This is a genomic window from Providencia sp. 6390, from assembly GCF_058148425.1.
This window is the reverse complement of record NZ_JBYVYL010000004.1, coordinates 284,112-397,971: the sequence shown is the minus strand read 5'-3', so window position 1 is coordinate 397,971 and position 113,860 is coordinate 284,112. Positions and strand designations below refer to the sequence as shown.

107 protein-coding genes, 3 tRNA genes and 2 pseudogenes (1 of these 112 running past the window's edge) are annotated in these 113,860 nt (G+C 39.9%); 51 read left to right on the top strand and 61 right to left on the bottom strand.

Features of this window, described 5'->3' with window-relative positions; genetic code table 11:
• Positions 1 to 537: 537 nt before the first annotated feature.
• Positions 538 to 1,425 (bottom strand): LysR family transcriptional regulator, encoded by an 888-nt coding sequence (locus AC3Z9T_RS11545; RefSeq protein WP_490126263.1) that lies wholly within the window; start codon positions 1,423 to 1,425, stop codon positions 538 to 540.
• Between the two features lie 126 nt (positions 1,426 to 1,551).
• Here AC3Z9T_RS11545 and AC3Z9T_RS11540 point away from each other — a divergent pair, with 126 nt between their 5' ends.
• Positions 1,552 to 3,201, top strand: coding sequence for an alpha-keto acid decarboxylase family protein (locus AC3Z9T_RS11540; RefSeq protein ID WP_490126262.1), 1,650 nt, complete (start codon positions 1,552 to 1,554; stop codon positions 3,199 to 3,201).
• Between the two features lie 63 nt (positions 3,202 to 3,264).
• On the opposite strand, the gene AC3Z9T_RS11535 is transcribed toward AC3Z9T_RS11540, so the two are convergent.
• The 4 genes from AC3Z9T_RS11535 to AC3Z9T_RS11520 form a co-directional block, all read right to left on the bottom strand.
• Positions 3,265 to 4,242, bottom strand: coding sequence for a Gfo/Idh/MocA family protein (locus AC3Z9T_RS11535; RefSeq protein WP_490126261.1), 978 nt, complete (start codon positions 4,240 to 4,242; stop codon positions 3,265 to 3,267).
• A gap of 88 nt (positions 4,243 to 4,330) precedes the next feature.
• Positions 4,331 to 4,903, bottom strand: a complete 573-nt coding sequence (locus tag AC3Z9T_RS11530) for a hypothetical protein (RefSeq protein WP_490126260.1) — start codon at positions 4,901 to 4,903, stop codon at positions 4,331 to 4,333.
• 180 nt (positions 4,904 to 5,083) lie between these two features.
• Positions 5,084 to 6,457, bottom strand: a complete 1,374-nt coding sequence (gene dbpA, locus AC3Z9T_RS11525) for an ATP-dependent RNA helicase DbpA (protein WP_490126259.1) — start codon at positions 6,455 to 6,457, stop codon at positions 5,084 to 5,086.
• 227 nt (positions 6,458 to 6,684) lie between these two features.
• Positions 6,685 to 7,854: an RNA-guided endonuclease InsQ/TnpB family protein gene (locus tag AC3Z9T_RS11520; RefSeq protein WP_490126258.1), complete on the bottom strand. Its 1,170-nt coding sequence runs from the start codon at positions 7,852 to 7,854 to the stop codon at positions 6,685 to 6,687.
• Between the two features lie 698 nt (positions 7,855 to 8,552).
• Here AC3Z9T_RS11520 and AC3Z9T_RS11515 point away from each other — a divergent pair.
• Complete coding sequence (locus AC3Z9T_RS11515; protein ID WP_490126257.1) at positions 8,553 to 9,095, top strand: RNA 2'-phosphotransferase; 543 nt, start codon at positions 8,553 to 8,555, stop codon at positions 9,093 to 9,095.
• A gap of 49 nt (positions 9,096 to 9,144) precedes the next feature.
• On the opposite strand, the gene AC3Z9T_RS11510 is transcribed toward AC3Z9T_RS11515, so the two are convergent.
• Positions 9,145 to 9,315, bottom strand: coding sequence for an Lrp/AsnC ligand binding domain-containing protein (locus AC3Z9T_RS11510; RefSeq protein WP_490126256.1), 171 nt, complete (start codon positions 9,313 to 9,315; stop codon positions 9,145 to 9,147).
• A 267-nt stretch (positions 9,316 to 9,582) separates the two neighbouring features.
• Here AC3Z9T_RS11510 and AC3Z9T_RS11505 point away from each other — a divergent pair, with 267 nt between their 5' ends.
• Entirely contained in the window at positions 9,583 to 10,194 is a 612-nt protein-coding gene (locus AC3Z9T_RS11505) for a LysE family translocator (protein WP_490126255.1), read from the top strand.
• On the opposite strand, the gene AC3Z9T_RS11500 is transcribed toward AC3Z9T_RS11505, so the two are convergent.
• Both AC3Z9T_RS11500 and AC3Z9T_RS11495 read right to left on the bottom strand, forming a co-directional pair.
• Positions 10,184 to 10,756, bottom strand: a complete 573-nt coding sequence (locus AC3Z9T_RS11500; protein ID WP_490126254.1) for a HutD family protein — start codon at positions 10,754 to 10,756, stop codon at positions 10,184 to 10,186. The genes AC3Z9T_RS11505 and AC3Z9T_RS11500 overlap by 11 nt on opposite strands.
• An 89-nt stretch (positions 10,757 to 10,845) precedes the next feature.
• Positions 10,846 to 12,270 carry an aminotransferase-like domain-containing protein gene (locus tag AC3Z9T_RS11495; RefSeq protein WP_490126253.1) on the bottom strand — a complete coding sequence of 475 codons (1,425 nt, stop codon included), beginning with the start codon at positions 12,268 to 12,270 and terminating at the stop codon, positions 10,846 to 10,848.
• A gap of 245 nt (positions 12,271 to 12,515) precedes the next feature.
• Between AC3Z9T_RS11495 and AC3Z9T_RS11490 the strand changes: the two genes are divergently transcribed.
• The 5 genes and pseudogenes from AC3Z9T_RS11490 to AC3Z9T_RS11470 form a co-directional block, all read left to right on the top strand.
• A complete protein-coding gene (locus AC3Z9T_RS11490; protein WP_490126252.1) occupies positions 12,516 to 13,853 on the top strand; it encodes a cytochrome ubiquinol oxidase subunit I in 1,338 nt (445 codons plus the stop codon).
• Positions 13,843 to 14,853, top strand: a complete 1,011-nt coding sequence (cydB, locus tag AC3Z9T_RS11485; RefSeq protein ID WP_490126251.1) for a cytochrome d ubiquinol oxidase subunit II — start codon at positions 13,843 to 13,845, stop codon at positions 14,851 to 14,853. Before AC3Z9T_RS11490 ends, cydB begins: the two co-directional genes overlap by 11 nt.
• Complete coding sequence (locus tag AC3Z9T_RS11480) at positions 14,810 to 14,989, top strand: DUF2474 domain-containing protein (RefSeq protein WP_490126250.1); 180 nt, start codon at positions 14,810 to 14,812, stop codon at positions 14,987 to 14,989. Before cydB ends, AC3Z9T_RS11480 begins: the two co-directional genes overlap by 44 nt.
• Positions 14,990 to 15,163: 174 nt before the next feature.
• Positions 15,164 to 16,003, top strand: a complete 840-nt coding sequence (locus tag AC3Z9T_RS11475) for a siderophore-interacting protein (RefSeq protein WP_490126249.1) — start codon at positions 15,164 to 15,166, stop codon at positions 16,001 to 16,003.
• Positions 16,004 to 16,387: 384 nt separating this feature from the next.
• Positions 16,388 to 16,501: pseudogene (locus AC3Z9T_RS11470) on the top strand (SymE family type I addiction module toxin); the annotation flags it as partial.
• A 39-nt stretch (positions 16,502 to 16,540) separates the two neighbouring features.
• On the opposite strand, the gene AC3Z9T_RS11465 reads toward AC3Z9T_RS11470, so the two are convergent.
• Genes AC3Z9T_RS11465 through AC3Z9T_RS11450 form a run of 4 tightly spaced genes read right to left on the bottom strand, consistent with a single transcriptional unit; the run spans position 16,541 to position 19,265 of the window.
• Positions 16,541 to 16,846, bottom strand: a complete 306-nt coding sequence (locus tag AC3Z9T_RS11465) for a hypothetical protein (RefSeq protein WP_490126248.1) — start codon at positions 16,844 to 16,846, stop codon at positions 16,541 to 16,543.
• A gap of 6 nt (positions 16,847 to 16,852) precedes the next feature.
• Positions 16,853 to 17,494, bottom strand: coding sequence for a CdiA C-terminal domain-containing protein (locus tag AC3Z9T_RS11460; RefSeq protein ID WP_490126247.1), 642 nt, complete (start codon positions 17,492 to 17,494; stop codon positions 16,853 to 16,855).
• A 48-nt stretch (positions 17,495 to 17,542) separates the two neighbouring features.
• A complete protein-coding gene (locus AC3Z9T_RS11455) occupies positions 17,543 to 18,214 on the bottom strand; it encodes a VENN motif pre-toxin domain-containing protein (protein ID WP_490126246.1) in 672 nt (223 codons plus the stop codon).
• Positions 18,183 to 19,265: a hemagglutinin repeat-containing protein gene (locus tag AC3Z9T_RS11450; RefSeq protein WP_490126284.1), complete on the bottom strand. Its 1,083-nt coding sequence runs from the start codon at positions 19,263 to 19,265 to the stop codon at positions 18,183 to 18,185. The genes AC3Z9T_RS11455 and AC3Z9T_RS11450 overlap by 32 nt, the downstream gene beginning before the upstream one ends.
• Before the next feature lie 218 nt (positions 19,266 to 19,483).
• Between AC3Z9T_RS11450 and AC3Z9T_RS11445 the strand changes: the two genes are divergently transcribed.
• Both AC3Z9T_RS11445 and zinT read left to right on the top strand, forming a co-directional pair.
• Complete coding sequence (locus AC3Z9T_RS11445; protein ID WP_490126245.1) at positions 19,484 to 19,663, top strand: hypothetical protein; 180 nt, start codon at positions 19,484 to 19,486, stop codon at positions 19,661 to 19,663.
• A gap of 181 nt (positions 19,664 to 19,844) precedes the next feature.
• Positions 19,845 to 20,489: a metal-binding protein ZinT gene (gene zinT, locus AC3Z9T_RS11440; RefSeq protein ID WP_490126244.1), complete on the top strand. Its 645-nt coding sequence runs from the start codon at positions 19,845 to 19,847 to the stop codon at positions 20,487 to 20,489.
• A 47-nt stretch (positions 20,490 to 20,536) separates the two neighbouring features.
• Here zinT and phoH read toward each other — a convergent pair whose 3' ends face one another.
• From phoH to AC3Z9T_RS11420, 4 genes are all read right to left on the bottom strand, one after another.
• Entirely contained in the window at positions 20,537 to 21,319 is a 783-nt protein-coding gene (gene phoH, locus AC3Z9T_RS11435) for a phosphate starvation-inducible protein PhoH (protein ID WP_490126243.1), read from the bottom strand.
• Between the two features lie 491 nt (positions 21,320 to 21,810).
• Positions 21,811 to 22,836: an endonuclease gene (locus tag AC3Z9T_RS11430; RefSeq protein ID WP_490126242.1), complete on the bottom strand. Its 1,026-nt coding sequence runs from the start codon at positions 22,834 to 22,836 to the stop codon at positions 21,811 to 21,813.
• A 280-nt stretch (positions 22,837 to 23,116) separates the two neighbouring features.
• Complete coding sequence (locus AC3Z9T_RS11425; protein ID WP_490126241.1) at positions 23,117 to 23,581, bottom strand: threonine/serine exporter; 465 nt, start codon at positions 23,579 to 23,581, stop codon at positions 23,117 to 23,119.
• Positions 23,578 to 24,387, bottom strand: coding sequence for a threonine/serine exporter family protein (locus tag AC3Z9T_RS11420; protein WP_490126240.1), 810 nt, complete (start codon positions 24,385 to 24,387; stop codon positions 23,578 to 23,580). Before AC3Z9T_RS11420 ends, AC3Z9T_RS11425 begins: the two co-directional genes overlap by 4 nt.
• A gap of 207 nt (positions 24,388 to 24,594) precedes the next feature.
• Here AC3Z9T_RS11420 and AC3Z9T_RS11415 point away from each other — a divergent pair, with 207 nt between their 5' ends.
• Positions 24,595 to 25,224 (top strand): TetR/AcrR family transcriptional regulator, encoded by a 630-nt coding sequence (locus AC3Z9T_RS11415; protein ID WP_490126239.1) that lies wholly within the window; start codon positions 24,595 to 24,597, stop codon positions 25,222 to 25,224.
• Between the two features lie 2 nt (positions 25,225 to 25,226).
• Here the strand turns inward: AC3Z9T_RS11415 and AC3Z9T_RS11410 are convergent, their stop codons facing one another.
• Entirely contained in the window at positions 25,227 to 25,637 is a 411-nt protein-coding gene (locus AC3Z9T_RS11410) for a hypothetical protein (protein WP_490126238.1), read from the bottom strand.
• 253 nt (positions 25,638 to 25,890) lie between these two features.
• Between AC3Z9T_RS11410 and AC3Z9T_RS11405 the strand changes: the two genes are divergently transcribed.
• Positions 25,891 to 26,184 carry a DUF5339 family protein gene (locus AC3Z9T_RS11405; protein WP_490126237.1) on the top strand — a complete coding sequence of 98 codons (294 nt, stop codon included), beginning with the start codon at positions 25,891 to 25,893 and terminating at the stop codon, positions 26,182 to 26,184.
• Between the two features lie 228 nt (positions 26,185 to 26,412).
• Here the strand turns inward: AC3Z9T_RS11405 and AC3Z9T_RS11400 are convergent, their stop codons facing one another.
• The 10 genes from AC3Z9T_RS11400 to AC3Z9T_RS11355 all read right to left on the bottom strand — a co-directional run bounded on the left by AC3Z9T_RS11400 (position 26,413) and on the right by AC3Z9T_RS11355 (position 34,999).
• Positions 26,413 to 26,850, bottom strand: a complete 438-nt coding sequence (locus tag AC3Z9T_RS11400) for a universal stress protein (RefSeq protein WP_490126236.1) — start codon at positions 26,848 to 26,850, stop codon at positions 26,413 to 26,415.
• A 118-nt stretch (positions 26,851 to 26,968) separates the two neighbouring features.
• A complete protein-coding gene (locus tag AC3Z9T_RS11395) occupies positions 26,969 to 27,307 on the bottom strand; it encodes a hypothetical protein (protein WP_490126235.1) in 339 nt (112 codons plus the stop codon).
• Positions 27,308 to 27,482: 175 nt separating this feature from the next.
• Positions 27,483 to 27,911 carry a universal stress protein gene (locus tag AC3Z9T_RS11390; protein WP_490126234.1) on the bottom strand — a complete coding sequence of 143 codons (429 nt, stop codon included), beginning with the start codon at positions 27,909 to 27,911 and terminating at the stop codon, positions 27,483 to 27,485.
• 123 nt (positions 27,912 to 28,034) lie between these two features.
• Positions 28,035 to 28,472 (bottom strand): VOC family protein, encoded by a 438-nt coding sequence (locus tag AC3Z9T_RS11385; protein ID WP_490126233.1) that lies wholly within the window; start codon positions 28,470 to 28,472, stop codon positions 28,035 to 28,037.
• Positions 28,473 to 28,487: 15 nt separating this feature from the next.
• Entirely contained in the window at positions 28,488 to 29,396 is a 909-nt protein-coding gene (locus AC3Z9T_RS11380; RefSeq protein ID WP_490126232.1) for a Gfo/Idh/MocA family protein, read from the bottom strand.
• Between the two features lie 366 nt (positions 29,397 to 29,762).
• Positions 29,763 to 30,542: a YaeF family permuted papain-like enzyme gene (locus tag AC3Z9T_RS11375; protein ID WP_490126231.1), complete on the bottom strand. Its 780-nt coding sequence runs from the start codon at positions 30,540 to 30,542 to the stop codon at positions 29,763 to 29,765.
• A gap of 403 nt (positions 30,543 to 30,945) precedes the next feature.
• Positions 30,946 to 31,170 (bottom strand): stationary-phase-induced ribosome-associated protein, encoded by a 225-nt coding sequence (sra, locus tag AC3Z9T_RS11370; protein WP_490126230.1) that lies wholly within the window; start codon positions 31,168 to 31,170, stop codon positions 30,946 to 30,948.
• 238 nt (positions 31,171 to 31,408) lie between these two features.
• A complete protein-coding gene (locus tag AC3Z9T_RS11365) occupies positions 31,409 to 32,428 on the bottom strand; it encodes an ABC transporter permease (RefSeq protein ID WP_490126229.1) in 1,020 nt (339 codons plus the stop codon).
• 11 nt (positions 32,429 to 32,439) lie between these two features.
• Entirely contained in the window at positions 32,440 to 33,996 is a 1,557-nt protein-coding gene (locus AC3Z9T_RS11360; protein WP_490126228.1) for a sugar ABC transporter ATP-binding protein, read from the bottom strand.
• Between the two features lie 79 nt (positions 33,997 to 34,075).
• Entirely contained in the window at positions 34,076 to 34,999 is a 924-nt protein-coding gene (locus AC3Z9T_RS11355; RefSeq protein ID WP_490126283.1) for a substrate-binding domain-containing protein, read from the bottom strand.
• Between the two features lie 452 nt (positions 35,000 to 35,451).
• Here AC3Z9T_RS11355 and AC3Z9T_RS11350 point away from each other — a divergent pair, with 452 nt between their 5' ends.
• The 4 genes from AC3Z9T_RS11350 to ttcA all read left to right on the top strand — a co-directional run bounded on the left by AC3Z9T_RS11350 (position 35,452) and on the right by ttcA (position 41,452).
• Positions 35,452 to 38,721 (top strand): M66 family metalloprotease, encoded by a 3,270-nt coding sequence (locus tag AC3Z9T_RS11350; RefSeq protein ID WP_490126227.1) that lies wholly within the window; start codon positions 35,452 to 35,454, stop codon positions 38,719 to 38,721.
• A 193-nt stretch (positions 38,722 to 38,914) separates the two neighbouring features.
• A complete protein-coding gene (locus tag AC3Z9T_RS11345; protein WP_490126226.1) occupies positions 38,915 to 39,619 on the top strand; it encodes an aspartate/glutamate racemase family protein in 705 nt (234 codons plus the stop codon).
• Positions 39,620 to 40,000: 381 nt separating this feature from the next.
• Positions 40,001 to 40,249, top strand: a complete 249-nt coding sequence (locus AC3Z9T_RS11340) for a helix-turn-helix domain-containing protein (protein ID WP_490126225.1) — start codon at positions 40,001 to 40,003, stop codon at positions 40,247 to 40,249.
• 288 nt (positions 40,250 to 40,537) lie between these two features.
• A complete protein-coding gene (ttcA, locus tag AC3Z9T_RS11335) occupies positions 40,538 to 41,452 on the top strand; it encodes a tRNA 2-thiocytidine(32) synthetase TtcA (protein WP_490126224.1) in 915 nt (304 codons plus the stop codon).
• A gap of 242 nt (positions 41,453 to 41,694) precedes the next feature.
• Here ttcA and zntB read toward each other — a convergent pair whose 3' ends face one another.
• Together zntB and AC3Z9T_RS11325 are read right to left on the bottom strand one after the other, a co-directional pair.
• The gene (zntB, locus tag AC3Z9T_RS11330; RefSeq protein ID WP_490126223.1) at positions 41,695 to 42,678 is read right to left on the bottom strand and encodes a zinc transporter ZntB; all 984 of its coding nucleotides are present in this window, start codon (positions 42,676 to 42,678) and stop codon (positions 41,695 to 41,697) included.
• Between the two features lie 300 nt (positions 42,679 to 42,978).
• The gene (locus tag AC3Z9T_RS11325; RefSeq protein ID WP_490126222.1) at positions 42,979 to 44,601 is read right to left on the bottom strand and encodes a peptide ABC transporter substrate-binding protein; all 1,623 of its coding nucleotides are present in this window, start codon (positions 44,599 to 44,601) and stop codon (positions 42,979 to 42,981) included.
• Positions 44,602 to 45,141: 540 nt separating this feature from the next.
• On the opposite strand from AC3Z9T_RS11325, the gene tpx reads away from it, so the two are divergent.
• Positions 45,142 to 45,645, top strand: a complete 504-nt coding sequence (gene tpx / locus AC3Z9T_RS11320; protein ID WP_490126221.1) for a thiol peroxidase — start codon at positions 45,142 to 45,144, stop codon at positions 45,643 to 45,645.
• Between the two features lie 213 nt (positions 45,646 to 45,858).
• On the opposite strand, the gene AC3Z9T_RS11315 is transcribed toward tpx, so the two are convergent.
• From AC3Z9T_RS11315 to pspA, 9 genes are all read right to left on the bottom strand, one after another.
• A complete protein-coding gene (locus AC3Z9T_RS11315) occupies positions 45,859 to 46,233 on the bottom strand; it encodes an ATP-binding protein (protein ID WP_490126220.1) in 375 nt (124 codons plus the stop codon).
• Positions 46,234 to 46,401: 168 nt separating this feature from the next.
• On the bottom strand, positions 46,402 to 46,824 hold the full coding sequence (locus AC3Z9T_RS11310; RefSeq protein ID WP_490126219.1) for a hypothetical protein: 423 nt from the start codon (positions 46,822 to 46,824) through the stop codon (positions 46,402 to 46,404).
• Positions 46,817 to 48,382 carry a transcriptional regulator TyrR gene (gene tyrR / locus AC3Z9T_RS11305; protein ID WP_490126218.1) on the bottom strand — a complete coding sequence of 522 codons (1,566 nt, stop codon included), beginning with the start codon at positions 48,380 to 48,382 and terminating at the stop codon, positions 46,817 to 46,819. Before tyrR ends, AC3Z9T_RS11310 begins: the two co-directional genes overlap by 8 nt.
• Before the next feature lie 239 nt (positions 48,383 to 48,621).
• The gene (locus tag AC3Z9T_RS11300; protein ID WP_490126217.1) at positions 48,622 to 49,677 is read right to left on the bottom strand and encodes a YcjF family protein; all 1,056 of its coding nucleotides are present in this window, start codon (positions 49,675 to 49,677) and stop codon (positions 48,622 to 48,624) included.
• Positions 49,674 to 51,071, bottom strand: a complete 1,398-nt coding sequence (locus AC3Z9T_RS11295) for a YcjX family GTP-binding protein (RefSeq protein ID WP_490126216.1) — start codon at positions 51,069 to 51,071, stop codon at positions 49,674 to 49,676. Before AC3Z9T_RS11295 ends, AC3Z9T_RS11300 begins: the two co-directional genes overlap by 4 nt.
• A 154-nt stretch (positions 51,072 to 51,225) precedes the next feature.
• Positions 51,226 to 51,408, bottom strand: a complete 183-nt coding sequence (locus tag AC3Z9T_RS11290) for a hypothetical protein (protein WP_490126215.1) — start codon at positions 51,406 to 51,408, stop codon at positions 51,226 to 51,228.
• An 88-nt stretch (positions 51,409 to 51,496) separates the two neighbouring features.
• Positions 51,497 to 51,853 (bottom strand): envelope stress response membrane protein PspC, encoded by a 357-nt coding sequence (gene pspC / locus AC3Z9T_RS11285; RefSeq protein WP_490126214.1) that lies wholly within the window; start codon positions 51,851 to 51,853, stop codon positions 51,497 to 51,499.
• Entirely contained in the window at positions 51,853 to 52,083 is a 231-nt protein-coding gene (gene pspB / locus AC3Z9T_RS11280) for an envelope stress response membrane protein PspB (RefSeq protein WP_490126213.1), read from the bottom strand. The genes pspC and pspB overlap by 1 nt, the downstream gene beginning before the upstream one ends.
• A gap of 78 nt (positions 52,084 to 52,161) precedes the next feature.
• The gene (gene pspA, locus AC3Z9T_RS11275; RefSeq protein ID WP_070929727.1) at positions 52,162 to 52,830 is read right to left on the bottom strand and encodes a phage shock protein PspA; all 669 of its coding nucleotides are present in this window, start codon (positions 52,828 to 52,830) and stop codon (positions 52,162 to 52,164) included.
• A 242-nt stretch (positions 52,831 to 53,072) separates the two neighbouring features.
• On the opposite strand from pspA, the gene pspF reads away from it, so the two are divergent.
• From pspF to fabI, 7 genes are all read left to right on the top strand, one after another.
• On the top strand, positions 53,073 to 54,086 hold the full coding sequence (gene pspF / locus AC3Z9T_RS11270; RefSeq protein ID WP_490126212.1) for a phage shock protein operon transcriptional activator: 1,014 nt from the start codon (positions 53,073 to 53,075) through the stop codon (positions 54,084 to 54,086).
• A 468-nt stretch (positions 54,087 to 54,554) separates the two neighbouring features.
• Entirely contained in the window at positions 54,555 to 56,240 is a 1,686-nt protein-coding gene (sapA, locus tag AC3Z9T_RS11265; protein WP_490126282.1) for an ABC transporter substrate-binding protein SapA, read from the top strand.
• Complete coding sequence (gene sapB, locus AC3Z9T_RS11260; RefSeq protein ID WP_490126211.1) at positions 56,237 to 57,202, top strand: putrescine export ABC transporter permease SapB; 966 nt, start codon at positions 56,237 to 56,239, stop codon at positions 57,200 to 57,202. Before sapA ends, sapB begins: the two co-directional genes overlap by 4 nt.
• Positions 57,189 to 58,079, top strand: coding sequence for a putrescine export ABC transporter permease SapC (gene sapC, locus AC3Z9T_RS11255; RefSeq protein ID WP_490126210.1), 891 nt, complete (start codon positions 57,189 to 57,191; stop codon positions 58,077 to 58,079). The genes sapB and sapC overlap by 14 nt, the downstream gene beginning before the upstream one ends.
• Positions 58,079 to 59,074: a putrescine export ABC transporter ATP-binding protein SapD gene (gene sapD / locus AC3Z9T_RS11250; protein ID WP_490126209.1), complete on the top strand. Its 996-nt coding sequence runs from the start codon at positions 58,079 to 58,081 to the stop codon at positions 59,072 to 59,074. The genes sapC and sapD overlap by 1 nt, the downstream gene beginning before the upstream one ends.
• The gene (sapF, locus tag AC3Z9T_RS11245; RefSeq protein WP_490126208.1) at positions 59,074 to 59,877 is read left to right on the top strand and encodes a putrescine export ABC transporter ATP-binding protein SapF; all 804 of its coding nucleotides are present in this window, start codon (positions 59,074 to 59,076) and stop codon (positions 59,875 to 59,877) included. The genes sapD and sapF overlap by 1 nt, the downstream gene beginning before the upstream one ends.
• Positions 59,878 to 60,027: 150 nt before the next feature.
• Positions 60,028 to 60,816: an enoyl-ACP reductase FabI gene (gene fabI, locus AC3Z9T_RS11240; protein ID WP_490126207.1), complete on the top strand. Its 789-nt coding sequence runs from the start codon at positions 60,028 to 60,030 to the stop codon at positions 60,814 to 60,816.
• A gap of 55 nt (positions 60,817 to 60,871) precedes the next feature.
• Here the strand turns inward: fabI and AC3Z9T_RS11235 are convergent.
• Positions 60,872 to 61,738 (bottom strand): annotated as a pseudogene (locus AC3Z9T_RS11235) (DUF817 domain-containing protein).
• A 250-nt stretch (positions 61,739 to 61,988) separates the two neighbouring features.
• Here AC3Z9T_RS11235 and gstA point away from each other — a divergent pair.
• Positions 61,989 to 62,594, top strand: a complete 606-nt coding sequence (gene gstA, locus AC3Z9T_RS11230) for a glutathione transferase GstA (RefSeq protein ID WP_490126281.1) — start codon at positions 61,989 to 61,991, stop codon at positions 62,592 to 62,594.
• A 193-nt stretch (positions 62,595 to 62,787) separates the two neighbouring features.
• Here gstA and pdxY read toward each other — a convergent pair whose 3' ends face one another.
• The 4 genes from pdxY to anmK all read right to left on the bottom strand — a co-directional run bounded on the left by pdxY (position 62,788) and on the right by anmK (position 67,114).
• Positions 62,788 to 63,651: a pyridoxal kinase PdxY gene (gene pdxY / locus AC3Z9T_RS11225; protein WP_490126206.1), complete on the bottom strand. Its 864-nt coding sequence runs from the start codon at positions 63,649 to 63,651 to the stop codon at positions 62,788 to 62,790.
• A 230-nt stretch (positions 63,652 to 63,881) separates the two neighbouring features.
• Positions 63,882 to 65,156, bottom strand: coding sequence for a tyrosine--tRNA ligase (gene tyrS / locus AC3Z9T_RS11220; protein WP_490126205.1), 1,275 nt, complete (start codon positions 65,154 to 65,156; stop codon positions 63,882 to 63,884).
• 158 nt (positions 65,157 to 65,314) lie between these two features.
• Entirely contained in the window at positions 65,315 to 65,968 is a 654-nt protein-coding gene (gene pdxH / locus AC3Z9T_RS11215) for a pyridoxamine 5'-phosphate oxidase (RefSeq protein ID WP_490126204.1), read from the bottom strand.
• Positions 65,969 to 65,992: 24 nt separating this feature from the next.
• On the bottom strand, positions 65,993 to 67,114 hold the full coding sequence (gene anmK / locus AC3Z9T_RS11210; protein ID WP_490126280.1) for an anhydro-N-acetylmuramic acid kinase: 1,122 nt from the start codon (positions 67,112 to 67,114) through the stop codon (positions 65,993 to 65,995).
• 578 nt (positions 67,115 to 67,692) lie between these two features.
• On the opposite strand from anmK, the gene AC3Z9T_RS11205 reads away from it, so the two are divergent.
• Positions 67,693 to 68,160 (top strand): outer membrane lipoprotein, encoded by a 468-nt coding sequence (locus AC3Z9T_RS11205; protein WP_490126203.1) that lies wholly within the window; start codon positions 67,693 to 67,695, stop codon positions 68,158 to 68,160.
• Between the two features lie 540 nt (positions 68,161 to 68,700).
• Here AC3Z9T_RS11205 and slyA read toward each other — a convergent pair.
• Together slyA and AC3Z9T_RS11195 are read right to left on the bottom strand one after the other, a co-directional pair.
• On the bottom strand, positions 68,701 to 69,135 hold the full coding sequence (gene slyA, locus AC3Z9T_RS11200; RefSeq protein WP_070929742.1) for a transcriptional regulator SlyA: 435 nt from the start codon (positions 69,133 to 69,135) through the stop codon (positions 68,701 to 68,703).
• A gap of 585 nt (positions 69,136 to 69,720) precedes the next feature.
• Positions 69,721 to 69,960, bottom strand: coding sequence for a DUF1289 domain-containing protein (locus AC3Z9T_RS11195; protein WP_490126202.1), 240 nt, complete (start codon positions 69,958 to 69,960; stop codon positions 69,721 to 69,723).
• A gap of 272 nt (positions 69,961 to 70,232) precedes the next feature.
• Between AC3Z9T_RS11195 and gloA the strand changes: the two genes are divergently transcribed.
• Together gloA and rnt are read left to right on the top strand one after the other, a co-directional pair.
• Positions 70,233 to 70,640: a lactoylglutathione lyase gene (gene gloA, locus AC3Z9T_RS11190; RefSeq protein WP_490126201.1), complete on the top strand. Its 408-nt coding sequence runs from the start codon at positions 70,233 to 70,235 to the stop codon at positions 70,638 to 70,640.
• A 216-nt stretch (positions 70,641 to 70,856) separates the two neighbouring features.
• Positions 70,857 to 71,498 (top strand): ribonuclease T, encoded by a 642-nt coding sequence (gene rnt / locus AC3Z9T_RS11185; RefSeq protein WP_490126200.1) that lies wholly within the window; start codon positions 70,857 to 70,859, stop codon positions 71,496 to 71,498.
• Between the two features lie 87 nt (positions 71,499 to 71,585).
• Here the strand turns inward: rnt and AC3Z9T_RS11180 are convergent, their stop codons facing one another.
• Entirely contained in the window at positions 71,586 to 71,933 is a 348-nt protein-coding gene (locus AC3Z9T_RS11180; RefSeq protein ID WP_490126199.1) for a Grx4 family monothiol glutaredoxin, read from the bottom strand.
• Positions 71,934 to 72,403: 470 nt separating this feature from the next.
• On the opposite strand from AC3Z9T_RS11180, the gene sodB reads away from it, so the two are divergent.
• Positions 72,404 to 72,982: a superoxide dismutase [Fe] gene (gene sodB, locus AC3Z9T_RS11175; protein WP_490126198.1), complete on the top strand. Its 579-nt coding sequence runs from the start codon at positions 72,404 to 72,406 to the stop codon at positions 72,980 to 72,982.
• 73 nt (positions 72,983 to 73,055) lie between these two features.
• On the opposite strand, the gene cydH is transcribed toward sodB, so the two are convergent.
• Positions 73,056 to 73,139 (bottom strand): cytochrome bd-I oxidase subunit CydH, encoded by an 84-nt coding sequence (cydH, locus tag AC3Z9T_RS11170; protein ID WP_490126279.1) that lies wholly within the window; start codon positions 73,137 to 73,139, stop codon positions 73,056 to 73,058.
• Positions 73,140 to 73,409: 270 nt separating this feature from the next.
• Here cydH and purR point away from each other — a divergent pair, with 270 nt between their 5' ends.
• Positions 73,410 to 74,435 (top strand): HTH-type transcriptional repressor PurR, encoded by a 1,026-nt coding sequence (gene purR, locus AC3Z9T_RS11165; protein ID WP_490126197.1) that lies wholly within the window; start codon positions 73,410 to 73,412, stop codon positions 74,433 to 74,435.
• 3 nt (positions 74,436 to 74,438) lie between these two features.
• Here purR and punR read toward each other — a convergent pair whose 3' ends face one another.
• Positions 74,439 to 75,344: a DNA-binding transcriptional activator PunR gene (gene punR / locus AC3Z9T_RS11160; protein WP_490126196.1), complete on the bottom strand. Its 906-nt coding sequence runs from the start codon at positions 75,342 to 75,344 to the stop codon at positions 74,439 to 74,441.
• A 122-nt stretch (positions 75,345 to 75,466) separates the two neighbouring features.
• Between punR and punC the strand changes: the two genes are divergently transcribed.
• The 4 genes from punC to AC3Z9T_RS11140 all read left to right on the top strand — a co-directional run bounded on the left by punC (position 75,467) and on the right by AC3Z9T_RS11140 (position 79,489).
• On the top strand, positions 75,467 to 76,690 hold the full coding sequence (gene punC, locus AC3Z9T_RS11155) for a purine nucleoside transporter PunC (RefSeq protein ID WP_490126195.1): 1,224 nt from the start codon (positions 75,467 to 75,469) through the stop codon (positions 76,688 to 76,690).
• 347 nt (positions 76,691 to 77,037) lie between these two features.
• Positions 77,038 to 78,186 (top strand): cyclopropane fatty acyl phospholipid synthase, encoded by a 1,149-nt coding sequence (cfa, locus tag AC3Z9T_RS11150; protein ID WP_490126194.1) that lies wholly within the window; start codon positions 77,038 to 77,040, stop codon positions 78,184 to 78,186.
• 233 nt (positions 78,187 to 78,419) lie between these two features.
• Entirely contained in the window at positions 78,420 to 79,175 is a 756-nt protein-coding gene (locus tag AC3Z9T_RS11145; RefSeq protein ID WP_490126193.1) for a helix-turn-helix transcriptional regulator, read from the top strand.
• Positions 79,176 to 79,201: 26 nt separating this feature from the next.
• Entirely contained in the window at positions 79,202 to 79,489 is a 288-nt protein-coding gene (locus tag AC3Z9T_RS11140) for a putative quinol monooxygenase (protein WP_490126192.1), read from the top strand.
• 139 nt (positions 79,490 to 79,628) lie between these two features.
• Here the strand turns inward: AC3Z9T_RS11140 and AC3Z9T_RS11135 are convergent, their stop codons facing one another.
• On the bottom strand, positions 79,629 to 80,285 hold the full coding sequence (locus AC3Z9T_RS11135; protein ID WP_490126191.1) for a riboflavin synthase subunit alpha: 657 nt from the start codon (positions 80,283 to 80,285) through the stop codon (positions 79,629 to 79,631).
• 282 nt (positions 80,286 to 80,567) lie between these two features.
• Here AC3Z9T_RS11135 and AC3Z9T_RS11130 point away from each other — a divergent pair, with 282 nt between their 5' ends.
• The 6 genes from AC3Z9T_RS11130 (at position 80,568) to AC3Z9T_RS11105 (ending at position 84,990) form a co-directional block, all read left to right on the top strand.
• Positions 80,568 to 81,941 carry an MATE family efflux transporter gene (locus tag AC3Z9T_RS11130; RefSeq protein WP_490126190.1) on the top strand — a complete coding sequence of 458 codons (1,374 nt, stop codon included), beginning with the start codon at positions 80,568 to 80,570 and terminating at the stop codon, positions 81,939 to 81,941.
• Between the two features lie 159 nt (positions 81,942 to 82,100).
• Positions 82,101 to 82,177: transfer RNA gene (locus AC3Z9T_RS11125), tRNA-Val, on the top strand.
• Between the two features lie 26 nt (positions 82,178 to 82,203).
• Positions 82,204 to 82,280: transfer RNA gene (locus AC3Z9T_RS11120), tRNA-Val, on the top strand.
• A 26-nt stretch (positions 82,281 to 82,306) separates the two neighbouring features.
• Positions 82,307 to 82,383: transfer RNA gene (locus AC3Z9T_RS11115), tRNA-Val, on the top strand.
• Positions 82,384 to 82,793: 410 nt separating this feature from the next.
• Entirely contained in the window at positions 82,794 to 84,206 is a 1,413-nt protein-coding gene (gene pykF / locus AC3Z9T_RS11110; RefSeq protein WP_490126189.1) for a pyruvate kinase PykF, read from the top strand.
• A 544-nt stretch (positions 84,207 to 84,750) separates the two neighbouring features.
• Positions 84,751 to 84,990 (top strand): major outer membrane lipoprotein, encoded by a 240-nt coding sequence (locus tag AC3Z9T_RS11105; RefSeq protein WP_070929757.1) that lies wholly within the window; start codon positions 84,751 to 84,753, stop codon positions 84,988 to 84,990.
• A gap of 82 nt (positions 84,991 to 85,072) precedes the next feature.
• Here AC3Z9T_RS11105 and AC3Z9T_RS11100 read toward each other — a convergent pair whose 3' ends face one another.
• From AC3Z9T_RS11100 to ydiJ, 9 genes are all read right to left on the bottom strand, one after another.
• Positions 85,073 to 86,152: a L,D-transpeptidase family protein gene (locus AC3Z9T_RS11100; protein WP_490126188.1), complete on the bottom strand. Its 1,080-nt coding sequence runs from the start codon at positions 86,150 to 86,152 to the stop codon at positions 85,073 to 85,075.
• A 228-nt stretch (positions 86,153 to 86,380) separates the two neighbouring features.
• Positions 86,381 to 86,797, bottom strand: a complete 417-nt coding sequence (gene sufE, locus AC3Z9T_RS11095) for a cysteine desulfuration protein SufE (protein ID WP_490126187.1) — start codon at positions 86,795 to 86,797, stop codon at positions 86,381 to 86,383.
• A 140-nt stretch (positions 86,798 to 86,937) separates the two neighbouring features.
• The gene (sufS, locus tag AC3Z9T_RS11090; protein ID WP_490126186.1) at positions 86,938 to 88,176 is read right to left on the bottom strand and encodes a cysteine desulfurase SufS; all 1,239 of its coding nucleotides are present in this window, start codon (positions 88,174 to 88,176) and stop codon (positions 86,938 to 86,940) included.
• A 7-nt stretch (positions 88,177 to 88,183) separates the two neighbouring features.
• Entirely contained in the window at positions 88,184 to 89,488 is a 1,305-nt protein-coding gene (sufD, locus tag AC3Z9T_RS11085) for a Fe-S cluster assembly protein SufD (RefSeq protein ID WP_490126185.1), read from the bottom strand.
• On the bottom strand, positions 89,463 to 90,209 hold the full coding sequence (gene sufC, locus AC3Z9T_RS11080; RefSeq protein ID WP_490126184.1) for a Fe-S cluster assembly ATPase SufC: 747 nt from the start codon (positions 90,207 to 90,209) through the stop codon (positions 89,463 to 89,465). The genes sufD and sufC overlap by 26 nt, the downstream gene beginning before the upstream one ends.
• Positions 90,210 to 90,254: 45 nt before the next feature.
• A complete protein-coding gene (gene sufB / locus AC3Z9T_RS11075; protein WP_490126183.1) occupies positions 90,255 to 91,754 on the bottom strand; it encodes a Fe-S cluster assembly protein SufB in 1,500 nt (499 codons plus the stop codon).
• 16 nt (positions 91,755 to 91,770) lie between these two features.
• A complete protein-coding gene (gene sufA / locus AC3Z9T_RS11070; RefSeq protein WP_490126182.1) occupies positions 91,771 to 92,151 on the bottom strand; it encodes a Fe-S cluster assembly scaffold SufA in 381 nt (126 codons plus the stop codon).
• Positions 92,152 to 92,684: 533 nt separating this feature from the next.
• Positions 92,685 to 93,101 carry a 1,4-dihydroxy-2-naphthoyl-CoA hydrolase gene (gene menI, locus AC3Z9T_RS11065; protein WP_490126181.1) on the bottom strand — a complete coding sequence of 139 codons (417 nt, stop codon included), beginning with the start codon at positions 93,099 to 93,101 and terminating at the stop codon, positions 92,685 to 92,687.
• Positions 93,098 to 96,154, bottom strand: coding sequence for a D-2-hydroxyglutarate dehydrogenase YdiJ (gene ydiJ / locus AC3Z9T_RS11060; protein ID WP_490126180.1), 3,057 nt, complete (start codon positions 96,152 to 96,154; stop codon positions 93,098 to 93,100). Before ydiJ ends, menI begins: the two co-directional genes overlap by 4 nt.
• 271 nt (positions 96,155 to 96,425) lie before the next feature.
• Here ydiJ and ydiK point away from each other — a divergent pair, with 271 nt between their 5' ends.
• A complete protein-coding gene (gene ydiK / locus AC3Z9T_RS11055) occupies positions 96,426 to 97,541 on the top strand; it encodes an AI-2E family transporter YdiK (RefSeq protein ID WP_490126179.1) in 1,116 nt (371 codons plus the stop codon).
• 737 nt (positions 97,542 to 98,278) lie between these two features.
• Here ydiK and ppsA read toward each other — a convergent pair.
• Entirely contained in the window at positions 98,279 to 100,654 is a 2,376-nt protein-coding gene (gene ppsA / locus AC3Z9T_RS11050) for a phosphoenolpyruvate synthase (protein WP_490126178.1), read from the bottom strand.
• 272 nt (positions 100,655 to 100,926) lie between these two features.
• Between ppsA and ppsR the strand changes: the two genes are divergently transcribed.
• From ppsR to AC3Z9T_RS11000, 10 genes are all read left to right on the top strand, one after another.
• On the top strand, positions 100,927 to 101,787 hold the full coding sequence (gene ppsR / locus AC3Z9T_RS11045; protein ID WP_490126177.1) for a posphoenolpyruvate synthetase regulatory kinase/phosphorylase PpsR: 861 nt from the start codon (positions 100,927 to 100,929) through the stop codon (positions 101,785 to 101,787).
• Positions 101,788 to 101,911: 124 nt separating this feature from the next.
• Positions 101,912 to 102,961, top strand: coding sequence for a 3-deoxy-7-phosphoheptulonate synthase (locus tag AC3Z9T_RS11040; protein WP_490126176.1), 1,050 nt, complete (start codon positions 101,912 to 101,914; stop codon positions 102,959 to 102,961).
• A gap of 220 nt (positions 102,962 to 103,181) precedes the next feature.
• A complete protein-coding gene (gene hemP / locus AC3Z9T_RS11035) occupies positions 103,182 to 103,367 on the top strand; it encodes a hemin uptake protein HemP (protein ID WP_490126175.1) in 186 nt (61 codons plus the stop codon).
• 88 nt (positions 103,368 to 103,455) lie between these two features.
• Positions 103,456 to 105,582: a TonB-dependent receptor domain-containing protein gene (locus AC3Z9T_RS11030; protein WP_490126174.1), complete on the top strand. Its 2,127-nt coding sequence runs from the start codon at positions 103,456 to 103,458 to the stop codon at positions 105,580 to 105,582.
• Between the two features lie 114 nt (positions 105,583 to 105,696).
• Complete coding sequence (locus AC3Z9T_RS11025; protein ID WP_490126173.1) at positions 105,697 to 107,682, top strand: TonB-dependent hemoglobin/transferrin/lactoferrin family receptor; 1,986 nt, start codon at positions 105,697 to 105,699, stop codon at positions 107,680 to 107,682.
• A 25-nt stretch (positions 107,683 to 107,707) separates the two neighbouring features.
• Positions 107,708 to 108,757, top strand: a complete 1,050-nt coding sequence (locus tag AC3Z9T_RS11020) for a hemin-degrading factor (RefSeq protein WP_490126172.1) — start codon at positions 107,708 to 107,710, stop codon at positions 108,755 to 108,757.
• Positions 108,758 to 108,943: 186 nt separating this feature from the next.
• Positions 108,944 to 109,765 carry a heme/hemin ABC transporter substrate-binding protein gene (locus AC3Z9T_RS11015; protein WP_490126171.1) on the top strand — a complete coding sequence of 274 codons (822 nt, stop codon included), beginning with the start codon at positions 108,944 to 108,946 and terminating at the stop codon, positions 109,763 to 109,765.
• The gene (locus tag AC3Z9T_RS11010) at positions 109,762 to 110,763 is read left to right on the top strand and encodes a FecCD family ABC transporter permease (RefSeq protein ID WP_490126170.1); all 1,002 of its coding nucleotides are present in this window, start codon (positions 109,762 to 109,764) and stop codon (positions 110,761 to 110,763) included. Before AC3Z9T_RS11015 ends, AC3Z9T_RS11010 begins: the two co-directional genes overlap by 4 nt.
• A gap of 2 nt (positions 110,764 to 110,765) precedes the next feature.
• Positions 110,766 to 111,551: a heme ABC transporter ATP-binding protein gene (locus AC3Z9T_RS11005; protein ID WP_490126169.1), complete on the top strand. Its 786-nt coding sequence runs from the start codon at positions 110,766 to 110,768 to the stop codon at positions 111,549 to 111,551.
• 598 nt (positions 111,552 to 112,149) lie between these two features.
• Complete coding sequence (locus tag AC3Z9T_RS11000) at positions 112,150 to 112,521, top strand: helix-turn-helix domain-containing protein (protein WP_070929058.1); 372 nt, start codon at positions 112,150 to 112,152, stop codon at positions 112,519 to 112,521.
• Positions 112,522 to 112,698: 177 nt separating this feature from the next.
• On the opposite strand, the gene lplA is transcribed toward AC3Z9T_RS11000, so the two are convergent.
• Together lplA and AC3Z9T_RS10990 are read right to left on the bottom strand one after the other, a co-directional pair.
• Positions 112,699 to 113,715 (bottom strand): lipoate--protein ligase, encoded by a 1,017-nt coding sequence (gene lplA, locus AC3Z9T_RS10995; protein WP_490126168.1) that lies wholly within the window; start codon positions 113,713 to 113,715, stop codon positions 112,699 to 112,701.
• A gap of 75 nt (positions 113,716 to 113,790) precedes the next feature.
• Positions 113,791 to 113,860, bottom strand: partial view of a C40 family peptidase gene (locus AC3Z9T_RS10990; protein WP_490126167.1) — the 3' portion only. The gene runs 416 nt beyond the window's last position; the window shows 70 of its 486 coding nt (coding positions 417-486); the start codon falls outside the window, past its right edge; its stop codon occupies positions 113,791 to 113,793.

Here is a 113,860-nt window from a genome sequence, read left to right as displayed (position 1 = left end):
ATTACAACAAGCCTGCGTTGCACTTCAAAAAACCGCCCCTTGATGGGGCTTGGTATCAACGGTATGCGAGCAAATTGCCTTATTTAGATATTGAAGCAGTAACGGCGACTCATCACCTTATTCTGATAACGAATAGGTACGGTACTGTATTTTTTATCACTATCTGCCAATAAAACGCCTGCTTTTGTTAATGTCGATAATGCGTACTTGCGTTGTTTCTTCTGCTTCAAATGGCGATGAATCACACTGCTATCACTTCAATGCCTTTCAAGAAATCACTGCTGGCGCTTCTTCGATTTTTTCCTAAGAAGCTTTGAGCTCAATCAAATAAATGATCTCTACTATTAACACCCTCGGTTCTCAGTGATCCTTATATTTTTCATTAACTGATTGAGACCTTAGAGAGCAATAACCGTGGTTTTATTACTAACATTTCCAATATTCGCTATAACAATACAATCTTTATCTTCTGGTGCAGTTACCAACAGAGCTCCCTCCTTATCCCATATTGCGCTACGGCCAACTGAGGTTTATTTTCTATTGGATACTCAACATTTTCATTGACAAATCATTCCACGCTTTTGCTCTACGGGTTTGCGAACCACTTTTTAAGGTAGCTAATGCTAATTCATAACAAAGTACGGGTTCAATCACTGGAATAATTGATAAACCATCTGCTCTTGTTTTATTCCACATACTATCAGGAAGTAATGTAATACCTACACCTGCCCTCACCATGGCTGTGACTAAATCAAGATGGCTACTGCGGCTTGCAATCATTGGCTTCTTACCATAAATGCCGCAAGCACTGGTAACTAATTCATTAATTCGAAAATCATCAGAGAAAAAAATAAATGGCTCATTAATCAGTTCTTTAAACTTAACTGAATGACGCTGTGATAAAGGATGTTGGTCGCTGACTAATAGCATTAGACGATCTGTCGAGAAAGCACGTAGATCAAAGCGCTCATCATCAAGTGGTAACATCACCGCCGCCGTTTCCACGTCACCATTCAACATTGCGTCAATCATTTTACGCGTTCCTAACTCAATAATTTTTAATTCTACTAAAGGATAACGTTGGCTGAAGGCTAATATGACGTCAGCAAAATAAGTTGAAGCGATAACAGGGGGTAATCCTACATGTAAAACGCCCTCTAATGGACCTGACTTCTCTTTTAATGCCTTATTCATTTGGCTGAATTGCGTAAGGATTTGCTTAGCATGAGTCAATAATATTTCACCTTCATCAGTAAGGCTAACACCATCAACCTCCCTAACTAATAATTTATAACCAAGTTCTTGTTCAAGTTTTTGAATGCTCCGACTAATAGCCGGTTGTGTAACAAACAAACTTTCAGCTGCTCGGCTAAACCCATTAAACCTCACAACCTCAACAAAGTAGCGTAATGAGCGTATATCCATTCTTATCTCGCTATGATTTTTAGTTATAGATAGGATGATTATAAATGATTTCCATAAAAGTCACATTCGCGCTAAAACGAATAGATAATAGAATTATCAACCGTCAAAATCATTAGAGGTAATATAATGAACAAGACAGTCATCGAATACGTTTTAGCCTGCTTACATGAAATCGGGATCAATGAAGTTTTTGGTGTTGCTGGAGACTATGCATTTCCCATTGAAGACGCAGTCTGTGCAAGTGAAAACATGCGTTGGATCGGCAATTGTAATGAACTGAACGCCTCATATGCTGCTGATGGCTATGCACGAATCAAAGGTAGTGCGGCACTATCAACAACCTTTGGTGTTGGCGAATTAAGCGCTTTAAATGGTATTGCAGGATCATATGCAGAGCACTTGCCTATATTCCATTTAGTGGGGATGCCTGTAAGTGGCGTACAGAAAAATCATCGGCTTGTGCATCACACGCTCGGTAATGGTGATTTTGATGTCTTTTATCAAATGAGCCAACATATCAGTTGTGCGCACGCGATCCTCACCCCCGAAAACTGTATTGCCGAAACCAAGCGCTTAATCACCACCGCTCTTCATGAGCGCCGCCCTGTTTATATTGGGATACCCTCTGATTATGCCGTCATGCCTGTTATAGCAGATAAAAACAATGCCGCCGTAGTTATGCATAAAAGTAATAGCGAGTCGTTATTAGCCTCCGTTGCTGCTATTCTAGAAAAACTAAACTCAAGTAACAAAGCCTGTATAATCCCAGGGATCTTGAGTGCACGATTAGGTTATGCCAATGACGTTCAAGATATTATTAATAAAACAGGATTACCTTATGCCACTATGTTTATGGATAAAAGTATCGTCAGCGAATCTAATTCGACCTATATGGGGATCTATAATGGGAAACTGATGAACCCCGAAATTGGAGAGTTTATTGAAAACTGTGATTGCATTATTGGCATTGGTGCTGCACTAACGGATTTTAATTCAGGGAGCTTTACTGCAACCATCAAACCTGAAAATAGTATTAATATTCTTGCGGATCATGTCAAAGTGGGTTCTGCCGTTTACCCGCAAGTCTATATGAAAGATGTATTAGAACAATTAAAGCAATGCGTTCCTTCTTTACAACATCAAGGTATTAAGGCAAAGGGACTTGGCGAGCCAGTTCAAGGTGATGATGGGAAAATTACGGCAAAATACCTCTATCCTAGATTTGAAAAAATGTTCCGAGAAGACGATATCATTATCGCCGAAACTGGCACTGCTTCTATGGGGCTTGGTTTTGCACTCCTCCCTCATAATGCACAATTTCACAACCAGACACTGTGGGGTTCTATTGGCTGGGCAACACCAGCGGCGTTCGGAGCTGCGATCGCAGAGCCTAATCGTCGCATCATTCTCATAACAGGTGAAGGTTCACATCAACTCACCGCCCAAGAAATTAGCCAATTTGCTCGTTTTGGACTAAAACCAATTATTTTCGTGTTGAATAATGATGGATATTTAATTGAGCGGTTACTTTGTAAAGATCCAGAAGCTTATTATAACGACCTGCCAAAATGGAATTATGTGCAATTACCAGAAGCACTTGGTTGCCAAAATTGGCACTGCGCGCAAGTCACTACATGCGATGAGTTAGATGCTGTAATAACTATTGCAGAATCAATAGATACCGCATCCTACATTGAAATTGTTATGGACAGATACGCCGCATCAGAGTTGGCACAAAAACTCGGTAAATCTGTTCAATCACTGTATTCATTTTAAATATTAACAATAAGCCATTGATAGTAATAATAAGACGCTCTCAATGGCTTTTAATTAAATATTTTATTCAAATGTTATCCCAACATCATTTCTTGATGTTGTTAATATTTTTGAAACGATTATTGCCAATCCAAGTAACTCATGACATTTTTCAAACCGTTTCGAGGCCAATTGATCACGGAAAAATGCAAACTCAAAGATCATAAAGTTTGTGAGTTCATTTTCAGCAACCTTTGTTATCTTACCATCGATACAGGCTTCAACTGACTGGCACAGGCTTGGCGCACCTTCTACTCGAATATAGCCTTTTGTACCTTGAATAATAAAATATCCTTGACTGGCTGAATCTTTGGCACCGGTGCATGTTGCTATCGCTGAACCAAACTGGAATGTGACAATTCCTGAGGTATCAATCCCATTATGCCCTTTATTACAAATATAGTGGCTACTATCTGGTGCTCCCATGAGCGCAGTTAATACATAAATGTTATAGAGATTAATATCATACAAAGCACCGCCAGCTTGCTTTGGATCGAAGGCCGCATGAACATTACCGAGTAAGTAATCATCATATCGACTAGAATATTGCGAATAATTACCTTGAATAACTTTTATATCACCAATTTTCTCAAGATTTTGCTGAATAAAGTGAAAGCCTGGCGTATGGATAGCTGTAATGGCTTCAAACAAATAAAGCCCTCGTTGATGAGATAGCTCAACCAGTTCTTGCAGCTGCTGCCATTGTGGAGTGAATGGTTTTTCACAAATAACATGCTTATCAGCCATTAGTGCCTTATACGTATAGTCATAATGCAAATGATTTGGCAGGCCGATATATACCACTTCAACTAATGGATCATGCAGTAGCTCTTCGTAGTCGGTATACAATTTTTGAATCGCAAACTGCTGGCAAATTGACTTACCTTTCTCAACACTTGATGCTCGAACACATAGCGCAGCCACCTCTATCCCTTGCACATGTGTTAATGCATCAAGTGCAGACATAATGATTTTCCCTGAACCGATCAGTGCTATTTTCATTGGTTTTACCTATTATTAAATAGTAACTATCATTAAAAGGCTTTAGTGATCGACATCATGCTATATCCTGAAAAAAAAGTCATAACTTTCACTCAGATTTATTTTCTCGCACTGATTGATAATAATCTTCTATAAAACCTTTGGCTTCTTTGATTTTCCTATCAGAAGGCGGCGACAAACGGAGGCACCCAATAAAAGCGATAACGCCGATAGAACCTAATAGTGCGATCAAAAAAATACTGTGAACAGCTGCACCTTCTTCCCAAAATAATATTGCACACAATATAAACATTGCACTTGCAATAAAATAAGCAGCCATACTTTCCTTTCTATTAAACTTAACTTTATTTTCATCAAATATAAGTTGATTGGTTAATTTACACCTTTTAAGGTAGCTATCAAAAATAGCAAAATAGTCATGCCTTGGAACATCAGTATTGCTATCACAGAGCTTTATGACCTCCTTTTGTGCCCATGCATTATTAACACCAGTGATTTTTTTATAATCAACACGTTCATTATGCGCAATTTTTCTACTTTTATGTTCATCAGGCTCATCACCTGTAATCTTAATAGTAGAATTATTCGTATTTGGTATTAACCTTGGTAAAATAATAGCTTTTAGAATATCCAAAAAGAAATCCAATAATTTTGTTAGCATTATTTTTAGTCCTTATTATTTAATAATAAAAATATTTCTTTTAATCATAAGATAAATTTCAGTTTATGACGTAATAGAATATTGAGTCAATGCTATTTTGATATGAATTTAATTAGATACTTTCGAGTTTTTTCTTAGGCGGGAGATAATTAATTGGGGAGAATAATCTCCCCCAATAAATTATTTTAACAACCGTACTTTAACGGATTTACCTTTAATTTTACCCTGTTGCAACTGCTTCCACGCGTGGCGAACCACAGATTGTTTTAATGCCACATAAGCATGAGTCGGTTGAATTGTTATTTTACCAATATCGGCACCATCAAGCCCCATATCACCAGTTAAAGCACCTAAAATATCACCGGGACGCATTTTGGCTTTTTTACCACCATCAATACACAGTGTTGCCATCGTTGCTTCAAGAGGAGTGATTGTAAGACCCGCAGGCACAGTTTGCCAATTTAATTTCATATTCAACATTTCTTCTAAAGCATTTGCTCGCTGAGCTTCTTCTGGAGCACAAAGGCTAACAGCTAAGCCACTTTCGCCTGCACGGGCGGTACGGCCAATACGATGAACATGAACTTCAGGATCCCATGACAGCTCGTAGTTGATCACCATCTCTAGTGATTTAATATCTAACCCACGGGCCGCAACATCAGTTGCCACCAAAACACGGCTACTACCATTAGCAAACTGTATTAATGTTTGGTCACGATCGCGTTGTTCCATATCGCCATGCAACACGAGCACACTTTGATGGCTGTCAGACAAGGCATCAAAGACCGCTTGGCAATCCTTTTTAGTATTACAGAAAACAACACAAGAAGCAGGTTGCTCTCGGCTCAATAGTTTTTGTAATAAACTAATCTTCCCATGACGTGAAACTTCATAGAATTGCTGTTCAACTGCTGGCAATTCATCCACAGAATTAATTTCAATGGTTATTGGATTACGCTGAATACGATGGCTGATTGCAGTAATAGCTTCAGGCCACGTTGCTGAGAATAGCAGTGTTTGACGTTGAGCTGGTGCATAATCAATTACTTGGTCAATATCATCAGCGAAGCCCATATCTAACATACGATCTGCCTCATCTAATACTAACGTCTGTAAATCATCGAGTTTAACGGTTTCTTTATTTAAGTGATCAAGCAAACGACCCGGCGTCGCAACAATAATGTGTGCCGCATGGATTAATGAATCACGCTGAATACTAAATGGCACACCGCCGCACAATGTGAGTATTTTAATATTTGGCAAATAACGCGCCAAACGTCGTAACTCGTTAGCAACTTGATCTGCCAATTCCCGAGTTGGGCATAGCACCAAAGATTGAGCGTTAAACTGTTTAGCATCAATATGTTGTAATAACCCAAGCCCAAATGCCGCTGTTTTACCACTGCCCGTTTTTGCCTGTGCACGGACATCTTTCCCTGCAAGAATTGCAGGTAACGCAGCCTCTTGAATGGGTGTCATCGCTAGATAACCCAGCTCTGTTAAATTAGAGAGTTGCTCCGCAGGAAGCGCGTTAAGTTCAGCAAATGAAGTCACAGTGAAAGTTCCGAATAAATAAGATAAGAAAGCTAATAACCCATTATGATACTATCCCTTCCTTAGTGTGTCGTGAAAAATTTGCATATCTACACTTGTCATACTTCAAGTTGTAACGCTCTTCGTTAAGAAATGGTGGCTATGCTCACTCACGCCAGTCACAGTGTTATCTATGCTCCTAGCGACTGTGACTGCTCTCCGCCGTAAACGGCGAAGCTTCCCACTTCTCAGGCCGCTACCGTTTGTATCACGGATTTACGCTGGCCTCCATGGGCTGAAACGACGAGTCCCGCCGCCTGTAATTCCAATATGCCTTTATGTCGAATGTTGAGGGCCGCATTGATATCGCGATCATGTTCAACTCCGCATTCACTACATTGCCAAATACGCTGATGCAACGGCATATCGGCCATCTTGTGACCGCAGCAGTGACAAGTTTTCGAACTGGCGAACCATTGATCCAGTTTGACCAGATGCCCCCCTTTTTCTGCGGCTTTGTATTCCAGCTTTGAGATGAATCCACACCAGCCCGCATCGCCTATTGCACGGGCAAGAGCGTGGTTTTTCATCATATTTGCTGACTTCAGTGTCTCGACAATCACCGCTTGGTTTTCGTCAACGATTGCACGAGAGAGTTTGTGTTGAAAATCAGCGCGAGCATTGGCAACCCGTTCGTGTATATAGGCAAGTTGCCTTCGAGCTTTACCACGATTTGCACTGCCTTTTTGCTTACGTGATAACGCTTTTTGTTTACGCCGTAAATTTCGGCTAGCATTGATAAGATGACGCGGGTTAGCAACCTTATCACCATTCGATTTGATGACGTAATGGGATAACCCCATATCCAGACCGGTGATAGTGGTGACCCACGACGGTTTCGCGGGCTCTTTAGTTTCATCATCACAAAGTATGGAGGCGTAGTATTTGCCCGTGACCGTTCTGGACAGGGTGATGCTTTTGACTTTTCCGACAATGTCACGATGGAGGCAGGCCTCTATCGGTGCCAATTTCGGGATTTTAACCGCATTTTCCAGCACCTTTACTCCAACACAATGATAACTCGATTGTTTACCATGTTTGCGTTTAAAGACAGGGAAACGCGTTTTCAATTTTGGGTTGAAAAAATTGGAGAACGCAATATCAAGATTGATGATGGCTTGTTGCAATGCAATGGAATCATACGCTTTCAACCACGAATATTGACGCGATTTTTTAGCTATCGCCAGTAGAGGTTTCAGGTCTTTCCGTGGGCTTAAACTGATCCCCTTGTGTTGATAAATGTGCTTTTTGATATGTAGCGCTTTGTTGTACGCGAAACGCACGGCACCAAACTGGGCGTTAAGGTATTCCGCCTGTTCTGGTGTCGGATAGATGCGTACTTTTGTGGCTCTTAACATTGTCAGCGCTCATTGATAAAGTGTCCATATATTATCATGATGAAAGGCCATTTCATTGAGCCCATTGCATGGTTCTTTGGCGAAGTTTCTCCGAAAAAGATACCCTGTCAGTCAGCGGAGCGTCTATTTGATTGTGCCACAAAGTCCCTCAGGAAGCGCGCTGATGATTGCTTTTAAAAGCCCTCAGGGCTTTTCGCCTTATATCTCCGCCCGCATTGGGCGAAGGTTTACGGCGGATTTTGCTAATTATTTAGATTATATTGGTTATTTATGTACGAAACTCACTACTTTTAATCAAGAAAATCATTATTCAACAAACAGATACTTATATTTTTATTATCATTTAAATTAAACTTTAAATAATAATAGCTTTTTCTGGGGGATCGTTTTTTCACCCAAAAAGTGTATTGTTTTATATTTTTAAATTAGATAATTAATTTAATTTGCATAATTACTTTTTGCAGCAATAAATATTTAACATTTCGCTGAAAAACATTGCATTTGAGTGATGTTTAATATGTTTAACCTTCTTAATCATTAGTAAAATAAATCAATTTAATTCAATCAACTACAGCTTAAATTAAATATCGACATTACGTGCATCTTGGTTATCATCTTCTATGCTTTTAATTGAGCAGTAATAAAATATCGCTATTATGGCAAATAAGGATAGTTCGGCTTAACAAGGGGGGGTTAATATGCAAAAAGATACGATAAAGCTCAGTAAGTTTTTAAGCTATGTTTTGCGACACAAACCTGAATCCATTAAGGTCAAATTAGATCCTAATGGTTGGGTTTCTGTCGATACGTTACTCTACCAAGCAAATCAGTATGGGCATCCGCTAGATCAATCTACATTAGAGTCTATAGTTGTAACAAATGACAAAAAACGTTTCACTCTCTCTACAGATAAAAGCATGATACGTGCAGCTCAAGGACACTCTAGCCAACAAGTCATAATGGAATTAAATGAACAGTATCCACCACAATACCTTTATCACGGTACGGCAGTCCGTTTTCTTGAGTCGATTAACCAAAAAGGTTTAATTTCAAAATCACGCCATCATGTACATTTATCTGATGATGAAATAACTGCCAAGTCAGTTGGCACACGCCATGGTAAACCCATTGTATTAACTATTGAAGCCCGAAAAATGTATGAGTTAGGCTATAAATTCTATCTTTCAGATAACCAAGTTTGGTTAACTGATAAAGTTCCATCACAATTTATCTTAGTTTAACCACAAAACCTAATGAGCTACCGTCAATTTTGTACAGTAGCTTACATGCTCACCATACTATAATAGTAACGCATATGTGACTTTCTACTGTTTCCATCGGAACTTCAGTCTTAATACTTTGAATACGACCAATTTGCGTTAAATGATCTGCATGAAATCGCGGGTAAGATGCGAGATCTTCTGTCACGATACGGATCAAAGCTTCACACTCGCCAGCCATCAAATAACACTCAAAAACTTCCGGCATTCCTTTGATTTCAGAAACAAACTGGTTATATCTCCGCCCGCATTAGGCGAAGGTTTACGGCGGGATGTTGCTAACTTTATTGGCGTAATTTACCCTTATCTTAATTATTATTGATACTTACTGCCAAATTAGAATTGATTATTAGCAATAAAACAACCCAATATTCATTCATAATCGCTATAATTTTTGTCGAAGCTAACCTACTGAATCCCCAATCTAACAATAATACAAGGAGCCTCGATGGAGCTACAAACACTTATCCTATTCAGTGCTACAGTGCTCCCCCTCATCTGCACACCAGGGCCTGATATTTTATTTATCGCTTCTCAGGGTATATCTAGTGGATCCTCAGCTGTTTGGAAAGCAAACTGCGGCATTATTTCAGGTTATATGATGCATGCTATTTTAGCAGCGTTAGGCTTAGCAGCAATAGTGGCTACTTATCCACTATTGTTTAATACTATAAAATGGGTGGGGGTGATCTACGTTGGCTACTTAGCCATCAAAATGGTGCTTTCAGCAATGAAACCAGGAAAATTGGCATTAAAACCAGCTTCATCTAATGCCATTATCGGGAAAGGTTTTTTGACTAGTTTTCTTAACCCTAAAGGATTATTAGTCTATTTTGCCATTCTACCTAATTTCATTCGTTCATCTGAGCATGTTGCAATACAATCCATTATTTTATCTGCCATCTTAATCGCTTTATGCATCGCTATTTATGGTGTGATTGGTATGGTATTCGCATCAATGCATAAAAAAGATACTTATAGTGACAAGCGCCGTCGCATCACTGATGGCGTTGCTGGTGGTATGTTAACATTAGCAGCAATTGGCCTTGCTACGAGTTAATAGGGGTAACCGCTACCCATATTAGCATGCTACCTGTCGTGTTTGGTGAAACAACACCTTCACCTATGTCAGGTAGCCACCAGCCACCTTGATTAGCCTTCAACGTTTTACAGCTCGCCCCTGAAATACTCCATTCACCTGCTAAAATATACATTATGCCAGCCTGCCCAATGGGTAAGCGCTGCTCTTGGGTGATAACATGGCTTTCTACAACCCAACGTTCCGTATTAAATTCTACGTTTAATAGGTGAGATGATGACGCTAACAGTTCAAGTCTTGCATCATCGCAAGCTGATGATTGATAACTCTCACCAATGTGGTTGAGTGTGTGCTGACACTGATGTTTATCTATGATAGATAATGCGCTTTTATCGAGGGAAATACACAATCGAGCACCTTCGGTATAATGGTTTAAAAAACACGAATGAGTAATGTGCTCAATACTAGCGCGAAGTGAAAAGTCTGATGCTACTGGCCAACAAAATATTTCTGTGCTGTCACCATCCCCCTCTAACCACTCATGGATAGGTAACTCAGCGGCATCAAAACATTTAATTTTCATACATCCCCCGAGCAAATGTCATCACCAGTCGTGGTGTTAGAGTGGCAAACATGTTTACTCAGGGCAATGGCTTTACACTTAAAATGTGATTAACCGCGTTTCTCTGTAATTAAAATATGGCATAAGCGCCCTAATGTTTTCATCGCTTGATCAAGTTGCTCATTCCATGCAAAAGATGTATTCAGCCTAAAAGCATGATTGAATTGATCACTGGTTGAAAACATACTGCCCGGTGCAATACTAATCCCTTCCTTCAAGGCTAATTGATACAAACGGATAGCATTAAATGGTGGCTCAAACTCCAACCAAAGAAAATAGCCTCCTTTCGGGGTATTCACTTTTACTGAAGATGGCATGTATTGTGCAATAGCCCCTAACATCTGATGTTGGCGCTGTTCCATTGTTTGGCGCAATTTTCGCAAGTGACTGTCATACCCCCCTTGAGTGAGATATTCAGCAATCGCTAATTGTGTTGGCACACTTGCCGAGACAGTACTCATCATTTGTAGATGTTGGATCTTCGTCGCATGGCGCCCAGCGGCCACCCACCCCACCCGATAGCCTGGTGCTAAACATTTTGAAAATGAAGAGCAATGGAAAAAATTACCTTTTACATCTAACGCTTTTGCAGGGATCGGTTGCTGGCTACCAAAATAGAGTTCGCCATAAACATCATCTTCAATCAGAGCAATTTGGTTTTTATTAAGGATATCTACCAAACGCTTTTTATTTGCAGGTGGCATCGTACCACCTAATGGGTTTTGATAATGCGTCATTAACCAACACGCTTTAATTGGATATTTTGCAGCAATGCCTTCTAGCGCATCTAAATCAATACCAAACAATGGATCAGTTTTAATGGCAATGGCTTTTAGTTTTAAACGTTCAATAGCCTGTAATGACCCATAAAAAGCAGGTGATTCAATCACCACCCAATCACCTGGTTGGGTAACAGATTGTAAACTAAGTACCAAAGACTCCATTGCACCAGCAGTGATAACAATTTCATCAGGAGCGACATGGATGCCTTGGCTTGCATAACGTTGAGCGATATTACGACGCAGTTGCTCATTTCCTGGTGGCAGGTTTGCGGTGGTATTAAATCGAGCTAAGCGTCGAGCCACTGATGCAAGGCTTTTACCTAATTTCGGTTCATCAAGTAGTGCAGGTTCAGGAAATGCTGAACCAAATGGGATAATATCAGGATCTTTACAGGCCTGTAGTACACCAAAAATTGATGCATTAATTTCTACATTTTCATTCAAATGTAGGCCCTTTCCCCCTTTCGCAGCGGCAAAGTTGGTATTTCTACGCGCAACATAGTAGCCTGATTGTGGTCTTGCACCGATCCAGCCTTGGCTTTCAAGTAATTGGTAAGCCTGCACTACTGTCATAAGGCTTAAACCTGATTGCTTCACACTTTCCCTAAGTGACGGTAACCTATCGCCAACCTGCCAGATATTATCCTCTATCTGTTGACGTATTTGTGCAGCCAGTTGTTCATATCGCGTCATATCCGCCTCAACTGTTATAGTTAATAACTGAAAAATTGTTACTATTATAGTTTATCTTCTCATGTTTTACTTATCCATACATTCACCTGAATTTTTTAACTATAAGCACAAAACATTTTTACTCAGTTTGCCGTTTCGTCGAACAGTCGCTGCTATCGGTTTTTTGCCAAGGAACGCACTACACCTACCGGCTGCAAAAAGTGAAATTGTCATGTGCATACGATCAACTCCAATCAGGGGTCAATATGTTTGGACTAACTGCGCTGGAACTAGCCCGTATACAATTTGCATTTACGGTTTCGTTCCATATTATTTTCCCAGCTATCACCATCGGTTTAGCCAGTTTTTTGGCTGTACTCGAAGGACTATGGTTGAAAACACGAGATGACGACTACATAAAATTGTTTCATTTCTGGTCAAAAGTCTTCGCTGTCAATTTTGGTATGGGCGTTGTTTCTGGCTTAGTAATGGCATACCAATTTGGTACCAACTGGAGCTTCTTTTCCGATTTTGCGGGCAGCGTGACTGGCCCACTGCTCACCTATGAAGTGTTGACAGCATTCTTCCTCGAAGCTGGTTTCCTTGGTGTCATGCTATTTGGTATGCAGCGAGTGGGTGAAAAACTCCACTTTTTTGCGACATGCATGGTTGCTCTAGGAACAATCATCTCTACCTTTTGGATCCTTGCATCCAACAGTTTTATGCAAACTCCACAAGGGTTTGAAATAGTGGATAACCGCATAGTACCTGTTGATTGGTTAGCGGTTATTTTCAATCCATCGTTCCCATATCGTTTGCTTCATATGACAACCGCAGCATTCCTTGCCGCTGCATTTTTTATTGGAGCTTCTGGCGCATGGCATCTGCTAAAAGGCAATAAGTCTTCAGCGATGAAGAAAATGTTTTCTATGTCTTTATGGCTAATTTTAATTTTAGCACCCATTCAAGCTCTCATTGGCGATGCTCATGGGCTAAATACCTTAAAACACCAGCCTGTCAAAGTCGCCGCAATGGAAGGACACTGGGAAAATAAACCGGGTGAAGCAACGCCATTGATCTTATTTGGTATTCCAAATATGGAAAAGGAAAAAACTGAATATGCAATTGAGATCCCTTATTTAGCTAGCATCATTTTAACCCATAGCCTTGATAAGCAAGTCCCTGCCTTAAAAGATTACCCACCGGAAGACAGGCCAAATGTATTTATGGTGTTTTGGTCATTCCGCATCATGGTTGGTCTTGGCATGTTGATGATCGCAACGGGTGTTTGGGGACTTTGGTTACGCTACCGCAAAAGACTCTATGACTCTAAAACATTCTTACGTTTCGTGTTCGTCATGGCACCATCAGGGTTAATTGCCATTCTAGCTGGTTGGTTTACCACTGAAATTGGTCGTCAGCCATGGGTTGTGTATGGCTTGCAACGAACATCAGATGCTGTGAGTGCCCATGGTAAAATGCATATGAGTATCAGCCTACTTGCCTTTTTTGCAGTATACGGCGGAGTATTTGGAATTGGTTATATGTACATGATGAAATTAATTCGTAAAGGCATTCAACAGGAGACAACTCATGGGCATTGATTTACCGCTAATTTGGTTTGTCATCATTGTATTCAGTATTTTGATGTATATTGTGATGGACGGTTTTGATTTAGGGATCGGTATCCTCTATCCAGCCCTTAAAGATAGCCAAGATCGTGATTTAATGATGAACAGTGTTGCCCCTGTCTGGGACGGTAATGAAACTTGGCTAGTGCTCGGTGGAGCCGCTTTGTTTGGGGCATTTCCATTAGCTTATGCGATCGTCCTTGATACACTGTCAATTCCTTTAACCTTCATGCTGCTTGCACTGATTTTTAGAGGCGTCGCATTCGAGTTTCGATTCAGAGCCGATGAGTCACACCGTAAACATTGGGATCATGCCTTTATTTGGGGCTCAATTTTTGCCACTTTTGTGCAAGGTGTCGTTGTTGGTGCTTTTATTCAAGGATTCCATGTCGAAAATCGCGTTTATATGGGCGGATATTTTGATTGGTTCTCTCCTTTCCCATTATTTTGTGGTTTTGGCTTAGTCGTCGCCTATGCATTACTTGCTTGTGGCTGGCTGATCATGAAAACTGAGGGGCATTTACGCACTACCATGTATCGGTTACTGCGTCCATTAACATTGATTATGTTAGCAATTATTGCTGTGATCAGTGCATGGACTCCCGTCCTCAATAGCGCCATTTATAGTCGCTGGTTTAGCTTACCCAATCTTTTCTTCTTTTTACCTGTTCCACTATTAGTGTTGGGATGTGTTTGGGTTATGTTAAAAAGTGCAAAGCAGCAAAAGTCGGACAGTGTTCCTTTTCTATCTGCATTACTGCTTATTTTCCTTGGTTTTACTGGGTTAGGGATCAGTGTTTGGCCAAATCTCATTCCACCTGCAATTAGCTTTCGTGATGCCGCCGGGCCAATGGAAAGCTTAGGTTTCATGCTAGTTGGTGCGCTATTTATTATCCCTGTTATATTGGTTTATACCTATTGGAGTTACTATGTCTTCAGAGGAAAAATTACCCCAGAGCAAGGCTACCACTGATCAAACGATACCATCACCGTGGTGGAAAAAAATAGGTTGGATGGCAGTGCTTTGGCTAGGAAGTGTATTGGTATTATTTGCCTTCTCTTCCGTGTTTAGGCTGCTGATGACCGCCGCTGGAATGAAAGTCAAATAAGCTTTCACAATATATGCCGTACTTGCTGGGCTAGTGCGGCATTTTTTTGCCTATCATTAAAGAGCAAAATGTTTTACTCACACTTATTTCTATTCTGCCAAAGCATGATATGATAATGATAACAGTTAGCAAATAATAATTTTATCATTATCATTTATATAAAGGAGCTCGCCAGTGGCTAGTGAAAAACCAGTCGAGAAAAACATATACCGCCCGGCGCCACCACAGCTTATTCAGGTTAAATCCATTACCGATATCAGCCCTTCAATCCGTAGCATCACATTCACTGGGGAACGACTTAGTGATTACCCAACTCAGTGTGAAGGTGGTCATATCAAAATTTTCCTCGCGCCTGATCTCAAAAGTGAACCAGCCTTACCCGTATTAACTGAAAATGGCCGTAGCTGGCCAGAAGATAAGCCGCGCCCATTTGTACGGACTTATACCGTACGCTCTATTCGCCCTGAAATAAAAGAAATCGATATCGAATTTGCGATGCATGATGGCGCAACAGGCCCTGCTTATTTGTTTGCCCGTGATGCAGAGCAAGGCCATTGGATGGGTATCACCAATCCGGGAGGACCTGACCCACTACTGCCACACACCCAACACTATTTTATGGCTGGTGACTCCAGTTCACTCCCCGCCATTGCAGCTCTCCTTGAAAAAATGCCTGCAACCGCAACAGGGAAAGTGGTATTACGACTCGATAATTCAAATGATGTTCGTGAACTCAGCAAACCAGCGGGTATTGATGTAACGTGGATTTGTGGTGATATCAATAAAACTGCTGAACTAATCAGCACATTCAAATCTTGGGATATACCAACAGAAGATGCTTCGTTTTGGATTGCAGGCGAAGATCAAATTATTCGTGATTTACGCCGTTATATCCGCCGAGAAAAAGGATTCAATCGCGAAAGTATTTATGCCATTCCATACTGGCGCTACGGTTATGATGAGGAAGGCTATCATCATGAACGACATAATGTGATGGATAACCCTGATGATTAGTAAGTGACATGATCCACACGTAGTGGTGGTTCAACCATCACTACTTTGTTTAGTCTCTTTTTCCACCTCAAAGTCAGATATACCCATAACATTAATTATTAAACGGTATCGATAAAACCTGTTAACAAAAAACTTATACAATACTGAATCAACGTTAGTAGTAAAGCTGCAATCCAACATATTCACCAAGCTCATTTAGCCAGTATAGAGCTGGCATTTCATAAAAGTAAAAGTTCAGTTCATCATCTTCTGTAGCCTCAACATTTTTTTGTCAGAGCCACTCGCTAAGAGCGTTGTAAAGGAAAAGCTAGGCAGGAGGCTGTAAAATCAAGACAGTATACAGTGGAGTACTTGCCTAACCGATAGCGCCCGAACCCCAGCCCACAGCTGATTATCAGTAGTAAGTGGCTGAATGAGCTTGGGTTTACGGTAGGCAGTCACTTTACCCTCACCCGCCAAGCGGGACAACTGATCATCCAGTTGGCTGAGAGTGAGTAAAATAATTAAAGAGATCCCAGTATAGTACTGGGATCTTGTTTATATTAAATCTTCACCATTGTGTAGAACGATCACATTGTCTTTTCCTAGTTCATCTTTCACTAAACTAGCGATTTTATTTGTACATATTTCAAGTAACTTATTAGACACGCTAATGTAAAAATAGGACTTAGGATCTAGGCCAAATTCGTTTGAAATTTCTTTATCAAACTGCTCTAAATCTCTAGCTTTATATAAAATATAGTGTTTTGGAAAGATTTCAGGGTAATTAGCCAGAAAAATATCCAGTTTTTTCTGTAATTCACCGACAGATAATGTCGTATAGCATCTCAAATCTATGGACATGTTTCCTCACTTAACTCTGATTGCATTGCCAGTTTTATCAATGATAATGAGCTTATCTAACCCCATTATTGGCCATTTTGTAAACTGCTGCTGAAGTTCAGGGGCTGATACTTTAGTGTCAGACATATTAATAACTACATTATTAGTCTGCCCTTCATTTATCTTACCTTTTACTTCTGTCCAGATATTTCGAACGCTTCCTGACTTAGGTGCATAGTTATCAAAGATTTCGCCATTGATTCTGTAATCAGGGTCTTTTTTACCGGCAATAATAGGGTTTTGTTCTACATGGAAGCCTGACTTCGATAATATCTGTGCACTTTCATTTTCTCGATTGAGTGAGCGGATATTTTCTTTTGTCATTTGAGGCGTTGTTTTAGTGACATGCCCAGTTAATGAGCCTTCTGATTTCGGGATGGCGTTTCCTATCGTCCCTGTTTGCCAAACATTTGTTTCTGGAGAAATTATCCCACCTGTCGGTTTTTCAACCACTTTATTGCCTGCAATACCACCAAAGACAGCTAAAGAGCCAAGGCCAATATTAATTCCACCTTCTGTATAATTACCCTCAATAACTTGACCGATCCCTGTTCCTGTTTGGTAAGAGCCTCCCGCAACGAGTGTACCCCGAATAATTGAGCCAGGCACACCAGGTAATGCAACCAGCGCATCAGCACCAACAGCAGCTTGTCCCGATTAAACGCCATACATTTTTAAGTAACTAAGTGCCTCGTTATACGCTTTCGCATCTGCATAAGCGGCAACGAATGCACCACCATTAACAAGATTCTGAATAGCTGCCTTTGCCTCTGTTTCACTAAATCCATACACCGTTTGCAGCTCATAGCCGTACTGATTGAGTTGATTTGCTAAGTCTTGTTGTTGGCTTTCATTTAATTGGCCATTGCGATATTGCTCAAGTAACGCATTACTCGCACGATCTTCATTGATGAGGTAGACGATATTTTGAGAGGCTTGTAGGAGATTTTTACCTTCCTTTTGATCATCAAGGGCTTTCATCAACTTTTCATTTTTTGTCGCTGATAAAAAGTTATTCTCGATCGTCGTCTTACCTGCCTCTGCGGCATTGACTGCGCTTGAAGTATCTCCCCCCACTAAATTACCCGCAAGGCCTGCCGCCAAACTTGCAAATGCACTGACTGTCGCTTTTTCATCTTCACTCAGTTCACTTGGTTGTTTATTATAGAGCTCTTTTGACAACATTCCTACTGCTTCGGCTGTCATTGCACCGAAAGATTGAGCACCTGCATTTTCACCTTTGGCTAATGCTAGTGCAGCATTAGCAATACTATGTGCCGCCAAACGCCCTGCTTTATTATCTTCTCCAATGTTTTTTGGCGATTTCATTCGCAATATACGGTGCGCTCGCATTCGCTACCGCTTTATTTACATCACCATTTACCAAACCTTGAATTAGGGCTGTACCCGACTCGACTATGCGACGTTTGTCCCCACCAATTTGCCAGCCAGAGCCTTTGATTTCAGCTTGAATCGCCTCTTCACGCTCTTTACCGCTTAAGGTTGGATTGTTTTCGTTTACCTTCTTCGTAGCAGTGATTGTCGCGTCCGTCACTGCAATATCAGTGATTTGCCTACCCAATTCACCAATTAACTGCGTTTTTTCTATCCGTTTTTGTTCTTTCTCTTTATCGAAAATCGTATCAAGTTTTTCATGGGCATGCGTCGTATCTCGACTTAATTCCTTGATGTCTTGCTTCTGATTTGCTTTATCTCGAATGATTAGCTGGCCTTCCGACACTGCTGACTGTGTCGTATTACTCGCTTCGCCTTTGTTATTAACATTGGTGAGTAGCGAGCCAGCGGCATTACCCGCAAGTTGGTCTGTAAACGGTGTTCCACCTGAACTGAAGCCACCACTTTGGCTATCCACTTTATACTCAGCTTTATTTTTAATATTGCCAAAACCTAATGTACCAGTATCCAGCTTGTTTTTATCTGCTTCTGCTGCGCTGCTGATCACAGCACCATCAAGTTGTGTATGATTACCAACTGTGATATCAAAACCACCTTTACCTGCGTTGATACCTGTTTGCTTATCCACCGATTGATAGTCACTGTGCATATCTGTTTTGTTAGCATTCACCGATACGGTGGTCTTTAGCCCACTACCAATACTGCCAGACAAGCCACCACCTTTCTGCTGTGAATCATACTTGTCCGTCGCTTGTTGGCTCGATAACGTTAAATCACCACCCACATTGGCTTTCACCGTTTCACCATTAACTTGAGCGCCAGTTAATGTGGTGTCTTTGCCGCTATTTAGGGTCAGTTGCTTGCCTGCATTAACTTCGGTATCTGTGTAGAATTGGCTATCACCCTTTTCGAAGCCACTGCCTTTATTGACACTTGTATTAACGTTCCAGCCTCCGGTACTAATACCCGCGCCTATCGAACTACCAATTCAGTTAGAAAAATACTTAGTTAGAGTGCTTTCAGATTGGCTGCTTAAGTTATATATATTCTAAATAATCATTTGAATAATAATGATTGTTTGTATATATCCTTAGCATTCAATTCATTAACGTTATCCTATATTTATTGTTTTCAAATCTTAAACATTTGCTTTATGGTAGATTTTATTTCAAGGAATAAGTTATGCGCTTAATTTTATTGATGATATTTACCATCACCATTGTAGGTTGCTCTGGCTCACCCCAAAATCAACAAAAACGTATTCCTCCTAAAATCGATCCATATGGAGATAGCGTCTTAGATAGCATTAAGCAAAACCAAAGCATCTATAGAGAACAGCAAATCAGCAAACCAAGGTATTAATCGTTTCACTTTGTCCTAAAGGTATGATCTACAAATGGGTCATATCTTTATTGAATTTTCAAACCATTATTGTGTTCTTCCTGAACAATCATCTTCCCATTCCAAATAATCTTTTGCATTCCTCTTTGTGTTATATTATAACATAACACTCAAGCTCGTTAACCTCTGAAGGAAGCCATCGATGAATAACAAGTCACTCGCTACGATCGCATTGAGCGCTAGTGCATTACTTGCCAGTTTTACTGTTTTTGCCCACAGTCATGTTCATCCTCAATCTGAAAAAGCCATCCAGGCCAGTAAAGGTATTTTTGATGATGCAGATGTGAAAGATAGAAAACTGAGTGATTGGGATGGAATATGGGAGTCCGTTAACCCACTTTTATTAAATGGTAAACTGGATCCTGTATTAGAAAAAAAAGCCAAAACAAATAAAGACAAAACGGTTGAAGAGTATCGTACGTATTATAAAAAAGGTTATGCAACAGATGTTGATAGTATAAGTATTGAAAATAACCTGATTGAATTTAGCCAGAACGGAAAAAACCACAGCTGTACTTACCATTATTCAGGCTATAAAATCCTTCATTATACTTCGGGTAAAAAAGGTGTCCGCTACTTATTTGATTGCCAAGATCCGGCATCAAAAGCCCCTAAATATATTCAATTTAGCGATCATATTATCGAGCCACAGGTTTCTGGGCATTTTCATCTCTATATGGGCAATGAATCTCAAGAAAAACTATTACAACAAATGGATAATTGGCCAACTTATTACCCTTATTCACTCAATGATGAACAAGTGGTACATGAAATGCTGCATCATTAGTGATTGGAATGGCCCCAGCAAGCTGGGGCTTAGAAGGGATTTGATGATTAACTATAGGCGAGCAATGCACGATGGCAAAGTGTTGAACGAACGCAATCATCAACAGTAAAGTTGATCATGGCCACCATCTCATCACTACTAAAACGTTGCAATGCATCGGCTAAGCCAGATGTGACACCTTCAGGTAAATCACATTGCGTGACATCACCATTAACGATAACGGTGACATTCTCCCCTAAACGCGTTAAGAACATTTTCATTTGTGTGACAGTCACATTTTGTGCTTCATCTAATATCACAATTGCATTTTCAAATGTGCGGCCACGCATATAGGCAAACGGTGCAATTTCAACCTTAGCTATCTCAGGTCGCAGACAGTATTGTAAAAAGGAGTTCCCCAACCTTTTCACTAAGACGTCATAAACAGGTCGAAAATAGGGTGCAAACTTTTCGGCCATATCGCCAGGAAGAAAACCGAGATCCTCTTCTGCCTGCAAGACAGGACGTGTGACAATGATTTTATTGATGTCTTTATTAATTAACGCATCTGCAGCAAGAGCGGTGCTGATAAAGGTTTTGCCACAGCCAGCTTCACCATTTGCGAAAATTAATTGTTTATGTTTAATCGAGTTGATGTAGAGTTTTTGCGCGTCATTACGAGGAGCGATTGGCGAGTTATCTCGCCGTTCTTTCGCCATTCCGATTGGCTCAATACCAGTAAAATCAGCAAAGGAAGTCACACTTGCCATTTCGTAACGACCTGCGCGTTCTTTACGTAATGAACGTTTCATTTCACGGCGTGTCTTTGTTGCAGCTTTCTGTCTACTCATAGTATTAACCCTTCCAGGTATCGTTGAAGTCAATTCAAATGACGGACTATTCAGAACAGAGAGGAGCTCCCTTCAAGCTCGTGTTAGTTGAACATGCAATAAAAAAACCGGTTACTCATCTCACCATGACAATTTCATGATGGAATAGTAACCGGTCTTGTGAGCATATAAACAAAGACTTAGTTCCCATTAGTTCCTCCCTGCTAGGCTATACCCGTAAACTAATGAATTTCTATGACACTATTATGACAAAACACCAAAAAGTTAAATCTGTTAACTCTTATGGTGTTACGCTTGTCCCTTAAAAAGACTATAGCGCTGAATTTCTTTTGATTGCAACAATAATTTAACACTTATAATGATATATTTTTGCATTTATACCTGAATTAAATTAGTAAGGCTCTCCTCACTGCATAATATTTGAGCTTAATTCATTAATAATTAAGATAATATAAAAACCCAGCATTGATAAAACAATACTGGGGATCAATTTATGGTTTGCAGTTACCTGCTAATTGATAACCTGCTGCTTGAGCCGCTAATTCATCTGTAAACATCACAGAATTTTTTTCTGATGTTGTTTTGAAACCAGAACAATGTGATAGGTGATATTTGTGGGAGTTACGATTTCCTTTAACCTGTACAATCTCTTCCATAGGCTGCACTTCTGGCGCTACTTCCACTTCTACAGATGAAACATCGCTATCAAGTTTAAGCCCCTGAGCACTATTTTTGTGACCAAGTTGCCATGATGCCTCTCCTGTTACAAAAGGATTGTGATGCCCCATTTGTGCCGCAACTCGCTGATCACGCAATTTTTCCCATTGACTCGGTGGATATTTTTTATCCCAGACCATCAATAACTGTTCCTGCTGACGCGACATAGAAAGGTTATAACGGTCATACATATAGAAATACACACGTGCAACCTGCCCCTTTACTTCATCACGAGGCTCAAACACACGCTGCTTAAAATCAACGCGGCTACGGCACTGGCCATAAGGATATTCCACATTATCAGCGAGTTGCCCGTAGCTAAAGTTACTTCGATCGCCATTTACCTCACCAATTGAGGGAGCTAAATTATGCATATTAGCTTCCATTTTGCGGAAAATAGCATCAGTTGCGATACAATTTTTACGCCCGCCTTGTTGCCAACATTGTCTTTGATGACCAAATACCCATGCAGGAACAATATGCTCCCATTCAATCCTTTCTGCGCGGGCCTGTTGTTTGCGAACTTGATAGCCGCAGGATGCTAGGTCAACTCGACCACCACTTTTACCAACCCAACTCCAATCACAACCGCAATACAGTGTTCCTTCGCCTTGATGAGTTTGATCCATATAAACTTTGGTTTTACTCCGCACCTTCGCTTCATTAAAATCACTTGGCGCTGCAATAAGTGGGGAAGTAAACAACAATATAAAAAACGAAAGTGCCCATTTAGAGCACAAAAAAGTGAATAATTTATTCAAAGTAGCACCACTAATAATAAACAAGTAACCGGAATGCATTAATGCATCCTGTAATATACTGCAATTTTTCTTATGGCAGAATCGCGGTTAAATATAAGCTTTTTTGCTATTGATGAATATTAAAAACAGCCTATTTATCACCAATACGTACTCTTCAATCCACCATGATGGCATGTTAAAGCAATCCTATAATGATGAAAATTTTAATTAATCACAGTTCTTGTTTACTAATTAATCGAATAACTTATGGCATTGCCTAATTAAATAGCTATATATCGTTTAAGGTCAGTTATTAATAATTATCCACAGATTAACCTCATTATACACTTGGCCGTTTACGATATAGCCATAACCCAGGCAGAGATAAACCAATGGATAATGCACCCACAATAAACGATGCTCTTAAGAAATTAGTGACTAAGGTTTCAAATAGCTCAGGGGTGTATCCTAGATGAGAAATTTTCACTACTGATATCATCGCTACATAAGCACTGATCCCTGGAAACATAGGGATTACAGCGGCTACTGTAAAGACTTTTGGATGAGCCAACCATGATCTTGACCACTGAATACCTATCGCTCCAACAAGGATCGCAGCAATAAAGCTCGCCCATTCAATATTTAAACCTAATGTCATCATCGTCATACGCGAGCCATGGCCTATTGCACCGAGTAAAGCACAATATTTTAATGCCTTAACTGGTACATTAAATACCATCGCAAAGCCAACAGCTGGAATTGCTGCTAGAAACATATCCTCTAAGAGAGCCAATAAAAAATTCATGCCCACTCCCTTAAATTCCAAACAGCCATCGCAATTACAACGCCAATACAGGTTGCTAATGTTAATAAACTTGCCATTGTCCAACGCGCAAGACCGGTATTGACATGCCCTTTAAACATATCCGCAACCGCATTAATTAAAGGGAAACCTGGAACCAACAGCAATACACTCGCAGCCATTGAAATACTGGCTGTGGGTGCAAAATAAGGGAGTTTCAATAGCAAACCGGAAACTGACGTTGCAACAAATGCCGTAATACAAAAGTTGATCAATGGGTTCATTTGCCGAGATGTAAGCACTTGCCGGATATACATCGCGCAACCGCTCGCGATAAAAGTCACTAAGGAACCATCCCAACCACCACCATTGAGTTTACTAAAGCAGGCGCAAGATAAAGCCACCATCAAAACCATCATCCAACGTGGATAGCGCAACGGTTTTATTGAAGACAGTTTTTTCTGTAATTGCTTACGATCTAATAAATGATGTTCAACTAAAATAACAGCATGTTGTACTTCAGTCACAACATGCATATTAATACCGCGATCAATAATTCTTCGGGTTGATGTCAGACAATGTCCATTAATAATCGTTGTTAAGACTAATGAGTTCGAAGAGATTGCACTATCAACTTGATCTGCTCCCAGAGCAATGCCTAAGCGAGTTGTGAGTTGCTCCACCAACATACTTTCTGCACCATGCTGCAACAATAGCAGACCACATTCAATGCATAGACGCGTAATTTCTCTTTGGCTGTTTGAAATAGCATTATTATCATGCTCCTCATCAATCGCGCACTCTTTCATCAATCGCCCCCTTTTCACTAAAACAGCAATCATTCAGATAATAGTTCAAACGTGATAATATTTATCGACATCATAGAGAAAAATAATAGTCTGGATCATGATCTCTTGCAGGTTAAGCATGATTAATCATCATCTACATTGTCTTTCATGATAATCATTAGTTAGAATTAATCATTAAATAAATCATAATGCTAGGAACAATATTGCATGAATACCCCAATTCAGGCCAAAACGCCTAAAGGACAACGCCGCAATAAAGCATTAATCACTGCGGCCTCTGAGATTTTCATTCAATATGGTTTTGAAGGAACAACGCTGGATATGATTATTGAACGTGCAGGCGGATCACGCTCCACCTTGTATAAAAATTTTGGTGATAAAGAAGGGTTATTTGCTGCCGTTATTGAAACCATGATTGACGATATATTCAGTGACCATGAAACCACCCCACCGACACCTCAAACCATCGAGTCTGTTTTATCTTTTTATGGCGCTAGATTTTTACTGAATGTAATTAAGCCGCAATCCATCGGCTTATATCGTCTGATCCTCGGTGAATATAATCGTTTTCCAGAGATCAGTCAGGCCTTTTTTGAACAAGGCCCTGTACGTAGTTATCGTTTATTAACAGAAAAACTTCTTGAGTTACCTGAAGTGAACATTAATGAAAAAACATTACTCAGTATCTCATCACGTTTCTTAGAAATGCTAAAAGCAGATGTCTTTATTACCACCTTCTGTGTTGCCGATTTCCAACCTAGTGATGAATTTATTACTCAACAAATTTCGCTTTCTGTAGATATTATTGCCAGCTATATTCGCCAAATTAGTCGGTAAATTTATTTAGTCACTAAAGCCGTTGCTCGTTGTTTTGCGGCGGCAATATCGCTCTCGACAAACACCTCAGGCCCGTACAGATTAGAAAGTAAAGGCGCCATTTCTTCCATTTCTGTTTTATCACTGCCGTTAGGCTGCAATGTAATCAACATAGCGCGGCAATGCTCTATCATTGGTTCTCTCGCATGTTTCAACCAGCGACGAACATATTTCATTGATTCCATATGTTCTGCTGTTGGTTTACCTTTTGGCTTTTTTACTGGAGGATAAATTAGGGCAAATTTCAATCTTCTTGCCAATAGTAAATCCATTTCCTCTAACCATTGACGTGTTTCATCCATTGTTTCAGGGAACGAATTGATCACACAAACAGGCCATTCAACCGTATTAATAATGGTTTTATGCGGCATCATGATATTTCCTCTCGATTAAAAGTGTACTTAAATGTACACTTTTAATCACCATAAGGTCAATAATGATTCTCATTTATATTTAGGTGTTTTGTGCTATTCATTTATGTTGTAAAAAGACGATAAAGTGAGCAGATAAATCCTAATGTGTAGAAAAAAATCCGCACTGTAGAAAATATGCTTACTGTGGGTGGTGTCTTTTTTAATATGGAATGCTATTCTCGCACTATTGTTACGTCAAAAAAGCGAATAAATTATGAAAAAATTACTGCCGATTGTTTTAGGGATGGTTGTTACATTAACTGCATTTGGCGCAAATGCAGGAAAAAATTGTGATACATATTTTCAAGAAATGAATGGACTTGTTAAACAAGCAGAAGAACAATATAAAAGCGAGCCTGATGTTAAAGAGCGCATCGCTGAAATGAAACAACAATTAGCCGACGCTAAAAAAGCATTAGCTGATTACCCAGAAGATGCGCAAGAGCAAGCTTGTGAACAAGGTATTCAAGCAATCCAAAAAGCGAAAGAAGCTGTTGAAGGTAAATAACCGCCTCTCCTGTCTATCTCACCTTATTTTGCTTAATTCAAAATTCAAGCCATAAGGTCAGTGATACACTGACCTTACTTATACTCGTCTTACTTCAAGTTGCAGCGCTTTTCGTTAAGGTATAAGTGACTGTGCTCACTCGCGCCAGTCACATACTTATGTACGCTCCTAGCGGCTCATTCACTTGTCGCCTAGCTGCACCTCAAATTATTTAGAGCATATATTTTATTATCTCACCACCAGCACAGAAATTTTCGCGTACGAAACAATACCTGACGCATTTGAACCTAATAAATGGGTCGTAATACTTGGGTTACGAGAACCAATCACAATGAGGTCTGCACCAATTTCCTCTGCTTCAGACAATACTTTATCTCGAGGTGAACCAAACGCGACTTTGTAGGTAATATCTTCATGCGGGTAATCAATCTTGGCAATAATTTCTTTTAGCTGCTCTTCTGAACGTTCAACCGCTTTTTTGGCAAAGGAAGATAAAAGATCATAATGGTAGCTGTAGCTCATCGAAAATCTTGACACATCGGGTACTGAGTGAAAAAGATGTATTTTTGCTCCTGATGCTTTAGCCAAATAAATAGCATGTTTCAACGCTTTATCGGTCAAAACATCTTCAGAAATATCGACAGGAACCAAAATTTTATTATACATATAATACCCCCATTAACATGTAAGCGTGCTTATTTCCTAAAGTATAGTCTCAATAAAATCAAACTGCTGTGAACTATATGACGATTTGTTAAAGCTAGTTCACAATTTCATCAAAATACTAATCTTCTTCTAAATGCCATTTATGCAAAATGCGATGGATAAACGGTGTCACAATTAAGCCAATGCTAATGATAAATACACTCTGCAAAAATAAGCCATAAATAGCGATAAAAAAACGCCCACCTTGGGTTATGGGTGCAGGTTCTATTTCTTGGCCACTTAACATGGATAATGCATTGAGCATCGACTCCGTCAAAGAGTGCCCTTCAATAAAATAGAAACCAATCATGCCCGGTAATAATCCAAGAAAAAAAACCAATAGCGCCAAGCAATAAAAACGCAGTACCCTTAGTATAAAGTGCTCAATGCGGATCACTTCTTTTGAAAATTTCTCCATAAATAAGCTCACTTTCCCTTATGAAATAAAGTTCAATACGCTGAACTATAACATTCAATAGCTTAAATAGGTTGAAATAAAAGAAAACAAAAAAACAATCGTAAAAAGACTATTTTGATTTGATAATTCAGTATTTAAAAACCTATCTGAAAGACAGATAGGTTGATTTAGACTGTTAACGCACCACTAATACAGAGGTTTCAGCGTAGCGAACAATACCTGCTGCTGTTGAGCCTAAAAGGTGGGTAGTGATATTTGGGCGGCGTGAACCAATCACAATAATATCAGCGTTAATCTCTTTTGCGGTATTAATCACTTCATCACGAGGTGAGCCAAATGTAATTGTGTAGTTCACATCAGAAAGCGGCAAATCAATAGAATCCACTAACATTTTCATATCTTCCTCAGCTTTTACTGTTGCGCGGTCTTTGATTTCCATATATCCCAACGCATAAGCATTAATAATTGCAGAAGAAATAGGCAGTACATGGATTAAATGCAGTTTTGCCCCTGATTGTTTAGCTAAATTAACTGCATGACGAACAGCTTTGCTGGTCAGTTCATCTTCAGTTAAATCTATAGGAACCAAAATTGTTTTATACATAACCCCTCCTGATAGAAAATAGAATTATTTTGAGCATAAGTTAATAGAAGAATTATATACGGTTATGTAAAAATATCTCGCCAACAAACAAATAAATGAGATCTCTCACAATAAAATTTCTAACTATTCCCTTAACCAAGGTGTAATTGTTAAACCAACCAACATACCTTCGGGGCTCAATAAACGAGTGACAGTTTGCCCCCAAGGCTCCATACGCTGATTAATCAACAAAGAGTAACCTTTGTCGACAAAGTTTTGGGTAGCCTTAGATAAATTTGCGACCTCAAATTCAATCCAACTTTGAGGAATGCAGTACTGTTCCGGCCAATGATCTTGCTGAAAACAAGATAGAGCCGCTTGAGAAAGCGGCCATAATGCAAAATGATTAACACCACCTAATTGTTCCTCTTCACAGGTCAAATAGCCGCTATTCCCTTCCATCTCTTTCAAAGGCAAACCAAGTGTCGTTTGGTAAAAATCGCGACTCTCCAGCAAGTCTCGTGTTATTGGACCAAAGCCAGCCACAAATAAAACTTCTGTATCTTCAGCAGCATTAATCATATTGCCTACCTTTATTTAAGCCAAAAACTTCTCAATTAATTGTTGTGCATAAATAGCTTGTTCGCCACAAATATCAGGCTCGGTTTGATGACTCACCGATTCAATAAAATGACGGATCGCACCATCAAAGCCTCTTTGGACTAAAATAGAATCCCAACTTGATGGCTGCTTTTGTTTTATTCCTAATTGGTCTTCACTTAGCCACTGATTCATATTTGTTACTTGGTAAATTCCACCATCACAGGTTGCAATAACCTGTTCTTGTTGGCTCCCTGCTCGCCGATGCATCGATGTCGTCACCCAACAGTCATTGACTAACAAGTGGTGCTCCGCATAAAACAATTCCTGTTTTTCGGTAGCAATAATACTGCCACTTTGTATTTTTGCCTGACCACCCGCCAACCACACCGCCGTATCAACCACATGCAAATAATCATCTAGTAATGTAAAACGTACATCGTTTGGCCCTACACTGTTGCTACGATGTTTTTCCATACGCAATGATGCAACCTGATTGAGCTCGTGTTTGAGTGCTTGATAAAAAGGTGAAAAACGGCGATTAAAGCCTACCATTAATGACAGTTTTTGTTTTTTGGCGAAATCAATCAGTTGCTCTGATTGAGAAAGTGTTTCAGCGAGTGGCTTATCAACATATACATGCACCCCTGCTGATAATAACGTATGAATAACCTCAAAATGACTCGACGTACTGCTATGCACAAAGATCGCATCACATTGTGATGCTAATTGTTTAAGATCAGAATATAAAGGGATCCGGTAACTATCACATACCACTTTTGCTTTGATTTGGTTAGGGGAAAAAGCACCAACCAATTGCCAACTTTCAGTTTTACTTAATACTGGCAAATACGCTTTTTGCGCAATCGAACCTAGCCCCACAATACCAATTCGTAGTTTTCCCATTAAAGACTGGCTCCTATATGATGAATTTAGAAGAAAATGTTGGTAATTATAGCCAAGCCCCCACTTTAAAAACCGGTTATTTGGCGCCAAATGTTATCTTAGCAAGATGATAAAATAGCATTCAACCAATTGAATTTGTAGATGTTACTTATATAGAGTGTACTTATTCGATTAAAATTACCATTAACTGATAAAAAAGGGTTGATTTATTAAATGAGAATGGTTATCTTTTACCTAACGAATACCTGAGTAATTTACTCAAGTTTTCGTTAACGACATTGCTCACATTGCTTCCAGTTTTAGCAGGCCAACCACTTTGAGTTGGCCTTTTTTTTATCTCTAATCCCAACCTATTGATAAAAAATATTATTTTTTTCGAATTGCGCTCGAGAAACTCCACGATTTCAAATGCCCCACATAGCTCAACCGATGAGTAGGCATAAATGTTGGTACATCATCGGTTCGCATATGCAGGATATCCGCAGGAGTGATCCAAGCTGAGTTTCCTTCAAACAATGGCATACCTGCATATTTATAGGCATCTAAGACAAACTGTGAACAAAAAAAGCCATTTGCTTGGTCAACATCACTACCGAGTTGCACGCTAGCCAATGTTTTCAAGCAAAAGTTACGTATGGCTTGTCCAATTAAAGGTAACTCACAGACACGCTTAGTCAGCATCCAAGGGGCAATCATTACGATGCCTTTATAGTTATACTTACCACCATCATTCTGTACAGAAAATTCACGTAATTTATTCGCATGCATCGATGTTAAACCGGATTGGCGTAACACTACCATATTGTTTGAATCTGAAATCGCTTGATCGAGTGGAATAATTCTTACCCCACTACCAACAGATTCAGCCACCTCTCCTGCACCTAAATATATTGAGGCATGGCTAACGCCACTAATACTAAATAATCGGATACCCCATGAATTAAGCCCTGTAGCAGAAGATAATAAGATATCTCCGGGTAGCATATCGGATACTGCCAATACCTCAACTGACTCTTTAATCGGTATCGTGTTTGCTTGCTGGATACTAAATTTTAATCTATTACTTTCTTCATCCTTTTTGAAGCCCGTTGAACAACCCGTAACAACCATCAGACATAAACATAAAATCAAACATTTGAAATTCATTAGCAGGGATCCCTACCCAATTTTTATTTTTATAAAAAAACACTGTAACCAAGTTACTAGCGTTTCTTTCATCGGAAATATCTCAATATTGTGCTTGATTTGTAGAAAAGCCACTAGCTATCTCTGTCACAAATTAGCAACACTCTTAGTTACAGCCGATGGATGAATATCTTCAAAAAATAGTTTTGAATTGAGATAAAAAACAGAAATGACTTTTAGGTAGGTTAAATAATTTAAGATGAAAATAAATTAGCATTTTACTGTGTTTTCTAAAGAATTAAAAATACAGCTAGGTACAAAATAAATAAAGCCACCATAGACCTTAACGAAAAATACTGCAACTTGAAGTATGACTCGTATATGCCCTCCAGTCATACTGACTAAAGGGCAAACTCACATTCAATTAACTAATAACGTATTCAGGATAGAAAACTGTAGTTGAATGATATGTTTTCTTTTCTGTCGCTTTATTTTTTAGTGCAGCAACAACTGATTTATTTTTTAAATCATCGGGTAATTCTGACGAGGCATTTTCTTTTGCCACAATCGATACACGTAGATTTTTCTTAGAACGGCTCAACTTATAAGGCATACCTAACAAGCGACGTGCTGCATTATTACTTACCATTTTATCGACTCCTAAACTAAGTATTTTAATTCAACAATAGGCTGAACATCAAAAATATAGCCAGTGTGACCACATGGATTATTTTCTTTTCATCTAAAGAAAATAACGATAATAGTATAGCAGCAATAAAAAATAATTAAACCATCAAACTAATTACCACATAAAACAATTATAATATATATTATATGAAAAAACACCTTCCTATAAAAAGAAGGTGTTGATACAAAAATTCACTATTTTAATGTGCACCACGACGGTTTTTAGCATAAGTATCAAATGCAACGGCTAAGATAATAATCAACCCAGTGATTATTTGCTGATAATAAGCTGAAACATTCATTAAGACTAATCCATTAATTAATATACCCATAATAATTGAGCCAATGATCGTTCCACCAATACGCCCATATCCTCCCATCAGTGATGTTCCACCAATAACAACAGAGGCAATCACGCGTAGCTCAAATGTCATACCAGCAACTGCTTCAGCACTTCCTAAACGTGCACTTAGCACAAATCCAGCCAAGCCAGCTAAGCAGCCAATCACAACATAAACGCTTACCAACACTCGTTTTACGTTGACCCCAGCTAATCGAGCTGCTTCCTGATTACTTCCGACCGCGTACACAAAGCGTCCCCAACGACTTTTATGTAATGCAAAATAGCCAATCAGGGCAACAATAGCAAAAATCCAAATCGGGACAGAAATCCCCAGTAACTCGCCACGACCCCACCAACGATAGCCTGCATCAAAACCAGAAATAGGTGCGCCATCATTAATCACTAACGTCAATCCACGCCAAATGGTCATACCACCTAAAGTCACAATGAAAGGGGGTATATTCAAACGAGTGATGCCAAGTCCTTGTAGGAAACCAATACCTGTACCGACTGCTAGACAAATTGCGAGACCAACGAGCCAGCTCATTCCACCCCATGCATTTGCATCTAAACCAACTAGATTGTCGCCTTTAATAATAAAGGCCGCCGTCATAGCGCTAACTGCAAGTATTGAACCAACAGATAAATCGATCCCTGCGGTCAAGATAACCAATGTCATCCCAACCGCCATAATTCCATAAATTGAAACTTCGGTTAAAATATTGGTCACATTACGTTCTGTCAGAAAATTACTATTTTGTGTTTGGAAAAATAACACCAATAACACCATAAAAATTAACACGCCAAAACGCTCAAAAAATGCAATAAAATCAATTTTATTACGGCCAGCTGCCGTAGAAGATTGTTGTTGTAGCATATAAACCTCTCTTACACGGCAGTTTCGATGGTTGAGTTTTGATGGCAAATTGCCATCATCATCATTAGTTTTTCCTCGGTGGCATCATCGCCTAAAATTTCGCCGGTCAGGCGCCCTTCACTTAAGGTAATGATCCGATCTGAAATCGCCATAACTTCAGGTAAATCAGAGGAGATAACAATAACGGCAACGCCTTTTTTAGCCATTTCAAAAATAACTTGATGTACTTCAGATTTAGTTCCTACATCAATACCTCGTGTAGGTTCATCAACAATCAACACTTTAGGGTTCATCGCCATGCAGCGTGCAAGGATCACCTTTTGTTGATTGCCTCCTGATAACTTACGCACTTCCTGTTCACTACTTGCCATTTTGATTTGCAAGGCTTGCTTATAACTTTCGATTAATGTGTTTTCTTTATTGGTATCCACCATCCATCCCATTTTTAACAGCTGAGATAAAGCCGATAGAGACAAGTTATAACGAATTGATAACCCTAAAGCCGCCCCTTCTTTTTTGCGATCTTCAGGAACGAGTGCAATCCCTTTATCTAGGGCATTCATCGGTGTTGTTGGTTGGTAAGGTTGGCCATCAAGGGTAAATTCCCCCGATGTATATTTGTCAGCACCAAATAAACAACGAGCAACTTCCGTCCTCCCTGCTCCCATTAGCCCCGCAATACCTAAAATTTCCCCTTCGTGAACATCAAAATTGATATCATGCAATGCAATACCATGTGGGTCGAGCGGTGGTTTTTCTTTATATAAATGTTTAATCGATAAACGAATAGGCTTATCGCGATGATACGTTTCACTTGCAGGGCGTCGTTCAAAAATAACGTTGCGACCAACCATCATACGAATGATTTCCTGTACCGATGTATCAGCAACATTCCCTGAGCCTGTATATCGTCCGTCTTGAAATACCGTAAATTTGTCACAAATTTGGAAAACTTCATGCAAACGGTGAGTGACATAAATAACGCTAACTCCACGTTTTTTTAATTCTCGAACAACACGATGTAAGCTTTCTACCTCAACATCGCTTAATGCCGCTGAAGGTTCATCCATTACAATTAATTTAGCATTCAGTGTTAATGCTCTAGCAATTTCAATCATTTGCTGTTGTGCAACACTCAAACGTGCGACTTGTGTTGTAGGCGAAATAGCAAGCTGTAAATAGTCAAGAATGGCTTTTGCTTCTTGATTAAGCACCTTTTCATTAACCATCCAATGCATTTTCAGCGCTTCACGCCCTAAAAACATATTTTCAGCCACAGTCATATTGGGCAGTAGATTAAACTCTTGATAAATCGTAATGATCCCTTTTTGTTGACGAATAACAGGGGAATCAGTCACTGAAAGCATCTCACCATTAAACCAAATATCACCACTAGTTTGCGGTTGAGCACCCGCTAAAGCCTTTAAAAACGTTGATTTACCGGCACCATTTTCCCCCAATAAAGCATGTACCTCCCCCGGCATTACCGTCATTTGGGCTTGACTCAATGCCCAGATCCCTGAAAAGCTTTTCGCTAAATTTGTAATTTTAAGTAGTGGCTCTGACATAAAAACTCCTTTTCAGGAAAACAGAGGTGTTGCTAATAAAGAGGAATAACAGCGCATTTATCCCTCTTTAGCCCTGAAATTATTTCAATTCACCAATACGCTCTGCTTGATCGAGGTTGTCTTTACTAATAATGGTGGGAGCATAATCTGCACCTGTGATTTCTTTCTTATCACGAATATTATCCACCAGTTGCCCCATTGCTGTTTTTACTGCATAACCCGCACGTTGATCAGCAGTGACTGCCATCCACCCTTCTTTAATACGACCTAAAGCTTCGGGGCCTGCATCAAAACCAGTCACTAACACTTCACCCGGTTTGAAGCCTTGCGCACTCAGCGCTTCAATAGCACCAAGAGCCATGTCATCGTTAGCAGATAAAATTACATCAGGTTTCTTAGGTAATGAAGGCAGTAAACTTTCTGTGATGCGCATTCCTTCTGCTCGCATCCAGTTACCATTTTGATCAGCAACTAAACGGTACTTGCTGCCACCTTCTTTTAAGCTATCTCTAATACCTTTGGTGCGTTCAATATTTGAAGATGAGCCTGGTTGCCCTGTAATTAAAATAAGATCAGCGCCATCAGGAAATTGCTGTTTAACATACTCAGCAATGGCATAACCCCCTTTGTAATTATTTGCCCCAAAGTGTGGTACAGGCTTCTGCGCGTTAATGGTTCTATCGAGTGTCACTACCGGTAATCCTGCATTCTGAATTTCAACAACCGCGTCAGCAATTGCATTGACGTCATTTGGTGAGACAATAAAACCTTGAGCTCCACGAGTAATTGCATTTTCAATATCGGCAACCTGCTTAGGCGAACTGCCTTGACCATCTAAAACTTGAATATTGACATCAAGCTCTTTAGCTGTTTTTACAGCAGATTTTTGCATATGAACTTCAAATGGGCTTGCCAATGTAGGTGGACTAAAAACGATTTGTTCGTTTTTAGCCATCGCATGAGTTGTTAGCCCAAGAACTGCAACCAGCGCGGTTAATTTCATGATTTTCTTCATTTTGCCCTTCCCACTGATCATAAATGTGTGTTGTGTCGACCTTTCGCCAATCTCTTAACAAGGCGATAACATAGATATACATCAATGAAACATATATTCCAAATTTTGTTATATGAAAATTTTATTTTTGTTGTACTGATAACGAAATCAGGGGAAAAGCACTCAAAAAGTGTTAGGTTGGTCACGAATTTCTTATAGTAAATAAATGTTAAAGGCTAAAGGATCACTAAAGCTAACGTGGGTTTTTCATATGCAGGATCATTTGAAATTTCAATTTCATTCTTCATATTAATTAAAAAGATAGTAATTCACTTTTAAATTGAAAAATTAAGATTAACTGTTAAATAAATTACTTATTATTAATTTTATTTTCTATATCATGTTTTCGAGTCAATTGGATTGGCCAATTAACCATAATTTAAACAATAAAAAGGATTTATATGCTAATTTGTTCAATCGGTATTTTTCAAAATCAACCAACCGATATTCAACATAACCTTGTAGATAATAATCTAAAAACCCTAAGTGCGCCAGAAAATGACACAATGGAAAACCACTCAACTTTGAATATTGATAACGATAAAAAATACTATAATTCATTATTATTAGAATATAAAAAACGAGTGGGGAAAACATATTATTTTAATGAAAACAACCATCCAAGTGATACTGATGGTGATCTTAAAGGAAATGTATTTTTTGCTCAGAGTACTATCATTCCTGCGCACAATCACATTGAGGGCGATGTTCATCCTCATCTTGTTTCCGAACGAAAAACGCTGGTTATTTTCAAACCGCACGAGCAAATTAAACAGAATGAAAATATAGGACTAAAAATTTATAATAATAGCAATGAAATATATTCAACTGAACTTCTACCGCCGTCAAAACTCCCTCAGATTGCAGGTGAGGAATATGACTTTATTACTCTAACACCTGATGAATTTTCAATACCAGAGACTTTTGATCTGCACATAGACTCGCCTGAAAAACTTGTTCCATTAGTTAATAATTTATCTGCACTAAACAGCGCACTTAGTGAAAATAGAATAATAAAATTAGATGTGTATCCAGAAAGCTCTCCTATTGAGTTATCATTAGATGCATTAGAAAATCACCCGAATAGAAAAATCATCTTGACTCTTATGGATGATGTTAATGTAAAAATAAAGCGTAACCATAAATTCATTCAATTACCTATCCACCAATCTTTTGTGGTGGTTAGTGATGCTCAAGGTCATTGGCACACACGTGAAGAGGCACGCCTATCTCATCACTATAAGCAAGTACTAGATAACAATGATAAGCAATCACTAGATAACAATTATAAAAAGGAAATACCAGAAACCTTCGATCTAACGATTGATACTAACCAAGGTATCAGAGAAATATCTAATGATAAAAATAGATTTCATGACTTAATTAAGCAGAACAATTCAATTAAAATTTCTATGTGGGATGGCTGCTGGGCAAGAGATTTCTATCTTCCTAAAGGAACACAATATGCCAATAAGAGAATACTTTTTACATCTGAAGCCACCTTTCACAGCAATATTAGAGATGATGAGCATGGAGCCAATATTTTCAGCGGAGATAAAAAATTATTTACCAGCAATAAAAATGGAAATTGGGTAATAGGAGAGTATATCATTGAAGAAAGTATCAACGAATCTCCTATTGAAAGAACTATTGATTTTTCAATACCTGAAAAATTTGATATCAAATTAAACACTAATACAGAAATATTAAAAGTATCAAGAGACATTGATTACCTAAACCAAATGCTCATTGAAAATGATAACATTCATATAGCAACTCATAATGCTAATTGGGGACATATATTCACATTAGAGACAAACCCTAAATTGGCAAATAAAAAGATCTACTTTTCCTCTGAGGCGGATTTTACCAGTCATATACGCTATGGTGATAATAGTATCAGTCTGAAAACTAATGAAAGTAAATTGTTTGTCGCTGATGCGTTTGGTTTTTGGAGAACATATGAAGATGAACCTTTAATTTCTAAGTTTCAAGAAACGATACAATATATTGAAAATGGTTGGTCTATTACCGTTCCTAAAGAATATATAAAACCAAAAATAAAATTTAAATTTTCAAATAACAACAAGCAAGGTTTATTGTCTGATATTAAAGTTGGCGCACCAAATAAATTATTAATTAATACCATTGATGTGGGAGTACTCACTCCTCCAAGAGGGATTTTTACATTTAATAGCAGCCCAGAAATTCATCGTCAATATTTTCAGAATATTCCAGTCAATGAATTAACTGTAGCACAATATAAACCTATTCATTTTAAGCAAGTGATGTTACCAACAGGAGAATGGCTAACAGATAAAGCGCCTGGTAAGGGTGATGGGCATACTGGTATACTTAGATATTATATTGGAGATATATTAGTTTCTAATGGGATCAACCATGCTAACTTTGGACATAATTCAAGTTCACCTCAATATAATGCATTCAATCCTTATGGACAAGTGACTATTCATACCTCTATTGGTAATTATCAGGAGAATGGCGTTCAAGTTCATGGATGGTCAGCATGGCCGAAAATGGCCGTTGCAACGTTATCCAATAATATTGGTAATGAAGTAAGCCATGAATTAGGCCATGTATTTGGATTGAATGATTATCATGGGGGCTTTATCGGAGGAATACATTCTTCTGCGAATAACCCTAATTCAACTTGGGGTATAGATATAGATAATAATTTTTTCATTCCAAATTTCAGAAAAGAAAAAGAAAGTCAAATAGTTAAGTTAGGGAAAAAAGCAAATGAAACTGAAGTAGCTCCCCCTTACCTAGAACACGCCATGAACAAAGATGCGATGTCTGGTGGTTCACCTTACAATCCTGAATACAATAACTTTACTTTACATACACCTTCGTCACTCGCTATCATCCAAAAAAACTTTGAAAGTGGTGTAGCATTTTACGCTGACTCGACTACAGGGTATAAAAAATGGAACGATAAGACCCAAAAAATGGAAGACTATGCGCTCCCTTTGGATGAAAACACTATTTCACTGAATGTAGATTTACATGATCACACCGATATTACTACAGATGAGATGAATACTTTCTTTGATAGATCTAATCTCATTAAAATAAATAGTTACAATGGACATTACACACCTAATATTTATGTCCCCGATGCAAATGGAAATAATAAAGAAAAAATCATTAAAATCACTCGAAATTCACACTTACAAATGAATTTACATATAAATGGCAATACAAGTCAGCTTAGGTTTGGGGAAAATATATATTTCAAATCTAATGGGGAAAATTGGGAGGAACTATCAGACTTCGTATATAGTAAAAAACCTGAGATGCAGAATGTTCCAGTGGTAACCCTTGTTGGCTATTATGATCCTCAGAATAAACTCAATGGATTTATCGCTCCTGCTTTAGAATGTTCTAATGGTATGGCTTATCAATCAGATGCTATCAACAAAAAAGGAACGTTTTTGCGAGTCACACTTGTTGATGGTGAAACAAAAAATTATCAGCTCCATAATAAGCGTATAGTTGGTGATAAAATGAATAAGTTCCATATAAATATTGCACGTAGTTTATCACCTGTAAAATCAGAACTATTTATCGATGGAAAGCTGATCTTATCTAAAAGAATTGAGCTCAGTGATGAAACCTACTTCACTTCAGTAAATGGAGTAAAACAGTAATACATAATAGCTCCTAGTGTTAATTAGGAGCTACTCTACTCAACATAATTCGAGGTGCAGCTAGGCGACAAGTGAAGATAGATGGGGCTCATAGATAAGCACGGTGACTCAGCTAGCTAAGCGTCGTCAACAACGCTGCAACTTGAAGTATGACGAGTATATCCTTTAAATAACCACAATTAAGGAACATAACATGAAGACAATCGGCTTAATCGGAGGTATGAGTTGGGAATCAACTCTACTTTATTACAAGCAACTCAATGAAGGTATTAAGCAACAGCTAGGTGGCCTACACTCAGCTAAAATTGCATTGTATAGTGTCGATTTCGCCGAAATCGAACATTTACAAGCAACAGGTCAATGGCAACTTGCAGGACAGCTACTTGCTCAAGCAGGTAAAAATGTGGAACAAGCCGGCGCTGATTTTATCGTTCTTTGTACTAACACAATGCACAAAGTTGCCGAACAAATAGAAAATAATACCAACATACCGTTATTACACATTGCGGATGCCACGGGTGAACATATTGTTGCCGCAGGGATAAAAACAATTGGCTTACTCGGTACTGCTTTTACGATGGAACAACCTTTTTATAAACAGCGCCTTCAAGAAAAGTATAATCTGTCAGTGGTCACGCCTACAGATGAAGACAGGAAAGTTATTCATGATATTATTTATCAAGAGCTTTGCTTAGGAAAAATTAATCATCAATCAAAAAAACAATATCAAAGAGTTATGACATCATTGATAGAACAAGGTGCTGAAGGGATTATTCTAGGATGTACTGAAATTACGTTGCTTGTTGATCAGCACGATACCTCCGTACCTATATTTGATACAACGGCATTACATGCAAACAAAGCCGTTGAGTTAGCTTTAAATAAAAAATCGGGGTGAGGCGCTGAGTCCTTTTTTATATAACGACTTGAGCGTTTTTATCGTGTATTTAGATGGGCTAATATAATAAACATAGCCCTTTCAATTGATATTTCACCAACTCCCAATTAAGATTTTCATTATTTGAGTACATTTGCTTACTTTTGTTTAAAGATATAAAATCGAAAGATTATGTAAATATTTCTAGTTTTAATATCTGTAAATATCTAAATTAGATATTTTTTAAGTTAACTTGTCACTATTTTTATTATTTAATGAAATTAAATTTCTTTTATATTCATTATCAATTTAAATCGGCCCTATTTACCAGAAAATGACTATTGAATTACCTATTTTATATCTGATAATAGTTATTAAATACTATGATTGGAATAAACACTCATGAAATCATCAAAATCTAGAGGTATCTCTTTAGGTAAATACATTAAGCAGTTACGTACTTCCCGACATATTTCGACAATGACCATGGCCGCTACATTAAAAATATCTGAGAGTAACTATATTCAATACGAATCAGGCACCCTCTCTATTTATGTTGAACACCTAGTGATTATTGCTAGCGTCCTTGATGTTGATATCCGTTATTTACTAGAAGCATTTGAAAACCCTAAAAAAGATACTTGGATTTAAGTAAATTAACACGTATCAGTATGTTTCAGAATAGAAAGCTCATTATTTTTATGCCTAGTTTTGTCAACTATGATGCATGTTTCTCAGCAAAAAAATGCACCGACTACCGTTAACCGTATCAAAAGGCACCATCCTTCTGTTATCATGGGCTCCTTTTTGATATTTTGCTGTAAGTTTGCGCACGTTAATTTAGTAGCTCCGAGAGCTATCATGAGTGAGTGCAAGCGCTATAAAATCAATTTATCATCAAGTTAACTTATCATCAGCAACGGTACAGAACAGTAGAAAATGAACGCACAGAAAGAGCAATATAACTTTAATAAGTTACAAAAAAGATTACGCCGCGATGTAGGGCAAGCTATTGCCGATTTCAACATGATTGAAGACGGTGATCGTATTATGGTGTGCTTGTCTGGTGGTAAAGACAGTTATACCCTGCTTTCTATTTTGCAAAGCTTGCAAAAAAGTGCGCCTATCTCTTTCTCTCTGATTGCCGTCAATTTAGATCAAAAACAACCCGGTTTCCCTGAACATATTCTTCCTGAGTACCTTGATGAACTTGGGGTTGAATATAAAATTGTTGAAGAAAACACTTATGGGATTGTTAAAGAAAAAATTCCTGAAGGGAAAACGACTTGCTCACTGTGCTCCCGCCTGCGCCGTGGCATTTTATATCGCACTGCGACAGAGCTAGGAGCAACTAAAATTGCGTTAGGCCATCACCGCGACGATATATTGCAAACGTTATTCCTAAACATGTTTTATGGCGGAAAATTAAAAGGAATGCCTCCAAAACTGATGAGTGATGATGGCAAACACATTGTTATCCGCCCTCTCGCTTATTGTCGTGAAAAAGATATCGAACGCTATTCACAAGCAAAAGAGTTCCCAATTATTCCTTGTAACCTTTGTGGCTCACAGCCGAACTTACAACGTCAAGTGATCAAAGATTTATTGCGCGATTGGGATAAACGCTACCCTGGGCGTATTGAAACTATGTTTAGAGCAACTCAAAATGTTGTACCGTCACACTTATGTGATACTGAACTGTTTGATTTTAAAAATGTCTCTCATGGCAGTGAAGTGATTAATGGTGGTGACCTTGCGTTTGATCGTGAAGATTTACCTACTCAAGTTGAAATTGATGAAGACGACAGACCTGAATTTACTGCCGAACGTTTAAAGATTGTCGAAGTGAAATAAGTATGTTGCCATCTACGGATGGCCTATTTGAATAGCAAAAAAAAGCCGATGTCATATATACATCGGCATTACAGTGGTCAATTATTCTGTATAAGAACTCAATATGAGAAAAACTACAATTATGGAGCACAACGTTCATCGCTCAACGTTGCATTCACCTGCGGTAATAATAGTGCCCTAAAACGGCATAGCTTTTATTGATTTACCTCAAAATAGGTAAGGTTAGCCGCAATAACTTATCTTTAAAGCCAACGACTGCGCCTCAACCACCAAAAAACCGTACCAATCAATGCGGCAAGTAAAAAACAAAATACACTGAAAGCAAATCGGAATTCATTACCGGGGATCCCCCCTAAATTGACGCCAAATAGCCCAGTTAAAAATGTGGTTGGTAAAAAAATCATAGCAAGTAATGACATGGTATAAATACGACGATTCATCATTTCAGTCATCATATTAGTAATTTCATCAGACATAATCGCAGTTCGTGAAACAAAACCGTCTAGATCTTCAATACAGCGCCCTAAACGGTCAGAAATTTCCTGTAAGCGCCTTCTGTCAGTTTCATCAAGCCACAACAGTTTTTCTGTTGTCATACGTGCAAGCATATCCCGTTGCGGCGCCATATAGCGACGAATAACAATGATCTGTTTGCGCAGTAAAGCCAATTCTCCACGTTCAGGAATTTCGCCGTTTAAAATAAAATCTTCCATTTCAATCAAACGTTCATGCAGCGTGTCCGTGAAATCACTAATTTCATCTGTGATCGCATCAGCGACTTCCACTAGCCAATCACCTGTACTTTCGGCCCCAACACCTTCTTGCAAATCAGTTATCACCGTATCAAGCGAATTTACTTTTCTGTGGCGACTTGAAATAATGATACGCCCATTAATAAACACTCTGAATGCAACTAATTGTTCTGGGCGTTGGCCTGCATTGGTGTTTAACGTTTGTAAAGTGAGTAAAACGCCATCCCCAACTCGTAAGATTCGCCAACGCCCTGCATGGCCACAAAGTGCCGATTTGACCTGTTCACTAAATAACTCTGAACCTTCAATCCATTTTTCACTATCTCGATTTTTATAATCATAATGTAGCCAAAATGGGTTTTGTTGTGTCGCACTCGCATTAACATCGATAGGGGCGAAACCACCATCTCCATTTAATTGAAATGCATGTACAGGGTTTGAGCTCTGAAATAATGAACCATAAATCAGTGCCATGCAGCGGTCTCCTTCCATTAAAATATGTATTAGCTATAGCATAGAGGGAATGTAAAAGAAATATCAAGAAAATGATGGCATATTAAGAATTGTGTACTACCCGCTTTTAAAAAATACTATCGCCATTTTAGTTAAACAACGGCACGCTGTTTGCCACAAACGAACAATAAATTAACATTCATTTGCACTAACATCGCTCAGGTAGTGTTTATTCCTTTTTTGGTCCTCCTTCTGACTCTCCAGCAGAAGGAGTTTTTTCGTTGTTACAGCAATTAAATATAGCCTATTGAATCTATAGAATTAATGTGCAGTAATATAAAAGCTGTGGCTATAAGCAACATCTTCTGGGTTTTCAATTGGATAACCCTTTAACCATGGTTTAATTAATCGTGCATTGGTATATTGATAAATAGGTGCAATCGGCGCTTCTTGTGCAATAATAGCTTCAGCTTGGTTATAATAACGATTTCGTAAGTCTGCATTCGTTTCAATGCTCGCAGATGCCATCACTTCATCGTAACGCTTACTATTAAACTTTGGAATATTGCCATTATGCTGTGAAGTCAACAGCGATAAAAACGTCGATGGCTCATTAAAATCACCAATCCATGATGCCCTGATCACATCAAAATTACCGGTATTACGGCTATCAATATAGGTTTTCCATTCCTGATTAACTAATTTGACTTCGACACCCAGTTTTTTCTTCCACATTGAAGCAACAGCAATAGCAATTTTTTGATGATTTTCCGAGCTATTATACAGTAACACCAACTCTAATGGCTTATTAGGACCATATCCTGCCGCTTGTAGTAATACTTTGGCCTGTTCATCCAGCTCTTTTTGTGTGTAATGTTCATAAATCCCTTTTTGCGGTTTAAATCCATCCGTGACATCAGGGGTAAAGTGGTTAGCTGGTTTTTCACCTGTACCCAACACTTTTTTGGCGATTAATTGACGATCAATGGTCATAGATAGCGCTTTACGCACACGTGCATCATTAGTTGGTGCCCTTTGCGTGTTAAACGCATAATAATAGGTGCCCAACTGATCTGGTGTGAAAACTTCATTTGGAATATCAGACAGTAATTTTTGATAACGCTGTTTCGGGAAAGATTCAGTAATATCCAAATCACCCGCTAGATAACGATTTGTCGCGTGCGATTCTTGGTTAATCGGCACAAACGTCACTTTCGTGATCACTGTATTGGCATGATCCCAATAATATGGGTTTGGCGTGAGCACAATTTTTTCGTTAACGACCCTATCAGAAAGGCTAAACGCCCCATTTCCGACCAAATTACCGACTTTTATCCAATCTGCACCATGCTTTTCAATCGTTTTAGCATGTACAGGAAATAAACTAAAATTTGCCGTTAGCGAAGGAAAATAAGGAACAGGTTTATCTAACACCACCTTAAGAGTCTGTTGATCAACCGCTTCAACACCGAGTTGGTCTGCAGGTAGTTTGCCATCAATAATTTGTTGTGCGTTATTGATCCCTGCTAACGCGCCAAACCATGCAAATGGTGATGTATTCCCTGGATTAACCAATCGGCGCCAACTATACACAAAATCTTCTGCGGTAACAGGCTCACCATTTGACCAACGTGCATCTGGACGTAACTTGAAAACCCATGTTTTATTATCTGTACTACTCCAACTTTGAGCAACTCCTGCGATTGGATGTCCGTGATTGTCTTGATTAACCAAGCCTTCAAACAAATCACGCATTACCTGAGCTTCGGTTAAACCAACCGATTTTATTGGGTCTAATGACGCAGGTTCATCTTTTAGATGACGGGTGACCTCTTGATTTGCTGCAAGCACCGTACCGGCTGGAACTACCGCAGAGATAGCTGGGGCTGCGGTAAACATCGCTGTGAAAATAATCGCTAAAGATGAAAGTGAGTATTTATGCATTTTTGGATTCTGTCTTATTAGCAAAAAAGTTAGCTAAGCATCTTGTCACTGAGACAAAAATAAACTCAACAATTATAAAGATATTTTAAACAATCAAATATCTCAGCCGGAGGCTTTAAGTGCCATATTACGCCTAGAAGCCTTTTAAGCATCATATTCGTTCATTAAGAAAAAATCTATACAGCAGCATATTGATATCACTTGCAGGTTTATATTATCTAATTTGTGTTGATTAGCACCATATCAGATACAGAGAATCCAATTTGTGCAATGAATAATTTCTTTAATACATTATTGGCAAATATTAATCAAACAGTAAAAACAATATTGATTTGTCATGCGTCAATAAGTATGAACTAAGGTATACTACGAACCGATAAAGCCAAATGGCACATATCAATAGGATTTAATATTCAAACTGGTCAAAAATAACTATGTGGGGTTTGAGCTAATATTAAGAATGAGTTTTATCGCAACTCATTGCTAATTGATGTTAGTCTGGTAACTGACCACATAGACTCGCTAATGGGAGAAATCTAAATGTCACAATCAGTAAAATTAAAAGGTAATGACGTCGCTGTTGACGGTGTATTTTTACAAGCGGGACAGCAAGCAAAAGCGTTTACCTTAGTTGCTAAAGATCTTTCCGAAGCAACTCTTGATAGCTACAAAGGTAAGCGTAAAGTTCTGAATATCTTCCCTAGTGTTGACACCGGTGTTTGCGCAGCATCAGTTCGTAAATTTAACCAGTTAGCTAATGGCCTGAACAATACTGTTGTTCTGTGCATTTCAGCTGACTTACCTTTTGCACAAGCACGCTTCTGTGGTGCTGAAGGTTTAGATAATGTTGTGACTCTATCAACTTTCCGTAACCCTGAATTTGCTAATCACTATGGTGTCGCGTTAGCAAGCGGCCCATTGAAAGGCCTGACCGCACGTTCAGTCGTGGTATTGGATGAGAATGATAAGGTGATTTATAGCCAATTGGTTCCAGAAATCACTGAAGAACCTGATTACGATAAAGCACTTGCTGCACTGAAATAATCTATTTAAGCAGCCAGTGTTTATACTGGCTACTTCAGACTGCTGACAAACGTATTTTGTTTGTCTGCGGTCGTTAAGGTTTTTGAAATCAACGAGGAAAATCAATTTATTGATTTTCGGCTGATAACACGGAGCGGGAAAAACCACGCTTTTATCCCGCTTCGTCAACAACCTCAAGCAGCCAGTTTTTATACTGGCTGCCTATTCACCGCTCTAGTCAACATAGAGCCAATTCAGTGTGTTATGATGTTTCGCATTAACCACATTGGCAAATAACTTATTATCACCCATCATTTTTACCAACGAGTGGGAACAACAACTGAGGATCTTCATCGCCTGTTCTTTATCAACAGGGCAAGATGACGTAAGAATATCGATAATAAGATCTCTCGGTTTATTGCCATTTTTAACTAACGCTTCCCAAGTAAAGCGATTACGTTTTTCAAGATAACGGGCTGCAGCTCGATTCATTAAATAGAGCTCTGCTGCCGAGGCTGCAACCTCAAACATGTCATTTTTATAATGGCGCTGGTTGAGATAATCGCGCAGTTTAGTCGTAACAATAAAGTTAAGAGCGAATTGATCCATAGCAACTCCTTGCAGGCTCTTAAACAGCCTTGCGACATTAGTTATCATCAATCAAAACAAAGCGAAAATATGGATTGTTTAACTTCAGTATAGTGTGCTTTTTGTGCGAAAAGATATCGCCAACGATGAAAAACCCATCAGCGATCACATTAATCATAAAATGATGAATTAATCGGGGAACATCCGAATTTCTAGTTTAGTACCTTCAGGCTGTTGAATAAATTTATACAACGTTTCCCCACCTTCAAAGGTTAAATTAATTTCTAGCTGTTTGGGATTTAGCCAATGATAGTCAGCTTCAATGCAACCACCTTGGTTACACTTCTCTTTAATATTTTTATTAGGCGCTAACTTTTTGACTAAATTATGGCGATCTTCACTATTAAGCTGCTTATAACGCTCAAAGGCAGTCGCGATATCCGCATTCACAAAATTACACTCAATCAAATAGCCGTTCTCATAAATATCATCGGGTTGTTGTTGTGCACTGTGGCAATATTTATCCATTGCTGGAGATTGAGTAAGTTCTTGCCCGAAACTTTGGCTATTAAAACAAAATAACAAAACACTCAGTGATAGGTATTTATTCATTATCTTGCTCTTTTTTCTGATTTAAACCGTATTCACGCAACTTATTTGCAATTGCAGTATGAGAGACCTCTAAACGTTTCGCCAATTTACGTGTACTGGGATAATCGCGATATAAACGTGATAACACTGAAGCCTCATAACGCTTAGTGATTTCATCTAGAGATCCATTTAAAGAGTCTATGGCAAGAGCGGGTAAGCTCTCTGTATCCGGTAAATCAATATCATGGGCATTTAATACATCACCATCTAATTGAGTTAACCCTTGATAAATCGCATTACGTAATTGCCTAACATTACCCGGCCAATAATAACGACTTAAGTAATCAATTAATGACGGTGCAAGCCGAGGTTTTGCAATATTTAATTCTTTAGCGAAATTGGTAACAAATACATCAGTGAGGGGTAAAATATCTTCTTGTCGGTCACGAAGCGGTGGGATCGTCAATGTTAGAACATTTAAGCGATAATAGAGATCCTCCCTAAACTTCTTCTGTGCCACCAATTCAGGAAGATTTTTCTGTGTTGCACAAATCACCCGCACATTGACTTTCACCTCACGTTCTTCACCGACACGTCTAAATGTACCATCGTTAAGAAAACGCAATAATTTGATTTGCATCTGTGGTGACATTTCTGCAATTTCATCTAATAAAACCGTACCACCGTTCGCTTGTTCAAAGAAACCTTTTTTACCATCCACCGCATTTGGATACGCCCCAGCGGCATAACCAAATAATTCGCTTTCTACCACATCATCAGGCATCGAAGCACAATTTAGCCCTAAAAACGGCGCATTCCCTCGAGCACTGTGTAAATGACAAGCTTTTGCCAGCAAGTCTTTACCCGTTCCCGTTTCACCGACCAGCAATAATGGCTCATCTAACATGGCAATTCGTTTTGCACGTTCAACAACATGTGACATTGCAGGGCTGCTGGCAACAATCAGATCAAAACCATCGACATCAACACCAACAATTTGCTGACGTTGTTTTTCTAGGATAGCTGCTGACTTAAGTAATAAAACCGCACCAGTACAATGTGATTTACCATTTTCATCGGCCAAAATAATTGGTGTGACTTGCATTAAATAGTCATTACCTTTTATGGTCACTCTTTCCGTATAGGCTTCTGGCTCTTCGCGCTCAAACCAACGCTGTAATCCATGGTTATTAACTAAATTGGAAAACGTTTTTTGCTTAATTTTATTTTCATCAACACCAAATAAATTCAGTGACATTGGGTTGACTAATTCAATATTTAATTTGTTATCAATCGATAACACAGGCTCTGGAAATGAGTTTAATAATGCCCAAACCGCTTTATGTTCCCTCTCTGAAGGCATAAAGAAAATACGGCGAACATCAATCACCCCGTTAATGCGGCGGATCTCTGCCATCAACGTACTAAATACTTGGAAATCAACGGGGGTAAAATTAAGGTAGATCCGTCTTTGCGCTGATATTTCAATGCCTTTAAGGTCAATATTTTGTAAGACGAGTAAATCAAGCAATTCACGAGTGAGACCGATACGGTCTTGGCAAGTTACTTCAAGGCGCATGGATTAATTAACCTTTAACGGAAACAGAAATAGTTATTGAATATTTTAGCGTGATTTACAGTAGGAATACAGCAGATGTGTCACATATTATTGACAGTAATGATTTACAAGCTGAAGAACAAGAAAAAATCACTATAATAACAACGGAAAATAAAGCCTTCTGATGGAATAGTAAACAATTACAATTTTTTTTACTGGCAAGTGTTGTTTACTGTCAACTCAACCTGCCAGTAAAAGGTTTACTTGGTATCTTTTTTACTAGGAACTGCATTTTTAAGCTGGCTCAATAACTGCCCACGAAAATCGGCTAAACGTGGTTTATCATCAATCCAAGGCAATGGGCGACACAACTCCATCGCTTTAATACCTAATCTTGCTGTTAATAAACCTGCACCAATACCTTGCGCGGCACGAGTCGATAAACGTGCAGTAATATCCTGCGATAACCAATCCATACCCACTTCACGGATCAATTCAGATGCGCCCGCAAAGGCAATGTTAATTAATACCATTCTAAATAAACGAATGCGGCTGTAATAGCCGAGCTCAATACCATAAATCGCAGCAATACGGTTGATTAAGCGAATATTTCGCCAAGCAATAAAAGCCATATCAACAATCGCTAATGGGCTGACCGCAATCATTAAAGCTGATTCAGCAGACGAGCGGCTGATTTCTTTGCGTGCCTGCTCATCTAATATCGGCTGGACTAATTTGCTATATAGCTCCACGACTTCTCGGTCGTTATGTGTTTCATGTACCATTGCTTGCCAGCGCTGTATGGCTGGATGCTGGTCTGAAAGCGCTGATTGTTTGGTTAATTTTTCACAGAATGCTTTACCTTGCCCCATTCCATGGCTATGCAGTAATTCCCTCGCAATATCGCGCTCTTGAGCTCTTTCTCTTAAACGGTATAAACGACGCCATTCGGTAACAATTGAGCCAACACCCGCAACGACAATTAAACCACCCGCAGCGGCGGTGCCTAACGCGGTCCAATCTTGCGTCACCCAAGAGGTGTGGATCCAAATACCTAATTGAGCAATGACGCTAACACTAAACACACCTACTGCCGCGCCAACCAACCGACGCCAGAAGCTACGTTTAGGCTTCAATGCTTCATTCATCAAGCTTTCAACTTCACCTTCTTGAATATCTTGCTCTACTTCAATCTCAACAGGTACAAACTGATGTTGCTCTTGCGGATCAAAATAATGTGCCTTGCGCAATTTCTCATCGTATTTAGCTGTTTCCTGTTCAGAAAAATCGACTCTTGGCTTAATTGGCTCACTCATTTTAATTTATCTCCCAACAAAAACTCTAATGCACTATCCATACGAATATGCGGTAATGGCTGATCAAGCGGTATTTGCCGAGGACGGAAGTTTTCAAACTCAAACTGCTGTTTTTCCCAAAATTGTTCATTTGGCAATCGCTTAGGAACTTCCCCTGGATAGAAGGTCATTGATTGACCATCACTCAAGCGCTCTCCTTTCAATGCAGGTAGTTTTTCCCCTCGATAATCAATAATACCGCTTTCAGTCGCTTGAATAGAGGCCAACCCCATACAATCCATGCTAATTCCTTCAAATGCCGCATTCTGCCAGGCTTCTTGAACTAATTGTTGCAACAATGAAACTAAATTTGCATGTTGATCAGGGGTAACATGATCCGATTTACTGGCCGCAAACAGTAATTTGTCGATACATGGGGAAAACATACGCCTTAATAAAGTACGCTTACCATAATGAAAGCTACGCATTAGTTGAGTCAGTGCCATACGCATATCATTGAAGGCATCTGGGCCGCTATTTAATGGTTGTAAGCAATCAACCAAGACAATTTGACGATCAAAACGCTGAAAATGATCTTTATAAAAACCTTTGACCACATTTTCGCAGTAATATTGATAACGACGCTGGAGCATACCGATATTAGTCTGCTTATCTGCTTGAGCCAGTTTTTTTTCACCGTATTTTTCGATGTTTGGCCACGGGAAAAATTGCAATGCAGGCGCTCCAGCTAGCTCTCCCGGAAGCACAAAGCGCCCCGGTTGAATAAAGTGCTGCCCTTCCGCTTTGCATTGCTCTAAATAGGTAGTATAAGCAGCCGAAATTGCCGCTAATAAATTCTCATCCGCAGGAGCAAATGGATCACATGACTCGCACAGTTGCAGCCATGATTGCCCTAGTTGAGCACGCTTCCCTTTTTGCAGGGTTCTCATTTGTGCCGACCACTCCACATAGCTTTGATCAAGCATAGGAAGGTCAAGCAGCCATTCGCCCGGATAATCAACAATTTCCAAATATAACGAAGAATTATCAACAAAATGACGAAAAAATGAGCCTTCTGAACGGTAGTGTAACTTTAAGCGTATTTCGCTTACTCCACGGGTTGGTGTTGGCCATTGAGGCGGGTTGCCATATAACTGCGTGATCCCTTCATCATAAGTAAAACGTTGGATCGAAAAATCACGCTGTGGGATGCGTTTTACACCAAGTAAACGTTTATCACGCGCAGCTGAAAATAGAGGCAAGCGAGCGCCACTATTTACATTCAGTAATTGGTTAACAAGGGAAGTAATAAATGCCGTTTTTCCACTGCGGCTAAGTCCTGTTACGGCAAGCCTGACATGGCGGTCAACACTACGATTCACCAAATCAGTCAATTCATTTTGTAGCCGTTTCATAGTTTTCCCACTCGCTCAATAATATTGATGTGTGACTGCTCTTCGCCGTAAACGGCGAAACTTCCCACTTCTCCGCCCGCATTGGGCGAAAGTTTATGACAGATTTTGTTAATTTAATCACGAATTGCTAGAGTACACCAATAATCGCTATTTTTTAACGAGCTAGGCGTTTTGTCAGGTAGCTGATGACCCATTTGCTGCCAACGATTTTAATCACCTTGCCAATGACCCCACCCGGCCCATAGGTAATTGCCAATGTTGCAACAACCTTCAATATCTTACCAACAGCCTGCTTTTTCACGCGCTGCTGTAATTTGCGTTTGATATGAGTTTGCATTGTTTTACCGTATGAATTTCAATAGTAGATAAGTATGTTAGGGAATAATGTTGTGTATTATTCCCCGAAAATGTGAAGGGTATTTGAATTATAAATCGCGAAACTTACTGTTTACCGTATAGGTATCAGAAGTCACATAACGCTCTATTTGGCGTAGACGTAATTCCCCTGATTTTAATTGTGCATCGACTTCGTTAAATAAACTGGTGACTTCTGCGCTAATATCTTGTTGAGCACGATAGCCGCTTGGTGCATTAGGGACAACAAAGCACATGACAATGTAAATAACCAATGTGATACCAAAGCTCATGAATAGAGCCAATACTGTCAGTGCTCTGACCAAGGCAACCGGTAAGTCAAGATATTGCGCAATACCGGAACACACACCACCAAATACTCGGCGGTCAGTTAAACGATATAATTTACGGTTGCGAAAATCAGTCATTATTTTTGCCTCCAATTTGGATGTTCCGCATCCAGAATATCTTCCAACGTTTTAATACGCTGCTGCATCCGTTGTGATTGCTCTGCAAGCTGCATTAAGCGCTGAATTTCATTTTCTGTAAGCTGGCTCTCCTGACCGCTTTTTTGTTTGCTGTAATGCAGCCATAACCAAAACGGTAGAATAAAGATAATAAAAATTATTAATACGAGAGACAGAAAAACATAGCCCATCACATTTCCTTATATCAAATGGTAATATTGATCTTTCCCCTAATGCAGCTCGCAGCTGCACGAGGGGCTTCATCATGACTATTCTTTATTAGTATTAATTTTAGCTTTAAGAGCCGCTAATTGTGCGCTAATTTCATCATCTGCTTTTAGCTCAGCAAATTGTTGATCTAACGATTTCTGTTTGCCAATACCATAACTTTGCGCCTCACCTTCCATATGATCAATGCGACGCTCAAATTGCTCAAAACGCGCCATAGCCTCATCCAGCTTACCACTATCTAACTGGCGGCGGACATTGCGGCTTGACTGCGCCGCTTCTAAACGAACTGTCATTGATTGTTGTTTAGCACGTGTTTCTTGCAATTTGTTTTCTAGTTCAGTGATCTCGCCTTTCAAACGAGCTAATGTTTCTTCAACAATAATATGCTCATGTTTTAACGTATCAACCATTGCGCTCACTTTTTGCTTCTCAATCAGCGCTGCACGAGCCAAATCTTCTTTATCTTTAACCAGCGCAAGTTCAGCTTTTTCTTGCCAATCTGCAACTTGCTTTTCGCCCATTTCAATGCGACGTTCTAAGCCTTTTTTCTCCGCTAAAGTACGTGCAGAGGTTGAACGGATCTCAACTAGCATGTCTTCCATTTCCTGAATCATCAGGCGGATCATTTTTTGTGGATCTTCGGCTTTATCCAGCAAAGATGCGATGTTAGCATTAATGATGTCGGCAAAACGTGAAAAAATACCCATTATTTATTTCCTCTTGATGGATTTTATCATTCAGTAGAGCCTCAACCCGATTTTGGTTTCCCACCAATACGTGATGCTCCGTTTAACTATTACGTAAGATATATTGCAACCACCGTGCCAACTTTCAAGAAAAAGCATTAACATAATGAATAAAAAGCAATAAATTATTTTCCTGTTATTTTTTAACGCAGTGAACTATAGTTTCAATAGGTCAATAAAACCAACTATTGGTGAAAATAACCATGAAAACCCCTAATGATACCATTATTGGCAACTCATCCAATTTCTTAGATGTTCTTGAGCGTACCTCTGAGTTAGCAAAACTCAGCAAACCTATTTTAGTGATCGGTGAACGAGGGACAGGTAAAGAATTGATTGCTGACCGTTTACACTTTCTATCTCCTCGTTGGCAAGAACCTTTTATCTCTCTCAATTGCAGTGGGTTAAATGAGAATTTGCTAGATTCTGAATTATTTGGCCATGAGGCAGGCTCTTTTACGGGGGCTCAAAAACGTCATCAGGGTCGGTTTGAACGAGCCGATAAAGGCACATTGTTTCTGGATGAGCTGGCAACAGCGCCGATGTCGGTACAAGAAAAGCTACTCCGAGTTATTGAATATGGTGAATTAGAGCGCGTTGGTGGTAGCCAATCACTTAAGGTTGATGTACGGCTTGTGTGTGCAACCAATGCAAACCTCCCTGAATTAGCTAAAGAAGGTCGTTTTAGAGCAGATCTGCTCGACAGATTGGCCTTTGAAGTGATCCGTATCCCACCACTACGTGAACGCGTATCTGATATTATGTTATTAGCTGAATACTTCGCTATCGCTATGAGCGGTGAGCTTAAGCGGCCCTATTTTAGTGGTTTTAGTACAACAGCTCGCCATGCTCTTGAACAATATTCGTGGCCGGGCAATATCCGTGAACTAAAGAATGTTGTCGAACGTTCAGTCTATCGTCATGGTGAAAGTGAAGAACCTGTTGAAACAATCATCTTTGACCCATTTGGTGAAAAATTAGCTGAACTTGCTAACCCTAAGCAATCAGTGCTTGATAATACAATGCAACTCCCTACACTCCCTTGTGATTTACGTCTATGGCAACAACAAAGCGAAAAACAATTAGTCGAACACGCATTACAGCAATGTCAATTTAATCAACGTAAAGCTGCTCAGCGATTATCATTGAGTTATGACCAAATAAGGGGATTAATTAAAAAACACCAAATTGAATTAAATAACATATTATTTGATTAGTGATTTTAAAAAAATACGCTAAGTAATTCATGGTGCAGGTAGGCGACAAATTAAGATAGACGGGAGAGCATCGATAAACGGTGCGACCTGACAAGCTAGCCATCCTTTAGGCTGGTTCATTAACCTGTTCAGCTTACGAATTGCAATGAAAAAAAAAGCCAGCACCCATGCTGGCTATAAAAAAACACTGGAAGCAATGTGAGCAATGTCATGCCTAGACCATAAGCTATTGCTTAGGCGGCAAAGAGAATGATAATAGTTATCACTAGTATTTGTAAAGCGCTTTAATGAGATTTTTTCTCATTAAAATGTAATAAACTGATATTTAAACAATTAAATTTTACTTTACGTTTCTTTTGCTTACTGAACAGGCTCTTATTGTTCTAAAAACAACCAATATTTTGCTTATACCCTGTCTACCCATTTTTAAGCTACAATATGTCATTTCAGGTTAACGATATCAGTGATATGCGCCTAATAACTGTTTGGCTTCTATTTACCCTTTCACTAACAGCTCAAGCTCTTAGTGGCAACGTTTCGTACAGAGATACCGTGGCGAATGATGTTCCGAAAAATATCCGCCAAAATGGTTTTATCTACTGTGTTAATGGCATTGTCACTACATTTAACCCACAGTTAGTGAGTAGTGGACTGATTGTCGACCCTCTTGCGGCACAAATTTATGATCGCTTACTGGATGTCGACCCATTCACTTATCGGCTGATCCCCGAAGTCGCTTCTCGCTGGGAGGTACTCGATAATGGTGCTACCTACCGCCTAACACTGCGTAAAGATGTCAAATTTCAAGACACACCTTGGTTTACCCCCACTCGCAATATGAATGCAGATGATGTTGTCTTTAGCTTTTCACGAATGTTTGAAGTCCATCACCCTTATCATTACATTAATGGTGGACGCTATCCGTACTTTGATAGCTTACAATTCGCTAACAGCGTACAAAGCATTCGTAAACTTAATGAATATACCGTTGAGTTTCGCTTAAATGCACCTGATGCTTCTTTTTTATGGCATTTAGCGACTCATTACGCGCCTATTTTATCGGCAGAGTATGCTGATTACCTTTCGAGCATTAATCGCCAAGAAATGATTGACTGGCGCCCTGTCGGTACTGGGCCATTTCGACTTGACGATTACCAAGCAGGCCAATTTGTTCGTTTAATGCGTAATAATCACTACTGGAAAGGTGAACCACGCATGCAAGAAGTGGTTATTGATATGGGTGCTGGGGGAACGGGTCGCATTTCCAAACTGCTCACAGGGGAGTGTGATGTGTTAGCTTACCCAGCTGCGAGTCAATTGCCTGTACTACGTGATGATCCTCGACTGCGTATCTCAATGCGTTCAGGTATGAACATTGCTTATTTGGCCTTCAATACCAGCAAGCCACCTTTGGATCAACTTAAGGTGCGTCAAGCTATTGCTTATGCCATTAATAATGAGCGATTAATGCAATCCATCTATTATGGCACAGCCGAAACCGCAGCATCTATCCTGCCTCGCGCCTCTTGGGCTTATGATAATCAAGCCAAAGTAACTGATTATAATCCCGAATTATCGAAAAAGATGTTGCAAGAGCTTGGCCTTGAAAATTTAAAACTCGATCTTTGGGTACCTGTTTCCTCACAGTCTTACAACCCTAGTCCGTTAAAAATGGCTGAGCTGATCCAAGCTGATTTGGCCCAAGTTGGCATTAATATGAATATCCGTTCCGTTGAAGGGCGTTTTCAAGAAAATCAATTAATGGATCGCTCTCATGATATGACATTGGCAGGTTGGGCAACTGATAGTAATGACCCTGACAGTTTTTTCCGTCCATTATTGAGCTGCGCTGCGATTACTTCGCAAACTAACCTAAGTCACTGGTGTAGCCCAACTTTTGATGAAATATTGCATAAAGCGTTACTGACTGAACAATTATCTGAGCGAATTGATTATTATCATCAAGCTCAACAAATATTAAGTGATGATCTCCCTGTGTTACCGTTGGCTTATTCATTACGTTTACAAGCTTATCGTTTTGATATGAAAGGGTTAATTATCAGCGCCTTTGGCAATACTTCATTTGCAGGTGTTTATCGCGATATGAATGAAAACAGTCAAAAAAATAGCCATAATCAGGAGCAGCAACCATGATTATTTATTCGCTGCGCCGCATATTATTACTGATCATCACGCTATTTTTTCTTTCTTTGGTGAGTTTTAGTCTTAGCTATTTTACTCCCAATGCACCATTAAGTGGCGCATCACTGTTTGACGCCTACTTCTTCTACTTTGATGGTTTGCTGCACTTTGATTTTGGCGTTTCCAGTATTAATGGAGAACCGATTTCAGATCAGCTGAGAGATACTTTCCCTGCTACCATGGAGCTTTGTATCTTAGCCTTTATGTTCGCTTTGGTTGTGGGTATTCCATTAGGGATGATCGCTGCTTTTTGGCGTAATAAACCAGCGGATATCGCTATCAGCGCCTTCGCTTTATTGGGCTTTTCGGTACCTGTTTTCGTATTAGCGCTCGTTCTCACACTCTTCTTCTCACTACGCTTGGGTTGGCTCCCCGTTTCAGGAAGAATCGATCTACTCTATAATTTAGAACCCGTCACAGGGTTTGCGCTTATTGACGCTTGGCTGTCTAATTCACCTTATCGCCAACAAATGATCATTAATGTGCTCGAACATATGATCTTACCTGTATTGACCCTAGCTTTGGCCCCGACAACCGAAGTCATTCGCTTGGTGCGCAATAGTACCGAAGAGATAGCCAATGAAAACTATATTAAAGCCGCAGCAACGCGTGGTTTATCACGATTGACAATTATTCGACGACATATATTTCACAATGCAATTCCTCCAATTATCCCGAAACTCGGGCTGCAATTCTCAACCATGCTAACGCTGACCATGGTGACAGAACTCGTCTTTAACTGGCCAGGGCTTGGGCGCTGGCTAGTCACCGCTATCCGCCAGCAAGACTATTCAGCTATCTCTGCGGGGGTAATGTTGATCGGGGCCTTAGTGATTACAGTTAACGTATTGTCTGACATTTTAGGGGCGATGATGGATCCGTTGAAACATAAGGATTGGTATGTCCTCAGATAATTTTTATCGTGAACAGAAGATGCCATCTCCAACACGGGTGGTTTGGAATATATTCTCTTCTGACATTATTTCTATGATCGGTTTCTACGGCGTACTGTTTTTATTAGTACTGTGCTTAGTCGGCCCTTATCTCGCGCCTTATACCATTGATCAGCAATTCTTAGGCTATCAATTGTTACCACCGTCATGGTCTCATTACGGTAATGTTGCCTTTTTCCTTGGCACAGACGATCTTGGACGCGATATTCTTAGCCGTTTAGTGATTGGTACAAAATCCACTTTTGGTGCAGCACTTCTGGTCACATTTATTGCCACCTTAATCGGCTTGGTACTTGGTTGCCTTGCAGGTATGACTCGCGGTTTAAAATCCGCGGTTTTTAATCATGTGCTTGATACCTTACTGTCTATTCCCTCTCTGCTACTTGCCATTATTGTTGTCGCCTTTATGGGGGCGAGTTTACAAAATGCCATGCTTGCTATCTGTTTGGCTTTGATCCCTCGTATGGTTAGAACCATCTATGTTGCTGTACATGATGAGCTGGATAAAGAATATATTGTTGCTGCACGGCTTGATGGTGCATCAAATATTTTTATTTTATGGTATACCGTATTACCTAACATTACACCGATCCTTGTTACCGAACTGACACGTGCGCTATCCATTGCTATCTTAGATATTGCGGCGCTGGGTTTTCTTGATCTTGGCGCTCAACTACCTTCTTCTGAATGGGGTGCGATGCTAGGGGATACTTTAGAACTGATTTATGTTGCACCTTGGTCGGTCATTTTGCCCGGTGCCGCCATTATGATCAGCGTCCTATTCGTCAATTTACTTGGTGATGGGTTACATCGAGCTATTAATGCGGGAGTTGAATAATGCCTCTGCTAGACATCCGCAATTTAACCATTGAATTTTTGACTGCTAATGGCCCTGTCAAAGCCGTTGACCGTATTTCTATGACCCTGTCTGAAGGGGAAGTACGTGGCTTAGTGGGTGAGTCAGGTTCAGGTAAAAGTCTTATCGCAAAAGCCATTTGTGGGGTCACTAAAGATAATATTCGAGTGACCGCAGATCGCTTTCGCTTTCAAGATATCGATTTGCTCAAACTTAGCCCGCGCAAACGGCGTAAATTGATTGGTCATAATATCTCTATGATATTCCAAGAGCCGCAATCTTGTCTTGACCCCTCAGAAGATATTGGCAAACAACTGATACAAGCAATACCAGGCTGGACTTATAAAGGACGTTGGTGGCAACGCTTTAATTGGCGAAAACGCCGTGCTATTGAATTATTGCATCGCGTAGGTATTAAAGATCATAAAGACGTGATGCATAGTTACCCATATGAGCTCACTGATGGTGAATGCCAAAAAGTGATGATCGCCATCGCTATTGCCAATCAGCCTCGCTTGTTGATCGCTGACGAACCAACTAACGCAATGGAATCAACCACTCAGGCGCAGATTTTCCGTTTGCTCGATAAATTGAATCAAAATAATAATATGTCTATATTATTAATTAGCCATGATATGGAAATGATGTCTAAGTTAGTGGATAGAATTAATGTGCTTTATTGCGGACAAACCGTTGAAAGTGCCACACCTGAAGATATTTTACAACGTCCTCATCACCCCTATACGCAAGCATTGATTCGTTCGATCCCAGACTTTGAAAGCCCTATTCCTCATAAGGGGCGCTTAAATACGTTACCGGGTGCCATCCCATCACTAGAGCATTTACCAATTGGTTGCAGGCTCGGCCCACGTTGCCCTTATGCACAGCGTACCTGTATTGTTGCTCCGCCTCTGCGTAATATAAAAAACCACCTATTCGCTTGCCATTATCCGCTGAATACGGAGGAGCAGTCTTAATGGAAACATTACTTGAGGTACGCAACCTCACAAAAACGTTTCGTTTTCGTGAAGGGCTATTTCGTCGTTATGAATTAGAGGCAGTGAAGCCGCTGAGTTTCAATTTACAAGCAGGGCAAACCTTAGCCATTATTGGTGCAAATGGTTCAGGTAAATCAACGCTTGCCCGGATGTTATCAGGGGTAACAGAGCCTACCGCTGGGGAAATTATGATCCGCGGTCATCGGCTCAATTATGGTGATTATGGTTATCGTAGTCAGCGAATACGCATGATATTCCAAGATCCCAGTACTTCATTAAATCCAAGGCAGCGTATTGGTCAAACACTCGAGCTACCTTTAAAGTTAAATACCGAATTGACAGGTATTGAACGAGAACGGCGTATAATTCAGACATTACGCCAAGTTGGCCTATTGCCTGATCATGCTGAATATTATCCACATATGCTCGCCTCTGGTCAGAAACAACGAGTCGCATTAGCTAGAGCCCTAATTTTACAACCTGAAATTATTATTGCTGACGAAGCTTTGGCTTCGTTAGATATGTCAATGCGCTCGCAAATAATTAATCTAATGCTCGAATTACAAGCAAAACAAGATATTGCTTATATTTATGTCACACAGCATTTAGGCATGATGAAGCATATTAGTGATAAAATGCTAGTTATGGATAAAGGTGTAGTTGTTGAGCGCGGTAATACTGCTGAAGTATTAGCGGCTCCGTTACATGATGTCACTCGTCGATTAATTGAGAGCCATTTTGGTGAACCACTTTCAATCGATGCATGGCGTCAGGATCTTTGACTGCTCCGACAAGCGCAGCAAAATATCCTTCTTGTTATAATACATGGTAATATACAACCGATTCATTAATAAGAGATGCGAAAACTACCCAAGACACAATGTCTTCTGTTATATTCGCGTTTTCAATAGAAAATAAACAAGGATAATGCTATGGGTTTTTTAACCGGCAAACGCATTCTAATCACTGGCGTTGCCAGTAAATTATCAATTGCATACGGTATTGCTAAAGCAATGCGTGACCAAGGCGCTGAATTAGCGTTCACTTATCAGAACGAAAAACTGAAACCACGCGTAGAAGAGTTTGCTGCATCTTTAGACTCTAACATCGTTATTGAATGTGATGTAGCGGTTGATGCAAGTATTGATGCTATGTTTGCTGAATTAGGAAAATCATGGCCTAAATTTGATGGCTTCGTGCACTCAATTGGCTTTGCCCCAGCAGATCAATTAGATGGCGATTATGTTGATGCCGTTACCCGTGATGGTTTCCGCATTGCTCATGACATCAGCGCATATAGCTTTGTGGCAATGGCAAAAGCATGCCGTGAAATGCTCAACCCAGATGCTGCCTTGCTGACTCTGACTTACTTAGGTGCTGAGCGTGCGATCCCTAACTACAACGTAATGGGTCTAGCTAAAGCATCACTAGAAGCTAACGTACGCTATATGGCGAACGCAATGGGTCCTCAAGGTATCCGTGTTAACGCAGTTTCTGCGGGTCCTATCCGTACATTAGCGGCATCAGGCATCAAAGATTTCCGTAAAATGCTGGCTCACTGTGAAGCTGTGACACCAATTCGTCGTACCGTCACCATTGAAGACGTTGGTAACACGTCTGCATTCCTTTGCTCAAACCTTGCAGCAGGTATCACTGGTGAAGTGGTTCACGTTGACGGCGGTTTCAGCATCGCAGCAATGAATGAATTAGAATTGAAATAATCGATAGTTTATTTCGAATAACGCCATCTTCGGATGGCGTTTTGCTATATTGACGTTAACGCGCGATAGTCACATTCGCTTTGATATGTTTCAGATGAACCACAATCGTAAAAGTCACAATCACTAATAACGACCATGCTCCCCACTTCCCTGCATGCACAACTGACCATGCCCCAATTTGATTAGGGTACCGCCAGATCCCAAAAAATGTTCCAAAATTCTCAGCTAACCAAATAAAGAAACCAATTAACATAAATGCCAGCAATAATGGCATTTTTCGTTCTTTATCTAATGGAGTATAAAAAACCATACTACGTGCATATAAACCGAAAATAAACGCAGTAAGATACCAACGATAATCATCAATATAATGATGGCTAAAGAAGTTGATATAAATAGCTAAAGCAACAAATGTTGCCATCCAGTAAGGCGGGTAATGTTCAATACGTACCTTAAAGAAGCGCCATGACTGGATAATATAACTCCCCACCGCGGCATACATAAATCCAGTGAATAAAGGAACACCCTATAATTTAGTGTAAGCGCCGTCTGGATACTGCCATGACGCTATTGTTGCTGAAGTTTTGAATAATTCCATGATAAAACCGACCACATGGAATACACAAATTGCTTTCAGTTCATCCCAAGTTTCTAATTTTGACCACACTAGCAGTGCTTGAAAGCTAACCGCAAAAACTAACAAAACATCGTAACGCGGTAAGCCTAAAATTCCTTTGGCAGGCACTAAAAAGAGTGCTAAGAAAAAGAAACCCGCAAATAAGCATGAACGTGCATTGATCAGCCCAAAGAACCAAAACTCTAAAATAAAACGCTTTAACCCTGTACTATTATGTGGCTTATGTGCCATTAACAAATCATCAAACCTACGCAGAAAATTCAGTTTCTGGCACTCACTTTCCATTTAGTCTACCTACAATTATTGAGTATTTATTTTTGATAGGAAATTTTTGCCACGAATTTTAACAGGTATCAAACCCCAAAAGATAAAGGATGACTCTTAATGATCGACACAATCAGAGAACAATTTTTCAAGGTAATCTCATACTGACATCTTAAAGCAAATTTTTTTATTTAAGCATGATATACTTTGATGTGATAAATTTAAGCCTGCTCGTTATCATTGCTAACATAACTATTTTAGGGGTTTTATGATGAAATTGTATTATGCTCCCGGTGCTTGCTCCCTTTCCCCCCACATTATCTTGCGTGAAACAGGACTGGATTTCAGTATTGTTCGAGTCAATTTAAAAGAAAAAAAAACTGAAGATGGTGAAGATTTCTTAGCAATTAATCCCAAAGGCCAAGTTCCTGTTTTACTTTTGGATAATGGCGAGCTGCTAACAGAAGGTGCAGTTATTGTGCAGTATCTTGCAGATCAAAAACAAGATAGAAATCTAATTGCACCAGCAGGTACATTAAAACGTTACCATCAACTAGAAGCACTGAATTTTATCTCAACAGAACTCCATAAGAGCTTTGGGCCTTTATTTACTCACGGTACACCTGAAGATTATAAAGAAACGGTCAGAGCAAACTTGGTTAAGAAATTCCAATATGTTGACGAAGTATTGGCAAAAAAAGCGTTCTTTGCTGATGACCATTTTACTGTTGCTGATGCTTATCTATTTACAGTGACTAACTGGGCTAAATTAGTTGGCGTTGATATTTCTCATCTTAAACATTTAGCTGAATACTGTGGCAAGATAGCTAAACGCCCTAAAGTACAAGAAGCATTATCTGCGGAAGGCTTAATTTAATAGCCTTGTATACTCTAAATAATTCGAGGTGAAGGTAAGCGACAAGTGAAGATAATCGGGAAGCATAGATAAACACTGCGACTCGGTAAGCGTAGCGTAGTCACAATACCTTAATGAAAAGCCCTGCAACTTGAAGGATGGCGAGTGTAGCGCTCAGCTGTTGCGAGCGCTACATATTCACTGAAATCTTTCTTTAATCAATCTCAGTTGCACAAAATTTGTGTTCTGGATTAACCATTTTGTCCTGAGCTGCCACCAACTGAAGTTCATACTCACCCATTTCTTTGGTTTGTATCATCACTTCATACACAGCTGCTGCAACATGTTCTAACGCTTTAGGTAAACTTTCACCTTTTAATAGATTAACCAACATCAGTCCACTGGTTAAGTCACCAACGCCTACAGGCTGTTTTTCACCAAAATCCACCAGAGGGCGGCTAACATGCCAGCTATGTTCTTCGGTAACTAAAATCATTTCAAAGCGGTCGGCTCTATAACCAGCACGACTTAAGTGCTTCACTAAAACAATCTTAGGGCCTTTACGACATAACTGACGCGCTGCCTGTACCGCTTGTTCAACAGAAGTAATCGTTTCTCCTGATAAGGTTTCTAACTCAAGCAAATTAGGCGCAATAACATCACTCGCTTGTAAAGCCTTCTGGCAAAGAAACTCAGCAACTCCAGGTGCAACAATGCACCCTTTCTCTGGGTGCCCCATAACCGGATCACAAAAATAAAGTGCTTGCGGGTTTGCAGATTTAACTTGTTTCACTATAGATAGAATATCGTTACCTTGTTCAGCTGAACCGATATAACCACTTAAAACTGCATCACAAATTTCTAGCTTATGGATTTTCGCTAACCCTTGCACAATATCCGTTAAATGCTGTGCAGGGAACACAGTACCTGCCCATTGTGGATACTGTGTATGATTCGAAAACTGAACGGTATTTAGCGGCCAAACATCAACCCCCATGCGGCACATAGGGAATGCGGCGGCACTGTTTCCTGCATGGCCGAAAACAACATGGGATTGAATTGAGAGAACACTTTTCATGGAGAACCCAAAGAATTGTTAAGTCGAATGAAGAGAAATCAGTGATTAGCCATGGTGGATATAGGATCGCCATACTTTTCATTGCAGCCAGTAAGCAAAAATACACCACTAAAAGCAAACAAAAATGCTTGTTCTCACCGTGAGCCTTTTAGCAATACTGGAACAATCAGTACAATGACTAGACATGGCCCGAAAAAATTTCGGGCCAATATCACCATGGTTATTCAGAGCTATTTCCAGTTGATCAAGCAGTCGTTTTTCTTACCACGACGGATCAGGGTGAAACGCCCAAATAAACGATCTGCATCTGTAAACACATACATAGGATCAGTTTGTTTTTGACCATTCACCGCAACCGCATTTGAGCTAATTGCCGTTCTAGCCTGACCACGAGAAGGCGCTAACTCTGAATCAACGAGCGCTTGCTGTAAATCAGCGCCTGACTCAAGAGTAATACATGGCATACCATCTTGTGCTAGCTGTTCGAAATCGGCTTCAGTCAAATCAGATACTGCGCCAGAGAAGAGACTTTCAGTAATACGGCGCGCCGCAGCTAACCCTTCATCGCCATGAACTAATCGAGTTACATTTTCAGCTAAAACGTACTGTGCACGAGGTGCCTTGCCGCTGTTTTTATCTTCTTCTTCAAGGGCATTAATTTCACTTAATTCCATAAAGGTGAAGAACTTCAAGAAACGATAAACATCAGCGTCCGCGGTATTAATCCAGAACTGGTAAAATTTGTAGGGGCTAGTTTTCTTAGGATCAAGCCATACTGCCCCACCTTCGGTTTTACCAAACTTGGTTCCATCTGCTTTAGTGATCAATGGTACAGTCATACCAAAGACTTGGTTTTGATGTAAACGACGAGTCAGGTCAATGCCTGATGTGATGTTACCCCATTGGTCTGAACCACCAATTTGCAACTCAACACCATGTTCTTTATTCAGATTCGCAAAGTCGTAACCTTGCAGTAGGTTATAAGCAAATTCAGTAAACGAAATACCAACATCATCACGATTTAAACGCTGTTTAACCGCTTCTTTATTGATCATCTGATTAACAGAGAAATGTTTACCGATATCACGTAAGAAAGTCAGTACATCCATTTTACCAAACCAATCATAGTTGTTGGCCAGTGTTGCACTGTTATCACCACAATCAAAACTCAGGAAAGGTGAAACTTGATTACGGATTTTTGCTACCCATTCTTGAACGGTCTCTGCGGTATTTAATTTACGCTCAGAGGCTTTAAAACTTGGATCACCAATCAGACCCGTTGCGCCACCGACCAACGCCACAGGCCTGTGCCCGGCTAGTTGGAATCGTTTTAAACACAGCAAGGGAACCAGATGCCCCAAGTGCAAGCTGTCAGCGGTAGGATCAAAGCCACAATAGAGAGAGATAGGGCCTTGCGCCAGTCTCTCTGCTAACGCATCCTCATCCGTTACCTGGGCAACGAGGCCCCGCTCTTGCAATTGTTTAATCAGGTTATTGCTAGACATCAATGACTCCATCAGTTGTATTTTGTCTATCTATTTTTATTAAAAGCGCCACGAGCCCTATTTATTGATGGCTGCGTGAACATAGCTTGTCAGTTTTCGTAAGCGAAGCTATAGCATAAAGCGCATAGCTTTTAAGTGCCAGTTAAAAAAACGTTTTATTATGGCGCTAACCTATCAATTTTCCAACCATCCCCTTCACGTTGATAGATAAAGCGATCATGCAATCGATTTGCACCGCCTTGCCAAAACTCAACACTATTAAAGACCACGCGAAAGCCGCCCCAAAAACTCGGTAATGGCACTTCACCATTTTGGAATTTTTGCTTGAGCTCCAAAAATTTACCTTCGAGAATACTACGAGCTGAAATGCGTGATGATTGCTGTGATGCCCAAGCGGCGATCTGGCTATCTTTAGGACGACTATGAAAATATTTTACCACTTCGATCGGGTTTAAACGCTCCGCAACCCCCAAAAAGTTAACCTGCCGCTCCAGAGGGTACCAAGGAAAGTGTAAGCTTACCTTGTTGTTTTTCTCCAAATGCTGCGCTTTACGGCTACCCATGTTGGTATAAAATACTAAACCTTTTTCATCAAAGTGTTTTAATAAGACAATGCGTTGATAAGGCTGACCAGTTTCATCAACGGTAGCAACACACATTGCTGTTGGATCACTCAAGTTGGCCTCACATGCTTGTTTTAGCCACTTTTCAAATAAGTCGAGAGGATCTGCTGTTAAATCAGCTCTACGCAGCCCGCCCTGAGTATATTCACGGCGCAATGCAGCCAATTCTTGATTTTGTGCCTCGTTCATCGTATTTCTATTTCCTTAACACCATCATTTTTCATCAGTATTGGCAGGGTAAATAGCACCAAGAACCGTTTCACGTTCAGCACCAGTTACAGATGCAAGATTACCTGATAAGTTCGCGATAGTTCTTGCAGCAAGCCAAGCAAAAGCCAAGGCTTCCATATCATCACCACTTAACCCATATTTGTCACTCACACCCACTTCGGTTCCCGGTAGCAATGCTGCAAGACGTTGCATAAGAAATGTATTTTTTCCACCACCACCACACACGATCAGGCGCTCACAACCACCACAGAGCAAAATTTGTTCTGTAATTGAAATCGCTGTTAATTCACATAACGTTGCTTGCACATCTACAGGAGAAACCTCTTCAAAACCAGATAGCTGGTGATCTAGCCATTGCATGTTAAAATATTCGCGCCCAGTACTCTTCGGGGCAGCACGTCTAAAATAAGGATCACGTAGCATATTTTTAAGCAAAAGCTGATTAACCACACCAAAACTGGCCCAATCACCATTTTCATCATACGGTAATTGTTTATGTCGCCATACCCACGTATCCATCAACATATTACCGGGACCTGTGTCATAGCCTTTAACATATGTTCCTGGAAATAATGCTGTGATATTGGATATTCCACCGATATTTAAGATCACTCGTTTTTCTGTTGGATGGCCTAATACTGCTAAATGAAATGCAGGCACGAGCGGAGCCCCTTGCCCACCATAAGCCATGTCCCGCCGTCTAAAATCCCCAACCGTCGTGATCCCTGTTAATGCAGCTACACGATTGTTGTCACCAAGCTGCATGGTAAAAGGCTGTTCCCCATCCGGCTCATGCCAAACCGTTTGTCCATGACAACCAATTGCAATGATGTCTTTTGCTGCCACTCCTGTTTCAGCTAATAACTGCTCCACGGCCTGCGCATAGAGTGAGCCAAGTTCACGGTCTATCTTACCGACTTCAGATAGTGTGGTTTCTTGGCCTTGGCAAATATTAAGTACCCTTTTCTTAAGTTCAACAGGAAAACCAATACTCACACTCGCTTGCTCAGCAACAAATTTATCACTAATCGCAGCCAAAACAACATCAACCCCATCTAAACTGGTTCCAGACATAATCCCTATATAACGACCGGACTTTATCATCATCACTGTTCCTTAAGGTTTCATATACTCTGCTGCTTGCTTAGCTATATGCCATTTTATTCAGAGCATAAAGATTATTCGGCTTCAAAAGATTGTGCTTTGATAGGTAGCTTTGTCAACAAAACATTAAAATTTCTCGTGCTGGCTCGCAGAAAAAAAGCGGATAAGCAAATAATAAAGACTAGAGCGAAAATACTTGGTGATGTCATTTATTTTTGCGCACCAATACCCATCTCGTTAATTATAATTTATAGTATAATTATCAGGCTAAGATATTTATCAATACGCTTGTGCAGGGTCGTTTGATATTAAGAGAATACTTTTTGTGCGATGTGCATCGAATGATGATTATCTCGTGAATTTATTTAAGAGAAGTATTTAACATAGTGTGCCTTACATTAGGAAATATTTCCTACTTTGAGATATTTTACCTAGTGTTTATGCTCCGTTTAAATCAGAATCAGTAGTCTGATAACCGTTTAAACTTGGCATAACTTAAAGACATACTTACTATGGTAGTTATAAAAACTATTCATACTACGTTATTGCCACAGACAGCCAGTCTCATAGGAGTAATTATGCTTAAGAAAGTTTTTGTTGGTGTTGTTGCAGTCACGGTGTTATCTGGCTGTGTCAATACTAGTACACTTTCTGGTGATACTATTTCAGCTAAAGATGCAAAACAAGTACAAACTGTTACTTACGGTACAATACTTAATGCTCGCCCTGTCACTATCCAAGCAGGTGATGATGAAAACGTCATTGGTGCAATTGGCGGTGCAGTTTTAGGTGGCTTATTAGGTAACACTGTTGGTGGCGGCACTGGTAAAACACTTGCAACGGCCGCAGGGGCAATTGCTGGTGGCTTAGCTGGCCAACAAGCTCAAGGTGCGCTGAATAAGAGCCAAGGTGTGCAGTTAGAAATCCGCCTTGATAGCGGTAAAAATATTGTTGTTGTTCAGAAACAAGACCCAAGTGTTTTCCGTTCTGGCCAACGCGTCATGATTGCTAATAGTGGTGGCACAGTTACCGTTTCACCTCGCTAATATTAGAATATGTTCACCGGGCACTCCCGGTGAACATACGTTGTTAGTTTGGATTATGTGAGACTCTTTTTAACACCTTCATAGATCAGCTACCACTTTACTGACTGATTTACCCGCATTTTTTCATATATTCTTATATGACCTTAGCGAATGACTCATTTGCCCCTAGCTAATAGCAATGTAATTAGAGTGTAGAGCTTCATAATCAATTGAAATATAATAAACTGCATATATCAATTGTTAATTAAATTTTTGGTATTCATATTTGCTGTGTTTACTTATCCCTCAGAAAATGGCTAATCTGAAATATCATATTTTCGTGAACTTCACGATTTTTAACCTTCAATAACCATTTATATCCAACAAACCAGTTAAATCATTAACGATTCATCATTAAATAATAAACCAAATTAATAATTGAAAATAAAATCAATCTATTTGACAAAAATCAAAAGAAAAATGTCATCAACAAAATAAATAATTAACCTGTCAAAATAATTTAAATTTGAATAGTACACATAGTTCATCGATATTTTATTATTATAAGTCTCCTTGTAAACGAGAGATATTTTTCTCTAATTTTAAAAGTAGTAATGATAACTGCCCAAGCTCATCTGCAGTGATATTACCTAGAATTTCTTTACGTGTATTATCGATAACTTCATCCACAGTTTTAATAAATGGCTCAGACTCATCAGTAAGTTTGATTCTCTTTGCACGTCGATCATTAACACAAGTATGCCGAGAAATGAGTTTCTTTTCCTCTAACTGATCAAGTGTTCGGACTAATGACGGCTGCTCAATACCAATCGCTTTTGCAAGCTGAATTTGCGACTGCTCCGGTGGTAACTGGCTAATATTATGTAAAGTAATCCAATGTGTCTGTGTTAATTTAAGCGGTTTCAAACGATGGTCAATCAATGATCTCCACATACGAACAACACGCGATAAATCAGTTCCTATTTGTGACTCCAATGTTCCCTCCTTATACAATACTATTTGGCTTAACAAATATACAAGTTATAAATTATATTTTAAATTATATATTAACTCCTTCTTGCTATGACAACTAATTATTAAAAAAAACCATGATAAATACCTATTTATAGTAACAGTCAATCATTTGATTTGTGATATCAGTCACTAACTAAATTCACTCGTTTTATATATTAAAAACCATTTTATTTACTCGCGTAAACTATCAATTATCTTGTTAATAAGAATAGCCTTACTCCTGTTTCAAATCTATCTATTTTAACCCTCATAGTAATTACAATTAACAATAAAAATGGCAACCCTCAATTAATCCTTTAAAAACAATAAAATATAGTTAATCTTAAAATTATGTCATTTTAGGCTATATCATATCCATTTAATCATTATTTTGAATAAATGAAATTTAATTGAAGAATGTAAACAAACATTAACTATTCTAAATTAATTAATTACTTAATTACTTAATTACTTAATTACTTAATTACTTAATTAAGATCACGCTAAATCGATTTGACAGATATTCAATAGATGAAAAAGCAGATATCCTGAATACATGAATATTGACTAAAACAGCTCTTGTTGTGCTGATGGCGGATCCTCTTGCTGTTTTTTCATCGCAAGTGAACGAATATAACGCTGACGACATAAACGCAAAATATTACGCTTTTGGGGGTCTGTAAATCTTAACCAGTTAAAACGTTCCTCACGAGAGCGATAGCAACCTCGGCAGTAGCCTTGCTCGTTAGTTTGACATATTCCGCGACAAGGGCTTTGAATTTCAAAAAACTCGAGTTGCTCCGCCATGTTGATACCACCTAACGATAAACATTAAACAATGATATACTCCATAAATGTGATTATATCTATCATTTACTCAGTAAAAACAAGCCAAATAATTCGAGTGCAACCAAATGATGGAAAAATGTACAGGTAACGAGATGTCAGTTTAATTAACAATACTGCAACCTAAAGACATTAAGAGTATAAACCCATTTCGTTGTGCTCAAGTGTAAAGATACGTTATATTAATCGTTAAAATGATTCAGTTTCACTCAGTTACTTTTAAGGGGTCTTCTATGCGCTTACTACATACCATGTTACGTGTGACGGATATGCAACGTTCAATTGATTTTTATACTAAGGTGTTAGGCATGCGAGTACTGCGTACTAGTGAAAATCCTGAGTATAAATATTCATTAGCGTTCGTTGGTTACAGTGATGAAAGTGAAGGTGCTGTTATTGAGCTCACCTATAATTGGGGAGTTGATAACTACGAACTAGGCACAGCCTATGGCCATATTGCTCTCGGTGTCGATAACGTCGCTCAAACCTGTGAAGATATTCGTCATGCAGGGGGAAATGTGACCCGCGAAGCAGGCCCAGTCAAAGGTGGTAGTACTATTATTGCTTTTGTTGAAGATCCTGATGGCTATAAAATTGAATTGATTGAAAATAAAAGCGCAAGTAAAGGTCTTGGTAACTAATCAATTCAAGCTTTTAATTACTAGGCAATAAATATTACTGCCTAGTTTTATACTCTCAATAATTCAAGATGCAGCGAGAAGCATTAAAGAACGCATAACCGCACCAGCTATAATAGCTTAAAAAAGCGCTGTAACTTGAAATATGACGAGCATATGCAAAATTTCACTGGATTTGGCATAATAACCAACAACCAGAAACTCTAATATGAATGTCTAATGTCTGATAAAAATAATCCTAACGCACTGGTTAGTCGCTTCAGGGGTTACTACCCTGTTGTCATTGATGTTGAAACCGGTGGGTTCAATGCCAAAACTGATGGCCTACTTGAGATCGCTGCCATTACCTTAAAAATGGATAAAGAAGGTTGGTTATCGCCTGATGAAACACTCCATTTTCACGTCGAGCCATTCGAAGGTGCAAATTTAGAGCCTACAGCCTTAGCGTTTACAGGAATTGATCCAGCAAACCCGCTACGTGGAGCTGTCAGTGAATATGATGCGCTCCATGCTATTTTTAAAATGATACGCAAAGGCATGAAAAATACCGACTGTAATCGTGCCATTATAGTGGCTCACAATGCAACGTTTGATCATAGCTTTGTAATGAATGCTGCTGAGCGTGCAGGCCTAAAACGCAACCCTTTCCACCCATTTGCAACCTTTGATACTGCAGCACTCAGTGGTTTAGTTTTCGGTCAAACCATCTTAGCGAAAGCCTGTGTTACTGCTGGGATCCCTTTCGATGGTAAACAAGCCCACGGGGCGCTCTATGATACTAACCGTACCGCTTTACTTTTCTGTGAATTAGTCAATAAATGGAAGAAGTTAGGTGGGTGGCCATTAGCCGAACAAGAATAATCGTTTAACCTTTTGGTACAAAAAAACCGTATTAGCCGATCAACGGCTAATACGGTTTTTTTTATTATTTAGGGCCTAATGAAGAAATTACTCTGCATTCGCTTCATCAGCTGAGCGGTATTTATCAGCCGTTTCTTTGATCAGTGCTTGTAACTCACCACGCTGATACATTTCCATGATGATGTCACAACCACCCACTAATTCACCGTCAACCCACAGTTGCGGGAAAGTTGGCCAATTAGCATATTTTGGTAACTCTGCACGGATATCTGGATTTTGCAGAATATCGACATAAGCGAAACGTTCACCGCAAGCAGATAATGCTTGAACTGCCTGAGCAGAAAAACCACAGCTAGGAAGCTTAGGAGAGCCTTTCATATACAGCAGAATTGGGTTTTCTTTAATTTGGCGTTCGATTCTTTCAATTGTCGTCATTTTTACTTCCTTAAAACTTGGGTGCTGGTTTTGCAGTCAGTAAACAATTGCAAATGGCAATTGTTACTAAGCGAGAATATTTGACCGAAAAGATGACTGCATATTGTTTCATACAATATGCCAGTTTTACAGGGGCATTACTATAGCACCCTCAAATAGAAAAAGGCATTTTTTCTATTGCAGTCTTTTAAAGACAATTAACTTAAATTAACTTTATTCTAACAAACTCATTTATAGATTTTTGAAATTTATTATCCCTATGATTTTTCTATGTATTTATATGTTTAGTTTGTTAATATAATACGATGACACACATGCCCACATTTTTGATGTGGTATAATGCTATAATGGCTAGAAAATAATACATACTGCACACCACTTATTACGTGCATGATTGAAAAATAATTATTCGCTCAATTTCGAGCATCATACCCATACGTATTGTTTAAAACGCAAACAAGGAGTACGCAATGTCATTTGAACTACCCGCTCTACCTTATGCTAAAAATGCTTTAGAACCTTATATTTCTGAAGAAACTTTAGAGTACCACTATGGTAAACACCACAATACTTATGTTGTTAACCTAAACAACCTAGTAAAAGGTACGGCTTTCGAAGGTAAATCCTTAGAAGAAATCATTAAGACTTCGGATGCAGGTATTTTTAACAATGCCGCACAAGTGTGGAACCACACTTTTTATTGGCACTGTTTAGCGCCAAATGCAGGCGGCGAACCAACAGGCAAAGTTGCTGATGCTATCAACAAAGCCTTTGGCTCATTCGCTGAATTCAAGCAACAATTCACTGATGCAGCAATCAAAAACTTTGGTGCGGGTTGGACTTGGTTAGTGAAAAAAGCGGATGGTAACTTAGCTATTGTTAACACCTCTAACGCAGCAACACCAATCTCTGGTGATGATAAGCCTGTGCTGACTGTTGATATTTGGGAACATGCTTACTATATTGATTACCGTAACGCGCGTCCAAAATATTTAGAAAACTTTTGGTCACTCGTGAACTGGAAATTTGTTGAAGAAAATCTCGCTTAATTGATTTTATCAACATCAAGGGCGAGCGATGCTCGCCCTTTGTGATCTTACCTTTGATGACTAAAAGGCAAAACTAAAAAATATGTACCGCAAATGCGATGATCACTGCCAAAGAACCTATTGCTGCCAATAATCCGAATTTAAAATCTGTATCCATGAGTTCCTCTCATCATAACGAACAGTTAACCCGCCATTTGACCCTATATTGTATAAGGTTAAATAAGTATGACATGACGATTTATAAAAACCAGTGTCTATATCACAGGTTATAACATCAATTATTTCTTTTGTTTTTGCGCTAGATCAGACAAAATCCATAACAAATCGCTAAATTATTGCCAGTTAAACGACTATGCCTCAATATGCTGGTAATTTTTAATAAGTATTCATAACAAGACCGATTATTGGTCAGGAGTTTTTTTCCCCCATGGCAACGATTAAAGATGTGGCGAAGCGCGCTAGTGTCTCCACCACAACCGTATCCCATGTAATTAATAAAACGCGCTTCGTAGCCGATGATACTAAGGCTGCTGTTTGGGCCGCGATAAAAGAACTCAACTATTCGCCAAGTGCTGTTGCTCGTAGTTTGAAAGTTAACCATACCAAATCGATTGGGTTACTTGCCACATCGAGCGAAGCCCCTTATTTCGCAGAAGTTATTGAGTCCGTGGAAAACAGTTGTTATGAAAAAGGTTACACCCTTATTCTTTGTAACTCACATAATAACTTAGGCAAACAACAAGCCTACCTGCAAATGCTTGCTCAAAAACGTGTTGATGGCCTTCTAGTAATGTGCTCTGAGTACCCAGAAAAACTCATTAATATGTTAGAGGATTACCGCAATATTCCAATGGTGGTCATGGATTGGGGAACATCACGCGGTGACTTTACTGATAGTATTATTGATAATTCATTTCATGGTGGCTACCTTGCAGGTCGGTATTTGATTGACCGAGGCCACCGAGATATCGGTGTGATCCCCGGTTCACTTGAACGAAACACCGGTATTGGTCGTCTCACTGGCTTCCAAAAAGCCATGGAAGAAGCCAAAGTCACTTTACGTGATGAGTGGATTGTTCAAGGGGATTTCGAGCCAGAATCAGGCTATAAAGCCATGATGCAGATCTTGAGTAATAAGCAAAAACCAACTGCTGTTTTTTGTGGCGGTGATATTATGGCTATGGGTGCTATTTGTGCTGCTGATGAGATGGGGCTGCGCGTTCCACAAGATATTTCGATCATTGGCTATGATAACGTACGTAATGCACGCTATTTTACCCCTGCTCTCACGACTATCCACCAACCAAAAGAACGCCTAGGCCAAATGGCTTTTACTATGCTACTCGACCGTATCGTCAATAAACGTGAAGATGCACAAACCATTGAAGTACACCCACGTTTAGTCGAGCGCCGTTCTGTAGCTGATGGGCCATATATCGATTATCGCCGCTAATTATTATGGCGCTAACCACTCAGCGTTGAGAGTTTCACTGTCGCCAAGGTATTCAAGCAACCAACTCAACGCTGGTGATGTATTCTTTTCAACCCACGTTAAGCAACAAGGGCTTGGCGGAAAAGGTTGCGACAGTTGTAGTGGAATCAATTTACCTTCTGCACAATAAGGAGCTGCTCGATGTTCAGGAACCATTCCAACACACAGTTCATTAACAAGGCAGGCCATGCCATCTTCCCAATAAGGCACGACAAGGCGACGCTGGTTATCTAACGCCCATGTATCTCTTTTGGGGAGGCTCCTTGAGGTGTCTTCAAGACATAAGCTTGGATAATCACGCATCTGGTCATCCGCTAGCTTCCCTTCAAATTGTGCTAATGGGTGATTCGGCGCGGCGACACACCACCATGACATAAACCCCATATCTCGAAAACTGTAACGTTCGCCAATAGGGGAAGCCCGCGTTGCACCAATTGCCACGTCAACACGACCATCCGCCAAAGCATCCCACACGCCATTAAAGACTTCAGGGTGAATATATAATTCAATATCAGGGAAATGACGATAAAAATCTAAGATCAATTGCTGCGTCCGCTGAGGTTTAACAATACAATCCACAGCTATGCTAAATTGCCCTCTCCAGCCATTTGCCGCCTGTTGGCACTGATGACGTGTCTGTGCCATTTTTTTGATAACTGAGCGACCTTGCTTGATAAATATCTCGCCTGCTTCCGTCAATATCACATCTCGGTGACGACGTTCAAATATCGGTACAGCAAGCCATTCCTCTACTTGTTTAACTGTATAGCTAATTGCAGATGGAACGCGATGTAGCTCCTCGGCGGCACCACTAAAACTCCCCGTTCTTGCAACCGCATCAATCACTTCTAGTGCATGCGCTGACCACATAACTATACCTTTCAAAAAATTTGATAGCAGGATCCAAATATTACCGTTTCACAATGTAAAAATACAGCCTATACAATAGTGCATCTGTTAACAATTTTGTAAATTCTAGAAAGTAAGCTGCCATGACAAATACTGTGACGAAAAACTCCCCAAGCTTTATGCTCTACCTTGCTGGATTGAGTATGTTAGGGTTTTTAGCCATCGATATGTATCTACCTGCATTTGGCTCAATGCAAACCACGTTAAACACCACCGAAGGCGCAATTAGCGCTTCCTTAAGCATCTTCTTAGCGGGTTTTGCCTTCGCACAGCTACTATGGGGACCACTCTCTGACAAACTTGGCCGCAAGCCAATCTTAATTGCTGGTTTATCGCTGTTTATATTCAGTTGCCTCGGCATTCTTTGGGTAACAGACGCAACGCAGTTACTGATCTTGCGTTTCTTACAAGCGGTAGGGGTTTGTAGTGCAGCTGTTCTTTGGCAAGCACTAGTCATTGACCGTTATGACGCAGCAAGCACTCAAAAAGTATTTGCTTCAATTATGCCTTTAGTTGCCCTATCACCTGCTTTAGCACCATTATTAGGTGCATGGGTACTAGAGCACTACGATTGGGAAATTATTTTTGTCGTTTTAATGGCTGTAGGTATTTTATTATTAATCCCAACACTGTTGTTGAAAAAAGTGACACCAAAAACCATCACTACTGACGAAACAGAAAATAAACCAATTTCCTTTTTCACTTTACTAGGCTCACGTATTTTTAGTGGTAATGTTTTAATTTATGCCTCTTGTAGTGCAGGTTTCTTTGCTTGGCTGACAGGGTCACCTTTTATTTTGCGCAATATGGGTTTTAACCCAGCAGATATTGGTTTGAGTTATATCCCGCAAACATTAGCATTTATTGTCGGTGGATATGGCTGTCGCTTTGTCTTAATCAAAATACGTGCTGATGTGTTATTTCCATTATTGTTGGTGGGCTATGCAATCAGTATGGCTATTTTATTTTTAATGGCTATTTATACTACGCCTACACTCACCATGATATTAATTCCATTTTGTTTTATGGCGGCCATGAATGGTGCATCTTATCCAATAGCGGTATCTAAAGCATTGAATGCTTACCCACAAGCCAGTGGTAAAGCAGCCGCTTTACAGAATTCATTGCAACTTGGATTATGTTTTTTAGCTAGTTTATTAGTCTCAGCACTACCTTTTGACCCACTATTAGCCACCACAGGTGTCATGGCTGTAACAATCATTCCGATGGTTATCGGTTATTTTATGCAGTATACAAAAGATCATTCTAAATCCACCGAAAAAACCTCTGAATACCAGCCTCAATAACTGTTTTTTTATCAGCCACTGCATTTTAGTGGCTGATTTTAGTGAAAAATCCTAACTTGATACTCTTTATCAGATCTTCTAGACATTATTAGAAACTCTAATTATGCGTATTTACTCTAAATTCTACTTTTTTGCCTAAAGTGACATTTTTCGCCATTGTTAAATAAAAATATCACTTCTATACTCGGAGAGTAGTTAGTCCGAAGTGATTTTTGAGTTAATACTGTAATCAGGGCTTTCCGGTATTAGTCAAGCCCTGTCTTTGCGAAGCTATTTCTTCGCAGCTCCTACACTTTCAGCAAGTTGGAATTCTATCTCAAAAACCTTCATCTCAAGTTGGAGAGCATATGAGCACTTGTGTAGATGAAACCAAAAGTAAAGTTTCAAATTGGCAAAGAATTGCAGAATCGTTATTAAGCCAAGCAGGCATCGAAGTAAACGGTTCACGCCCATTTGATATTCAAGTACATAATACCGATTTCTTTAAAAGAGTTTTGCAAAAAGGCTCTCTTGGTCTCGGTGAGAGTTATATGGATGGCTGGTGGGATTGCGAGCGTCTTGATCTATTTTTCTATAAAGTATTACACGCCAAGCTTGACACTAAATTACCCAATAACCTTACCGATATAATGAAAGTCGCGATGGCGCGCCTAAGAAATTTGCAAACTCAAAAGCGTTCTTGGATTGTAGGGGAAGAACACTATGACTTAGGTAATGATCTTTTTACCCTAATGTTAGACCCTTATATGCAATATTCTTGCGGCTATTGGAATGAAGCAACCACACTTGAGCAAGCGCAAATTAATAAATTAGATTTAATCTGCCGGAAGCTACAAATAGAACCGGGCATGCGTCTACTTGATATTGGTTGTGGCTGGGGTGGACTTAGCGCTTATGCTGCACGCTATTATGGCGCTTCAGTGACTGGTGTTACTATTTCTAAAGAGCAACAAAAATTAGCTCAAGAACGTTGTAGTGGGCTGGACGTTAATATTATTTTACAAGACTACCGTGAATTAAATGATAAGTTTGATCGTATCGTTTCTGTCGGTATGTTTGAGCATGTAGGCCCTAAAAACTATTCGACTTATTTTGATGTAGCACGTAAAAACATTAAAGATGATGGTTTGTTTTTATTACACACTATTGGCTCAAATAAAAATAAAGTGAATGTCGACTCATGGATTGGCAAATATATTTTCCCAAATGGGGTACTCCCTTCTATTGAGAATATTGGCCAATCCAGTGAAGGCAAATTTGTTATGGAAGATTGGCATAATTTTGGCTCTGATTATGATAAAACATTAATGGCATGGTATCAGCGGTTTTTAGATAGTTGGCCTGAACTTAGTGGTAATTATACCCCTCGCTTCAAGCGCATGTTTACTTACTATTTAAATTCATGTGCTGGCGCATTTAGAGCTAGGGATATTCAATTATGGCAAATTCTTTGGAGCCCTAAAGGTGCTAAAGGTGGAATACGCGTTCCACGGTAATTCGTATTTAATTTAAGGTGCTATACACTGAATAATTCGAGATGCAGGTAGGTAGTGCATAGATAAACTATGTGATTCGCATAACTGAGCACAGTCAACAAACCTGCAACTTGAAATATAACGCGTATATATTTTTATATGGCGCCTTAAATCTCCATAAATATTATTTTAATTAGTTTTTCCCTTAAAAATCGTTATCATGGGTTAATCACATAACTCATTATGAGTGAACTATGCTCAAACAGTACTATCCGCCTGCTGAATTGAATGGTTTTATCAGTTCAGTTTTAATCCTGAAGAAATTTACGGTACCGATAAAAGTATTTCCGGGTACTGGCGCGGAGATTTGGATTTCATCCAAAGAGTTAAGTTTGTCGACAGAAAACCATACCAAAACCAGTAAATACCAACTGGTTATCCCTCGAATTGATACTTTTACCGCTCAACCGAACAATGCTAAGTTAATGGTACTACGTGTTCGTCATGATGCAGTGCGTTTTTTGCTCCCAGAACGAACCTTATCATACACTGATAAGCCAACTGCCCTAGCTGATATTTGGCAAGACCCTTGGTATCAAGATTTGGCTAGCTCATCTTTTAAAGGATTATTAGAGTGCTTTCTTCATACTAAGTCATTGAAGCAGCCTCAATTAATTGATGAAATTCTCAATATTCTTTATCGCAACCCCACTAAAAAGATCACTGATGTCGCCGATGAAATGGGATATAGCGCACGTTTTATACAAAAAGAATTTCTGAAAGAATATGGCATCACACCTAAAAGATATCAGATTAATTGCCGTTTAGAACAATTACTTAAAGCCATGTTGAAAGAACAGGATACCTACCGTTGGCTAGAAACGGGTTATTATGACCAATCTCACTTCTACCGTGATTTTAAACGATATTTTACGATGACCCCATCCGCATTCTTAAAGTCCGATTATTCGTTTTTTTACAATACAATCGCTAAGCAAACTTTAAGATAGTTCTCAATACACATAAGGAGAACGGAATGAGTATTGTTGTATATGCACAGATCACAACGGAAAATAAAAACGGATTTTTAACTAAAGACATCATCAAAGATTTAGCAAAATTAAGTCGACGTGAGCAAGGATGCATCAAATATGACCTTATTACTAAAGAAGATGGTTATATCGTTTTTGAAGAATGGGAGAGTACTGCTGCCCTTGAAATGCATAAGAAATCAGAACATTTTAAACGTTTAGTCGAAGCGATTGAACGTGATAATGCCAGCATTTCAATTAACTTCAGCGAAAATTACCAGCAAAGTGTTTAACTAAACAAATTAGTGATAGGTATAGGATCAATATCTATCAGTAAATATATAGCACACAGGGCTTGCCCTACCCCCCCAACTTTTAAATGCTATAACACCGCGATAATACGGGTGCTATAGCATTTTTTAGTGAGTAACGTTAAACGTCACTCTCTTGTGACACGGCTTGCTGCGCTTTTTTCTCTTGCTCTTTTTGCAATAACATACGCTCTACAGTATCAACTATCGCTTGAGTTTGCGGGTCAATCTCAATATTGACTTTATCACCTAAACGTTTTGCCCCTAATGTAGTCCTTGCTAACGTTTCAGGGATCAAGTGCACACAAAAACGATTATTAATTACATCACCGACCGTTAAACTGATACCATCAATTGCAACAAACCCTTTATGCAAAATATATTTCATCAATGATTTGTCATAAATAGACAACCAAATTTGATGATTATCTTCTGAAGTGAAGATCTTACTGATCTCAGCAGTGGTAACAATGTGCCCTGAAACGACATGACCGCCAATTTCATCACCATACTTAGCCGCTCTTTCGATATTAACCACATCACCAACTTGTAGTTCACCAAGGTTGGTCAGCCTAAGTGTTTCCTTAATTAAATCAAAACTGACCTGTTCACCTTCGATTTTAGTGACTGTTAAACAGCAACCATTATGTGCAACAGAAGCACCGGTCTCTAAACCAACTAACAGTTCTGGCGTAAATTTCATTACATGGGTACGAAAGTTGGCTCTTTCTGTAACTTCAATAATTGGGGCCGTGCCCTGAACAATACCTGTAAACATAATGATTCTCAGTAGTTTGAATTGATAGACTCAGTTTACCTGACATTTTTGAGAGATCTATCTGATTTGAGTGGTTTGTTGATAGCGATAATTAGTCGATTTTTCGCGCTTTACATGTCCATAAATGCCTTTGTTTGAAATTCATCCTTCAGAGTCATTGGCTAATACTATTAAAAGAGTTAGAATATAATGTTAACAATAAGTATTTGATTTATCGTAATTCATTGGCATTTCTTTCTTTATATTCTTTTTATTAGCATTTATTACTCTAAAGGTGTATGCGTGCAGAAATATTTTACAGAAGCGCGTAGCTTGCTTGCTCTCGGCATTCCGATCATTCTTGCCCAATTTTCACAAACTGCGATGGGTTTTGTGGATACAGTTATGGCAGGTAGTGTCAGTGAAATTGAGATGTCAGCGGTTGCAGTCGGGTTTTCTATCTGGTTACCAGCTATTCTTTTTGGCCAAGGCCTTTTAATGGCACTGACGCCTATTGTCGCACAAATGAATGGCTCAGGCCGCCGTAATTTAATTGGTAATCAAGTGCAGCAGGGGCTGTGGTTAGCATTCTTCTTATCGCTTGGCGTAATATTTTTACTTTATAATAGCAAGCTTATTATCGGCAATATGCCACACATTAATGCTGAATTGGCAGATAAATCCGTGCGTTTCTTGCATGCCATTATGTGGGGTGCCCCAGGTTATTTATTTTATCAAGTTTATCGTAGTCAGTGTGAAGGGTTATCAAAAACTAAACCGGGCATGGTTATCGGCTTCCTCGGTTTAATGGTGAATATCCCTATCAACTATATCTTTATCTATGGGCATTTTGGCGCTCCTGCATTAGGTGGCGTGGGTTGTGGTGTCGCAACTGCATCCGTTTACTGGGTGATGTGCATACTGATGCGCTGGTATGTTAGAAAAGCACCTTCACAGCGTGATATTATGACAAAACAGCGTTTCGCTGCCCCTAATCCACTCATTCTGAAGCGTATTTTTGTTTTAGGTGCACCTATCGGGTTGGCATTATTTTTTGAAGTCACCTTATTTGCCATCGTTGCATTATTGGTTGCACCACTAGGAGTAGTTGCTGTCGCAGGGCATCAAGTCGCATTGAACTTTAGTTCGGTGATGTTTATGTTCCCACTATCATTAGGTATCGCGGCAACCATTCGCGTAGGTTATAACCTGGGGCAACAATCAACTGAAGCGGCAAAAGTATCATCCTATACTAGCTTGGCAGTTGGTTTGCTACTCGCTTCGTTAACAGCCATTATCACTGCAACTTTGCGTGAACCTATTGCGCTGATGTACAACAAAAATCCTGAAGTTGTAGTATTAGCATCAAGTTTGATGCTATTTGCAGCAATTTATCAACTTTCAGACTCAGTGCAGGTCATTGGTGCAGGTATTCTACGAGGTTATAAAGATACGCGTTCTATTTTCTTTATTACTTTTACCGCTTACTGGCTTTTAGGATTACCCATTGGCTATGTCCTAGCTTTAACTGATCTAGTTGTCCAACCAATGGGCCCTCAAGGCTTTTGGATTGGCTTTATTGTTGGTCTTAGTGCTTCTGCTATCGGTATGGCTGGGCGTATTTGGTGGATCCATAGGCAATCTGACAGTCTCGTTTTATTACGTTCAACACGTTAATCGAACGAATAATCAGCAGGTTAATGGGTCAGGGAGATGTATTTTTCGCTTAGTCGCTGTAAATACGAGCAAACTATCACGAAAATACATTTTCCCCTTGCCAGAACGGCGACAGGACGTTAATATTCGTTCCCGTTGTCACCCTGACAGTTTTGAAGCGCGTCCGTAGCTCAGTTGGTTAGAGCACCACCTTGACATGGTGGGGGTCGGTAGTTCGAGTCTACTCGGACGCACCATTTCATAACGTCAACGAAATCATAATGCGTCCGTAGCTCAGTTGGTTAGAGCACCACCTTGACATGGTGGGGGTCGGTAGTTCGAGTCTACTCGGACGCACCATTTCACAACGTCAACAAAATCACAATGCGTCCGTAGCTCAGTTGGTTAGAGCACCACCTTGACATGGTGGGGGTCGGTAGTTCGAGTCTACTCGGACGCACCATTCTAGAATTTTCTCTTATTTCAATGCGTTTTACCCCCTAATACTGGTTTTTCAATACTTCTTTATTGTTGCGCAACTCACTCATCATAAATCGTCATTTATTTTGATCTGCATTGCCTATTACTCAATTTTTCAAAATTTGATTTGTCTCACAGTTTTTTGTTGTCTATAATAAGCGCACAAGCTGAAAGGTTTCACTAGAAACAAATCAGTAAGTTAGCATTAGTGCATTAGGTCATAACAACAATGATTACAATAAAATATGCGATCTGATTCACAACATAATTGTATTAAATACCAGACTGTCGCCTATTCTTACTACAATACGTTGCGCAACACTACAGTGTTAATGTGCCTCATTGGATCCGGCGACAATACCGATTTCTTTTATAACCTTTAGATAGACTGCCATGAAAAAAACTAAAATTGTTTGTACCATCGGCCCAAAAACCGAATCAGAAGAAAAATTAAGTCAACTTCTTGATGCAGGCATGAATGTCATGCGTCTTAACTTCTCTCACGGTGACTATGAAGAGCATGGTCAACGCATTAAGAACCTACGCGCAGTCTGTGCGAGAACAGGCAAACAAGCGGCTATCTTACTTGATACTAAAGGCCCAGAAATCCGCACCATGAAACTTGAAGGCGGTAATGACGTTTCTCTCGTTGCAGGCCAAACTTTCACTTTTACCACTGATACTTCAGTGATTGGTAATAAAGATAAAGTTGCAGTCACCTATGCAGGTTTAACTTCAGATCTCAACGCAGGCGATACCGTTTTAGTCGATGATGGCCTTATTGGCATGAAAGTCAAAGACGTCACTGCCACAGAAGTGATTTGTGAAGTCTTAAATAACGGTGACTTAGGTGAGAAAAAAGGTGTTAACTTACCGGGTGTTTCGATTGGTTTACCTGCCCTAGCAGACAAAGACAAAGAAGACTTAGTCTTTGGTTGTGAGCAAGGTGTTGATTTTGTCGCTGCCTCTTTTATTCGTAAACGCTCTGATGTTGAAGAAATTCGCGCACACCTGAAAAAACACGGTGGCGAAAACATTCAAATTATTTCTAAAATCGAAAACCAAGAAGGCTTAAATAACTTTGATGAAATATTAGAAGCTTCAGATGGCATCATGGTTGCTCGTGGTGACTTAGGGGTTGAAATCCCAGTTGAAGAAGTTATTTTTGCCCAAAAAATGATGATTGAAAAATGTGTTGCTGCACGTAAAGTGGTTATTACTGCAACACAAATGTTAGATTCTATGATCAAAAACCCACGCCCTACCCGCGCAGAAGCAGGCGATGTTGCTAATGCTATCATCGATGGAACAGATGCTGTTATGCTATCTGGCGAAAGTGCTAAAGGTAAATATCCAATCGAAGCTGTTACCATTATGGCAACAATCTGTGAGCGTACCGACCGTGTGATGCCATCACGTATTGATAGTCAAAAACCTGGTCAACGCCTACGCGTGACTGAAGCGGTTTGCCGTGGCGCAGTTGAAATGTCTGAAAAATTAGATGTTCCTCTGATTGTGGTTGCGACTTTCGGTGGTAAATCAGCAAAATCAGTACGCAAATACTTCCCAACAGCACCAATTTTAGCTTTAACCACTAATGAAGAAACAGCACGCCAGCTGTTATTAGTCAAAGGTGTTGTACCAATGATGGTGGGTGGTTTTACTTCTACTGATGATTTTTACCGTGAAGGTAAACGCGCAGCACTGAACAGTGGTTTAGCAAAAGAAGGTGATGCGATTGTCATGGTTTCTGGTGCATTAGTGCCAAGCGGTACGACAAACACCTCTTCAGTACACGTATTATAATAACCACATCTTCTGTTTAACCGAAGTATCGCGAGTAGATATCTAATGAAAGCGGGAACCTATCTGAAGGTTCTCGCTTTTTTTGATCAGAAATTCAATACATTGCTCTTACCGATTTTTATCCAATCAATAAATCGCCATCACTTTTACTTAAGTTAAACTCACTATATGAAGTGAAACAAAAGCACTATTTTAGACTTAACATAAAATGCTTTCATTAGAGAATTTTTCAATTGATGACTTTATTGCAATCTAATATTCATTTGCTATATTAGACTTATATCTCAGAATGCAACTGATTTGATTAAATAATAGCCTTGAGAGTTAAAAATTAAATTTTTTCTTATTTTTCCTACTGTCTGGCGTAAAGTATTTCTAGCAAAAACGGAAATTAAGTACTAGCATAAGACTAAGTGAGTGCCATTCCATAAATGCATAAAATTGTTCATATGGGATAAGTAGATGTAGAATGACTGTCTGATATCTATTTGTTGGTAGCTTACTTTTATATTTTCAAGATAAATCTATCTAGAGGGTAAAAATAATGATTCGTACTAAAATTGTACTGGGCTCTATCGTATTAGCTTCAGCATTACTGGCGGGTTGTTCTTCTAACAGCACTGAAGTACAAAAACTGTCTTCAGACGTGCAAACTCTGAATGGCAAAGTTGATCAACTGAGCAACGATGTTCAGACTATCCGTGCTGAAGTACAAACTGCGCAACAAGAAGCAGCTCGTGCTAACCAACGTCTTGACAACCAAGTTCGTTCTTACAAAAAGTAAGTTTGAGCTGATAATGAGTTAAAGCTATTTTCTTTAACTCATCTGTTTATGAAGGGCCTAATCTTAGGCCCTTATTTTTTGCTTATTGATTTTTGGGTTCGTTATAGACAGGCTGTGGCTGAGAAATGGTGAAAGAGTCGATTGGTTTAAGCTCTGGATATTTACCTTGCTCATTAGAACGCTCATCCTGTTGATGCTCACTAGTAGCATATTCAGGCTCATACTGAGATTGTGCTTCAGTACCTTGCCCTTTATTGACCTTAACAGGTAGCCCTGAACGTCTTGCTAGCTCTTTTTCCACCAAATCCTTATCGACTTCTTCGTTTTCTAAAAAACGTTTAAAATCATCACTCAGAGCGATTGGCATTGTCTGTGGATCATCACTTGGCTTTTTAGATAATGGTTGATGCACTTCAATATAGTAGCTACCATCAGGCTCTTTAGAATATTTAACTGGTTGGTTCACAACCTGAACACGCGTTCCTTTAGGAACCGTTTTAAATAAAGCTTCGATATCATCAGGGCGCAAACGAATACAACCAGAGCTAACACGCATCCCAATACCAAAATCCGCGTTAGTACCGTGGATCAGATATTCACCACGACCATAAGATAAACGCAACGCATATAAGCCCATTGGGTTTTCTGGCCCCGCAGGAACCACAGCGGGTAATGTAATACCTTCTTTCGCATAGTTTTTACGGATGTTTGCCGTTGGTGTCCATGTTGGGTCTTTAATTAATTGGCTAATTGATGTCACCATTTCTGGTGTATCACGCCCTAATTGACCAATACCGATAGGATAAACAACGACTTCATCACTCCCCGCAGGGTAGTAATAAAGTCTTAATTCAGCAAGGTTAAGGACAATACCATTTCTCGGTGTTGAAGGTAGTAACATCTGTGAAGGGATAATCAGCTCTTTACCCGCTTCAGGCAAATAAGGGTCAGTACCAGGGTTTGCTTCTAACATTGCAAGCAATCCAATTTGATGCTCACTGGCAATCATTTCTAACGAACGACCATCATTAGGGACAACATACGTTGAGTTTTCCCCGATAAGACGTGTATTGCTATCTGGTAATGGATAATCCATTGCTTGTACAGGTGACAGCAACGCACTCGCTACAAACAAACTTGCTGCAGTTAACACTTTTTTCATACCGACTCCAAGGAAAAACAACATTTGCATCTAAGTAAGGATGTACATAATAGCAACTATACTACATATCTTTAATACTTATTGAATATATTATGAGTAACAATCATTGCCTTGCTTATAAAACAGAAAGATATAGTTAGTAAATAAATTAACAATTTTAGGCAAAAATGTTGATAGGAATACGGTGAAAATGAGTGGAGAAATAATGACTCCACTCACCATGATTTTTTATTGTAATTGTGCTGCACGCGCAAGAATAGTACGGATCATCGCGTTTAAACCTTGGGTTCGTGAAGGTGTTAAATGCTGCTCTAATGCAAGTTGAGAGAAAAAGGCTTTCACGTCCACAGATAAAATTTGCTCTGCCGTTTTACCTTGAAAAAGAATAATGACAATCGCAACGAGCCCTTTTACGATCGCTGCATCACTATCACCAGCAAAAATAATCTGCCCATCTGCCTGTTTTTGCATATCAATCCAAACTTGGCTTTGGCAACCGGCAATCAAATTACTGTCGCTACGTTGCTGTTCTGTCAAAGCGGTTAAACGGCCACCTAACTCTATCATATACAGATAGCGCTCTTCCCAGTCCTGACAACGTGAAAAATTGCGGAGTAATTTATGTTCATCGGGCAAAGCTGGCATTTTTCTTTCCTTACTTACTTAATCAAAATCTCAGATTTATGTTGAATGTCGGTGACAATACTCATTGAGCCCATAAACAAAAAGCCAATATATTATTGGCTTTTCAGTCAATGATGACAAATACAATCAAGCTATAATACTTAGCCTAACAATTTTTTAATGCGTTGTAATGCATTGAATAACGAATCTATCTCTTCTTTTGTTGTATAGATCCCCACGGAAGCACGGCACATGGCAGGAACTTGATGACGTTCCATCAATGGTAACGCACAGTGGTGGCCTGTACGTATCGCAATACCATATTGATCTAAGAAAGACCCGACATCATAGGCATGGTGAATCCCCAAATTGAAAGCAAGCACCCCTTCACGTTGGTCATTACCATATAAGATCAATGAAGGAATTTCTTTCAGTTTTTGCGATGCATAGGACATGACCGATTTTTCATAAGCAAACGCAGCCGGTTTGCCCAAGGCATTGAGATAATCAAAAGCAGCCCCTAAACCAATAATACCACAAACGTTAGGTGTTCCCGCCTCAAAGCGCCATGGCGCATCCGCATAGGTGATCCCTTTCTTTAGGCTCACATTGCGGATCATCGCCCCACCACCTTCCCATGGTGGCATGTTATCCAATAGCGATTTTTTACCATACAAAACACCGATACCCGTTGGCCCATACAACTTATGACCAGAGAAAGTGTAAAAATCACAATCTAAATCCTGCACATCAACCACACTGTGCATCGCCCCTTGCGCACCATCGACTAAAACATGCAGTTGTGCGCCACAAGCAGCTGCTAGTGAACGTGCCTGAGAAATGATTTGTTTAACTGGGTTGACTGTACCTAGCACATTAGAAATATGAGTGAAGCTCAACAAACGGGTTTTGGCATCAATCAATTTTTCAAGCTGAGCAAGTTCTAACTCGCCATTGTCAGAAACAGGAAGCACTCGAATTTCACAACCGATAGTTTCAGCCAACAGATACCATGGAACAATATTCGCATGATGCTCCATTTCAGTGATGATAATGTTGTCATTTTGACTAATGAACTTGCGACCAAAAGTATTCGCAACCAAATTAATGGCTTCTGTGGTTCCTTTGACAAAAACAATTTCTTCAGCTGATGAAGCATTGATAAAATCAGCCGCTTTTTGGCGAACTTCTTCCATCATAGCTGTCGCTTGGGCACTTAAGGTATGAATACCACGATGTACCGCCGCATAATGGTGCAACGTAAACTCGCTCTCTTTTTCAACCACTTGAAGAGGCTTTTGTGCGCTAGCTGCACTATCAAGATAAACCAAAGGGTGATTATTAATATTTTGAGATAAGGCAGGAAAATCCTGCCTAACTGCTGCTACGTTGTATGTCATGAGCGTATTAAACCTCTGCTAAGCGTCGGCGTATATTCGCCATCACAGCTTGTTTGAGTTCATCAGAACCGATAGATTCGGTTAACTCAGCAGCAAACGCGATAATAATCATGTGTTTTGCGGCTTTGCCGTCGATCCCTCTTGAACGCAGGTAAAATAATTGTTCATCATCGATACGCCCGACTGTAGCACCATGCCCACATTTCACATCATCAGCATAGATTTCTAATTGAGGCTTAGTATCAACTTCAGCTTGCTCACCAAGTAACAGCGTGTGATTGCCCATCTGCCCATCAGTTTTCAAAGCATTAGGCGCGACTTTGATCATGCCATTAAAGACCGCTTTGCTGCTGTCCATCGCGATGACTTTATGCAATTGCCGACTCTCACAATGGCTTGCGTTATGTTCTAGATAGGTGCGCGTATCAACTATTTCATTATCTTTCGGCAGTAACAAACTATTTAGGGACAAATTGGCACTTTCCCCGGTCAGTTGTGCACTAGTATGATGACGAGTTAACGCACCACCCAGTAAAAAACTGCTACTAAGAACTTGGCTATCACGGCCAATAACAATGTCATTGTGTGCAAAATGCTGTGAGCGGTTGTTCTCATTGTTCAGCTTAAAATGTTGATATTGCGCATTGTCACCCACTTCAACCGTTAAACGGCTTCCCGTCAGATGAGCACTATCATTTGTGCTAACAAAGTGCTCAATCACTTGCGACTGGCTATTTGCACCTAGCGTAACGTGATAACGATACTGGCTAGTATTCACCTCTGCGCCTTCACTACCACTCGAAATATTCAGTAAATAAAGTGGCTTTTGTGCAATCTGATTAGCACCGAGATGGATCACAAGTGGTTGCTGTGCAAGGCTTTCGGTTAAATGTAAAAAGATCTCACCACTCACCGCATCTGGCAATATATCTTGATTATCTAGCAAAGCGACTTGGAACGGCCCCATATCAATTGAACTCAGCGCTGAACTATAGCGCCCGTCAATCATAACAATACGATAGGCATCAATCGGCAGTGCTAATGACTCGCACATTTGTTCATCAATAGATTGCTCAGCAAAATGGTACTGTGTTTTTAATACCGTTTGCAAAGGAGTATAGTGCCAATCTTCATGGCGAAAAGGGGGTAAACCAACTTGTTTAACCTTCTCCCAATGCGCTGTAGCATGATGCGATTTCGCACCCGCACGTTGTTCAAAAAGTGCTTCAAAACGCGCCATTGCTTGCTCATTTAAAGCAGCTACCTGACCACGTTTACCTGCTCTTTCACTGTTGGTCAATAAGCCAGCCATAACCTTGCTCCTCCAGTTTTTTCGCCAAGCTGAAATCACCTGATTTGATGATTTTCCCCTGATATAGCACATGCACAAAATCAGGTTTGACGTAATCTAGAATGCGCTGGTAGTGTGTCACGATAATAAATGAACGTTCTGGAGAGCGCAGTGAGTTGACGCCATTTGCAACAATCTTCAGTGCATCAATATCTAAACCTGAGTCGGTTTCATCTAAAATACACAGTTGTGGCTCTAACGCAGCCATTTGCAAAATATCATTACGTTTCTTTTCACCACCTGAGAAACCAACGTTGACTGAGCGCGTTAGCAGATCTTCAGGCATTTCCAGTAATTCAATTTTATCTTCAATAAAATCTTGGAAATCAAAACGGTCTAATGCTTCTTGTTGACGGTATTCACGTACTGCATTCACCGCTGTTTGTAGGAAAAACTGGTTGCTGACACCAGGGATTTCCACAGGATATTGGAACGCAAGGAAAATACCTTCACCTGCACGTTCTTCAGGATCAAGCTCCAGCAGATCTTTACCTTTAAAAGTCACTTCACCGCTGTCGATTTCATATTCTTCACGGCCCGCTAAGGTTGCCGACAAAGTACTTTTACCTGAACCGTTTGGCCCCATAATGGCGTGAACCTCACCCGGTTTCACTTCCAATGATAAGCCTTTTAATATTTCATTACCTTCAACACTTACATGCAAATTTTTAACACTTAACATATCAACATGCCTTTAGCGCTTCCGCGCATAAACTCTTATTGTGAATCAACCCACGCTATGCTCTAGGCTGATTGCCAGCAATTTCTGTGCTTCCACTGCAAACTCTAATGGGAGTTCTGAGAAAACATCTTTACAGAAACCATTTACGATCATGGAAATCGCATCATCCTCACTAATTCCACGTTGTAAGCAATAAAACAATTGGTCTTCACCAATACGTGAGGTGGTCGCCTCATGCTCTAGTTGAGCAGTATTGTTTTTGACTTCAACATAAGGGAATGTGTGAGCTCCGCATTGAGTGCCAATCAGCATCGAATCGCATTGCGTGAAGTTACGTGCGTTATGTGCACTTGGTAAGATCTTCACTAGGCCACGATAGCTATTTTGGCTCTTACCAGCAGAAATGCCTTTAGAAATAATCGTTGAACGGGTGTTTTTCCCGATATGGATCATTTTAGTTCCCGTATCGGCTTGCTGGTTACCATTAGTCAACGCAACAGAGAAAAATTCGCCCACTGAGTTATCACCTTTTAAGATGACACTTGGGTATTTCCACGTAATGGCTGAACCCGTTTCTGATTGCGTCCACGACATTTTGGAGTTTTCACCCTCACATAATGCACGTTTGGTTACGAAATTCAGGATCCCGCCAGTATCACTGTCCCCACCAGAGAACCAGTTTTGTACCGTGGAATATTTAACTTCAGCATCTTTATGGATAATCACTTCAACAACCGCAGCATGCAACTGATAGCTATCACGAACAGGCGCAGAGCAGCCTTCTATATAGCTGACATAACTGCCTTCATCAGCAATCAAAATTGTTCGCTCAAATTGCCCTGTTTTCGCTGCATTAATACGGAAGTAAGTTGATAACTCCATTGGGCAACGGACCCCTTTTGGGATATACACAAAGGTGCCATCTGAAGCTACCGCAGCGTTTAAAGCCGCAAAGAAGTTATCGTGGCTGGAAACCACGGTGCCAAGATACTGTTGTACTAACTCAGGGTACTCTTGAATAGCTTCGCTAAATGAGCAAAAGATAATGCCGTGTTCAGCAAGATCTTCACGGTAAGTCGTTGATACTGACACTGAGTCAAAGATAGCATCAACTGCAACTTTTGCCCCTTCACGAACAGGAACGCCCAGTTGATTGAAAGCATCTTCCACTTCAGCGGTAAGATAATTATTGGTTTCAGTGACACCTGTTGCTTGTGTCGCACCTGATTGCGAACCGCAAGTATCATCACATGAACCACAAGAGGGTGCTGAGTAGTAGCTATAGTCTTGATAATCTAAATTTGGATAATGGGCTTTTAACCAGTGTGGTTCTTCCATTCCTTTCCAATGATGATAAGCATCAAGACGGAATTTTAGCATCCACTCAGGTTCATTACGCTTCGCAGAAATCGCTCGGACCACATCTTCGTTGATCCCTTTAGCCATTTCATCTGTGGCGACATTCGTAAAGAAGCCTTCTTTATATCGCTGGTCATCTAGCCAGCTTTGAACTTCATCGCCAATTTCTACATTGCTCTGAGACATAATCTGACTTCACATGTTAAACGCCGAAGCTTTCGCCACACCCACAGGCATGTTGGGCTTTCGGGTTATTAAATTTAAAGATGCGATTTAGCCCTTCTTGGACATAATCAACAACGGTGCCATCAATAAAAGGCATTGCTTGTTTCGGCACATAAAGTCGTGCGCCATCGTGTTCAAAGAGTAAATGATCATCAGTTGGGTCTTTGATCATTTCAAAAACATAACCAAAGCCTGCGCAACCCGATTGCTTAACACCTAGCGAAAGCCCTTTGGTATCAGGATTCTGTTCCATCAATTTTTTAATTTGCTTCGCTGCGCTATCAGTCAGGTTAACACCCTGCCAATTTGTTTCATCAATAGAAAAAGTTTCTACATTGTCATTCACTTTTGCAGTCATTTTGACCCCACAATTTTCATGGCTTTTCAGCCAGTTATCAGGAGATTAACTCCGTTTGTCCTATGGTAACGATAACCCTTGTCACTTCAACCATTTGTTTTGAGAGGTTATACCTATTTTAGCTCATTTTTCACTCATTTGTAGTGTATTAAATCGGCAAAAACAGCAAAAACGAGTGCTAACTAATTAAATATAAAAGGTTAAATTATTTTACATTTTTTTTAATTTTGTGTACTGATAAATACATTTAAATCGCACAAATTAATAAAGCTATATTTATTATACAACTTAATTAATAAGCCTAATATTGAAATCATGCTGAAAAAGTTGAAAGAGCCTCAAGTTTACTTAACTTGAGGCTCAGACTGCAGACAAACGTATTTTGTTTGCAGGTCATTAAGGTTTTTGAAATAAACGAGGAAAATCAATTTATTGATTTTCGATTGATAACACGGAGTGGGAAAAACCACACTTTTATCCCGCTTCGTCAACAACATCAGCCTCAAGTTTACTTAACTTGAGGCTGAAGATAATTAATCAGAAAGGACCGCTGTAGTTAAACGAGACGTGCAACATAGTTGCCCTTTCTCATTAAAAATATCAATATTCCACACTTGCTGACGACGGCCTAGGTGAATAGGTTTACACACTCCTTTTACCAGCCCCTCTCTTGCCGAACGAATATGATTCGCATTAATTTCTAACCCTACCACGCGCTGATCACCTTCGCTACATAAGTAACCTGCAATCGAACCTAACGATTCCGCCAGCACTACAGAAGCACCACCATGCAATAAGCCAAATGGCTGCTTAGTACGATTATCAACTGGCATGGTGCCTTCAATGTAATCGTCACCAAAACCGGTGATTTCAATACCTAAATGACCTAACATGCAATCTTTTGCCATTGCTGACATATGCTCAAGCGTAAATTTACGTTTCCAAATCATCCGACTATCTCCAGCAGAGCCTGTATTGGGTGTTTTATTTGTATATTTTCCATGCGTTTAACTTGGCTACGACATGAGTACCCTGTACTTAAACAACGCGCTTTCGGTAAATTATCCATCGCAGGTTTCCACGACAAATTATAAATACCTTTTGAATTTTTGAGGTTAGCCACCTCATGACCATAAGTTCCCGCCATACCACAGCAACCTACGCTGATATTTTTCAGTTCTTGTCCATAACGTTTAAACAAGCTTGCCCACTGCGCACCACTATTCGGTAATGCCGTTGTTTCCGTGCAATGACCAAAGAAATACCATGGCTCGGCCACCGAAGCCGCCACTTGTTGAGGCTCAGGTAATGCGATCAACCATTCATGAGCCAGTTGTACAGTAAAAAGGCAATGCTGTTGGCCTAATATTTCATGGTACTCATCACGATAACAGAGCACCAAAGCCGGATCGACACCGACCATTGGTAACTCAAGTTTAGCCACTCGATTGAGAAAATCTGCAGTTTTTTGTGCGGTCTTAGCAAAACGAGCAAGGAAACCTTTAATATGCTGCGCCTTACCATTCGGTGAAAATGGCAATAAAACAGGTTTAAAACCCAACTTTTCAATCAATTTTACAAAATCAGCCACCACTTTAGCATCGTAATAACTGGTAAATGGATCTTGTACCACCAGCACATGTTTCTCACGTTGCACTGGCGACATACCTTCTAACTGCTCAAGTGTTACCGTAATTGCCGCATGCCCTGATAGCGCTTGTTTTAGCGTAGGCTGAGAGAATAGTGGTAAATCCACCATCCCAATAGTTTGCTCACTTAGCTTTTGCACCCACGATTGCCGTAAGAAAAAGTTAAATACACTAGGTGCTTTTGATAACAATGGCGCACTTGCTTCAACCCCAGCAACAATATGATCACGAACAGGTCTTAAATAACGACCGTGATAAAGTGCCAAAAATTTTGATCTAAATGAAGGAACATCAATTTTAATTGGGCACTGTGTTGAACATGCCTTACAGGCTAGACAACCTGACATAGCCGCTTTGACTTCATGAGAAAAATCATAGTCACCTTTTTGCGCTCGCCAAGTATTACGTGTTTTCTCAATTAAGCCGCGCAGTGATGGCCGATTTTCTTTAATACCTTTTTCCAAGCCTTCAGGGGTGACCCCTTGCTCAGATAATAAACGTAGCCACTCACGCACTAAGGTCGCTCGGCCTTTTGGTGAATGAATGCGTTGACCACTGATTTTCATAGATGGACACATCGGGCTTTTCACATCAAAATTAAAGCACAGCCCATTACCATTACAATCCATCGCACCACGAAACTCTTGACGCACCTGTACAGGTATTTGTCTGTCATAAGTTCCACGCTTAACTGCATCGACCTGTTTCATTGACGCGTCGACACCCGCTGGTGGGCAAATTTTTCCTGGATTCAGGCGATTGTCAGGATCAAAAGCCGCTTTGATATTACGCAGCTCAGCATAAAGTACCTCACCAAAAAACTCAGGACTATATTGCGCTCTAAAGCCCTTCCCGTGTTCTCCCCATAAAAGACCACCATATTTGGCGGTTAATGCCACAATTTCATCTGAAATTTGTTTCATCAGGATCTCTTGTTGAGGATCGCACATATCCAATGCAGGGCGTACATGTAAAACCCCCGCATCTACATGACCAAACATGCCATAATTCAGTTTATGGTTATCCAGTAAAGCACGAAACTCAACAATATAGTCCGCTAGATGCTCTGGTGGCACACAGGTATCTTCAACAAATGGAATCGGCTTAGCTGCACCTTTACTATTACCTAACAGACCAACGGCTTTTTTACGCATATTGTAGATACGGTTAATATCTTCCAAATCACCACAAACCTGATAACCAATTACCCCTGCTTGCTGATTAGCCATCAATTCATCTAGGCGTTGGCATAGGCTTTCCGTCAAACCGTTGATCTCATTTTCATCATCACCACTGAACTCAACAATATTGAGACCTAACATCTCTTTATTGGGAACGTCAGTGATCAGTGATTTAACTGAATGCCAAACGATATCTTCACGCGCAAGGTTGAGCACCTTTGAATCCACCGTTTCAACTGACAGTGCTTTTGCTTGAACCATAAAAGGTGCATTGCGCAAAGCCGATTCAAATGAATCGTATTTTACATTCACTAAACGACGAACTTTAGGCAGAGGCGTGATATCAAGGGTGGCTTCAGTAATAAATGCCAGAGAGCCTTCAGAGCCCGTTAAAATACGCGTAAGATCGAATTCACTGAGATCATCATTAAACACATGACGTAAATCATAACCAGTTAGAAAACGGTTCAGTTTTGGAAATTTTTCTTCAATTAAAGGACGTTGTTCTAAGCAGCGCTCTAATACTGTTTTGTAAATACGTCCTGTTACCGAATCTTCTGACGCAATCGTTTGGGCGAGTGCGATAGGCATAGCACGTGTGTCAATGCACTCACCACCAAGTAATACAGCTTTAACGCCCAGAACATGGTCAGACGTTTTCCCATACACTAAGGAACCTTGCCCAGAAGCATCGGTATTGATCATACCGCCAAGTGTCGCACGATTACTGGTGGACAGTTCAGGCGAAAAAAAATAACCGTAAGGTTTGAGGAATTGGTTAAGCTGATCTTTAATAACCCCTGCTTCAACCTTCACCCACCCCTGTTCAGGGTTAATTTCTAAGATACGGTTCATGTAACGTGACATATCAACCACCACACCTTCTGTCAGTGATTGACCATTTGTTCCAGTTCCCCCGCCTCTAGGGGTAAACGTCAGTTCACGAAACTTTTCTCGCCCTGCAACGCGGGTAATTATTTGTACATCGGCACTAGAACGAGGGAAAACAACAGCCTGTGGTAATAGCTGATAAATGCTATTGTCTGTTGCCATTGATAAACGCTCTGCATAGCTAGTACCATTATCGCCAGTAAAGCCTTGCTCTTGCAGCTGTTGCAGGAACTCAATGACACATTTACTTAAATGGGGTGCTTCAGTTATACGCGGGATCATTATTAACGATGACTCTTGTTGTTAGTGTTCGCATTACTCGTTATGTACTATCTTTATTTTAAGTAGCACAATAGTGCCGGATAGGTTAATGGGGTTTTCCCTACACAACCTGTTGCCTTTAAGTTAAAGAGAATACAACCGCTGATGACATTGTCAGTCAAGCACCATATCACAATATTGTTTTTTTTTGATCGCGAAAAAAAATTACGTTATTTTCACCTGAAAAAACGGCTCACTTGCAGTGTTTTTATTTGTTAAGGATTAGTCATTAATGGAAAAATCGCAAAAACGGCTCGACTTGCCTAAGTTGATCTTCGGATTCGCCTCCATCATTTTAATGATTGCGGCGTGTTTCTGGGTATTGAATCCCTTTATTCTTGGATTTGTTTGGGCGGGTATGATGGTCATCGCAACATGGCCTCTCCTTCTACGAATAGAAGCCAGGCTCTGGAACAAGCGTTGGCTTGCTGCTTTGATTATGGTTTCGTTAATATTGCTGCTATTTGTTATCCCTCTAGGGATCTTGATTGGCAGCATTATTCAAAACAGCGCACCGCTGGTTGATTTGGCAAAATCCCCCAATAGCTTACGTTTCCCTGATTTGGAATGGCTAAATACGCTACCTTTTGTGGGCGAAAAAATTTATTACGCTTGGCATAGCTTAGTTGCTAGTGGCGGTAACGCATTATTAGCCAAAGTTCAGCCGTACTTTGGTCAAGCTGCGGGGTGGTTTATTGCACAAGCCATTAACGCGGGGCGCTTTATGTTCCACCTCATGTTGATGCTATTATTTAGCGGCTTACTGTATCTAAAAGGTGAATCTGTCATGTTAGGTATTCGCCACTTTGCCGTACGTTTAGCTGGTATTCGTGGTGATGCGGCCGTCGTACTGGCAGCACAATCTATCCGAGCAGTTGCCCTCGGTGTGGTTGTCACTGCTTTAATTCAAGCAATTGTCGGCGGAATTGGTCTAGCCTTATCCGGTATTAGCTATGCTGCTATTTTAACTGTCCTGCTGTTTATTTGTTGCGTTGCTCAACTAGGCCCACTGTTGATCATGGTGCCTTCAGTAATTTGGCTGTTCTGGACTGGCGATACCACATGGGCAATTATTTTAGCCATTTGGGCAGCTGTCGTAGCCACAATGGATGGCGTGTTACGCCCATGGTTAATTAAAATGGGTGCTGACTTGCCGATGGTGCTAATACTTATTGGGGTTATTGGCGGTATTCTTTCATTCGGTATGATTGGTTTGTTTATCGGTCCAGTGGTACTTGCTGTTTCATATAGCCTATTAAAAGCATGGATGAATGAAGTTGCAGTTCCCAATGAAAACCTTGATGAAACAGAAAAGTTTCTTCACGACGAATTCATGAGTAAGAAATAATTTAGCTTTAATTACACCAACAGTGTACAACAATTTAAGTGCACTGTTGGATTAATTATTATCTTCATTAATATTTAGAAACAATATTTAACAGACTAATGTTAGTTTTCAAGCATATTTGTGATATTATCTTTTTCGTTGAAACGAATTCTCTTTATGATACAGCGACTAAGAATTATATTAAGAGTCTTCTTAGTGAAGATACATTTTAATTAAATTATCATTAAAATAATCAATTACGTTTCGATTAATCCAAATCTCAATGTCATGCTTATTTAATTTAAAGCGCGACTATCTCAATAGAATTGCTGTGTGTAGTCTTTGCCTGTCAGCCCATGATAGGCTTTTTTTTTATCTCTACCTGCCAACATGAATTTTATTCACTTGAACAAAGCTATTAGCCTATAAGGCTACTAATATACCCACTTTAATTACTCACATTTGGAGTAAGTAGAGCTATTTTATAATCCCCTATATATTTATTTATATAGCAACATTAAATTTAGCCTAAAATGATTAACACTAATGGATCGGTTTATTAACCTTTCCATTTAACGCATTCTGAGTAAATACTTATTCATTATTACGCACACATAATTACTTATATTACTTGTGTGATTATAATTGATAGCTTTTATGAATCTCAGTAATTGATATATTCTATTTGATTAATGAAAAAAGCCGATAATATTATTACCGGCTTTTGAGACTCCCGTCTTAAATAATAGATTAACTGTTTATGAATCAGCTAATGTTAGCCAAGTTTTCACAACCGTATCTGGGTTAAGTGAGAGACTATCAATCCCTTCTTCAACCAACCATTGTGCAAAATCTTGGTGATCTGACGGGCCTTGACCACAAATACCGACATATTTGTTTTGGCGTTTAGCCGCTTTAATTGCCATCGACAACATTGCTTTTACTGCATCATTGCGCTCATCAAACAACTCAGAAACAACTCCGGAGTCCCTATCTAAGCCTAATGTCAGCTGAGTCATATCATTCGAACCAATTGAGAAGCCATCAAAATGTTCAAGGAACTGGTCAGCTAGCAACGCATTCGATGGAATTTCACACATCATGATCACTTTCAGGCCATTTTCACCACGTCTCAAGTCATGTTTCGCTAATTCAGCCACCACCGCTTCTGCCTGCGCAACAGTACGAACGAATGGGATCATCACCTCAACGTTAGTTAAGCCCATTTCATTGCGTACACGTTTTACAGCTTCACATTCAAGTGCAAAACAAGCACGGAAGCTATCTGAAACATAACGACCTGCACCGCGGAAACCTAACATCGGGTTTTCTTCTTCTGGCTCATAAATATCACCACCAACGAGGTTGGCATATTCATTAGATTTAAAATCAGATAGGCGAACGATAACCCGTTTCGGCCAGAACGCTGCGGCAAGTGTTGAAATCCCTTCCGTTAATTTGCCAATATAGAATTCAATTGGGTCATCATAACCCGCCATCATAGTACGAATTTCACTTTGTAACTCAGGCGTTTGTGCATCAAACTCCAATAGCGCCCTTGGATGAACACCAATCATACGGTTGATGATAAATTCTAATCTTGCTAACCCAACCCCTTCGTTAGGTAAACAAGCAAAATCAAATGCACGGTCAGGATTACCGACGTTCATCATGATTTTGACATCAAGTTCAGGCATTTTGTCGACCGCAGAGCTATGAATTTCAAACTCAAGTTGGCCATCATAAACAAAGCCAGTATCGCCTTCGGCGCAAGATACAGTGACTTGGCTACCTTCAGTTAAACGCTCAGTCGCATCACCGCAACCCACAACAGCAGGGATCCCTAACTCACGTGCAATGATTGCAGCATGGCAAGTACGACCACCACGATTAGTCACAATCGCTGCGGCTTTCTTCATAATAGGTTCCCAATCAGGGTCGGTCATATCTGTAACCAATACATCACCTGGTTGAATGCGATCCATTTCACTCAAGTTATGGATCACTTTCACTTGGCCTGCGCCTATGCGATGTCCAATTGCACGCCCTTCAACTAACACACTCCCTTGTTGTTTCAGTTGATAACGTTCCATCACTTGCTGGTTTGAACGCACTGTTTCAGGACGAGCCTGAACAATATACAAACGTCCATTATGACCATCTTTGGCCCACTCAATATCCATTGGACGGCCATAGTGTTTTTCAATTTGTAATGCTTGACGAGCCAACTCTTCGACCTCGTGATCGGCTAAAGAGAAACGATTGCGTAACGCTTCTGGCACATCCTCAATTTGAACCTGTTTACCGTGCTCTTGGCTATTTGCATAAACCATCTGCAATTTTTTTGACCCAAGCGTACGGCGAACAATCGCAGGGCGTTGATTGATCAGTGTTGGTTTGTGAACATAAAACTCATCAGGGTTAACTGCCCCTTGTACAACCATTTCACCTAGGCCATAAGCTGAGGTAATAAAGACAACTTGGTCAAAACCTGATTCAGTATCGATGGTAAACATCACACCTGAAGAGGCTAAATCAGAACGCACCATTCTTTGCACACCAGCGGACAATGCAACGCCACGGTGATCATAACCTTGGTGAACACGGTAAGAAATTGCGCGGTCATTAAACAACGATGCAAATACGTGTTTAATGGCAACCAATACGGCATCAATACCTTGAACGTTTAAAAAGGTCTCTTGCTGCCCAGCAAATGATGCATCAGGCATATCCTCAGCGGTTGCAGAAGAACGAACAGCAAATGAAGCATCTTTCTCACCTTCAGATAAGGTTTGGTACGCATCACGAATATCGTTTTCTAACTGAGGCGTTAATGGTGTATCAATTACCCATTGACGGATCTTTTCACCCGCAGCTGCGAGTTGATTGACATCATCAATATCCGTTTCATCTAGCAGCGTATAAATGCGCTGATTCACACCACTCTGCTCAAGAAAATCATTAAACGCCTGTGCGGTTGTCGCAAATCCGTTAGGTACGGATACACCAAGATCGGACAGGTTGGTAATCATTTCACCGAGTGAGGCGTTTTTGCCGCCAACACGGTCAACATCATTCATCCCTAATTGGTTATACCAAAGTACATTACACGGAGTGAGGCCATTTGTGGACATTGAAAGCGATCCTTTATCTTTATCTAGCAATTTAGTGACAAGGTACAAACTCGTAAAAAATCTCATTGGCGATAATTCGCCTCACGAAATAGACTAGCACAGACAATATAGGAATATGGACAGGTGAATCGTTCCAACTAACAAGAAAAAATTTTTGTTCTAAAAATTGTTCAAATATTGGCTATACTTTCCCCTATAAACTATTTTTTAAACTTTAATCAAATATAATATCCCTTTAAAACCAACAAAAAATACAACAAAAGACCCAATATATGAGTGATATCACTGTAACTAATCGTAATAAAAACCTCGCAGAACGAACTGTTTTCTTTATTTCTGATGGAACGGCAATCACCGCCGAAACACTGGGACATGCCGTTTTGTCACAATTCCCTTTATCGTTCAATTCTTACACATTACCTTTTGTCACCACGGAAGCTCGTGCACAGGAAATAAAACACAAAATTGATACTATTTATCAAGAAACTCAAAATCGCCCTTTAGTGTTTTATTCTATTATCTCACCATCAGTAAAAAAAATTATCACTGAAAGTTCCGGTTTTTGTCAGGACATCGTGCAAACACTCGTTGCTCCTATCCAAAAAGAAGTGGGATTAGAACCTGAACCTAAACTCAATCGAACACATGGTTTATCTGTTCAAAATATGAACCAATATGATGCACGTATTGCAGCGATTGAATACACATTAGCCCATGATGACGGGATCTCACTACGTAATCTCGATCAAGCACAGGTCATTTTGATTGGCGTTTCACGTTGCGGTAAAACTCCTACTAGCCTCTACCTTGCCATGCAATTCGGTATCCAAGCAGCAAACTATCCTTTTACTGCTGATGATATGGATAACTTACAGTTGCCTGCTGAACTGCGCCCTTATACCCATAAATTATTTGGCCTAACAATTAGCCCTGAGCGGCTTGCCGCTATCCGCGAAGAGCGCCGTGAAAACAGTCGTTATGCCTCATTGCGCCAATGCCGCATTGAAATTGCTGAAGTAGAAGCTCTCTTCAGACAGAACAAAATTAATTATCTGAATACGACCAATTATTCCGTGGAAGAGATATCGGCAAAAGTCATCGACACGATGGGGTTACAGCGACGCATTTTTTAATGGGTACGATTTTTAAAAAATATTGCATTCAACCGCACTTGTAGGTTGAATTTGAGCCATTTTCGTTTATTGTGATCTTAATCACTGATATGGCTCAGCCTATTAAAGTTTTTGAGAAGAAAGAATGCATAAAACAGATGAACTCCGTACTCAGCGTGTTGATAGCTTAATTACGCCACAAACACTTGCTGATGAGTACCCTATTTCTGAAAAAGTTGCCGAAAACGTGACAGCGTCACGCAAGCGAATTGAGAAAATATTATCGGGTGAAGACCCCCGCCTATTAGTCATTGTTGGTCCATGTTCAATTCATGACATCGATGCTGCCCTCGACTATGCTAATAGGCTCAACGTATTACGCGAACGCTATCAAGATCGCCTTGAAATCGTCATGCGAACCTATTTTGAAAAGCCCCGCACCGTTGTTGGCTGGAAAGGTTTGATCTCTGATCCTAATTTAGATAATTCATGCCAAGTGAATACAGGCATCCGCCTCGCACGTAAATTGCTGATTGATGTCAATCAGCTCGGTTTACCGACAGCAACTGAATTCCTCGATATGGTGACTGGGCAATATATTGCCGATTTGATCAGCTGGGGCGCTATTGGTGCTCGCACCACAGAAAGCCAAATTCACCGTGAGATGGCTTCGGCTCTCTCGTGTCCTGTCGGGTTCAAAAACGGCACTGATGGTAATATCCGCATTGCGATTGATGCCATCCGCGCAGCAAAAGCTCAACATATGTTTTTATCGCCCGATAAAAGCGGCCAAATGACTATCTACCAAACTAGTGGCAACCCTCATGGCCATATCATTATGCGTGGTGGTAAGCAGCCTAATTATGCGATTGGGGATATTGCCGCAGCCTGTGACAAGCTTCGTGAGTTTGAATTAGCAGAACATTTAGTCATCGACTTTAGTCATGGGAACTGCCAAAAAATCCATCGCCGTCAGCTTGATGTTGCTCGAGATATTGCCGAGCAGATTAAAGGGGGTTCAACCGCTATTAGTGGTGTTATGGCGGAAAGTTTCTTACTTGAAGGCACGCAAAAAATTGTTTCAGGGCAGCCTCTCACTTACGGGCAATCAATCACCGATCCGTGTCTAGGGTGGGATGATACCGAAGAATTGCTCGATATCTTAGTACAAGCTGTTGAAAGTCGTTTTAGATAATTTAATTTATGTTATTGGCTCTTTCTTGCTACTCTAGTCTGAAAGAGCCAACCCTCTCCCTCGGTACCCCTATAATTCTCCATCAATTATTCATTTCCTGCTATAAATCACTACTTCATTGTAGTTAATTTGTCATCCAAATGTAAAAACCTCTTGATGTTACCAATTAACTTAAAGATAATGATTCTCACTATTAGTTTTATTATCAATTGAGTTGAATATGACGGATAACATCGCTAAACCACCTGTTGAAAATATCGTAAGCTCTACGGTACAACCTGTAAAAGTAGACGTTATAAATAGCCATCAATTGCTCGGGCATGATGGTAAATTGGTCATTCAACATCGTGGCGAAATGTACCAATTAAGGGAAACCCGCGCAGGTAAATTAATTCTAACTAAATAGTTTTCGTGTAAAAATTTAATCACAGCAAGCCACCCAGATCACCATCGAGGCAGCCAGCTAAATTCACCACATAAGGAAAGGATTTCCTATGGAGTTTAAACTGATGTCTGCAACATCTGCCATTTCTTTACATGGGCAAAAAATCGCTATGCCCACCCTTGTCACTGCACTAGCACTCACTGGATTTAGTGTTACTGCATCCGCAAAAGACACGGCTGATGATGCTATACATGTCAAAACCTCCCCTTTTAAAAGAGAAAATATTGCGGTTGCAGAGCAAGTTGATGTAATTGATGCCCAAGCACCTGAATATCAGTCGGCGACTTCTGCGCTCGATTTACTCAAAGGCCAAGCAGGTATCTTTGTTTCAGGTACTGGCGGAACTTATGGTCAAGAAATTCACATGCGTGGCTACGACTCTCGTGGCGTCAAAATCACGGTTGATAACATCACTCAAGATTTCAATTCAGGCCTGTATGAAGCCACTTTTATTGACCCATCATTAATAAAAAAAGTCTATGTCCATAAAGGCGCCTCATCCGTTGCACACGGAAGTGGTGCGTTGGCTGGTGTTGTAGCGATGAAAACTGTTGATGCTTCAGACCTATTAAAAGACGGCCAAAATTTAGGTGGTCGTTTATTCAGTGGTATTAATCGCAATGATCATAGTTATCTTGCCGGAGGCTCTTTATACGGTCGCACGAAATCACTCGATACTCTATTCAGTTATAGCCAACGCAAAGAATACTTATTGGCAGCACCAAGTGTGTCGACAAAAGATAATCACGAAAAAATACACAATTGGCTATTGAAAACCACATGGTATGCACACCCTGCTTACACAATTGCACTGCAACTACGTGAATACCGTAATGATAGCCTTGGTTTAAAACAGCCCACGGTTTTTGATACTGGCAATAAACGGTTTAAAAACACAATTCATGAACGCTATAGTCATCAACGTGATATCGCTATTAATCAACATTTTGCTCCACAAAATAGGCTCCACTGGCAAGCTGATTGGGATCTGTACTATACCGATTTATTTTTAGGGCAATTGGATTTAGTAAAACAAAAAACGGATAAGCAATACCAGCGCGAAGAGCGTAATCAATACACTTACGGTACAAAGTTCGTGCACCACTTTATGTTACCTGTGGAAGGTTGGTTCAATAACCACATCGAAAATGGTGTCGAATATTATCAACAGCAACAAAAACCGAATGAGCATGCCAATAGCTATCCGCAAGCTCAGTTATCTAACCTTTCAGGTTGGATTAATAATGATATGACATTACATCATTTGCCTATCACGTTTTCTGCTGGTACTCGTTTTACCCACTATGAGTCTTCACGCAAAGATGTTGCTGCAAATAAAGATACTAATTGGTCATCGCGTTTTGCGGTTAGTGTGACACCAACGGATTGGCTAAATCTATATTCATCCTATTCAGAAGGCTATCGTGCGCCACGAATGGCTGAGTTATATAACAACTCAAATCATTTTAAAGCATTTATCTTTAGCTCAGATTTTAGACCTTCACCCGATCTAAAACCTGAAAGCAATAAAACGCTTGAGGTTGGCACAAAATTCAGCTTTGACGATTTAGTGACTAACGGAGATTCACTCCAGTTTGGCTCTGCCTATTTTAATACTAAAGCAAAAAATTATATCGCGGTTGCTGGTAGGTACCTTGATACCTTTCGTGGCCCGTTCCCGATAGAAGTTTTCTATATCAATATTCCATCAGCCAGTATTTATGGCTTCGACAGTTTTATTAGTTATAAAACACATTGGTTTAATTTAAATATCAATCACAACCTAACGACAGGAACAGAAGACGGTACAAGTCATTCACTTTCTTCTCTTCGTCCTGAGACTCTGACTGTTCGCTTTAATGCACCGATTGCGACAACAGGTTTCAACCTTGGCTGGGTTGGTGAGTTTGCTGCCAAAACCCAGCTTCAAGGCAATTATGAATATGACTCTAAGAAAAAAACTCAGCATGGACTCGATCGTCAACATCGAGAAGTCATGCAATACGCAGGTTATAGCCTGCACGACTTCTATGTTAACTATCAAGCTGATCAATTTATCAAAGGTTTAAGTACGACGCTGACATTGAAGAATGCATTTGATCGCCAATATGTTTCATCAATGGGTGTTCCTCAAGAAGGTCGTAATTTCTATTTCAATGTGAGTTATCAATGGTAACCATTTAATAATTATAAAATAAATAATACTCACCGGTTGGTTTTCCTACATGCGGGTTTAGGCAAAAACTTAAACTTGAAAACTAATTGGTGGCACCTTATGGAGTATAACTACATGTCTCATGTTTTACGTTTATCAGTTATAACAAGCGCCGTTCTTTCTGTTATTACCAGTGCTCAAGCAGAAACGCAAACCACATCAGCAAATCGAAATGATGTAATGACCGTTTATGCAACAGGAACCGAACGAGATAGCTTTGATGCACCGATGATGGTGACTGTGATTAAAAACAATTCACCAGAAACCCAAACAGCGAGTACCGCAAATGATATTTTGCGCAAAATTCCCGGTATCGGTGTTTCAGGAACCGGTCGAGTGAATGGGCAAGAAATTTATATGCGCGGCTTTGATCGAAAAGGGATTTTGACCCTTGTCGATAACGTTCGCCAAGGAACCGATACGGGTCATGTTAATGGCACATTTCTTGATCCCGGGTTGATAAAACAAGTCGAAATCATTCGTGGCCCTTCCGCTCTGTTATACGGAAGTGGTGCAATGGGTGGCGTGATCGCATGGGAAACCGTCGATGCCAAAGACTTATTGCAAGACGGTCAAAATAGCGGCTTTCGTGTGTTCAGCCAAGCCGCTACTGGTGACCACAGTTTTGGCTTTGGTGGAACCTCTTTTGGGCGAACTGAGCAATTTGATGGTTTATTCAGTTTTGTCACTAAACAATCCGGCGATGTTCGCTTGAGCAATGGTGATGATATGGATAATAAAGAAACCATCGCCAACTTACTTGCTAAAGGCACATGGCAGTTTGATGATGACCAAAAACTGTCAGGGCAATTACGTTATTACAATGACAATGCTTATGAGCCAAAAAACCCGCAAGAGCTTACTGCGGGTGCAGGAAACCTAAAAGTTAACCGCACCACACGTCAACGTGATGCTCAAGCGACCTACTATTTAGCGCCTGAATCTAATAATTGGTTAAACCTTAAAGCGACAACCTATTATTCAGATGTCAATATCACGGCTAAAGGCAATGGCACCCCATATGAAGGACGTACTCAAAAAACCTACGGTTTAAAACTGGATAATAAAACCCATTTTTATGAGTTACCTTTTGCCGCTCATAACTTCACTTATGGTGGTGAGACTTATAAACAAAATCAAACCCCTTATGCCGCAACAACTCAATTCCCTGATGCAGATATCACCTTTGCTTCTGGTTTCTTGCAAGATGAAATCGCGTTAAAGGATTTACCGGTTTCGTTTATTGTTGGCACCCGTTACGACCACTATAAGTCAACGGCAAAAGGTAACGATGACGTTAAAGAAGGTAAATGGTCGTCCAAAGGTGCGGTCAGCATCACGCCAACCGATTGGTCAATGCTGTTTGCCTCTTATTCGGAAGCTTTCCGCGCGCCGACCATGATGGAAATGTACAACGATGAAATCCATTTTCAACAGGGCCCATACGTCAATCGATGGAAACCAAATCCAAACTTAAAACCAGAAAAAACCCAAACTGCTGAATATGGTTTTGGTTTACGTTTCGATGACCTATTCATGGCACGAGACAATCTGCAATTTAAAACTAGCTATTTCGATACTAAAGCTAAAGATTATATCAACACAGAAGTCACTAGAAGTTACACCACTTCAGTTAACGCTAAACAAGCAAAAATCTGGGGTGTTGATGCATCACTGGATTATAAAAACGACTATTTCAACTGGAAACTGGCCTATAACAAAACCACAGGTAAAAATGAATACAATGGAAAATCCATAACGTCTATCAAACCTGAATCTGTGACCAGCAATTTGTCGGTTCCAATTTCTAATAGTGGTTTTTCTGTTGGTTGGTTAGGTGAATTTACTCGCCATACTGATTTTAATGCCGCATCTAAACAACCACGCCAAGCAGGCTATGCAGTGCATGATTTCTATGTTAGTTATCAAGGTGATGGTCAATTAAAAGGCTTGGGTACTAGCGTTGTCTTAGGCAATGCTTTCGACAAAGAATACTACTCTTCACAAGGCGTCCCGCAGGATGGACGTAATGCGAAGCTATTTGTCAGCTTCCAATGGTAATTTTAATCAAATAAGGAGATACACTGTGAGTTCAACATTATTCGAGCGTTATCAACAAGCTAAAGCAGAAAACAAAGCGAAATACGCTCGCGACCTCGCTGCTTACCTGAATGTTTCTGAAGGTGAGCTATTACATAGCCGTGTCGGCCATGACAAAGCCCAAAGACTCAATATTGATGCCCCTACCTTGCTAAAAGCTTTAGCTGCCGTTGGTCAAGTCAAAGCTATCACACGCAATGAATATGTGGTTCATGAGCAAGTCGGATGCTATGACAATGCTAAATTCAGTTCACATGCAGGTTTAATTTTAAACCCACGTGCATTGGATTTACGTATGTTTTTCGGTCATTGGGATTCTATTTTCACCTTAACGGAAGAAGCTAAAAATGGCGAACGCCATAGTATCCAGTTTTTTGATAAGCAAGGTGATGCTCTGCATAAAGTCTATACTACAGATGAGACCGACATGGCAGCATGGCAGGCATTGATTGAACAATATGCTACCAACGACAATCCACCATTGGTTATTGAAGCAGCAGAACCCTTTTCTGAGCAGCCTATCAGTGATGAGTTGAAACAGCAGTTAGAACAAGAATGGCGCAACATGACTGATGTTCACCAATTCTTTATCTTGCTGAAGAAAAACAATCTGAGCCGCCAGCAAGTGTTCCGTGCAGTCAGTGATGATTTGGCATGGCAGGTTCCTGCTGATTCATTCAATCAATTGGTTAACACCGCATTCAACGATCAAAATGAAATTATGATTTTTGTTGGTAACCGTGGTTGTGTACAGATTTTCACCGGTCAGCTCAAACGTTTGATGCCATATCAAGCCGAAGGTTCTGATATTCAATGGCTGAATATTTTCAATCCAGATTTTACCTTACATATGATTGAAAACGGTGTTTCTGAGTGCTGGGTAACACGTAAACCAACACAAGATGGCTTTGTGACCAGTCTTGAAGTATTCGATAAAGAAGGTAATCAAATTGTACAAATGTATGGTCAGCGCACTGAAGGAACGCCAGAGCAAGAGCAATGGCGTAATCAAGTAATGGCTCTACCGCACATTTAATCGTTAGAGACCGTCGCTTTTTCGTTAATGACCAACTTTTATTTGAATCAACGGCTGGTCTCTAAAATGTAAGTTGGTGTTCGAGAGGATGATAATCTAATCAGTAAGATGGATAGCCTCTCGACACACATTTGATTGAATGAAGGTTTTTTGTAAACAACAAAGACCAACATTAGGGTAAATAAAATGAAACAATGGCTTCTTGTTACAATGGCACTCTTCATCTGTTTCACCGCCCAGTCAGCAGAACGCGTCGTGACGCTGGGGGGAGATGTGACAGAGATCGTCTTTGAACTCAATGCAGGTGACCAAGTGGTTGCTAGGGACAGTACCAGCCTTCATCCAGCTGAAGCGGTTAAACTCCCTGATGTTGGCTACATGCGTATGCTTAATGCAGAAGGTGTGTTATCAATGCGCCCAACCATTGTCCTCGCCAGTGAACTCGCCAAACCGTCGATTGCTCTGTCTCAGATAGAAAAAAGCGGCGTTAAGATCATCAAAGTCACTGGTAAACCTTCATTAGAAGCGATCCCTGAAAAAATTACGACCATTGCCAATGCTGTTGGTAAAACGGAACAAGGGCAACAACTTACCGAGAAATTTAATCAACAATTGGCCAAAGTTAATACATCGCCAATCGATAAGAAAGTCCTGTTCATTATGAGCCACGGTGGTGTACTTCCTCTCGCAGCAGGCCAACAAACTGCCGCTGATAGCTTGATTAAAGCAACTGGTGCTAAAAATGCTATGTCTGGTTTTAATAGCTATCGCCCATTATCTCAAGAAGGGGTTATCGCCAGCCAACCCGATTTAATCGTTGTCACGAAAGAAGGTATTAAATCTTTAGGTGGTGAAGAACGCGTATGGAAATTACCTGGGGTTGCGATGACGCCAGCAGCGAAAAATAAAGCATTGATTGTTGTTGATGACATGGGAATGCTTGGCTTTAGCCTTGGCACCCCTGAAGTCATGCTGCAAATACGCGAGGCATTAGAGAAGTCGCAATGAATCGTATTAAATACCCATTATTTGTTGTTGTTGCCCTACTGTTGGTATTATTCGCCATTGCGATGGTTTCATCTAATACAGGGGCAATGAATGTTTCATTTAAAACACTGTGGCAGCTACCGACAACCGATCCTGTCTGGCAGATTTGGCTGAATATCCGTTTACCGCGGATTTTATTAGCCATTTTAGTTGGACTTGCCCTTGCCGTCTCAGGGGCAATTATGCAGGGGTTATTTCGTAACCCACTCGCTGACCCGAGTTTATTAGGGATCAGTAGTGGTGCGGCTCTGTGTGTCGCCGCTTTTATCGTACTCTCAGTTTCTCTACCGAGTGTTTTGCTGAATTATGGTCATATTGGCGCCGCCTTTGTTGGCAGTTTAATTGTTTCGTTAATTATTTTTAGTTTGAATCGTTATTCAAATGGTAACCTCGCCCGCTTATTGCTCGCCGGTATCGCCATCAATGCATTGTGCATGTCGTTTATTGGTGTGCTCAGTTATATCAGTGATGATCAGCAATTGCGTACTTTTAGCCTATGGATGATGGGCACGCTAGCCAGTGTAGATTGGACTTCATTGACTATCGCAGCCAGCGTCATTTTACCAACCTGCTTTATCTGTTTATGGCAAGGTAAAAAACTCAACCTACTACAGCTTGGCGATGAAGATGCACATTATTTAGGTTTAAATGTGGATCGAACTAAATTTATTTTGCTTTTTTTAAGTGCCCTACTGGTTGGTTGCGCTGTCGCGATGAGTGGTGTGATTGGCTTTGTTGGACTTGTTGTTCCTCATCTGATCCGTATGACTTTAGGCCCTGACCATCGTTGGTTGATCCCCGGATCGGCTATTGTAGGCGCAACGTTATTACTGGTTGCCGATACCATTGCGCGCACCGCAGTCAGCCCCGCAGAGATCCCAGTTGGGTTATTAACGGGTTTAATTGGCGGGCCTTACTTTTTATGGTTGATATTACGACAACCCGCAGGGAGGGTTTAGTCATGAGTGATAAAATTCTCCTTGAAGCACGCCATCTAGGCTTCCAAGTTGGTGATAAAACGCTAATTGATGATATCAACCTATCCATACAACGGCATGAAATGATCGCTATTATCGGCCCTAATGGCGCAGGTAAATCGACATTATTAAAGCTACTGACTGGATATTCACACCCCACGCAAGGGAAATGTCTATTAGAAGGCAAAGATTTACGTGAATGGCAACATCGTGCACTCGCGAAAAAACGCGCTGTCATGAAGCAACAAAGCCAGTTGTCATTTGCCTTCACCGTTGAAGATGTGGTTGCGATGGGCCGCAGCCCATATGGCTCTGAATATAAACAGCAAGCCATAGAGGAAGTGTTGGCACAAACCGATTGCCTTGAATTACGCCAACGTGATTTTCGTCAGCTCTCTGGTGGAGAGCAACAACGGGTGCAATTAGCCCGTGTTTTAGCGCAAGTCTGGCAACCAAATCATCAGCCTACTTGTTTATTTTTAGATGAGCCAACCTCGGCACTTGATCTCTATCATCAACAACATAGCTTACGTCTACTACATCAATTAACCCGCGAGCGGCCAGTTGGTGTGTGTTGTGTGCTGCATGACCTCAATCTTACGGCACTGTACGCTGACCGCATTTATCTGATCCACCAAGGAAAACTTGTTGCGGCAGGGACGCCAGAACATGTATTAACAGAAGAAAACCTCACCCGCTGGTATAAAGCAGACTTAGGGATTATTACACACCCTGAAACAACAACACCACACGTCTACTTGCGCCGTTAAACCTATCTTGGTTTCTTGCAGAATTATTCTGTAAGGAACCATTTTTCATGAATAATAGGTAACTGGCTAATGATCAATAAGCTATTTAATCTAGCATGGTTAATTGTTATTAATTAGTTAACATTTTAATTGCGATCATTTACTACTTAAATGCAATTTATCAACCATAAAAACCTAAAATAACAGATAATAAAGCATTAACAATTGTTACTATCACCTCGGTATTTCCTGTCTATTAATGTCATTCATCGATTTTTTCATTGATCTTAATGCAAATTAATTTTTCAATATTTTACTTGGTTAATAAATTAGAACACATCATACAAAAAAATTGAACAGGATATTTTAATGATAAAAATCAAGCTCAGGAAGATAATCAAATAACATTAACAACTTGATTTATAAAATAAAATAACATACAATATTGTATGTATAAAATGACAACATCGAACAACCCTATCGTATCAATAACCATTCTCACTGAAAAAAAGCACGTTATGCCTATCGATATATCGGAAAAATAGGAAGAATAGACACTAATTTCTTTAGTTATTATTAGTTATTAATGAACAATAACCCATAGTAGTGGGAGGTAAATATGTCTGAGAGTGTAGTTAACGATATTGTTAAATGGCTGGAGAGTCAGTTACAGCGTAACGAAGGTATCAAAATCGACACAATTGCCGATAAAAGCGGTTATTCAAAATGGCATTTACAGCGTGTTTTCAAAGAAATGAAAGGTTGCACGCTTGGCGAATACGTCCGTAAACGCCGTTTATTAGAAGCTGCAAAATCATTACGTGACGGTAACTTACCTATCCTTGATATTGCTCTGCAATATGGCTTTAGCTCACAAGCCACCTTTACACGTATCTTTAAAAAGCATTTTGACATTACACCTGCAAAATTCCGCCAAAATGGCCAGATGCCTGAGTGCCAAGAATTTATGTCTTGCAGCTGTAATAATTAAGCAAATTTGAGTTGTATACTCTAAATAATTCAAGTTGCAGCGCCTAGCTGCAACTTGGAGAATAACGAGTATCGAAATATTCGTCATCCCCTTAACACGTTTTATTCCTTTACATTGAATATGTTGAAGTCTATGTCTGAGCCGGTAACACGATACCGGCTCTTTTTTTAGTTTGTTTTAGCTTAATTCATGAACCAACCAGCCTTCGATATCGGCAAGCTGTTCTGCTAGGTCGGGCCACATGGTGTGCATTTGTGCTATTAGCTGACGGATAGTGTCTGTTTGATAAACTTTTTCTGTCAGTTGCTCACTTAACCACTCCAATGGCGATGGATCCAAACTGTCGGTGAAAAATTGGCAACGCTTAATTACCCCTTTTTCAATATCAAAGTGGAATTCAATGCCACCCCATGAGAAACGTGTATCACTGTAGTGGGTAAATGCAGGTGCCTGACCGAAATTCCATTCCCAACTGCTTTGTTTAGCAAAGGTCTCACTAAAGTTAGGTAAATTAGGGAGCTTTTCAGGTGAGATATATTCAGGCTCAACTGATTCACCATAATAATCGAAGAAACTGGCGATGATCCCTTCACAAACTTTTTCATGGCTAATATCGGATACTAGTTCACATAAATTAGCCACTCGAGAACGCACTGATGTTATCCCTTTCGCCTGTAGCTTTTTAGGATCTGGATTGAGGTAATCTGCCAAGCGATTTAAATCAGAGTTAATCAGCAACGTACCATGATGGAAGCCTCTATCTTTTGTTTCTCGATAGGCTGAACCCGATATCTTACGTGGTCCATCATTGGTGTTTAATATGAGATCATTGCGCCCTGACACTTCCGCTTGGATGCCGACTTTCGCTAACCCACTTACAATAATACTGGTTGAGATACTTTTATCGTATTCAGGTTTACCTGCCATAAAGGTAAAACAGGTATTGCCGAGATCTTGAAAAACCGCCCCACCACCACTACTACGGCGCGCTAAGCGCACATTATCTAATTCCATACGGCGGGTATTACACTCTTTCCATGGATTCTGTGCACGACCTATTACCACGGTATCGGCATTACGCCATAAAAACATCACCCTTTGATTAGGATCCATTTGGCGAAATATGGTTTCTTCGACCGCTAGATTAAACCAAGGATCAAACGATTCAGAGATAAGCAAACGTAAGCTAGACATGCTGCTACCTTAGTAATAAAAAATTGGCACTAAGATAGCATAAATAAAAATTAAATTGAGGCTATAAGAGGGAAATCATATACGACGAGCTTGCCAAAACACCTTCCGCCAATAAACATTATCCATTGAGGAGCGGATCACTCCT

Excerpts from the sequence above, each read along its gene's own strand:
- AC3Z9T_RS11545 (WP_490126263.1), bottom strand. The coding sequence starts at position 1,425 with ATGGATATACGCTCATTACGCTACTTTGTTGAGGTTGTGAGGTTTAAT.
- AC3Z9T_RS11540 (WP_490126262.1), top strand. The coding sequence starts at position 1,552 with ATGAACAAGACAGTCATCGAATACGTTTTAGCCTGCTTACATGAAATC.
- AC3Z9T_RS11535 (WP_490126261.1), bottom strand. The coding sequence starts at position 4,242 with ATGAAAATAGCACTGATCGGTTCAGGGAAAATCATTATGTCTGCACTT.
- AC3Z9T_RS11530 (WP_490126260.1), bottom strand. The coding sequence starts at position 4,903 with ATGCTAACAAAATTATTGGATTTCTTTTTGGATATTCTAAAAGCTATT.
- AC3Z9T_RS11520 (WP_490126258.1), bottom strand. The coding sequence starts at position 7,854 with ATGTTAAGAGCCACAAAAGTACGCATCTATCCGACACCAGAACAGGCG.
- AC3Z9T_RS11515 (WP_490126257.1), top strand. The coding sequence starts at position 8,553 with ATGCAAAAAGATACGATAAAGCTCAGTAAGTTTTTAAGCTATGTTTTG.
- AC3Z9T_RS11510 (WP_490126256.1), bottom strand. The coding sequence starts at position 9,315 with ATGGCTGGCGAGTGTGAAGCTTTGATCCGTATCGTGACAGAAGATCTC.
- AC3Z9T_RS11505 (WP_490126255.1), top strand. The coding sequence starts at position 9,583 with ATGGAGCTACAAACACTTATCCTATTCAGTGCTACAGTGCTCCCCCTC.
- AC3Z9T_RS11500 (WP_490126254.1), bottom strand. The coding sequence starts at position 10,756 with ATGAAAATTAAATGTTTTGATGCCGCTGAGTTACCTATCCATGAGTGG.
- AC3Z9T_RS11495 (WP_490126253.1), bottom strand. The coding sequence starts at position 12,270 with ATGACGCGATATGAACAACTGGCTGCACAAATACGTCAACAGATAGAG.
- AC3Z9T_RS11490 (WP_490126252.1), top strand. The coding sequence starts at position 12,516 with ATGTTTGGACTAACTGCGCTGGAACTAGCCCGTATACAATTTGCATTT.
- cydB (WP_490126251.1), top strand. The coding sequence starts at position 13,843 with ATGGGCATTGATTTACCGCTAATTTGGTTTGTCATCATTGTATTCAGT.
- AC3Z9T_RS11480 (WP_490126250.1), top strand. The coding sequence starts at position 14,810 with ATGTCTTCAGAGGAAAAATTACCCCAGAGCAAGGCTACCACTGATCAA.
- AC3Z9T_RS11465 (WP_490126248.1), bottom strand. The coding sequence starts at position 16,846 with ATGTCCATAGATTTGAGATGCTATACGACATTATCTGTCGGTGAATTA.
- AC3Z9T_RS11455 (WP_490126246.1), bottom strand. The coding sequence starts at position 18,214 with ATGAAATCGCCAAAAAACATTGGAGAAGATAATAAAGCAGGGCGTTTG.
- AC3Z9T_RS11445 (WP_490126245.1), top strand. The coding sequence starts at position 19,484 with ATGCGCTTAATTTTATTGATGATATTTACCATCACCATTGTAGGTTGC.
- zinT (WP_490126244.1), top strand. The coding sequence starts at position 19,845 with ATGAATAACAAGTCACTCGCTACGATCGCATTGAGCGCTAGTGCATTA.
- phoH (WP_490126243.1), bottom strand. The coding sequence starts at position 21,319 with ATGAGTAGACAGAAAGCTGCAACAAAGACACGCCGTGAAATGAAACGT.
- AC3Z9T_RS11430 (WP_490126242.1), bottom strand. The coding sequence starts at position 22,836 with ATGCATTCCGGTTACTTGTTTATTATTAGTGGTGCTACTTTGAATAAA.
- AC3Z9T_RS11425 (WP_490126241.1), bottom strand. The coding sequence starts at position 23,581 with ATGAATTTTTTATTGGCTCTCTTAGAGGATATGTTTCTAGCAGCAATT.
- AC3Z9T_RS11420 (WP_490126240.1), bottom strand. The coding sequence starts at position 24,387 with ATGAAAGAGTGCGCGATTGATGAGGAGCATGATAATAATGCTATTTCA.
- AC3Z9T_RS11415 (WP_490126239.1), top strand. The coding sequence starts at position 24,595 with ATGAATACCCCAATTCAGGCCAAAACGCCTAAAGGACAACGCCGCAAT.
- AC3Z9T_RS11410 (WP_490126238.1), bottom strand. The coding sequence starts at position 25,637 with ATGATGCCGCATAAAACCATTATTAATACGGTTGAATGGCCTGTTTGT.
- AC3Z9T_RS11405 (WP_490126237.1), top strand. The coding sequence starts at position 25,891 with ATGAAAAAATTACTGCCGATTGTTTTAGGGATGGTTGTTACATTAACT.
- AC3Z9T_RS11400 (WP_490126236.1), bottom strand. The coding sequence starts at position 26,850 with ATGTATAATAAAATTTTGGTTCCTGTCGATATTTCTGAAGATGTTTTG.
- AC3Z9T_RS11395 (WP_490126235.1), bottom strand. The coding sequence starts at position 27,307 with ATGGAGAAATTTTCAAAAGAAGTGATCCGCATTGAGCACTTTATACTA.
- AC3Z9T_RS11390 (WP_490126234.1), bottom strand. The coding sequence starts at position 27,911 with ATGTATAAAACAATTTTGGTTCCTATAGATTTAACTGAAGATGAACTG.
- AC3Z9T_RS11385 (WP_490126233.1), bottom strand. The coding sequence starts at position 28,472 with ATGATTAATGCTGCTGAAGATACAGAAGTTTTATTTGTGGCTGGCTTT.
- AC3Z9T_RS11380 (WP_490126232.1), bottom strand. The coding sequence starts at position 29,396 with ATGGGAAAACTACGAATTGGTATTGTGGGGCTAGGTTCGATTGCGCAA.
- AC3Z9T_RS11375 (WP_490126231.1), bottom strand. The coding sequence starts at position 30,542 with ATGAATTTCAAATGTTTGATTTTATGTTTATGTCTGATGGTTGTTACG.
- sra (WP_490126230.1), bottom strand. The coding sequence starts at position 31,170 with ATGGTAAGTAATAATGCAGCACGTCGCTTGTTAGGTATGCCTTATAAG.
- AC3Z9T_RS11365 (WP_490126229.1), bottom strand. The coding sequence starts at position 32,428 with ATGCTACAACAACAATCTTCTACGGCAGCTGGCCGTAATAAAATTGAT.
- AC3Z9T_RS11360 (WP_490126228.1), bottom strand. The coding sequence starts at position 33,996 with ATGTCAGAGCCACTACTTAAAATTACAAATTTAGCGAAAAGCTTTTCA.
- AC3Z9T_RS11355 (WP_490126283.1), bottom strand. The coding sequence starts at position 34,999 with ATGAAATTAACCGCGCTGGTTGCAGTTCTTGGGCTAACAACTCATGCG.
- AC3Z9T_RS11350 (WP_490126227.1), top strand. The coding sequence starts at position 35,452 with ATGCTAATTTGTTCAATCGGTATTTTTCAAAATCAACCAACCGATATT.
- AC3Z9T_RS11345 (WP_490126226.1), top strand. The coding sequence starts at position 38,915 with ATGAAGACAATCGGCTTAATCGGAGGTATGAGTTGGGAATCAACTCTA.
- AC3Z9T_RS11340 (WP_490126225.1), top strand. The coding sequence starts at position 40,001 with ATGAAATCATCAAAATCTAGAGGTATCTCTTTAGGTAAATACATTAAG.
- ttcA (WP_490126224.1), top strand. The coding sequence starts at position 40,538 with ATGAACGCACAGAAAGAGCAATATAACTTTAATAAGTTACAAAAAAGA.
- zntB (WP_490126223.1), bottom strand. The coding sequence starts at position 42,678 with ATGGCACTGATTTATGGTTCATTATTTCAGAGCTCAAACCCTGTACAT.
- AC3Z9T_RS11325 (WP_490126222.1), bottom strand. The coding sequence starts at position 44,601 with ATGCATAAATACTCACTTTCATCTTTAGCGATTATTTTCACAGCGATG.
- tpx (WP_490126221.1), top strand. The coding sequence starts at position 45,142 with ATGTCACAATCAGTAAAATTAAAAGGTAATGACGTCGCTGTTGACGGT.
- AC3Z9T_RS11315 (WP_490126220.1), bottom strand. The coding sequence starts at position 46,233 with ATGGATCAATTCGCTCTTAACTTTATTGTTACGACTAAACTGCGCGAT.
- AC3Z9T_RS11310 (WP_490126219.1), bottom strand. The coding sequence starts at position 46,824 with ATGAATAAATACCTATCACTGAGTGTTTTGTTATTTTGTTTTAATAGC.
- tyrR (WP_490126218.1), bottom strand. The coding sequence starts at position 48,382 with ATGCGCCTTGAAGTAACTTGCCAAGACCGTATCGGTCTCACTCGTGAA.
- AC3Z9T_RS11300 (WP_490126217.1), bottom strand. The coding sequence starts at position 49,677 with ATGAGTGAGCCAATTAAGCCAAGAGTCGATTTTTCTGAACAGGAAACA.
- AC3Z9T_RS11295 (WP_490126216.1), bottom strand. The coding sequence starts at position 51,071 with ATGAAACGGCTACAAAATGAATTGACTGATTTGGTGAATCGTAGTGTT.
- AC3Z9T_RS11290 (WP_490126215.1), bottom strand. The coding sequence starts at position 51,408 with ATGCAAACTCATATCAAACGCAAATTACAGCAGCGCGTGAAAAAGCAG.
- pspC (WP_490126214.1), bottom strand. The coding sequence starts at position 51,853 with ATGACTGATTTTCGCAACCGTAAATTATATCGTTTAACTGACCGCCGA.
- pspB (WP_490126213.1), bottom strand. The coding sequence starts at position 52,083 with ATGGGCTATGTTTTTCTGTCTCTCGTATTAATAATTTTTATTATCTTT.
- pspA (WP_070929727.1), bottom strand. The coding sequence starts at position 52,830 with ATGGGTATTTTTTCACGTTTTGCCGACATCATTAATGCTAACATCGCA.
- pspF (WP_490126212.1), top strand. The coding sequence starts at position 53,073 with ATGAAAACCCCTAATGATACCATTATTGGCAACTCATCCAATTTCTTA.
- sapA (WP_490126282.1), top strand. The coding sequence starts at position 54,555 with ATGCGCCTAATAACTGTTTGGCTTCTATTTACCCTTTCACTAACAGCT.
- sapB (WP_490126211.1), top strand. The coding sequence starts at position 56,237 with ATGATTATTTATTCGCTGCGCCGCATATTATTACTGATCATCACGCTA.
- sapC (WP_490126210.1), top strand. The coding sequence starts at position 57,189 with ATGTCCTCAGATAATTTTTATCGTGAACAGAAGATGCCATCTCCAACA.
- sapD (WP_490126209.1), top strand. The coding sequence starts at position 58,079 with ATGCCTCTGCTAGACATCCGCAATTTAACCATTGAATTTTTGACTGCT.
- sapF (WP_490126208.1), top strand. The coding sequence starts at position 59,074 with ATGGAAACATTACTTGAGGTACGCAACCTCACAAAAACGTTTCGTTTT.
- fabI (WP_490126207.1), top strand. The coding sequence starts at position 60,028 with ATGGGTTTTTTAACCGGCAAACGCATTCTAATCACTGGCGTTGCCAGT.
- gstA (WP_490126281.1), top strand. The coding sequence starts at position 61,989 with ATGAAATTGTATTATGCTCCCGGTGCTTGCTCCCTTTCCCCCCACATT.
- pdxY (WP_490126206.1), bottom strand. The coding sequence starts at position 63,651 with ATGAAAAGTGTTCTCTCAATTCAATCCCATGTTGTTTTCGGCCATGCA.
- tyrS (WP_490126205.1), bottom strand. The coding sequence starts at position 65,156 with ATGTCTAGCAATAACCTGATTAAACAATTGCAAGAGCGGGGCCTCGTT.
- pdxH (WP_490126204.1), bottom strand. The coding sequence starts at position 65,968 with ATGAACGAGGCACAAAATCAAGAATTGGCTGCATTGCGCCGTGAATAT.
- anmK (WP_490126280.1), bottom strand. The coding sequence starts at position 67,114 with ATGATAAAGTCCGGTCGTTATATAGGGATTATGTCTGGAACCAGTTTA.
- AC3Z9T_RS11205 (WP_490126203.1), top strand. The coding sequence starts at position 67,693 with ATGCTTAAGAAAGTTTTTGTTGGTGTTGTTGCAGTCACGGTGTTATCT.
- AC3Z9T_RS11195 (WP_490126202.1), bottom strand. The coding sequence starts at position 69,960 with ATGGCGGAGCAACTCGAGTTTTTTGAAATTCAAAGCCCTTGTCGCGGA.
- gloA (WP_490126201.1), top strand. The coding sequence starts at position 70,233 with ATGCGCTTACTACATACCATGTTACGTGTGACGGATATGCAACGTTCA.
- rnt (WP_490126200.1), top strand. The coding sequence starts at position 70,857 with ATGTCTGATAAAAATAATCCTAACGCACTGGTTAGTCGCTTCAGGGGT.
- AC3Z9T_RS11180 (WP_490126199.1), bottom strand. The coding sequence starts at position 71,933 with ATGACGACAATTGAAAGAATCGAACGCCAAATTAAAGAAAACCCAATT.
- sodB (WP_490126198.1), top strand. The coding sequence starts at position 72,404 with ATGTCATTTGAACTACCCGCTCTACCTTATGCTAAAAATGCTTTAGAA.
- cydH (WP_490126279.1), bottom strand. The coding sequence starts at position 73,139 with ATGGATACAGATTTTAAATTCGGATTATTGGCAGCAATAGGTTCTTTG.
- purR (WP_490126197.1), top strand. The coding sequence starts at position 73,410 with ATGGCAACGATTAAAGATGTGGCGAAGCGCGCTAGTGTCTCCACCACA.
- punR (WP_490126196.1), bottom strand. The coding sequence starts at position 75,344 with ATGTGGTCAGCGCATGCACTAGAAGTGATTGATGCGGTTGCAAGAACG.
- punC (WP_490126195.1), top strand. The coding sequence starts at position 75,467 with ATGACAAATACTGTGACGAAAAACTCCCCAAGCTTTATGCTCTACCTT.
- cfa (WP_490126194.1), top strand. The coding sequence starts at position 77,038 with ATGAGCACTTGTGTAGATGAAACCAAAAGTAAAGTTTCAAATTGGCAA.
- AC3Z9T_RS11145 (WP_490126193.1), top strand. The coding sequence starts at position 78,420 with ATGCTCAAACAGTACTATCCGCCTGCTGAATTGAATGGTTTTATCAGT.
- AC3Z9T_RS11140 (WP_490126192.1), top strand. The coding sequence starts at position 79,202 with ATGAGTATTGTTGTATATGCACAGATCACAACGGAAAATAAAAACGGA.
- AC3Z9T_RS11135 (WP_490126191.1), bottom strand. The coding sequence starts at position 80,285 with ATGTTTACAGGTATTGTTCAGGGCACGGCCCCAATTATTGAAGTTACA.
- pykF (WP_490126189.1), top strand. The coding sequence starts at position 82,794 with ATGAAAAAAACTAAAATTGTTTGTACCATCGGCCCAAAAACCGAATCA.
- AC3Z9T_RS11105 (WP_070929757.1), top strand. The coding sequence starts at position 84,751 with ATGATTCGTACTAAAATTGTACTGGGCTCTATCGTATTAGCTTCAGCA.
- AC3Z9T_RS11100 (WP_490126188.1), bottom strand. The coding sequence starts at position 86,152 with ATGAAAAAAGTGTTAACTGCAGCAAGTTTGTTTGTAGCGAGTGCGTTG.
- sufE (WP_490126187.1), bottom strand. The coding sequence starts at position 86,797 with ATGCCAGCTTTGCCCGATGAACATAAATTACTCCGCAATTTTTCACGT.
- sufS (WP_490126186.1), bottom strand. The coding sequence starts at position 88,176 with ATGACATACAACGTAGCAGCAGTTAGGCAGGATTTTCCTGCCTTATCT.
- sufD (WP_490126185.1), bottom strand. The coding sequence starts at position 89,488 with ATGGCTGGCTTATTGACCAACAGTGAAAGAGCAGGTAAACGTGGTCAG.
- sufC (WP_490126184.1), bottom strand. The coding sequence starts at position 90,209 with ATGTTAAGTGTTAAAAATTTGCATGTAAGTGTTGAAGGTAATGAAATA.
- sufB (WP_490126183.1), bottom strand. The coding sequence starts at position 91,754 with ATGTCTCAGAGCAATGTAGAAATTGGCGATGAAGTTCAAAGCTGGCTA.
- sufA (WP_490126182.1), bottom strand. The coding sequence starts at position 92,151 with ATGACTGCAAAAGTGAATGACAATGTAGAAACTTTTTCTATTGATGAA.
- menI (WP_490126181.1), bottom strand. The coding sequence starts at position 93,101 with ATGATTTGGAAACGTAAATTTACGCTTGAGCATATGTCAGCAATGGCA.
- ydiJ (WP_490126180.1), bottom strand. The coding sequence starts at position 96,154 with ATGATCCCGCGTATAACTGAAGCACCCCATTTAAGTAAATGTGTCATT.
- ydiK (WP_490126179.1), top strand. The coding sequence starts at position 96,426 with ATGGAAAAATCGCAAAAACGGCTCGACTTGCCTAAGTTGATCTTCGGA.
- ppsA (WP_490126178.1), bottom strand. The coding sequence starts at position 100,654 with ATGTCCACAAATGGCCTCACTCCGTGTAATGTACTTTGGTATAACCAA.
- ppsR (WP_490126177.1), top strand. The coding sequence starts at position 100,927 with ATGAGTGATATCACTGTAACTAATCGTAATAAAAACCTCGCAGAACGA.
- AC3Z9T_RS11040 (WP_490126176.1), top strand. The coding sequence starts at position 101,912 with ATGCATAAAACAGATGAACTCCGTACTCAGCGTGTTGATAGCTTAATT.
- hemP (WP_490126175.1), top strand. The coding sequence starts at position 103,182 with ATGACGGATAACATCGCTAAACCACCTGTTGAAAATATCGTAAGCTCT.
- AC3Z9T_RS11030 (WP_490126174.1), top strand. The coding sequence starts at position 103,456 with ATGGAGTTTAAACTGATGTCTGCAACATCTGCCATTTCTTTACATGGG.
- AC3Z9T_RS11025 (WP_490126173.1), top strand. The coding sequence starts at position 105,697 with ATGTCTCATGTTTTACGTTTATCAGTTATAACAAGCGCCGTTCTTTCT.
- AC3Z9T_RS11015 (WP_490126171.1), top strand. The coding sequence starts at position 108,944 with ATGAAACAATGGCTTCTTGTTACAATGGCACTCTTCATCTGTTTCACC.
- AC3Z9T_RS11010 (WP_490126170.1), top strand. The coding sequence starts at position 109,762 with ATGAATCGTATTAAATACCCATTATTTGTTGTTGTTGCCCTACTGTTG.
- AC3Z9T_RS11005 (WP_490126169.1), top strand. The coding sequence starts at position 110,766 with ATGAGTGATAAAATTCTCCTTGAAGCACGCCATCTAGGCTTCCAAGTT.
- AC3Z9T_RS11000 (WP_070929058.1), top strand. The coding sequence starts at position 112,150 with ATGTCTGAGAGTGTAGTTAACGATATTGTTAAATGGCTGGAGAGTCAG.
- lplA (WP_490126168.1), bottom strand. The coding sequence starts at position 113,715 with ATGTCTAGCTTACGTTTGCTTATCTCTGAATCGTTTGATCCTTGGTTT.